Here is a 115,343-nt window from a genome sequence, read left to right as displayed (position 1 = left end):
CTGCCACCGCCTCGTCCGTCCGGCAGGTGCGCAGGTATGGAATGAGCAGGTCGTCCACGTACACGCGGTTCGGCCGGGACGGAATCTGGCCGGTCAGGACGGGCGCGAGGGTCTCGATGGCGCGATCGTCCCGGCCGAGCCGCCGCCACATGATGGCGTTCACCGACGCGGTGCCGTCCGGCTGGAGATGCTCTTTGGGCGGTTCCCGCAGCTGAAGTTCTCGCCACAGCCGTTCCACTTCCTCCAGGTTTCCTCGCCGGGCTTCGAGCTCCATGCGGTACTCGTCGAGGACGTGGAAGACCACCGGCCGGGACGGGAGGCACTGGCGTTCCAGCTCGTCGATCAGGCGGTGGACGCGCTCAGCGGGTTCGGGACAGTGCTTGATGAACCAGCTGATGAGGCTGAAGAACTGGCTCCACATCGCGGAGACATGCTGGTACGGAAAGCGATGCGGGTCGTCCTTCCACATCACGAGGCACCGGCGAAGGAGATCGAGCCATTCGCCGGAGATCTCCCGGTAGCCGTTCTGTGGCGACTTGCTGTCGCGCAGCGCCCAGCCGTAGGCGAGCCTGGCCCTGAAGATCAGGGCGGTGTCGCCGAGCGCCTCGGCCTCGCCCAGGAGGGCCCGCATCGTCCGCCAGTACGTCTCCGTCGTCACGCCGCCGTTGTCTGCGGAGTCGAGCTTGTTCGCGGCGTCGAGCCGGCTGCACAGTTCGTCCCGGCTCAGCATTAGACGCCCGGCTCCTGGTGGATCGCGTGTTCCACGAGACCGAGGAAGGCACGGTTCACGCCCGCCACGTCGCTCGGGGTCACCGCCCGCTGCCCCGCCAGCAGCGCGTACCCGTACAGCGCCTCGGCCGAGAGCCGGACGAGCCCCTCGTTGGCAGTGCTGGTCAGCCGGGCGATCAGCGGGTTGCGGTGGTTGAAGACCAGCAGCGGCTTCGGCGGCCCGGCGGCGCCGCCCCTCACCCGGCTTTGCTCGGCCCAGCCGTGTTCGGCTCCGCGCTGTTCCGCTTCGCCCTGGTCGGCCCCGGTGGGTTCGGTGGCGTCGCCGATGAACTCGGCCCAGACGCCGTCCGCCTCGTCCCGCGCCGCCCGCATGTCGGCGGCGTGCCGCGCGTCGTGGCCTTCCAGGTAAAGGACGGGCAGGTCCGCGGGGGAGAACGAACGCAGCACCGGTTCGCAGCCGTGACCGGCGACCGTGTCACGGGCGATCGCAAGGAACTCGCGGGCCGCGAACTCGGCGGCGGGATCGAGAGGGTCGAACCGGGTGGCGAGATCGGCCGGGTCGAGCCGCCGCACGTCGAGATCGGAGTCGAGTGCGCGCAGCCGCTGGAGGATCTCCACGTGGTAGGTGTAGCCGCCGTTGACCAGCCCGAGGCCCTGCGCCGCCGCGATCCCCGCCAGCTGGGCGAACTCCTCGGTGCCGGACGTGAAGTGGATGGTGCGGTGACGGTGGCGGAACTCGCTGAGCGTGACCCTGCCCTCGCTGGTCTCGAACTCGATCCACTCGTCCACGATGCGGAGCATCTCGATGTCGTGGATCGCGAGTGCCATCACGCCCCGGTAGTGGACGGCGAGGAACGCCCTGAGCCGTGCGGGTGAGGTCGTCGCGAGCCGGACGAGCCACGCGCGGAGCTGCTCGCCGAGCGCGTTCCTGGTGGTCGCGAGCAGTTCGTCGTCGTACAGCTGTTCCCGGCTCGCCGTCGGTCGCAGCTCGTCGGCGTTGATCACGCAGCGGACGAAGAAGCCCCAGCTGGGCAGTAGCTTCTCCACCCGGTCGCCCATGAGCATGCGCTTGAGATACACCTTGTGGGTCATCTGCTCGCCGGGATGCGTCTCCTGCGGCAGCACGAATGCGACGCCGTCCAGCCCCGCCTCGGGGACCGCAAGGTCGATCACGTCGAACGGCCGCGTCCCGAGGAAGGACGTCCCGTAGCGCAGCAGTGCCTCGCGGCGGGTGTCCGGGTCCGGGTGACGCGCCAGCCACGGCGGGCCGCCGGACGTGATCAGTTCCTCGCCGACCCGCACCTCGTACGGAAGCAGCGAGCCGAACCGTCGCGCCAGCTCGGTAACGGTGGAGACGCCGAGCCAGTGCTCAAAATCCCTGCGAGCACGCAGGATGACAGTGGTGCCCTGCCTGTCGGTGTCTTGCCTGTCGGTGCGCTGTTCCTCGCGCGCGGATCCCTCCGACACGGTGTGGCGGCCGTCGGACACGGTGTACTTGCCGTCGGAGTGGCCGTGCCAGACCACGGTCGCGGCGTCCCCGGGGCCGCGTGTCACCACCTCGATCTCGTCGGCGACGAGGAAGCAGGACAGCAGACCGATCCCGAACTGCCCGAGGAAGTCGTGCCGCGCGAACCCGAGCGAATCCCGCTTGGAGGTGTTGCCGATCGTGGCGAGCAGTTCGTGTACCTGGGGTTCGGTCAGCCCGATGCCCGCGTCGTGGATCCGGAGCGTGCCGTCGCCGGTCGTCTCGAGCGGCTCGATGAGGATGCCGCCGGGAGACGAGCCGTCCGCCTGAATGCGCGCGGTGGTCGCGTCGACGGCGTTCTGCAGCAGTTCCCGGACGTATACGCGCGGGCTGCTGTACAGGTGACGGCTGAGCAGGTCGACAATCCCCTGCAGATCCACGTTGAAGGTATGGCGCACCCGAAGCACTGTAATCCGCCGCTGATCACCAATTCAGGGCATTTACGCACCCCCTGCCAGATGGGCGTTCGTCTCGCCCCCTGTTGAGCGTTCCACTGCTTCGTGGTCTCGGACGGTGGGGGGCGCGGGCCTGCGTCCTGTCCGGCATCTGCTTCATCATGCTGGCGATGGCGGCCATCGAGCTGGTCTCCCACCTCGGGCCGGCGGTCTTGGACGGCACCGACCCGTTTCTCGCCAGCAACTCCTGGCCATCGCCGTGCTCGTCACGGCCGGATTCATCGCCTGGCGGGTCTTCACGCCGACCGAGGCGATCAACGGGGCCTTTGGACCGATCAGTTTCACTAGCTGTACCAGGTCATGATCTTGGTGTGAGTCGGGTGATGGGTGGCTTGCCGTCCAGGGCCGAGTGGGGGCGCTTGGTGTTGTAGTGCTCGAGCCAGGGGTCAGGGCCTGTGTGCGCTGGTCGTTGCTGGTGCAGGGCCGGCGGTAGGCCCACTCGGCGGCCAGGGTGCGGTTGAGTCGTTCGCTTTGCCGTTTATCCACGTGCACCGGGGGCGGGTGCACTTCTGCCCGGCGCCCAGCTCGGCGCATGCCTGCTGGAAGGTGTGGCTGTCGCGGTAGTTCATGGCGTTGTCGGTCAGGATCCGCTGGATGCGGGGGATGCCGCGGGCGGCGAAGTAGGCGGCGGCGTGGGTGAGGAAGGCGGCGCTGGTGGTGCCCTTCTCGTCGGCGGGACCTCGGCGTAGGCGAGCCGGGAGTGGTCGTCGATGGCGGTGTGGACGTGGTCGTAGCCGATTCCCCGGCCGCGCACGGCTTCGCTGCGGCCGTGCACGCGCCAGCCGCCGCCGTCGGGGATCCGGCCGGGTTTCTTGTCGTCCAGGTGGATCATGTCGCTCGGCACCGGGTGCTCATAGCGCTGCGGGCTCATGCGGGATGCCCGGATCCGCCGCCGGTCACCGGGTCGCAGGCCGACAGCACGGCGGCGTGGCGGCGGCCCAGGATGCGGGTGACGGTGCGGGCCGGCACCCCGGTCGTGGCGGCGATGTGGTCGGGTCCCGCGCGAAGGCGTTCCCGGGCGGCCAGCACATGCTGCTCGGTCTCGGCAGGCGTCCGTGATGGGCATGAACGCGGCCCACTGCGCCGCTCGGCCAGCCCGTCCCAGCCCAGGCTCCGGAACCGGCCCACCCACCGGTGCGCGCATGGGCGCGAGACCCCCAGTTCGGCGGCGACATGCGCGACCGGGCGCCCGAACACGACACGGCGAACCAGCAGGCATCTGCCGTGAAACGTCAGCCGGGCGTTAGCGTGGCCCATCGAAGACCTCCTGGTGTCGGTGAAACTCCACTACGCAAGGAGGTCTTCTTGCTGATCAAAGAACTACCGGTCAGGTGTCACCAAGATCATGACCAAGTACAGCTAGAGCACGCCGTCCGGCCTTGCGGAGTGCCGACGGGAAGCTGTGGTGGTCCAGAAGCCAGGCGACGGCTGGGGTGCTCCTCCAGCCCGGAGCCCGGCACTCGTTCGATGCCAACCCACGGGCCCGGTGCCGCCTCGGGGCATCGGTTCGACGGAGGGGCCAAATGACGCCGTGCCCGGCAGCAGCCTCCCGGCGAATGACAGCAGCGCCGGCACCAGGGCGACGTCGAGGTAGACGGGCCGATCGTAGGTGGCGGCCAGCAGTGCCAACCCAGCAGCGCCAACCGGCGGGTGACCAGCGAGCCAGTGGCGATCAGGTCGGCAGAGGCTGTCCAACGGGCCCTCCGGCGGGTCGTTCTGGGGCGTCTGGCGCGGCCGTCTGGCGCGGCCGTCCGGTGGGGCCCGTCCGGCCGGGGCCGTGCAGGGTGGACTGCAGTGCTGCAGGCAGCGGTGGAAGCAGTGCTGGCGCCAGCGTGGTGAAGCCGCGTCGCTTTTCGATGATGTCGGAGGCGCTGAAAAACATTTCGCCGGAAGGCCAGCGGCCCTCTGGAGGACCTGGGAGAACATGACGGGGCTTTCGGGCCGCGGTGGGTCGCGTGGTGCGCCGAGGTCATGCGGCCTGGGGCCAAGGAGGTGGGCGGCCGGTTGCAGTGGGTGTTTCTGATTTTCCGTCGGCGTCGGTTCCGGGTGGCTTGAGGTGGTATCTGTACAGGCCGTCGGGGGTGTGGCCGATGGTGATCCGGCTGGGATTGACGTGTTTGTACCTGTTGTGCCAGCCGCAGGTGAGGGTGAGTTTGTCTATATCGGTGGGGCCTTCGCCGAGGGCCCACCCCTCTACGTGATCGACTTCGCAGAGGGTGCCGGGGACCTCGCAGCCCACCACCGCGCATGTCGGGTAGAGGGCTTCTAGGACTTGCCGTTGGCCGGAGCTGGCGAACCGGTGGAGGCGTCCGAGGTACAGGGGAATGCTGCCGTGTCCCAGGATGATGGGTGATACGCCTGCTGAGAGGGCGATGCGGCGTGCCTGCTCTGCGGGAATGGGAGTGCCGTCGGTGAGGCGTGCCGGGACGTTGCCGCCGGTGAGGGTGTCCAGATCGCAGATGACGGTGACCTTGGTGGCCTTGTGTCCACCCGAAAGGACTGTGGTGAGCGCGGCCGCCGTCCGTTCGGGCAGGTCGCGGTGGTCTTCGGTGCCGGCGGGTTTGGCCAGTGGACCCAAAGTGCCGTCCCAGACGGCGGCGTCCTCGGCGTTGAGCCAGCCCTTGATGTACCGGCCGCCGTCCAACGATCTGGTGGAGTCGACCCAGGACCGCTCATAACCGTGGCGTGAGTCGGCGTCAGGTTCTTCCGTGCCGTCGCGTTCGGCGATGACGTCATGGATCCGGCGGCCGAACGCGGCGACCTTTCCTGCCGAAAACTGCTGGTCGACCATCCCCAGCAGGATGTTCTCGGCGGCCCGGCAGTCCTCGTCGTCCAGGCGGGCCACGGAACCGGCGATGGCGGTGGCGTAGCCGAAGGACAGTTCACCGGTGGCCAATCGTTGGGCGACGGTGTGGAGGCGGTGGCGCTGCCGGGCGAGGGTGAGGCGTTCCTTGGCGCGGGTGTCGCGCATGCCCAAGTGGGATCGTAGCCAGGCTTGTGTGGACGGCAGCCCCCAGCGCTGCACCTCTCGGGACTTGTCGACCACGGAGATGAACCCGGCGAGGGCTGACTCGAGTCGGTCGGTGGCGCCCGCGAGGGTTTGGCTGAGTTCCATGCATACGGCCGGTGATTCGGATGGTTCGCGGTTGGCGAGTTCGGCGGCGACCGCAGTGAGGACGTTCACCAATTCCGTGGTGGACGCCTCGGCGAAGGCGATCTCTGTCGAACACATGTACGAACCATAGCGCAGGGTGACGACAGCATGCTGCCGCGATCGGCGAAAACGAGGATGGATTAATGTCACCGCGCGGATAGGCAGAGATTCGCCCGAATGGGCAAATTGGACATTTCGATTGTCGGGTTGTTGGCCGGCGGTGGCGTTGCGGGCGGACGGGTGCCGGAGGAGCCCGTCCCCGACAGGTGGACCAGCATCGGGCCTGCGGCGGCCCGAGGAAGGTTAGCGTTGCCTATGGACCGCTGAGAGAGGGGAGTTGGCATGGCCGCACGGACAGGGCCGTTCTGGGACGGAGTGGAGGGCCGCGCTCCGATTCCGCCTGCGGCCGCCACGCTGGGCTTCGAGTTCATTGACGCGGACACCGACAATGGCACGATCGAGGTGGCCTTCACAGGAACCGAGGATTTCGTCAACCCGGCGGGCAACGTTCTCGGAGCCTTCCTCGCTGCGATGCTCTATGACACCGTCGGCCCCGCGCTTCTCGCCACACTGGAGCCCGATGAGTTTCAGTCCACCGCGGAACTCAAGGTCAACTTCCTGCGTCCAGTCCGGCCCGGACGAATCGTTGGAAAGGGACGGGTAATCCACCGGAACGGTGACCTGGCTTCCCTGGAAGGAGCTCTCACCGACTCGGACGGAGCGATCATCGCCACCGCTTCGGCGACTGCCCGCGTCATTCCACTCGACCAGGCGGCCAATCAACCCTGATGCCGTCTGGGGAGCGGTTGTGAATGGGGAGCGGCGAGGTTCTGCTTCGAGGCTGCCAAATCCTCGAAGGAGGCAGCGCGTCCGTGTCCACACGAGCACCGGGCCGATTCCTTCTATCCGTTCGCGCGAACGCGAGTTGTCGTGCTTCTGGACTGAGCGGCTTCCTGTCTGGTGCGGCCGCGGTAAGTCGTGCCTGCCCTCAACCGGTCGTAGCAACTGATCTCGCAGTGGTGTAGTTCTGCTCGGCGAGTTGATCGCCGGGGGAAGTTGCCGTGGGGGCGGTGCGTCAGATGCTGACATTGCAGGACCGGGAGGAGATTTCCCGGGGAATCGCCGAGGGACTGGAGAGCAGGGCGATTGCGGGACGGATCGGACGGTGCCCGAGCATCGTGTCTCGCGAGATCGCCCGGCACGGCGGGCGGGACCGGTACCGGGCGGTGCGGGCCGACCGGACGGCGCAGCGGGCGCGGCGGCGGCCCAAGACCCGCAAGATCGACGCCGACGCCTACCTGCGGCTGGTGGTGGTCGAACTGCTCAAGCAGGGCTGGTCGCCGCAGCAGGTGGCCGGGCGGTTGCCGATCGACCATCCCGGCGATCAGCATGTGAGGGTGTCCCACGAGGCGATCTACGGCTGGATCTACGCACTGCCCAAGGGTGAACTGGCCCGCCAGTGCCTGACGTTGCGATCGGGCCGCACTCGCCGCAAGCCGGCGCACGGCCGCGCCCCGCGGGCGCCGCGGATCCGCGGGATCCGGTGGATCGAGGAGCGGCCCGCCGACGCCGTCGACCGGCGGGTTCCCGGGCACTGGGAGGGGGATCTCGTCGTCGGCAAGGACGGCAAGACCGCCGTGGCCACACTCGTGGAGCGGGTGTCGCGGTTCGTGGTGCTGGTGCCGCTGGCCGGACGGGACGCCACCACCGTGTCCGAGGCCGTCATCGACCAGGTCCGCGGGCTGCCGGACGTGGTGCGCCGGTCGCTGACGTGGGACTGCGGGTCGGAGATGGCCGACCACGCCGCGATCACCCTCAAGGCCCGCCTGCCGGTGTACTTCGCCCATCCGCACTCGCCGTGGGAGTGCGGCACCAACGAGAACACCAACCGCTGGCTGCGGGAGTATTTCCCCAAAGGCACCACGATCACAGGCGACCCGGACTATCTGCAGGCCGTCGCCGACGAGCTCAACAACCGGCCCCGCGCTATCTTCGGGTTCAAGAAGCCCAAGGAAGTGTTCGCCGAGCTACTGATCAGCGGAGTTGCTTCCACCGGTTGAGGACAGGGTGACCTTGCTCCGGAGGCGGCCGCCGCTGGTGTGGGTGCGTGGTGGCGAAGGAACAGCCAGGCCGCGGTGTTCCTAAGCCATGCCGCCGATGCCGGGGTACGCCTTTGTCGACCCGGATTTGTGTCTGCCGGCGGTGCAGAGCGTCGACACCGACGGACGGGAGGCGGACGGAAGCCCGACGACCTGCGGTTCGTCACCGAGGGCGCGTTGAACGCTTGGATGGTCGCCCGCGCGTTGAGCGCTGGTGTGACCGTCGAGGGGTTGATCGGTGAAGAGATCTGCCCCAGCGTCCGACCTGAGGTGCGAGGTGGAGTCCCGGCTGGTCGGCTTCGTTTCGGCCGACGTCTCCTGCCGCCGGGTCGCCTTGGGCGTTGGTGTTCGTCGCGCCGACCAGGTCGCCACGCCCCTGCTCACACGAAGGCATGGCCGCAAAGGCGTATCCGACGGGTCGACGCGAAGGACACCGGTTCAGCTTCTGAGCTACTGGTCGACTTCGACTGCGACGACAACTTTGGCGGCATGGGTACCGGTGGCTGCTGGTCCGACGCAACCGCAGCGCAGGCGAGTTGACGTTCTATCGTTGCCACTCGCCCATCCGTGCCTCAGTGGCGACGACGCCACCAAGCCCATGCCGCCGCCGTCACGACCCAGCGACAATCCGCTCGGTAATGATGAAGATCACGAGTTGCTGGGCCTGCTGCGTCGGTATCGTCTGGCCGTCCTGGACCGCGCCTCGGCCGCGGCTGGATTGTGATCAGCGACGGGTTGCGACTACACCGGGATCTGCGCCGCCGCGGCTCGTCGAGCCATTCCGGCGGCTTCGGCCACCTACCGTCAATGCGAGTCGGCTTGGCGTCGCCGCGAGAGTGTCGGCACCGTGGCCTAACGTCATCACCAAAACGTCACTACGAAACGTCACCACCAGACCGGAAGCGTGGCGTGGCCTATCGGGTATCTGAGAGGAAGGGGGCTGAGTGTGGCCACATTCGTCTTGATCCACGGCGCTGGAGATGTCGGCTGGTACTGGCATCTGGTGGAGGCCGGACTGCGGGCGCGAGGTCATGACACCGCCGCGCCGGATCTTCCCTGCGACGACGACTCGGCGGGCCTGCCCGAATACGTCGATGCCGTGGTCGGTGCGGTCGGCGACCGGACCGATCTGATCGTCGTCGCGCAATCGTTCGGCGGCTTCGTCGCCCCGCCCGTCTGCGACCGGGTGGCGGTGGAACTGCTCGTCCTGGTCGCGCCCATGATCCCCGCGCCGGGCGAGGCGCCCGCCGATTACTGGGCCCATACGAGATATGACGAGGAGGTGCGGGACGACTACGACGATGCGATCGCCCTGTTTTATCAGGATGTTTCACCGGAGCTGGCCGCCGAGGCGATGGAGCGTGGGCGCAACCAGTCTGAGGCTCGGATGGGGGAGCCGGCGCCGTTCAGGGCTTGGCCCGGTCTCCCCACGCGGGTCCTGATCGGTCGCGACGACCGCTTGTTCCCCGCTGGGTTCCTTCGTCGCGTGGCCCGGGAGCGTCTGGGCATCACGCCGGATGAGATCGACGGTGGGCACACGCCCGCGCTGAGCCGTCCGCATGAGCTGGTGGACCGTCTTGAAGCGTACGCCGCCGAGCAGGGACTGATCGGTGGCCACTAGCCGGGCATAGCGGGCATCGTGTCGTGCCTTCCCGCGCGAAGGACACCTGCCGGTCTCCGGCCGGCCAACCGGCCTTGGGGGGTGAACGGGGCGTTCATGATGGATGCCGGTGACCGACTGTGCCCAGACGGCCTGGGCCGTCGTGAAGGGACTGCGATGCGACACGGGGCAGGTGAGAATACGCCCGGCACCAGCGGCTACGACGCTGAACTGCGGCGGCACAACGAGGTCCTGCGCCGGGCTGTCGGCGTCCAGGCGCACGACCACGTCCTCGACATCGGCTGTGGTACTGGGCAGACGACCCGGCAGGCCGCGCGTAAGGCCGTGGCGGGTAGTGCGTTCGGGGTGGACGTCTCGGCGCCCGCGATCAAGCGCGCCCGCGAGCTGGCCCGGGCGGACGGACTCGGCAACGTCACCTTCGAGCACGCCGACGCACAAGTCCACGGCTTTCCGCCGGAGCACTTCGACCTGGCCATGAGCAGGTTCGGCACGATGTTCTTCGACGACCCCGTTGCCGCGTTCACCAACATCGGACGGTCGCTGCACCCTGCCGGACGCCTGGTCATGATGGTCTGGCAGGCACGCGAGCGCAACGAGTGGGACGTTACCATCCGCCGGTCTCTCGGAGCAGCAGCCGAACAGCCGATGGCCGGTGCCTGTGAGGGACCGGATCCGTTCTCGCTAGCCGACCCGCTGACCGTTCGGGAGATCCTGAAGGCTGCAGGGTTCGATGACGTCGCGTTCACCGACGTCCACGAACCGGTCTACTACGGTCCGGACGTGGCCGCCGCACTCGGTTGGGTCCGCGGCTTCACGTCCACCGTTGAGGCCCTGAAGAGGCTGGACGCCGCCACCGCGACCCGCGCGGTCGAGCGCCTGCGCGAAGCTCTCGCCGCGCACCTGACCGACGACGGTGTCCGGTTCGACTCCCGCGCCTGGATCGTCACCGCTCAACGCTCCCGAGCGGAACACAACCGCGCCTAACCAAGTGATCAAGTCGAGAGCTACCAGCGCACTTGACTGACCAGAGCATGAGGGCGCGGACCCGAGCCATCGATTCACACTGTGTCGGGGCTTGGGGGTCAGTCCCAGCGGCTGGAGCGTTGGCGTTTGATGGCGGAGCGGCGCTTCTTGTTCTCCAGGCGGCGTTCGTTGATGCCGCGGGGGACCTTCTTGGGGATGCGCTTCTTCGGGGGCGGGGCCGTGGCGTCGGCGAGGATCGTGGCCAGGCGGGTGCGGGCGGCGTCGCGGTTGCGGAGCTGGGAGCGGTACTCCTCGGCGCGGATGGTGAGGACGCCGCGGACGAGGCGGCCTGCCAGGCGGTCCAGGGCGCGGGACTTCAATGTGTCGGGGAGGGACGGGGAGTTCGCGACGTCGAAGGAGAGTTCGGCGGCGGTGGCGCTGGTGTTGACGTGCTGCCCGCCAGGCCCCGAGGAACGGGAGAAACGCCAGCTGAGCTCGGACTCCGGGATGGAGACCGAACCGCGGACATGGATCTGGTCAGGCATGTCCCCATTGTCGCAGGGCGGGGTGATCTTGTCGTGCGAGTAAACCCCGATTGGTGGCGACTGCAAGTACTTACTTACAATGATCGGCATGGCTGAAGGAGTGTTCCAGGACGGCGACCTCATCCGTGTGATCGCGCAGGAGGGTGTGCTCATCGCGGCGGGTGGGGCCGCGTCGCTGCTGCAGACCGCGCACCCCAAGGTGGCGCAGGGCGTCTACGACCACAGTTACACGGCGGACGATCCGGTGCGGCGCCTGCGGAACACGATGGGTTGGCTCTACACGGTGCAGTTCGGGACGCGGGAGGAGGCCGAGACCCTCAGTGCACTGGTCACCAAGGGGCACGAGTCCATCACCGGACCCGACTACGAGGCGAATGACCCCGAGCTTCAGGTGTGGGTCGCCTCCACGCTGTTCGCGGTGGCCGCGCAGTTCTACCAGTTGCTCTTCCGGCGGACGTTCGACGAGGCGGAGCTTGAGGAGTTCTACCAGCAGAGCAAGACCTACGCGACGATCCTGGGTTGCCCCGAGAAGCGGATGCCGGGGAACTACCCGCAGTTCCGCGAGTACTACGCGGACATGCTCCAGAACTTGGAGATCAGCGATGCGTCGCGAGCGGTGGCGGACCAGGTGCTGGGCTGGAAGAAGCTGCCGGGCGGGCCGCTGAACGCGCCCGGGATGATGGTGATCCGGCTGCTCACGGCGGGGCTGATGCCCGCGCCGATCCGCGAGCAGTACGGGTGGAAATGGGACGCTGCGCGAGAGCGGCGGTTCCGGCTCTTGGTCGATCTGCTGGCGGTCGTGTATCCGCGGCTGCCGTTGCGGGCCCGCACGCTGCCCCGGGACGCCTACCTGCGCTCAACGCGGAGGATGCTGGCGAAGGTGAAGCAGCGGCGACCCACGATCTCGGTCAGGTCCAGCTGACGCGAGCGGGCAGTGCCGTGTGGCTGCGGGAGCGCACACTGCCGCCGTGTGGCTGTGAAAGTGGGCGCGGCCGTGTGGCTGTGAAAGTGGGTCGGCGTGGGAGCGGGTGCGGCCGCGTGGCCCACAGGGTAGCCACGCGGCCGCTCTCCCTTGCTCGGTCCCTCCCCACCCGGCCCGGTTGGGAGGGACCTTCTGACCCGGTTCCGCCGCCCGTCCGCCCGCTCCCCCCAGAGCCTGGCCGGACGGCGCCCGGGTCAGACCGAGGCGCCGGCGATGATCTCGTCGGCGGTCTTCTTTGCGGAATTGATCGGGATGGCGAAGCCGACGCCGATGTTGCCGCTGCTCTCCCCGGCGGTGGCGATGGCGGTGTTCACGCCGATCACGTGACCGGAGGCGTTGACGAGCGCGCCGCCGGAGTTGCCGGGGTTGATGGCCGCATCGGTCTGGATCGCGTTCTGGATGACGGTCTGCTCCTGTTGGCTCAGCCGGTCCCGAAGGCCCGGCGGGAGCTGCTGGTCGTCCTGCCCTTCCTGGATCTCGCGGCCCAGCGCGCTGACGATCCCCGAGGTCACCGATCCGTCCAGACCGAGCGGGCTGCCGACCGCGAGGACCGTGTCACCGACGGCGAGGTCGTCGCTGTCGCCGAGGGTGGCGGGTTTGAGACCCGACACCCCCTGCGCCTTGATCACGGCGATGTCGTCGCCGGTGTCGGTGCCGAGGACCTGCGCGGACGCGGTCCGGCCGTCGCTGAACTTCACCGTCACCTGCCGGGCGCCCTCGACGACGTGCGCGTTCGTGAGAATCACGCCGTCCGAGCGCAGGATGACGCCGGAACCGCCGCTGGTGCCCGCCGTCGTCTGGGTCTGGATCGACACCACGCTCGGCTGGACTGCGGCTGCGACCTGCGCGGTCGTGCCGCCGCCGGACGATGTTCCCGATACGGCCGTCGGGCTCGCGTAGACGGTGCGCTCGTGTGTCAGCGCCATGGTGACGCCCGCGCCCGCGATGCCCGCCCCCAGGGCCAGCGCGGTGGCGGCACCGATCGCCGCGATCTTGTGCCGTGTCGTGCCGAGCGGGCCCGGACTCGGTGCCGGACGTGGTGCCGGATGCGGAGTTGGGCTCGCGGCCGACGGCGGGACGTTCCCCGGTCCCTGCCAGGTCGGCTGCTCCCAGTGCGGTGTGAAGCCCGGTCTTCCGGGCTCCGATGGCCGCTCCGGCGGCCGGTCGGTGTTCATACGGATCCCCCTGTCGTTCACTCACCATCGAGAGTGCGCCTCGGGGCTGCAGCCCGCCTGGATCCAACCTGAAAGTGTGCTGAATGCTGACATGGCACGAAAACCGCGACCGAGGCGGTGTGCGGTGCCCCGCGCCCTCGGCGTCGGCGCCAACCTGACGTCATGCACGGCCTGACGTCATGCACGGTCCGACGTCATGCACGGTCCGACGGCATGCACGGTCCGACGGCATGCACGGTCCGACGGCATGCACGGCCTGACGTCATGCACGGCCTGACGTCATGCACGGCCTGACGTCATGCACGGGTCCGACGGCATGCACGGGTCCGACGGCATGCAGGCGGCCGGTGCGGCTGGCAGGTACGGGCTGGCCAGTGCGGGCTGGCCAAGGCGGGGCGGCAGGCACGAGCTGGTAGGTGCGGGCCCGTGGGCGGCCCGTCAAGCACGGTGCCGAAGCTGGCCAGGGCGCGGACTCCCGCTCTCCGTCGAGACCGGGGCGCGCCCTGTAAGTTCACCTAAGCGCATTTACCTGAAAGTTGCCTGAATGCGACTTTCGGTCTTCGTCCGTGGTCGGCTCGTCCGGTCGGTTCGGTCGTGGCCGCTTCTCGCCGGTGGGTGCTTCTCGCCGGTGGTCGGTCTTCGCCGGTGGTCAGTCAGTCCTTGGTCAGTCAGTCCGTGGTCAGTCTTCGTCCAAGGGCAGGACGACCCTGAATGTGGCGCCTTCGTCCGGTGTGGAGTCCGCTTCCACCAAGCCCTCGTGGGCCGCCACCAGTGCCGCGACGATGGCGAGGCCGAGCCCCGCGCCGCCGCCCTCCCGCGACCGGGCCTCGTCGGCGCGGTAGAAGCGCTCGAAGACCCGATCCGACTGCTCCGGTGAGAGGCCGGGGCCCCGGTCGGCGACCTCGACGACCGCGGCGGGGGCGTCTCGCAGAGTGCCCGGCGTGAGGCGCACCTCGACCGGTGTGGCCTCCGGGGTGTGCACGATCGCGTTCGTCAGCAGGTTTCCGAGCACCTGGCGCAGCCGCGGCTCGTCCCCCCGCACCTGGTACGCCAAGCCTCCCTCGACCGAGAGGTTGATCGTGCGCTCGGGTGCGAGAACCCTGGCCTCCTGGACAGAGTCGGCGGCGACGGCGAGCAGGTCCACCGGACGCCGTTCGATCGGACGCTGCCGGTCAAGCCGGGCGAGGAGCAGCAGGTCCTCCACGAGCAGGCCCATCCGGGACGCGGTCTCCTCGATGCGGCCTATCAGCCGGTCGAGTTCCTCGGGGCTGCGGGCCGCGCCCTGCCGGTAGAACTCGGCGAACCCGCGGATCGCGGTCAGCGGGGTGCGCAGCTCGTGGCTGGCGTCGGCGATGAACCGCCGCATCCGCTCCTCCGAGCGCAGCGCCGTCCGCTCCGACCGGCGTGCCGCCGCCTCGGACTCGGCGCGGGCCCGGAACGCCGTCTCGATCTGCGCGAGCATCGCGTTCAGCGACCGGCCGAGCCGTCCCATCTCGGTGCGAGGATCGGCCTGCGGGACGCGGCGGGACAGGTCGCCCGCGGCGATCGCGCCCGCGGTCTCCTCGACCGCGGCGAGCGGACGCAGGCTCGCCCGGACGACCCACACGCCGAGACCGACCAGGCCGGCCAGCACCACCAGGCCCACGATCGCGTCGATCGCCATCAGCCGGCGGACGGTCCGGTCGACCTCGTCCAGGCTGAACGCCAGCACGAGGATCGCGCCGTCGCTGCCCGGGATCGGCTCGGCCAGGATCCGCCATGACGAGGTTGAGCCGCCCGTCCCGGAGACGGTGAACGGCCGGTCGATCCACCCTGACAGGTCCTCGGGGAGACGCGGATGGCCCGGATCGCTCCACGCCGGGTTCTGCCCGACCGTACGGCCGTCGTTGACGCGGATCTGCCCGTAGATCTCGCTCGGCAGGCGGACGGTGAACCGGGTCTGCCCGCGCTCCAGATGCGGGATGACCTGGTCGATCGTCCGGCCGACGGAACCGCGGAGCTGATCGTCGGCACGTCCCACCAGGTACTGCCGCAGCACCGACGCGCCCGCCGCGCCCATCACCGTCATCCCGAGGGTGGCGAGGACGAGCATCCCGGCGACCAGCTTGACGCGCAGCGACGTCCGCCCCCACAGGTGCGCCAGGCCGCGCCGCGTCAACCCGGGCGCCTTCCCGTCGGGGGCGCTCGGCGGCTCGGGCGGCGCCGCGGGTGGAAGAGCGCCGGTGGCGGACGCCGGAACCCGGGCGGCCATCAGCCCGGTCTCGCCGGCTCACGCAGGACGTACCCCACACCGCGCAGCGTGTGGATGAGGCGCGGTTCGGCGTTGTCGACCTTGCGGCGCAGCGCCGACACGTACGACTCGACGATTCCCGCGTCGCCCCGGAAGTCGTAGTTCCACACGTGGTCGAGGATCTGCGCCTTCGACACGACCCGTCCCGCGTTGGCCATGAAGTAGCGCAGCAGCTTGAACTCGGTCGGCGACAGCTGGATCGCGCGTCCGCCCCGCCACACCTCGTGGCTGTCCTCGTCGAGTTCGACGTCGGCGAACACCATCCGCGGCGTCGGCTCGGTCACCCCGCCGCGGAACCGCCGCAGCACCGCCCGGATGCGGGCGATGACCTCCTCCAGGCTGAACGGCTTGGTGACGTAGTCGTCGCCGCCGATCGTCAGCCCTTTGATCCGGTCCTGCACGGCGTCCCGCGCGGTCAGGAACAGCACGGGGGTGTGGTCGCCGCCGGACCGCAGCCGCCGCGCCACGTCGAACCCGTCGATGTCGGGCAGCATCACGTCCAGGACGATCAGGTCTGGGCGGTGCCGCCGCGCCGACTGGACGGCGTCGGCGCCGTTGGTCGCGGTGACCACGTCGAAACCGGTGAAGCGCAGGCTTCCGGCGAGCAGTTCCAGGATGTTCGGTTCGTCCTCGACGACGAGCAGCGTCGCCTCCGCCGTCTTCGCGCCGCCGTTCGCCGTCCGATCAACCGTTCGATCAACCAATGGCACAGTCCCCCTCCACAATCACCGCAGAGGTTCCCATCTCAACCTGAATGTCCCCTGAATGCGAGCAGAGGATCGGATGAGTGCGTCTTCGTCATTGTGCCTGGTGGGAAGCCTGGCCCTCCGTGGGGCGGGGCCCTCCGTGGGGCGGGGCCCTCCGTGGGACAGGCCGCGTCGTGGACGCGCCGCGTCGCCTACCGGCTGAGGTCGCGGATGGCGCGCATGGCCTCGCGGCGCGCGTCGCCGGACAGGACGTCGATGTAGACGCCGCCGTCCAGATGTCCGCACTCGTGCTGGAGGCAGCGGGCGAAGTAGCCGGTGCCCTCGACGCGGACGGGTTCGCCTTTCACGTCGACGCCCTCGACGACGGCGCGCGCGTGGCGGGGCGTCTCGAAGCGCAGGCCGGGGACGGACAGGCAGCCTTCCGGCTCGACCAGGATCTCACCGTCGGCGGCCACGAGCCTCGGGTTGACGACGTGCCCGATGTGCCGCCGGTCCTTGTCGTCGTTGACGTCGTACACGAAGACCCGCAGGCCGACTCCCACCTGGTTGGCGGCGACCCCGGCGCCGTCCTCCTCGTACATGGTGACGAACATGTCGTCGACGAGGCGTTCCAGCGAGGCGTCGAACGTCCGGACGGGGTCGCATTCGGTGCGCAGGACCGGGTCTCCGAGGAGCCGGATCGGGCGGGCGGTTCCGCGGCGCGTGTGCGTCCTTGGGGTCTTCTTGCTCACCCCAAGATCTTATAAAGGGCGAGCAGTTGAAGGGCCGGCAGTTGAGGGCGAGCAGGTAAGGGGCCGGCAGTTAAGGGCGGGTGGTGGTGAAGAGCGAGGCGGTGTGCCCGGCCGGGTGAGGGCCGGGCACACCGCGGAACCCGCCTGACGTTTCCGGAGCCGGGTGGGCTACAGCTCGATGGGGCCGCGCGGCTGCTGCGGCGGGACGGCCGGGCCGCCGGACTGCCCCGGCCCCCCGGACTGCCCGGGACCGCCGGACTGCGCGGGACCGCTGGGCTGCGCGGGACCGGACTGCGCCGGGCCGGACTGTGCGGGGCCGCCCGGCTCCTCGGCCGGGCGTGCGGGCTTGGGCTGCGGCGGAGCCGGCGGCGCGGGGGCGTCGGCGGCCGGGGTCGCCGGCGTGGGCTTCTTCATGGACGGCGCGCCCTGCGGTGCGCCGGCGGACGTGGCCGGCTTGGGCGCGGCCGGTATCGGCTTCGCGCCGGGCCCGGACGGCGGCCCGGACGGCGAGGAGGGCTGGGTGGGCGAGGACTGGGTGGATGCGGCCTGGGACGGGGCGGACTGCTGCTTGCGCGGCGCACTCTGCCGGACGGCGTCCTCGACCATCTTCTCCAGCGGGCCCGCCTCGTTCTCGGCGGTCAGCAGCCGGTGCAGCGTCTCGCTGATCTCGGTGAGGCGCTGCAGGGCCTGGGTGTGGTTCTTGGTCAGCGAGGTCAGCCGCTGTGTCGCGCCCTCGTTGATCACGCTGGCGCGGCGTTCGGACGCGGTGAGGGTGCGCTCGGCCTCAAGCCGCGCGCTGCTCACCGTCTGCTCGGCTTCCTGCTTGGCGGCCGACAGGACGCTCTCGGACTCCTGTTTGGCGGAGGCGAGAACGTTCTCGGCCTTCTCCTGCGCCTGGGCGAGGTTCTTGTCGGCGTGCGAGCGGGCGTCGTCGATGATCCGCTTGGACTCGTGCTCGGCGTCCTCGCGGATCTCGGCGCCCTTGGCCTCGGCCTGGGAGACCTTGTCCTGGGCCTCGTCCTCGGCGAGGTTGATGATCTGCCGGAGCCGGTCGCTCAGGTCGTCGCCGGTGGGCTTGCGCGCCTCGCGGAGCTCGGCCATGTCGCGGCGGAGGCGCTCGCCGTCGTCCTGGGCGCGGGCGAGCCGCGCCTCCAGTTCGCGGTGCTTCTGCTGGGCGCGGGCGATGAAATCGTCGACCTGGCGGCGGTTGTAGCCGCGCATGACGATCTCGAAGGACTCTTCTTGGAGGAGATTCGGCAGGATTTCGGCTTCGTTGCTCATGATGCCTTGGGGGGTCGTTGGCGGGGGTCATCACCCCGTCAGGGTCGGTTGCGATAACATCCTCACCCGCCGTTGAGCGGGCCCACATGTGGAAACGTCAGGACGACTCTTGTCCGGTCCACCCCATTCGCGCAACCGGAACGCACTTCTCGCTGCCGTTTCTTCATCCGGGTAGGCCCGACAAGCTACCTAATCTGCGCAAACTTCGCGCGTTGGGGAGCCCGTGTCGCGGGGATCGGTTCCGGATCCGCCCGTCCTGAGCCCGCCCTGAGCCCGTCCTGAGCCCGCCCTAGGCCTGCCTTGAGCCCACCCTGAGCCCGCCCTCAGCCCGCCCTCAGCCCGCCGGGGGTGCCGTCCGGGGCGGTACGGGACGCGTCCTAGCATCGGCCGCATGAGCTACCTGGGATCATTGGGTGAGGACCGGCCGAAGATCGACCCCGAGGCGTGGGTCGCGCCGGGCGCGGTCGTCGTCGGGCGGGTGACGCTGGGCCGCGCGTCCAGCGTCTGGTACGGCTCGGTGCTGCGCGGCGACGACGAGGAGATCGTCGTCGGCGACGAGTGCAACGTCCAGGACCTCTGCTGCATGCACTCCGACCCGGGAATGCCCGCCGTCCTGGAGGACCGGGTCAGCCTCGGCCACAAGGCGATGGTGCACGGCGCGCACGTCGAGACCGGTTCGCTCATCGGGATCGGCGCGATCGTGCTGAACGGCGCCCGGATCGGCTCCGGGACGCTGATCGCGGCGGGCGCGCTGGTGCCGCCCGGCAAGAAGATCCCCTCCGGCGTCCTCGTCGCCGGGACGCCGGGCAAGATCGTCCGGGAGTTGACCGACGATGACCGGCTCGTCCTGGAGCACACCCCCGAGGTGTACGTGACCAAGGCGCGGCGGCACCGCACCGCCGAATGGCAGTGACCGCAGGCGGTGGTCAAGCGGTGGTCAGGCGGTCCTCAGGCGGTCGTCGTGCGGTCGCCATCCGGTCGTTCGGCGACCGTTCGGCGACCTTCCGGTGAGCGTTCAGGTCGAAATGATATTTCGCTGACCTGCGATTATGCGGCGAATGGGCCGGTGAGGGGCACCCCGACCGACTTCTCCTGACTACCATGACCATCGTGGTGTGGGGACCGGGCTATGGCAGTGCTCCGCCGCCCAGCCCCCAGATGGGGCAGGATCCGTTCGCGGAGGCAGAGCGGGACACGAGGGCGATGGTGGCCGCCGCATGGTGGCCGTCGACGCCTCCTCAGCAGCGCCATCACGCGATCGGCGGGCGCATGCTCGTCCTGCCCGACGGCACATGGTGGCTGTTCGGAGCGTGGGCGCGCTGGTACCGGCTGCATCCGTCCGACGGCCAGTGGTACCTGTGCCCGCCGCCCCGGACGCCCGCCGTCCGGATGGCGGCCAGGCCCGCGCAGCAGGCGCCGGGGCAGGCGCCCAACCTGCCGCCGCACGTCATCCCGGCCGGGCCCGACTTCTCCTACGACCCGCCTGCGGGGCTGCCGTTCGTCGGGCACGGGTTCGCGACGGACGTGACCTCGCGGGTCCGGTCGACGGTCGAGTCCGCCGCGGCGCTGCCCGCGCCGGAGTACCCGCACTGGTGGCCGGAGTTCTCCAGCGGCGCGCCGTCCACCGTGGTCGTCGCGTGGGGCGTGATGCTGTGGTGCGCGTCCGCGCCCGCGTTCGACGCGCGGCTGGACGCGCAGATGCTCGACCTCTGGAAGCCGTACCGCGCCAAGCCGCTCCCGGAGGTGGACGGCCCGCGCTGGCTCACCCCGCCCGCCCTGGAGACGCTGGCCGGGCTCTACGCGGAGCGCCTGCGGGCGAGCCGTGTGGACGCCGCGGTCGTCATCCTCCGGACGATGTGGGCCGTCGCCAGCGCGCTGCGCGAAGACGTCCGGTACCAGATCCGGGCGGACGCGCTGCTCGCCATCCTCGGCCCCACGCTCGCCAACCCGACCGTCGACTACGGGGCTCTGCCGTACGGGGACCAGGCGATCGTCCAGCAGTGGCTCACCCGCTGCCCGGCGAACCTGGTTCCGTCGCTGAGGAACGAGAGTTCGCCGGGGGACAACTTCCGCCACGCCTTCTACACGCTCAGCGAGCTGATAGCCGACCTCGCCGGCGACCCCGTCGACCCGGCCTATGTCGAGCCGCGCCTGGTGGCCGCCGCGTTGCTCGCCGCCGACCTGGACGTCGTCCGCAAGGACATGGTGGGAACCATCGTCCCCTGGCTGGACCCAGAGATCCGTTACACGGTGCAGGCGGTGTCGGAGCAGAAGGGCCACCCGCTGCGCCGGCTGTGGCCGCAGGACATGCGCCTCCCGGAGCCGCTGCGGTCCGCGACCGGGTCCGGTCCGGGCGCGGAGTCGCTGCTGGCCGCGATGTACGAGGTCGACCTGGCCTGGTGCCGGCTCGGCGGGATGCCCGCGCGTCCCCGCGGGTTCCCCGTCCCGACCGCGATCATCGCTGGGATCATCGGCCGCAACCGCGCCCGCGCGACGGCCGCGGTGGCGGCTCCCACGCCGCCGCCGAACCCGGCGCCCTCGCAACCGTCCCCGTTCGGCATGCAGAGCCAGCCCGGTCTCGCCCCGGGCACTCCTCCGCAGCCGCCGGGGAGGCCGTCCGAGCCCGACCGTCCGTTCGTCCAGCCGCCCGCCCAGCAGGGTTGGGAGAACCCGTCGGGTCCGGCCGGGCCGGCGCACGACCAGATGCCCGCGCAGGGTCCCGGCCAGGGGCAGCAGGCCGCGTTCGCCGCTCCCGAGCCGCCGTCGGCGGGCACGCCGCCCGCCGAGGAGGGAGGCAGGGACGAGGGGAACGTCGCGCCTCCCTACACCGAACTCGGGTTCCAGCGTCCCGGCGCGGCACCACCCGCGCCGATGCAGAGCCCCGCGCCGATGCAGAGCCCGGCTCCCATGCAGAGCCCTGCGCCGATGCAGGGCGCGTCTCAGCCGCCCCAGGGTCCCGGCCAAGGCCAGATGCCCTACGCGGCGCAGGAACAGGCCACGCCGCCGCCTGCCGCACCGGAGCAGCAGGCCGCACCGGCTCAGCAGCTCGGCGGTTTCTCCCCTCCGGAGGAGGAGCGGCAGGACGAGAACTTCGTGCCGCCGTACACGCAGCTCGGGTACCAGCCGGCGGGCGCCGCTCCTCCGCAGCAGGGGCCGGCGCCTGGCCCCGTCCAGCAAGGACCGCCGAGCTCCGTCCAGCCTCCGGCGCCGCAGCAGGCACAGCAGCAGGCACAGCAACCGGCCCAACCGCAGGCGGCTCAACCGCAACCGGCGCAGCCGCACCAGCAGCCCGCGGCGCCCGCCGCGTTCGACCCGTACGCCACGCGGGTGGAGGACCAGGCCGGGGCGCCGCAGGGCACGTCCGGCCCGCCCATGCAGCAGCCCCCTGCCCAGCAGGGGCCGCCCGGCACGCGCGTCCTGGGGCCCGGCGACCTCGACGACGACCCGGCCGCACCGCCGCCGCCCGTCCCGGGAGGCGGACCGGGGACGAAGGTCATGTCCAAGACGATGGTCGGCGACTTCGACTTCCTGGACGACACGCCTTCGCCGGAGCAGCCCGTCCACGAGATCCCGCCCCCGCAGGACCGCAGTGAGCGCCGTGTCCTGGAGCGGTTCGGCTTCGGCTTCGTGTACGGCGACCATGACGCGAGCCCGTTCCTGGCGGACCTTCGCACGCAGGCCCAGGAATGGAACGCGCCCGCGGGCCAGGACGTCGAGCAGACGAGGGTGGACGGCGCGCCGAGCTCGATCAGGTCGGGGCTGCCGGGCGTGCTCCTGGTCGGCGGCCCGCACTCGGGGCAGCGCCGGCTGGCCAGGATGGTCGCGCTGACGCTCGCGAACGCCGGCCTCGGTGACGGGTCGATCCGCGCGCACGACGCCGAGGACGTGCGGGACGCGCCCGCCGAGCGGATCGGGCAGATCCTCTCGCAGCCGGGCCCGGTGATCCTCTTCGAGCGGCTGGACGCGGCGATCGACGGTGCACCCGACCCGGCGGCGGTCGTCGGCGCGGTCCGCCGGGCCCGCCGCGACCCGGTGAACACGACGCCCGTGATCGCCACGTGCGAACCGCACGCCTACAAGCGCCTTCTGCAGGAGCATCCGAAGCTCGTCCAGGCGTTCCGCGTGCACCGGCTGCCCGACTTCAGCGACCTCGACAACCGCCTGACGCTGCTGCACCTGCTGGCCGACGAGCGGCGCGTCACCATCGGCGCGTCGGCGCTGGAGGTCGTCCGCGAGGATTTGAACCGGCTCCGCGGGCCGGGCGACCTGGTGAACGCGCGTCTCGTCGAGGCGTACCTGGACCAGGCGGCCCAGCGGAACATGGAGCGGGCCGGGGCGTCGCACGACCGGCTCGTGCTGACCCCGGACGACCTCGCGGGCGTCGCGGAGGGCATCGAGCCGGCGCTGCGCCCGCCCGGCGACACCGACGGCTACCTGCGGCAGCTCGACCAGCTCACCGGGCTGGACGACGTCAAGGCGGCCGTGCACGAGCTCGCCGACGAGGCGGGGCTCGCGGCCGACCGGGCCCGGTACGGGGTGGGCGCCGGCGACACCCGCCACCTGATCTTCGTGGGTCCGCCCGGGACCGGGAAGACGACCGTGGCGGGCCTCGTCGGCGGCATCTACGCGGCGCTCGGGCTGCTGAACTCCGGGCATGTGGTGGCCTGCCGTCCGGTCCACCTCGCGGGACGCGACCGGCTCGACACCGAGCGCCGCGTCGCGGGCATGGTCGACCAGGCGCTCGGCGGGGTGCTGCTCGTCCAGGAGGCGCACCGGCTCGACCGCAGCCCGGCCGTGGTGGGCGAGCTGCTCCGCCGCATGAACCAGAACGGCGCCCGGTTCATGGTCGTGTGCTCCAGCCCGGCGGCCGAGATGGAGGGCTTCCTCGCGGGCAACCCCGCGTTCCGCGCGGAGTTCGGCCGCGTCATGGAGTTCACCGGGATGGGCGACCGCGACATGGTCCGGCTCTTCCAGAGCTACGCCGAGCGTGACCTGTACATGCTGGACGAGGAGCTGCGCGTCGAGCTGCTGAGCCGGTTCGAGCGGCTGCGCGACGACCCGCAGTTCGCCTACGCCCGGACCGTCCGGGCGCTGTTCGAGCAGACGGTGGCGCGGCAGGCGGCCCGGCTCGCGGGCGCCGACGTCAACGCCGCGACCGTGGCCCGGCTGACGGCCCGTGACCTGCCCGAGACGCCGCTGGAGCAGATGCTCGGCGACTTCCGTCCCGGCGGCTGACCCGCCGCCGGCCCGCCCCGCCCGGGCGCCCCCGCCGCCCCCGGCGAACCGGATGTGAACCGGACTCAGGCGTCAGACGGCGATCACCTGGGAAGGCTAGGGGCAGTCGCCGGAGGTCTGGACGTCTCCTCCGGGATGGACGGTGGTCGCCCGATCTGGAATCCACCAGATCAGACGGGACCCGGATCGGACGGGAACCGCCAGGGGGACTGCGGGGGGATCCCCCCGGATTGACAGGGTCAGAGTGACCCGCGAATGGCCCGCTTGGGTCATGTGCCCGTCGGGGTCGGCCGCGTAGCCTCGACTTGGGTGTGGGGGAACGAACGGACGGAGGTGGACGCGGTGCGCCAGAACCTTGATCTGCGCGTCCACGACCGTGTTGCGCTGGACGAGATCGAACTCTATGCCGAGATGCTCAGTGCGGTGGCGGCGGCGGAACGGCCGCTCACCATCGCGGAAATCGACATGGTGCTCGGCGTACGGTCCGACGTAGCCGGTCGTCGCGAGCTGACGCCGCAGGATTAGGCGGTCCGGGGCAACCCCCGGACCGGCCGAGCCGAAGCCCGCAGTTGCACCGGGGGCGCCCCGATTGGGGCGTCCCCGGTTCGTCTTTTCGCACCGCCCGTAGTGGGTTGCCGCGCCGGCCACTGTAACGAATCTCACCCGTGACCTCGCATCGTCCTCCAGGTGACGGTCCCGTCCGGGCCGACGGGCCGGTGGCCCAGTGCACATGAGGATGCACAAGAGGTATGTACCTGGTGGTGTAGGGCAATCTTGTAGGTGAGAGGATGGCGGACACCAGCCGAAGCTGGGGCAAAGGTTCTTTTTACGGCTGGTTGCGCCTACGATCCTCTGCGGACTGTTCCGGCACTTCAGGAGAACGACGTGCGCTTGCGTCTCACGCCACGTGAGGACAGCTTCTACGACATGTTCGCCGACTCGGCGAACAACCTGGTCACTGGTGCCAGGCTCCTCGTGGAACTCATCAGCGACGGCGCGGACCGCGCAGCGATCGCGGAGAAGATGCGCGCCTGCGAACATGCGGGCGACGAATGCACTCACGCGATCATGCGGCGGCTGAACGAAACCTTCATCACGCCCTTCGACCGCGAGGACATCTACCGGCTGGCCTCGACGATCGACGACGTGATGGACGAGATGGAAGAGGCGGCGGACCTCGTCGTCCTCTACAAGATCGACGAGTTTCCCAAAGGCATCGTCGCCATGGTGGAGGTGCTGGAACGCGCAGCGGAGCTGACCGCCGAGGCGATGCCGCGGCTGCGTTCGATGAAGGAGCTCAACGAGTACTGGATCGAGATCAACAGGCTTGAGAACCAGGGCGACCAGGTCTACCGCAAGCTGCTGGCGCAGCTGTTCAGCGGCGACTACGACACCCTCACGGTCCTGAAACTGAAGCAGGTCATCGACCGGCTGGAGGACGCGGCGGACGCGTTCGAGCACGTCGCCAACACGGTCGAGACGATCTCGGTCAAGGAATCATGAGCGCGCAGGGCGAACCGGAGTCTGGCCGCCCCGCCGAATCCGCCGTGGGCGGGACCGTCGGGGCGATCCTGAGCAAGGACGAGCCCCCCGGGGCCGATCCGACGCTCGCCGAGCAGGTCCGCCGCGGCCCGGCGAGGTTCTGGCCCTTCCTGGCGCTGGGCCTTCTCGCGGTGGTGATCTCCGGGGCGCTGGGCCTGCGCCAGGACGCGCAGACCGCCGTCCTCATCCTCGTCGTGATCATCGCGCTGGTCTTCGACTACACCAACGGTTTCCACGACGCCGCCAACGCCATCGCGACGTCGGTGTCCACCCGGGCGCTGACACCGCGGGCGGCGCTGCTGATGGCGGCCGTGATGAACCTGATCGGTGCGCTGCTCGGCGTCGAGGTCGCCAAGACCGTCAGCGAGGTGATCACCCCGCCGACCGGGCTGCACGGCCTGACGGTCGTCGCGGCCGGCGTGCTGGGCGCGATCACCTGGAACATGATCACCTGGTATTTCGGGCTGCCCTCGTCGTCCTCGCACGCGCTGATCGGCGGCGTGGTCGGCGCCGGGGTCGCGTCGGCGTCGTCGGTGAGCTGGTCCACCGTCATGGAGAAGGTCGCCATCCCGATGGTGATCTCGCCGGTCGCCGGGTTCGGGCTGGCCTACCTGGTGATGGTCGCCATCCTGTGGATCTTCCGCCGCGCCAACCCGGGCCGGGTCGCCCGCCGGTTCCGGATCGCGCAGTCGCTGTCGGCCGCGTCGATGGCGCTGGGGCACGGCCTCCAGGACGCGCAGAAGACGATGGGCATCATCGTCCTGGCCCTGGTCACCACCGGCCACTCCGACGGCAAGGGCGTCCCGCTGTGGGTCATCGTCTCCTGTGCGGGGGCCCTGTCCCTCGGTACCTACGCGGGCGGCTGGCGGATCATGCGGACGCTGGGCCGCAAGGTGATCGAACTGGACCCGCCGAAGGGATTCGCCGCCGAGTCGACGGCCTCGATGATTCTGTACGCGACCGCATACATCTGGCACGCTCCAATCTCCACCACGCACACGATCACGTCCTGCATCATGGGCGTCGGCGCGACCAAGCGGCTCTCCGCGGTCCGCTGGGGCGTGGCCGGGAACATCATGACCGCCTGGGTCCTCACCATGCCCATGGCCGCCGCGGTGGCCGCCGTCGTCTACTTCGTGGTCCACCTCTTCGGAGCGTGACGCACCGGGCTCGGCCCCACCCGGCATGGAAGTGCATCCGGCATTGAACTGCATCCGGTATTGAACTGCGAGGGTGTGGCCTGGTGAAGCCGGGCGGCCTCGTAAGGGCCACACCCCCGCATGTCGACGGAACGGGTTACTGGCCGGTGATTCTGGTCAGGGGCGGGGGAGAGATCGTGCCCTGGGCCTTGAAGTAGGCGACGAAGGTGTCCAGGTCGATCGGGCCCAGAACCTGGCCGGTGCCCTCGGTGAAGACGGTGAAGCCGTCACCGCCGCCCAGGAGGAAGTTGTTCGCCGCGACCTTGTAGGCGGTGGCCGGGTCGATGGGCGTTCCGTCCACGGTGATCGCGGAGACGCGGTCACCGACGGGCCTGGAGCGGTCGATGGTGAAGTGCAGGTTGGCCGACGGCTGGAGGATCTTCTCGCCGGCGTCCGTCCACTGCTGTTCGAGGAGCGCGTCGATCTGCGCGCCCGTCAGGGACACGACGCCCATCACGTTGCTGAACGGCTGGACGGCGAACGCCTCGCCGTAGGTGACCACGCCGTCGCCCTCCGATCCGCTCGCCGCGTAGGTGAGGTCGGTGCGGATGCCGCCCGGGTTCATCAGCGCGACCTGCGCGCCGAGGTCCTTGGTCCCGGCGAGCTGCGCGTCGGCGATGACGTCGCCCAGCGCGGTCTCGCCCGACGGGGACGGCGCGCGGGTGAGGTCGGCGGTGATGCCGCCGATGGGCTTGTCGGCGATCTCGGAGACGCGGTCCTTCCAGGTCTGGACGAACCGTTCCGTCGCCGGGTCGGGCGGCACGTCGCGGGTCACGACGTGGTTGTCGCCGCGCAGGGACGAGCGGACGATGTCGCCGGTGCGGCGGTTCACCTTGAGGTTCACCTCGGTGATCACGCGGCCGTAGGAGGAGCCGGACGAGAACAGGCGGGGGTCGCCCGCCGGGTCCTCGACCGAGCAGACGTACTGCTCGTGGGTGTGCCCGGACAGCACGACGTCGATCTCGGGGTCGGCCTCCTGGGCGATGCGCGTCCCGGCGCCGGGAACGACGCCGCACGCGTCCGGCCGCTGCCCGGAGTTCACCTCGTCGCCCTCGTGGACGAGCAGGACGATCGCGCGGACGTGGCGGCGCTTCAGCGCGCGGGCGGCCCGGTTCGCCGCCTCGACCTCGTCCTGGAACTCCAGGCCCTTGATGCCCTCCGCGGTGACGATGCTCGGGGTGGTCTTGGTGACGACGCCGATGAAGCCGACCCGGACGCCGTTGACGCGGCGGATCGTCCACGGCTTCAGGATCGGCCGGTCCCAGTGCCGGTGCCCGCCGGACTCGTGCTTCTTCAGCACGTTCGCGGCGAGGTAGTCGAACTCGGCGCCGCGCCACTCGCCTTCGGGCGAGCAGCCGTCGACGGGGTGGCAGCCGCCGTTCTGGATGCGCAGCAGCTCCTCGTAGCCCTCGTCGAACTCGTGGTTGCCGACGGCGGAGGCCGTGACGCCGATGTCGCCGAGGAACTGCACGGTGGGCTCGTCGTGGTAGGCGGCCGACAGCAGCGGCGAGGCCCCGATCAGGTCGCCCTGCGCGACGGTGAGGGTGTCGCGGTTCCGCAGCTTCTTCAGGTGGGCGGCGACGTAGGCGGCGCCGCCGGCGGGCACGGTTTCGCCGTTCTCGTCGATGGCCCTGCCGGAGCTGCCGGACGGCGGTTCGAGGTTTCCGTGGAAGTCGTTCAGCGCGAGCAGCCGAACCGACGCGGTCGGTGCGGGCCGTGCGGCGGCGGGCTGCGCGGTCAGGCCGATGACCGTCAGCCCCGCCGCTGCGCACGCCAGGATGGTGCGTCGTCGAGTCATGCTGCGGACGGTAAGTGCGTCCGGCATACGGTTCCCGGCGGCGCGGTGACGTTTCTGTGACAAATCGATCAGGGGCTGCGGCGACCATCACGGCCCGTCCGCACCTCCCGGCGCCACCGTCTGGACAACACCGTCCGGACGACAGCGTCTGGACAAACCCTCCTGGGCGACATCCCTTGGGCGACGCCACATAGGGTGATGATCGTGAGTGAGCTGCGGGCGCGCGGGACGCTGGGGGACGGTGAGATCGCCGAGGTGCTGGCGCTGGCCGAGGCGGCGGCGGACGCCGACGGGGTCGGGCCGCTGTCGGAGCACTCGATGCTCGCGCTTCGCGGCGGCCGCGCCGGGATGGCGATCGCCGACCGGGGAGCGGGCGGCGGGGGAGCGGGCGGCGGAATCGTCGCGTACGCGCATCTCGATCCGGCGACCGACGAGGAACCGGCGGCGGGGGAACTCGTCGTCCATCCGGGGCACCGGCGCCGCGGGCACGGGCGCGCGCTGCTGCGTGCGCTGCGCGAGGAGGCCGGGGGGCCGCTCCGCGTGTGGGCGCACGGCGATCTTCCCGCGGCGGCGGGGCTGGCGGCCGATGAGGGCATGGCGCGCGTCCGCGCGCTGTTCCAGATGCGGCGCCCGGCGTCCGGTCCGCTGCCGGAGGCGCGGGTCGCCCCGGGCGTCACCCTGCGCACCTTCGAGCCCGGCCGGGACGAGCGGGCGTGGCTGGAGGTGAACGCCCGCGCGTTCGCCGACCATCCCGAGCAGGGCGCCTGGACGATCGAGGACGTCCGCGACCGGGAGGCCGAGGCCTGGTTCGACCCGGCCGGCTTCTTCCTCGCCGAGCGGGAGGGGCGGCTGGCCGGCTTCCACTGGACCAAGATCCATCCCGGCGGTGCCGACGGGGTCTTCGGCGAGGTCTACGTCGTGGGCGTCGACCCGGACGCGCAGGGCCTCGGCCTCGGCCGCACGCTGACCCTGACGGGCCTGCACCACCTGCGCGACGCCGGCGTCGACCAGATCATGCTCTATGTGGACGAGTCGAACGTCGCCGCCGTCCGCCTGTACGAGTCCCTCGGTTTCACGCGGTACGCCGTGGACGTCATGTACGAGACGGCCTAGCCCGGTCCCCGTCCAGCCGGGTCTCGGTTCAGCCCGGTCTCGGTTCAGCCCGCTCTCTGGCCGGGTCTCCGTTCAGCCCAGTCTCTGGCCAGCCCGGTTTCTGGCCAGCCCGGCTTCGTCCAGCCCGGTCTCCGTCCAGCCTGTCTTCGTGCCGCGGAGTGTTCGCGCTGCGCATGACCCTGTCTCGACCGGGTCTTTTGCGTTGTGAGCTGCGCTGTTAACCCGACGTCCATGGCAAATCGGGACATTCTTCGCGGTGCTGGTCATCCTCGTTCATCCGCCGTTCACCTGGATCAGGGTGGCTGGTCACTTCGCCTGCTTAGCGTCGCATTCGACGGTGACCCCGGCACCTGGGCAACGAGCCAGGACCGGACCCGGGGACCCGGCCGACGAAACTAAGAGGAGACCCTCCGGTGAAGAACGGTTCCCGACTTGCCGCCCTGGGCGGCGTGGTCGTCGCGGGGGCACTGGCCCTCACCGCCTGCGGGAGCGACGCCAACACGACGGCGAGCACGGGGAGCGCGCCGTCCGCCAGCATCGACTGCGCGAAGGCCAGCGTCAACGCGGCCGGCTCCAGTGCGCAGAAGAACGCCATGGAGGAGTGGACGAAGGTCTACGCCTCCGAGTGCGCGGGCGCGAACCTCAACTACAACCCGTCCGGCTCGGGGGCGGGCATCCAGGCCTTCACGAACGGGCAGGTGGCGTTCGCCGGCTCGGACTCGGCACTCGACGAGGAGGAGGCCGCCGCGGCGCAGCAGCGGTGTGAGGGCGGCAAGGCGGTGAACCTGCCGATGGTGGTCGGCCCCGTCGCCGTGGTCTACAACGTCCCGGGCGTGGACGCGCTGAAGCTGTCGCCCGAGACGATCGCGAAGATCTTCTCCGGCAAGGTCAAGACGTGGAATGACCCGGCGATCGCGAAGGAGAACGAGGGCGCGACGCTCCCGTCCTCGCCGATCAAGCCGGTCTACCGTTCGGACGAGTCGGGCACCACCGACAACTTCACGAACTACCTGAACACCACCGTGCCGGACGTCTGGACGTGGGAGGCCGCCAAGAAGTGGCCGAACTCCACCGGGCAGGGCGCACCGAAGTCCGACGGCGTCACCAGCCAGGTGAAGAGCACCGAGGGCGCCATCTCCTACGTCGAGATGTCGTACGCGACGAACAACAAGCTGCAGACCGCGCACGTGAAGAACGGCGCCGGCGAGTTCACCGCGCTGTCGCCGGAGAGCGCGTCCAAGGCCGTCGCGGGGGCGAAGGTCGTGGGCACCGGCAACGACGTCGCACTCGAGATCGACTACACCACCAAGGAGCCGGGCGCCTACCCGATCGTCCTGGTCACGTACGAGATCGCGTGTGAGAAGGGGCTGCCGGCCGAGCAGGCCGCGTTCGTCAAGTCCTTCCTGACCTACACCTCCAGCGCGGACGGTCAGAAGATCCTCACCGAGCACGGTTACGCGCCGATCCCGCAGAGCGTGCTGACCAAGGTCCAGGCATCCGTGAAGGCCCTGTCCTGACAGCGGACGACTCCAGCCGCAGCCCCGCCGCCGACGGCCCCCTCACCCGGGGTCCCGGCCGCGGGGCCGGCCTGGGTTCGGCCGACGTGATCGAAGGAGGCACCCCCATGACCAGCGAGACCGGCGTCGAGGCGCGGGCCGGCGCTCGGCACCGCGCCACCGGCACCGCGATGAGCACCGGACGCGCCGGTGACAGGATCTTCGCCGGCGCGGCCCGGGGCTCGGGCATCACCGTGCTGGCGCTCGTCGCCGCGATCGCGGCGTTCCTCGTCTGGAAGGCGATCCCAGCTCTGCAGGAGAACGAGGCGAGCTTCCTCACCAGCGAAGAGTGGAACCCCAACGCGGACCCGCCGAAGTTCGGCATCGCGCAGTTGGCGTTCGGAACGGCGATCTCCTCGCTGCTGGCGATGCTCATCGCGACGCCCATCGCGATCGGCATCGCGCTGTTCATCTCGTTCTACTCGCCGCGGCGGCTCGCGTCCGGGCTCGGCTACGTCGTCGACCTGCTCGCCGCCGTCCCCAGCATCGTGTACGGGCTCTGGGGCCTGGTGTTCCTGGCCCAGCACATGGACGACGTCAGCCGGTTCCTCAACGCGGTGCTCGGCTGGATCCCGCTGTTCGCCGGCAGCCCCGGCAAGAACTCGATCTTCACCGCGTCGGTGGTGCTGGCCATCATGATCCTGCCGATCATCTCGTCCATCTCCCGGGAGGTGTTCCTGCAGGTCCCGCGGCCCAACGTGGAGGCCGCGCTGGCGCTCGGCGCCACCCGCTGGGAGATGATCCGGATGTCGGTGCTGCCGTACGGGCGGTCCGGCATGATCGGCGCCTCGATGCTCGGGCTCGGCCGCGCGATGGGCGAGACGATCGCGGTCGCGATGGTGCTGACGTTCGTGCCCGGGATCAACTGGCAGCTCCTGGAGAACGGCGGCTCCACGTTCGCCGCCAACATCGCCAACAGCTTCGCCGAGGCGTCGGTCACCGGCCGCGGCGCGCTCATCGCGTCCGGCCTGGTCCTCTTCGTGATCACCCTGGTCGTCAACATGGCCGCCCGCGCCGTCGTCGCCCGCCGGAAGGAATTCGTGTGACCACCCTGACCACCGGCAAGCGCAGCGGCGGCGGCTCGAGCCTGTCGTCGATCTCGCTCGGGCGGAAGATCAAGGACCGGTCCGTTCAGGGGCTGGTCTATCTGGCGTTCGCGCTGGCGGTCATCCCGCTGGTGTCGGTGCTGTGGACGGTCGTCGTGAACGGCCTGAAGCGGCTCGACCTCACGTTCTTCCAGTTCTCGATGAACGCGGTCAGCGGCAGCGACCCGGGCGGCGGCGCCTACCACGCCATCATCGGCACCCTCCAGCAGGTCGCGATCACCAGCCTGATCGCCGTCCCGATCGCCATCCTGACCGGGATCTACCTGGTGGAGTACGCCGGCAACGGCCGGCTCGGCAAGATCATCAGCTTCACGGTGGACGTCATGATGGGCATCCCGTCGATCGTCGCCGGCCTGTTCGTCCTGGCGCTGTGGCTGCTGACGTTCGGGTTCGAGTTCTCCGGGTTCGCCGGGGCGCTGTCCCTGACGATCCTGATGATCCCGACCGTGGTGCGGGCCACCGAGGAGATGCTCAAGCTCGTCCCGAACGACCTGCGCGAGGCGTCCTACGCGCTCGGCGTGCCCCGCTGGCGGACGGTCCTGTTCGTCGTCCTGCCGACCGCGCTGACCGGGATCGTGACCGGCGTGATGCTGGCCGTCGCCCGCGTGATGGGGGAGACCGCGCCGCTGCTGCTCACCATCTTCTTCACCAAGGCGATCAACAACGACCCGTTCAACGGACCGCAGGCGTCGCTGCCGACCTTCATCTGGGAGCAGGCCGCCGACCCCAACCAGAACTCGATCGACCGGGCCTGGACGGGCGCCCTCGTCCTGATCGGGATCATCATGCTGCTCAACCTGGCCGCCCGGTTCGTCGCCCGCCGCACCTCGCCCACGCGCTCCTGACCCACGCGCCCCGCCCCACGCGCCCCTGACCCCCACGCGCTCTTGAACCACAGAGAGGATCACCACCCCATGGCCAAGCGGATCGAGGTCTCCGGGCTGCACGCCTACTACGGCGGCGTCCACGCCATCGAGGACATCTCGATGACGGTCGAGCCGCGCTCGGTGACGGCCTTCATCGGGCCGTCCGGCTGCGGCAAGTCCACGTTCCTGCGGACGCTCAACCGGATGCACGAGGTCATTCCGGGCGCCCGTGTCGAGGGCAAGGTCATGCTGGACGACGAGGACCTGTACGACTCGTCCGTCGACCCCGTCGCCGTGCGGCGCGTCGTCGGGATGGTCTTCCAGCGGCCCAACCCGTTCCCCACGATGTCCATCTACGACAACGTGGCGGCGGGCCTGAAGCTGAACGGCGTGCGCCGCAAGAGCCGGCTGGACGACGTCGTCGAGGAGTCGCTGCAGGGCGCCAACCTGTGGAACGAGGTCAAGGACCGGCTGAGCAAGCCCGGTGCGGGCCTGTCCGGCGGCCAGCAGCAGCGGCTCTGCATCGCCCGCGCCATCGCCGTCCAGCCCCAGGTCCTCCTGATGGACGAGCCGTGCTCGGCGCTCGACCCCATCTCCACCCTCGCCATCGAGGACCTGATCGACAAGCTGAAGACGCAGTTCACGATCGTCATCGTCACGCACAACATGCAGCAGGCCGCCCGCGTCAGCGACCGCACCGCGTTCTTCACCATCGCCGGAACCGGCAAGCCCGGCAAGCTCATTGAAATCGATGAGACCAGCAAGATCTTCACCAACCCGGAGCAGAAAGCCACCGAGGACTACATCACCGGCCGCTTCGGCTGATCACGCCGGCGCGGGGGTCTTCTCTTCGGCGTCGCCGCCGGGACGGTGGTCGGGGACGAAGCGGTAGCCGACGTTCCGGACGGTTCCTATGAGGGACTCGTACTCGGCGCCCAGCTTGGCGCGCAGGCGGCGGACGTGAACGTCCACGGTGCGGGTGCCGCCGAAGTAGTCGTAGCCCCAGACCTCCTGCAGCAGCTGGGCGCGGGTGAAGACCCGGCCCGGGTGCTGGGCGAGGTACTTCAGCAGCTCGAACTCTTTGAAGGTGAGGTCGAGCACCCGTCCGCGAAGGCGGGCGGTGTAGGTGGCCTCGTCGATCGTGAGGTCGCCGCTGCGGATCTCGCCGGGGACCTCCTCGGCGTCGGCGACGGCGGCGCGTCCCACCGCGAGCCGCAGCCGGGCCTCGACCTCGGCGGGCCCCGCGGCCTGGAGCAGCATGTCGTCCAGGCCCCATTCGGGGCTGAGGGCCGCGAGCCCGCCCTCGGTCACGATGGCGAGCAGCGGGCAGTCGAGCCCGGTGGTGCGCAGCAGCCGGCACAGGCTCTTGGCCTGCGCCAGGTCCCGGCGCGCGTCCACCAGCACGATGTCGGCGGGCGGGGCGTCGATGAGGGCGGACGCCTCCGCCGGGGCGACGCGCACCGAGTGCAGCAGAAGCCCGAGCGCGGGCAGAACCTCGTCCGAGGGCTCCAAAGCGTTGGTCAGCAAGAGCAAGTTGCTCAACTGCCGCCTCCCGTCCACAAAGACGTAGGATCCAGGCGGCCCACCCCCAAGCCCGGCCATGGCCGTCGGCTCAAGGACGAGGCGGCCATGAAGGGGTTTTCGGATGAACTCCATGGCCTCGTCGCCCGGATCCCTCCCCCTGAGCATAACGGAGTGGGTTCGGCGGACAATGGAGTGGCCAGGTCGGGACGGTCACGTGGCGTGAATGGGAGTCTGGGGAGATGGCCAAGGGGACGATGCGGTACTGGGCCGCCGCGAAGGCGGCGGCGGGTACGCACGAGGAGCCGTACGACGCGGGCACGCTGGCCGAGGCGATCACGGTCGCGACCTCGCGGGACGGGCGCGGGAACGAGTTCGAGCGGGTCGTGGGACGCAGTTCGTTCCTCATCGACGGGGATCCGGTGGGCACCCGCCCGCACGAGTCGGTGGAGCTGCCGGAGGGCGGCGTCGTGGAGGTTCTGCCGCCGTTCGCGGGTGGTTGATATCACAATGGAGTGATTTTCCGAACTTCGAGGTCATTCTCCGGTCTGACCCGTTGTGGTCCGTGCGCGCAATAAGGTGTGGCGATCGCATGCCGTCGGGCGGAGGAGAGACATGCGGAAAGTACTCGTGGTGCTGCTGGTCCTCGTGGTCATCGGCGTGGTCGCCGCCGACCGGATCGGTGTGCGGATCGCCGAGGACAGGATCGCCCAGGAGGTCGCCGCGCAGACCGACCTGACGCAGCCGCCGGACGTCACCATCCACGGCATCCCGTTCCTCACCCAGGTGATCGGCGGCGAGTACGGGCACATCGAGATGGCGATCGGCGACTGGACGGAACAGGGCGTGACCGTCACCGACGTGCGGATCGACATGCGCGAGGTGAGCGCGCCGCTGTCCGAGGTCGCCGGGGGCAACACCGCGAACGTCACCGCGGGGACGGCGACCGTGTCCGCCGTCGTCCCCTATCCGCTGATCAAGAAGCACGCGCCGAAGGAGGTCAAGCGGATCGCGCCGAAGGGCGACAACCTGGCGGTGGAGATGGAGGGCGCCATCTTGGGCTTCCCGGTGTCCGGCAGCGGCGTCGTCGCGGTCAAGCCGGCCGCGCAGGGCATCGCGGTCAGTCCCGTGTCGGTGGGGTCGGACGGCGGTCCGCAGATCCCGCTGGCGGTCCTGAAGCGGCAGCTCACCTGGGTCGTGCCCGTCCCCGCGCTGCCGCTCGGGGCCAAGATCACCCAGATCCGGCCGACGGCGGAGGGGCTCCGGGTCGGCGCGACCGCCGAGAACGTCAAGCTGAACGACATCCAGCAAGTCCAGCGATGACCCGTCCGGCGATGACCCGTCCGGCGATGATGGGTCCGGCGATGATGGGTCCGGCGATGGCGGGTCAGGAACTACTGGTGCAGAAATGACCCGGCGCCGGTGAACCGGCCCGGCCGCTCGTACGTGTGAGTGGTGTGGGTCCCACCGCGGATGAGGGGTTGCTGCGCGCCCTGTACAGCGAGCATGGAGGTCCCCTCCTCGGCTACGTCCTGCGGCTGACCGGTGGGGATCGAACCCAGGCCGAGGACGTCGTACAGGAGACGCTGCTGCGTGCCTGGAAACACCCGGAGGCGCTTGCGGGACGTCCCGTCCGGCCGTGGCTGTTCACCGTCGCACGCAACCTGGTGGTGGACGCACATCGCGCCAAGCGCGCGCGGCCGCCGGAGACGGGCATCGACGAACACGTCATGATGACCGCGTCCAGCTCGGACGACATCGACCGGGCACTGGAGTCCTGGACGGTCGCCGAAGCGCTGGCCGGGCTGAGCGGACCGCACCGCGCCGTCCTGGTGGAGACCTACTACAAGGGCCGGTCGGTGGCGGAGACGGCGAAGACGCTGGGCATCCCGCCGGGAACGGTCAAGTCCCGCACCTATTACGCACTGCGGGCGCTCAAACTCGCATTGGAGGAGCGGGGGTTGGCGCCATGAACGACTGCACGGACGTGCGCACCGCGCTCGGGTCGTACGTGCTCGGCTCGCTCGACTCCGGCGAGCGGTCCCAGGTGGAGGCCCACCTGGCGGACTGCCCCGCCTGCCGGGACGAGCTCGCCGGGCTGGCCGGCCTGCCCGCGATGCTCGGCCGGGTCGAGGAGTCACAGCTCGACCAGATGGCCGGCCCGCCGCCCGAACTGCTGGACGGGCTGCTGGCCCGCGCGGCCGAGCGAAGGAGGGGACCGCTCGGATCGCTCGGATCGCTTGGACGTCTCGGACGGCCGGGCCGGCCGGCCGGCGGGCGCGGACCCGGATGGGCGCCGCTCGCCGCCGCCGCGTGCCTCCTGCTGGTCATCGGCGCCCTGTTCGGCGGCCTCCTGCTCCCGTTCGGGGAGCGGAACACCGCGACGCCGCCCCCGCCGTCCGCGTCGCCCGCCATCACCGGCGGCGCCGAGCGGATCGCCGCCGAGAACCCCAAGACCAATATCAAGGGCTACGTGCTGCTGAAGAAGAAGCGGTGGGGCACGGAGGTCGAGCTGCATCTGGCTGGCGTCCCGAAGGGATCGCACTGCCGGCTGCTGGTGGTCGCGCGGGACGGCCGCCGCGACGCGCTCGGCAGCTGGTACGTTCCGTACGACAAGGGCTACGGTGAGTACCGCGGCTCCACGATGTTCCCGCGCGGGCAGCTGTTCTCGTTCGAGATCGTCGGCCTGGACGGCCGTCCGCTCCTCACGATCCCCACCTGACCCGCCACCCCACCTGACCCGCCACCCCACCTGGCCCGCCACTCCACCTGGCCCGCACCCCAACCTGACCCGCCACCCCACCTGACCCGCACCCAACCTGACCCGCCACCCCGACCTGGCTCGCGGCGCTGACTTGTCGGCCGGCCCGCGCTGTTTCGATGCTCATGGAAGAACTCGCGGCCCCGCGCGGTTGTCGATACCGATGACGGGTGCACTTATTGCGGCGGCGGTGATCGCCGCGGCCACGGTGTTCGGCCTGCTGCGGCGGCGCCGCGACGGCGTCCTGCGCGCACGCCGGGGAAGCGGGGACGACGAGGTGGGCGACATCCTCCAGCCGGACGACCTGGGCGCCGACCTCGGCGAGAAGGCGACCCTGCTGCAGTTCTCCAGCGCGTTCTGCGCACCGTGCCGCGCCACCCGCCGCGTCCTCGGCGAGGTCGCCGGCATGGTGGACGGCGTCGCGCACGTCGAACTCGACGCCGAGGCGCACCTGGACCTCGTCCGCCGCCTGAACGTGATCCGCACCCCGACCGTCCTCGTCCTGGACGACGCCGGCCGCATCGTCCGCCGCGCCGCCGGCGCCCCGCGCAAGCCCGATGTCATCGCGGCCCTGGGCGAGGTCATCCAGTGAGCCGCACCCGGACGACCTGCGATAAGACGAATGTCACTGTCTCGGAAGGCGAGACGGATGTGACAGTACGTCGATTGGCGGATTACCATCGTGTCCGTGCGTGACTTGACAGAGCAGATGCTCACGAAGCGCCGCGCGGTGGATTTCTGCCGCATGGCCGCCTCGCTCTGTCGTATGGCCTGAGGCATCGAGCCCACCCGCCCCCGAGCACTTCCACTTCCAGCTCGTACGCACGCTTCCACTCCGCCAGGAGCACCCCGATGCAGGTTGACCCTCGTGGTCCGCGCTTCAGCGCGGCCGTCACGACAGTGATACTCATCGCGGTCCTGGTGACCGGAAGCTGGGCGTTGCTCGCCGCTCAGGCCGTCGTGTTCGCCATCGCGACCTTCCTCGGCCTCCGGTACGCCCCGTACGGGCTTGCGTTCAGAGTGCTGATCCGTCCCCGGCTCGCTCCGCCAAGGGAACTGGAGGACGCGGCCGCCCCCCGCTTCGCGCAGGGTGTCGGTCTCGCGTTCGCCCTGGTCGGAACGGTCGGATACGTGACGGGGACCACCTGGCTCGGCATCGGTGCAACCGCCCTCGCGCTGGCGGCGGCGTTCCTGAACGCGGCGTTCGGGTTCTGCCTCGGGTGCGAGATGTATCTGCTGATCCGACGTATCACCGCGAAGAATTCCGAAAGGGAGGTTCCCGCATGAGCCGCTCAGACGTCCTGGTGGACACCGACTGGGTTGAGTCCAACCTGGACGCGCCCGGCCTGGTTCTCGTCGAGGTCGACGAGGACGTGTCCGCCTACGACAAGGGCCACATCCGTGGCGCCGTGAAGATCGACTGGCAGACCGAGCTGCAGGACCCGGTCCGCCGCGACTTCGTCGACAAGACCGGGTTCGAGCAGCTGCTGTCCGCCAAGGGCATCGCCAACGACGACGTGGTGATCCTCTACGGCGGCAACAACAACTGGTTCGCCGCCTACGCGTACTGGTACTTCAAGCTGTACGGCCACGACAAGGTGAAGCTGCTCGACGGCGGCCGCAAGAAGTGGGAGCTGGAGTCCCGCGAGCTGGTGACCGACGTCCCGACCCGTCCGGCGACCGACTACAAGGCCAAGGACCAGGACCTGTCGATCCGCGCCTTCCGCGACGAGGTCGTGGAGTCCATCGGCAAGCAGAACCTGGTCGACGTCCGTTCCCCGGACGAGTTCAGCGGCAAGCTGCTCGCCCCGGCGCACCTTCCGCAGGAGCAGTCGCAGCGGGCCGGGCACGTCCCGACCGCGCGCAGCATCCCGTGGTCGAAGGCGGCCAACGACGACGGCACGTTCAAGTCCGACGAGGAGCTCCGGCAGATCTACACCGAGGCCGGCGTCGACCTGAACAAGGACACCATCGCGTACTGCCGCATCGGTGAGCGTTCCTCGCACACCTGGTTCGCGCTGCGTGAGCTGCTCGGCGTGCAGAACGTGAAGAACTACGACGGTTCCTGGACCGAGTACGGCTCGCTCATCGGCGTCCCGATCGAGCTCGGCGCGCCCAAGTAATCATCGGCCCGCCACGTCCGGCGGAAGAGTTTTCCGTGTGCACGGAGATGGAGGAGCAAATGACCCAGGGCTGCGCAGCACCCGAGCAGACGGCGCACCTGCCGGCGACCGTCGACCTCGCCAACGAGGCCGTCATCCAGGGCACCGTCACCCGTGACGGCGCCCCGGTGTCCAGCGCCTACGCCCGCCTGCTCGACGCGACCGGCGAGTTCACCGCCGAGGTCGTCACCGGTGACGAGGGCGTGTTCCGGTTCTTCGCCGCCGACGGCGACTGGACCGTGCGCGTCCTGGCGGCCGGCGGCGTGAGCGTCGACAACGCCGTCACGGCGAAGATCGGCGAGGTCGCCGGCCTCGAGGTCGCGATCTGACCCGAGTCACGACGACGCGGTTCCCCTAGGGACACGGGGGTGTCCCCGCAAGGGGAAAGCGCCCCTCGGACCCCGCCGCCCGCTCCATGCGGACGGCGGGGTCCGGCATTTCCGGCACGGGCTCATTTGGGTGGTCATCCGGGGAGCACCGCGGGACGGGGTGCAGGCTCGATACGATCAACGCGATGCTCGGACTGTCCGCACGATCGCCGCTGACACTTCCGTGGGCCACGCTGAAGCTCGCGGGACGTTTCGTCCTGCCGCTCGCCCTCTGGTTCACGGTCGGCGAGCTGCTGCGCTACGGCGTGATGTACGGCGGCTACCGGCTCGGCTCGATGAAGGGGACGGCGGCGGCGATCGCGCCGATCACCACCGTCGGCCTGCTGGTGGTGATCACGCTGGCGGTCACGGTGCTGATGGTGCACAGCGTCCGGGAGGGCCTGGACGTGGTGCACGCCCGCGAGTCGGACGGCGGGCTGACACCGTGGGCCGTCGGCAACGAGGAGTCGGTGATCGGGGCGATGGGCCGCGCCGCGCTCCCGTTCGTGATCTTCTACCTGGCGTGGGGGAAGCAGGGCGAGGACGCCCGCGAGTTCGCCGACATGGCCGCGGCCCGCGGCTTCGCCGAGGGCGGCATCCAGGGGCAGATCGACGCCCTCGGGCTGCTGCTGTCGCTGGAGAAGCACGTAGGGCTCGCGATCGGCCTCACCGGCGGGCTGTTCGTGATGAAGGTGGCGGCGGAGTGGCGGCTGGAGGAGCGGCTGCCCCGCGCCGTCGGCGCGCTCGTCGCGTTCCTCGAGGTCCAGTTCGCGCTGTTCGGCATCTTCACCATCGACCACCTGCGCTCCGAAGCGGCCGACTGGGTCACCGCGCGGCAGGCGTGGGAGTGGCTGACGGGCGCTGCGGGTCCCGCCCTCGCCCTGTGGTCGCCGTTCAAGGACGCGGTGCTCGGCGCGCTGATCCTGCTGGTGATCGCCGGGGTGATCCTCGGGCTGGACGCCGGGGACGAGCGGGTCGTGCTCGGCCGCAGCCGCGCGGCGCAGCGGCTGGCGCGGGCCGGGGGGATCGAGCGGACGAACAGCCCGCGGGAGATCCTCACGCGCGGCTTCCGGGAGATGTGGCTGCCCGCCTGGTTCGGGCTGCGGCTCGTCCGCCGGTCGGGGATGATGCCGTTCGCGACGTTCTGCCTGCTGTTCGCCGCACTGGACGTGGGCCAAGAGGCCTCGCGGCGCTTCGTCTACGAACTCATCGGCCCGCATGAGGTGACGTGGTGGATGCAGGCGCTGCCGTTCGTCGGGTTCGGGACGGCGCTGGTCTTCGAGATCCTGCGCGTCTGCCTGCTGGCGGCGGCGTTCAACCTCGTCATGGCGAGGGTCAGTGCTCGAACCGCAGCGAAAGCCGTGGCTCCCCCTTCTTCCGCGACGCCTTCGGTGCCCGTATCTCCAGCTCCAGCGAGTCCGCCTTGGCACGGGGCACCGTCCCCTTGACGGTGAGGGCCATCGCGACGCCCGCCCGCGGGTCCTTGCCCCTCACCTTCGAGGCGGTCCATACGCGGCCCTCGCCGTCGACGAACCGGAAGACGAGGCCATAGGCCCCGACCGCTATCGCGCTGGCGGCGTCCCCGGGACGGACGCCGACCGTGAGCCGAAGCTCGGTCACGTCGTTCGAGCCCTGCTGGGCACGGGCCGCGAGGGGCTGCGCGGTCGCGCGCTTCATGACCACCCACCTCGCCCCGACGAGTTCGCCGACCTTCCCCGGCGGGACGGTGGTGACCTTCTCCGGGGGCTTCAAGTTCTTCTCGATGTTGTTCGTCTCGTCCACCCAGTGCAGCGCGAGGATCGCGGGGACCGCGCACAACAGCGCGATCGCCTGGAGAACCCGCCTGTCGAGGGGACGCAGCCTGGACTCCCGCCCCTCCTCGGATTCCCCGGTCTGCCCAGAGTCTCCCGTCTGCCCGGACTCGCCTGCCTGCCCGGAGTCCGGTGCCCTCTCGAACTGAGGCGGGACCCGGGGGAGGTCGGGCCGGGTGTCGTCGGACGTCATGGCCTGTCCCTGATGTCGTAGCGTTCGACGGCGCTCCCGGTCAGCTGGTCCGCCCGGTTCCCGGTGATGCCGAGGTCGATGTCGGCGGCCGCGGACAGCTGCGGCAGCAGCCCGCCCGTGCCCACGATCAGGTGCGCCCCTTCCAGCCGCTTCTTCGGCAGCTCGAACACGACCGTCGCCGGCGTCCAGATCATCGGCTCGAACGTCGGCTGGGCCCCGGCGGACGCGGTGCCCGTCCGCGGGTCCTGCTTGAACGTGTAGCCGCCGGGCGTCTCCAGCTCCACCGTCCTGAGCTGCAGGGGTTCGCGGTGGCTCGTCGCGCGGAGCCGGACGATGAGGTAGATGCCGTCGGTGCCGACCGGGGGCGGGTCGCCGAGCGAGAGAGACGGGGCCAGCGACCGGGCGGCCTCGACCTTCTCGACCCGCACGCTGAAGTCGCGGTTGCGGATCTCCTCGCCGACCGTGCCGCCGTCCCGGATCGGGTCCAGTTGCGCGGCCTCCAGTTGCGGCAGGATCGAATGCAGCCACATCGCCCCGGCGAGCAGGGCCGTCCCGCCGATCCCGGCGCCGCTCCGCAACAGCACCTGCCGCACGTTCATGGGCGGCTCGCAGTCGGCCTGGGCGAGCCGGCGGTCGGGCGCGGCCGCGCCGTCGTCGTGGGCCGCGCCGTCGCGGTGGGCCACGCCGTCGTTGTGGGACGTCCCGCCTGCGGCCACGTCGCCCGCGGGGACGGCTGAGGCGCGGCGCTCATCGGCGCCACCGGGAGGACGAGGCGGCCGACGAGCTTGTCGTCCTCCTTTTGGACCAGCCAATTGAAGTCGCTGTCGGTGAACCCTTGTTCGTACTTCCACTCGCGCAACCCCACGGTCAGCTTCTCCGGCGAGTCCGCAGGGCCCATCTTCCACATCGCCGACGCCTCGACGGGGAGCCCCGGCTGCACGACGTTCGTCTCCGCGCCGGCGGCGACGCCCTCGATCCGCTCCGGCTCCACCCACTTGCCGGTCTTCGTCCGCGCGACCACACCGTCCGCCAGGCCGCTGTTCTCGAGCGACTCGGTCTCCTTGCCCTTGTTGACCACCCTCATCCGCATGATGAGGAAGCGTTCCTGCGCGCTGCCGAACCGGGCGTCCGCCAGCCCGATCCGCACATCCCGGACGGTGACGGTGAACAGGCCCAGGTCGAGCGGCTTCCCGGCGGACTGGGCCGGTTGCTTCGGTGTCTCCTTGAGACCGCCCGTCGCCCACAGGGCCGCGGCGAGGACGGCCACCGCGCCCAGCACGGACAGGGGAATCACCCAGCGCCGCGCTGAGCGCCGCTGTCGCTCGTCCCCGGGAGGCGGGGGAACCGGTCCGTACGAGTGCACCCGCCAGATGGTATTACGCCACCCCACCCCCGGCGCGACCGAAAGATCGGTTATGTCCCGGAAGACCCGTCCGAAGTGTCGGAGGTCATCCGCACGTAGCCGGGTCGCCAGCCGCGGCGCCGGCCGAGCGGGATCAGCACCCCGCCGGCCGCCACCAGGGCGGCGACGCCCAGGGCCCCGCCCGCGATGCCCAGCGCCACGGCACGGGTCGTGGAGTCCGGCCGGTCGGCCATGGCGATCTTCACCGGCGGGCCGGCGGCGCCCCCGCCTCCGGCGACCGGGATGTTCACCGCGGTGAGGGCCTCGAACGGGTTGATCATGCCGTTGCCGCTGCCGACGCCCTTGCTGCCCTCCGCGGTCCCCTCGATCCGCTGCTTGACCTGCGCGGGGGTGAGGTCCGGATAGGCCTCCTCGATCAGCGCGGCGAGACCGGAGACGAACGGGGTCGCGAAGCTCGTGCCCTTCTCGGCGACCGCGTAGGTGCCGTCGGGTGCCGTGGTCACGATGTCCTGCCCGGGCGCCATGACCGAGACGGGAGTCGCCGGGTTGGAGAACGCGGTGACGCCGCCCTTCTGGTCGACGGCGCCCACCGAGATCACTCCCGGATAGGCGCTCGGGTACATCAGCCCCGGGGTCTGGCTGTCCTCCGGGTTGATGTTGCCGGCCGCCGCGACGATGACGACGCCCTTGGCGATCGCGTTCTCCACGGACTTCCGCAGGCGCGGGTCGTCGCCGATCGACTGGGTCGAGACATTGATGATGTCGGCGCCCAGCCGCACCGCGGCGTCGATGCCCTTGGCGGCGAGACCGCTGTCGACCCCCTGCGCCTGCGCCGCGAACTTGATCGGAATGATCTTCGCGTCGGGGGCGACGCCGTAGAACGGGCTGGTCCCCTTCTTGGCGGCGATGATGCCGGCGACCCAGGTGCCGTGCCCGAGGCAGTCCTCCGGGCCGGTCTTCGTCAGGTCGACGCCCTTGAGCACCTGCCCGCTCAGCTGCGGGTTCTTCGCGGTCACGCCGCTGTCGACCACCGCGACCTTGACGCCGCGGCCGGTGGCCCGCTCATGCGCGGCGCCGATGTTGAGGATCTGCTGAGCCCACGGCTGCCCGTTCTGGCCGAGCTGCTGCGCGGTCATGACCCCGGCAGGCGGCTGGCAGGGCGCCGCGTAGGCCGGTGCTGAGTAGGCCGGGGCCGCGTAGGCCGGTGCTGAGTAGGCCGGCGCCGCGTGGATCGGGGCTGCCTGGGCCGGGGCCGCGTGGGCGACGGGTGCCGTGCAGAGGGGCGCGAGGCACCCGGCGAGCACGGCGATCGCGGTCCATCTCATGCCGCAAGCCTCCGCTCCGATGTCGCATCCGCCACAGCAGAAGACCTTAAGGGACGGACTCCCGCCTCACGACCCGGTGGCCGGAGTGCGATACGCCCGTCCGGGCCGCCGGACCCCGGATGATCAACGCCCGGCGTGCCGTAGACCTCACCTGTGCGCCATTAGGCCGAGACCACTCCGGCCGGCCCGAAGTGCCCTAGTATAAGCGAAGCCTGATCACGAGCTCATGACGCACAGCCGGTAAGAGAGGTAGATGTGGCTCCCCCGAAATCGGCAGATCCGGAGCGGATCGCTCTCCACGGCAAGGACATCACCAACGTCGTCGTCCCCCGTCTCACCAATGCGGGGAACACGCTCAACGGCGAAGGCGTCGGCAACATGGAGGGCGGCGATTTCAGCATCGCCTGCAGCGCCGCCTCCGCCGCCTACCCGATCGCGGTTCAGTTCGCCTTCGAGGACATCAAGCTGCTGATGGACACCGCGCAGGGTTACGCGAAGAAGATCGACGCCACGGCGAAGCGGTACGCCGATGCCGAGCGGTCCAACACGATCTGAGGTCGTCCCGGAACGGTTCTGAGAACAGCGACGCAACGAGAGAGCGGATGCCATGACTCCTCCCGGCGGTAACTCTTCACCAACCGGAAGCCCCTCCGGCGGGGATGTGCCCGTCGGGTCGGGACCACGCAACCGAGGCGCCGCGGGCGGCGGCGCCGCGGCGGGCGGTGCGGCCGTCGCCGCGCTGACGGGCGGATCCGCCACCGCCGTCGCCGAACCCCTGATGGACGCGGCGATAGCCATGGTCAGCGCCGCGGTGATCCTGCCCCCCGCGCTCATGATCTCGTTCGAGTTCCGGCTGGCGAAGGGCAAGCCGCAGAGCCTGGAAAAGGCGGCGGCCGCATGGATGAAAGCCTCCCAGGAACTCGAGCAGGCCGCCAACGACCTGCGAAGTCTCGCCCAGGGCATCCCTGAGCAGGCGTGGAACATGGACGACCGCAAGGGGTATGAAAGCAAGGTCGAAGAGTTCTGCCAGTCGGTCGAGGCCCTCAAGATGTACCTCCAGGCCGTCTCGATCGCGCTGACGGTCCTGGCGTACGCGTTGCTCGCCTACGCCGTCTTCGCCATGGGGATGGCGATCTACATCGACGTCCTCCTCGTCCTGGCGGTGGCCGCTTTGGCGAGCGTCTTCGGTGCTCCCTCATACGGGGCGATCGTCGCGGCCGCCGGCACGGGCCTGACGATCACCCACGTCGCGACCGCCATCCTCGCCTCCGCCGGTTCGATGGCCGGCATGGCGATGTTCGGCGGCGCCGGGCTCACCACCGCCAGCCAGGAGGGCAACGGTCTCGACGCCGGAGGCGCGTTCAAGGAGGCGCTGGTGAACGGCTCCGCCGGTGCGGCCGCCAACCTGTTGCAGAACGCCGCGAACGCCGGCCTGTCCTGGGTCAACCGGTCCGACGGCAACACGGTCAACGGCGGTCTGCCGGGAGGCGGATCTGCGGGCAACAAGGGCTTCCCCGTCAGTGAGATCGACCTGGACGCCGACCGGAGCATCGACGAGACGTGGACCTACGGCGGCGGGGTCAAGTTCAACACTCCCGCCGGTGAGACCGAGGTCGCCGGCAATGTGAAGAGGAACGAAGAAGGCTGGGCCGGTGGCGAGGTCGGCGTGAACCATAAGGTGTCCGATCCTTCCGGCACCGTCAACGGAACCGTCGGCGGCAAGGTCACCTGGGACGAGAACGAGGATCTCGGCGGCGGTTTCAAAACCGGTGTGGGCGACAATAAGAGTGGCAGCAAGGCCGAATACGAAGGCGGCTGGGACAGCGACGGCAACTATTCGGACAAGTACAATGTGAACACCCCCATGTTCAATCGCGAGGGGTCGTTCAACGAGAAGCAGGACGAGACGCCCCCCTGGGACAAGTGATGACCGCCGGTCTTTTCACCAGTACCTCTCTGCGCCTGAATCCCGCGAACCTGTACGAGTTCCAGGACACCACCACGGGAGCGAGTCTCGCCCGGCTCGTCGAAGTGGCGCGCGTCCGTTCGCCGCGAGGCCACTGGATCACCCCGGACCGAGTCCAGACGCCCCGGCTGACGTTCGCCGTCACGGCGCCCGATGGCACGACGCTAATGTACGCCGACCGTGCCGAGCATCAGACACTCAACCCCATCGCGCCGCAGATGGCCTTCGTCGGCACCGACGGTACGGTTCTGGCCAGGCTGGAATGCGATAGCCACTCCATGTTCCACGGCGGTGGACGGGTTCTGGGGACGACCGAGCAGGGATGGAACCTGACCCCCGGCGCTCGCCTGCTCGATTCGGAGCTCCGGCCGCTCGGGGATCTGGTCTTCGAGCAGCCGCCGAGCATGGACCGCCCGAGACTGCCCGACGGTCGCGACGCCCGCACCGTCCGCTGGATGACCATGGACGGCGCCCAGCTGGCGGAACGACGCAACGGCGACCTTCACATCGACAACCGGGTCACGGGGGCTTGGCGCGCCATCATCATCGGTTCCTATCTGTCCGCGGCCTTCGAGTTCCACCTCCCCATCAACGAGGGTGAGGCCACCGAGACGGTCCCGGACGTCTACCCCGGCTACGCGGGCGTCCACGCCGCCTACAACGAGTTCCAGCGGGACTTCATGGTCCAGTACAGGCAGCCCACCCGCACGCGCGCCTCGCAGACGGTGTTCAGGGCGGGCGTCCAGCGGGATCAGCTTGAGCACCTGTTCAAGCTCTTCTGGCCGGTCGGTGTCGTCCTGATCATTGTTCTCGCCCTCTTCAAGTACGTGATCTGAGCCTCATGACGGACCCCTCCCCGAACACTCGTCGTGTCGGGCCGGGCTGGGCCCTGCTCGGATCGGGCTGGGCGCTCTTCGCCGCCGCCGTGGTGACCGCCTTCGTGACGTCCTCCGGGGTGCCATCGGTCACCGAACTGGGCAGGACGGGGCGGCTCTGGGTACTCCTGCCCCTCGTCGCGCTGGCGGGCGTTCTCGTCCTCTTCGGCTGCCGCTATCTTGCGGGGCGCTGGTTCGCGTTCCTGCTTTTCGTTCCTCTGCTCTGCGTCGGGGGCTTCTTCGCGTCGATCGCCGCTTCCGGGCAGGCCGTTTTCGTCACCACCGGCGACAAGGCGACATGCACCGTCGCGGGCGAGGTGTACAAGCCCATTCCGCGGAAGAGCAAGATCCGCGGCTACTACAAGGTCGCCTGCCCCGACGCTGAGTACACGGTCGCGCAGTACCAGGGGGACGACTCCCGCCAGGAGGGCGAGCGCGTCGAGGTGATCCGTGACCCGAGCGGGAAGAAGGCCCCCGTCTTCGCCGACACGGTCGGGCCGTCCGACCTGCTCGTCATGCTCCTCATCCCGCTGGCCCTGGTGGTCGCCCCGCCCATCGCGCTCAGCCGGCTCGGAGGCACCTCGCGCACCCTGCGCCGTGCCGACCCCGACCGCGGCCCCTTCGGCGGCAACTGGCCGACCCCACCGGGCGGCCACACACGCTGAAACCCGCCCGCGAAGCCGGGGGCGTCCCGGAAGCGAAGGCGGGGACGGTCAGCGGGGGCCGGGGAAGCCGGGGCCCTTGTAGTTGTCCATGGCCTCCTTGGCGCGCTGCTGCTGGATGCCGAGTTCCCGGGCCAGTTCCTTCATCTGCCCGGCGAAGCCGTTCGCGAGTTTGTCCAGGGAGGCGAGGGCGGCGGACGGGTCCGCGGCCTTCTGCGGGTCCTCGGTCATCGGGAAGACCGCCGCGCTCGCCTCGCGGACGTTCTTCTGGAAGTCCTGCGCCGCCGCGTTGACCGCCTCGCGGATCGCCTCGCTGAGTTCCGCCGCCGGCATGCGCATCGCGCGCGGGTCCATGTCGAGTTTGGTCAGGCCGCCCTGGGCCTTGTACTCGGCGACGATCCGGCCGTCGGCCGCCTCGCCGCGTCCGATGGCGGCCTGAATGGACTCCTGTATTTTGGCGAACTCTCCCATCTGCGCTTGCATGTCGCGCTGGTAGCGCTCGACGCCTTCACCGAAGCTGAAGTCGGCCATATGTCCTTACTCCTGGTGTGCGGTCTGGATGAGGCGGCTGCCGTGGCGGCGGTTGATGAAGTATCCGCGGCCCGGCGGCAGTGAGTGTCCCTTGATGTTGCCGAGCACGACTCCCTCGTCCTTGTTGCCGGACATCAGCAGGCCGGGCGACCCCATCTCCTTGATGCGCTGGAGGACCGGGTCGTACATCGCGCGTCCGGCGCCGCCGAAGGCGCGGGACACGATCACGTGCAGTCCGATGTCGCGGGCCTGCGGGAGCAGTTCGGCCAGCTGGGCGACCGGGTTGTTGGACGTGGCCACCAGGTCGTAGTCGTCGATGACCAGGTAGAGGTCCGCGCCGGTCCACCATGACCGGTCGCGCAGCTGCTCGGGGGTGAGGTCGGCGGGTGGGAGCCGCGCCTGCAGTGCGCCGACGATGTCCTTCACCAGGCCCTGCGCGGCGGCCGAGGACGCGGCGTAGCCGATCCGGTGTTCGGTGTCGGCCGAGTCCAGCAGCGCCCGCCGGTAGTCGATGAAGATCATCCGCGCCTGCTCGGGCGTGTACCGCTCGATGATCCCGCCGGTGATCATGCGCATCAGGTTCGACTTGCCGCATTCGGTGTCGCCGATGACCAGGAAGTGGGACTCGGCCGTGAAGTCCAGGAAGACCGGCGACAGGGTGTCCTCGTCGATGCCGATCGGGATCCGCGAGCCGCTCTCGGCGGCGCTCGGCATCGAGGACGCCGGCAGCACCGCGGGCAGCATCCGGACCTTCGGCGCGGACGGCCCGTCCCAGTTGCCGGCGATCGCGGCGACGAGCTTCTTGACGCCCTCCGCGAGCGTGGAGTCGTCGGTGTCGCCGTCCAGGCGCGGCAGCGCCGTCAGGCAGTGGTGGCCCTCGCGGGTGAGGCCGCGGCCGGGCTTGCCCTCCGGCACGTTCCCGGCGAGCTTCCGGTCGATCTCGGACTCGTACGGGTCGCCGAGCTTCAGTTCCAGCTTGGTCCCGAAGAGGTCGCGGACGTTCATCCGGAACTCCGACCACTTGTTGACCGTCGAGACCACGTGGATGCCGTAGCCGAGGCCGCGGGCCACCAGGTCGGTGATGACGGGTTCGAGGTTCTCGAAGTCCTGGCGGAGCGTCATCCAGCCGTCCACGACGAGGAACACGTCGCCGTAGCCGTCGCCGGTGATCTCGCCGGAGGCGCGCATCCGCCGGTAGGTCGGCATCGAGTCGATGCCGCGCTCGGCGAACTCGCGTTCCCGCTGCTCCAGCAGGGAGGTGACCTCGGCGACGGTGCGGCGGACGCGGTCGCCGTCGAGGCGGTTGGCGACACCGCCGACGTGCGGCAGGTCGTTCAGCGCGGCGAGGGTCCCGCCGCCGAAGTCGAGGCAGTAGAACTGCACCTGCTGCGGCGAATGCGTCAGCGCGAGCGACGCGATCAGCGTCCGCAGCATTGTGGACTTGCCGGTCTGCGGCGAGCCTGCGATGCCCGCGTTGCCCGCCGCACCGGACAGGTCGACGTACATCGGGTCGCGGCGCTGCTCGAACGGCTTGTCGACGATGCCGACGATCGCGTGCAGCCGGTTCCGCCACGCCTCGTGCTGCGTCGTCAGGCCGAGCCCGGGGACGACCGCGAGCGACGGCAGCAGCTCGTCCATCGTGGGCGGCGCGTCCAGCGGCGGCAGCCAGATGGCGTGCGCCGGCGGGCCGTGGTTCTCCAGCTGCTTGACGACCACGTCGAACAGCGAGGCCTGCGACTCCTCCTCGGCGCCCTGCTGCTCCTGCTGGTTCTCGATGACGTGCGGGCGGATGTAGTCGGGGATGTAGGGGACGATCTGCCGGACGACCTGCGGCCCCGCCTTCTCCTTCGGCTGGAGGTCCTCGCTGGCGGGCCCGGAGACGTACGCGGCGCGGAACCGGGTCATCGACTCGGTGCCGAACTTCATGTACCCGTGCCCGGGCGCGGACGGCAGCTCGTAGGCGTCCGGGACGCCGAGCACGACGCGCGACTCCTGCGCGGAGAACGTCCGCAGGCCGATCCGGTACGACAGGTGGGTGTCCAGGCCGCGCAGCTTGCCCTCCTCCAGGCGCTGCGAGGCCAGCAGGATGTGCACGCCCAGCGACCGGCCCAGCCGCCCGATCATGACGAACAGGTCGGCGAACTCGGGCTTGGCCGACAGCAGTTCGGAGAACTCGTCCAGGACGAGGAACAGCGTCGGCATCGGCTGGAGGTCGGCGCCCTGCTCGCGTGCCTTCTCGTAGTCGCGGAGCGAGGCGTAGTTCCCCTGGGCCCGCAGGTACTCCTGCCGGCGGACCATCTCGCCGTGCAGCGCGTCGTACATGCGGTCGACCAGGGGGAGCTCGTCCTCCAGGTTGGTGATGATGGCGGAGACGTGCCGGAGGTTGTCCATCCCCAGGAACGTCGCACCGCCCTTGAAGTCGACGAGGACGAAGTTGAGCACCTCGGACGAGTGCGTCAGCGCGAGACCGAGCACCAGCGTGCGGAGCGCCTCGGACTTACCGGAACCGGTGGCGCCGATGCACAGGCCGTGCGGGCCCATGCCGCCCTGCGCGGACTCCTTGATGTCCAGGTGGACGGGCCGTCCCTCGGTGTCGACGCCGATCGGGACCCGCAGCCGGTTGCGCGGCGCCCGCGGCCGCCACGTCACGTTGGGGTCGACGCGGAACGGGTTCTCGATGCCCAGCAGCGACGTGACCGTGGTGGCGCCGGACAGCGCGTCCTCCATCGGGCCGGACACGGCGCTGGCGCGCAGCGGGGCGAGTTGGCGAGCCAGCGACTCGGCCTGCTGGAGGGTGATCGAGTCGGGTTTGCCGATGCGGGTGGCGACGTCCTTGCCGGTGCGGTCCTTGGAGAGCCGGGAGACCTGCTCTTTGGTGACGCCGAGCCGCAGCATGGTCGGTTCAGGTGTCGGTGCGACGGAACCGGTGAGGTCGATGATGCAGACGCCCTCGACGCCGTCGGCGGCGAGCTGCGAGTCGTAGGACGCCTGGCCGCCGTCCATGATGACGATGTGGTAAGGGAGGTCGTCCTGGGAGAGGCCCGGCTGGAAGCGGGGACGGTCCTTGACCTCCTGGCCGAACATGGCCTCCAGCGTGGTCATGCTCTCGGCCATGAGCCGCACGGGGCCCGCCGCGTCGTGCTCGGTGGGATGCAGGTTGTGCGGCAGCCACTTGATCCACTGCCACCACGGCATCCGTTCCCGGGACGCGCACACCGTGACGCGCACGTCGTCGGGGGAGTGGAAGGTGGCGATCTGCGCGATCACCGCGCGGACCATCCCGTACACGGCCTCGGGGTCACCGGTCGGGACGATCCGGGAGAACGACCGCAGCGAGAGTGAGATCGGCAGGCTCGGGACGTTCGCGTGGGTGCGCATGAAACGGCGCAGCGCGCCCGCCGTCATGGGCTCGAGGTCCTCGATGGGCTTCGTCTCCGGCGCGATCAGCTGCACGGCGAGCTTCTGCGCGCCGCTGGCCAGCCTGAGTTGGAGGAAGTCGTCGTCGGACGGGCGGCGCTCCCACAACCGGGCGCTCATCGCCAGCGACCACAGCGAGCCGGGGTCGGGGCTCGCCCACTCCAGGGCCTCGCGCTGCTGCTTGGCCGCCTTGCGGACCTTCTTGCGGACCTGCCCGAGATAGCGCAGGTAGTCGCGCCGCTCGTTGTTCAGCTTGACCTTGCGCTCGCCGCTGTTGCGGCCGACCTGGCCGAGCATCATGCCGAACATGGAGACGGCGAACATGCCGCCCGCCACGTACTGCAGCGTCCCGCCGCCCCGGCCCGTCATCATGAGGACCATGGCGCCGGATCCGGCCAGCATCGGCAGGTAGGTCAGCACCGCCTGGAAACCCTGCGGGATCAACTCGGGCAGTTCCGGCGGCGACTCGAGGAGGATCTCCCCCCGCGGCATCGGCGGGGGGTCGCGCCGCTCCTTGCGCCGGACGATGTCCGTGCTCACGCTAGCCGTCCCTTCCATCGCGCCCGTCGCGGCGGCGGGGCGCGCCGCCGGCCTGCGGTCGTCCGCCCGCATGCCGTATCAGGTGGTCGTGCCGTTACTCGATCCTTACGAATCGTAGAGGCATCGGATGGCGCGTGCGAGCCACATCAACCCCCATTGACGGTCGGTCCAGTACACGCACGGCCCAATCAGACATTAGGGTTGGCGCCGTTCACATCACCGTCACATCACCATGAGGCACGAGGATCCCCCGGCGGCCGAGGCGTCGGGCATGGCACCATTCAGGTGCTTCGCCCCCCGTCCGCACACCGGAAGATTTGCGAGGAAGTCGTGAGTGCGCTCCCAGGAGCTGACCTCTGCCGGATCACGGTCGTCGGGCCGAGCCGGCGGGTCGACATCGCGCTGCCCGCCGACGCGACCTTCGCCGAGCTCTACCCCACGATGCTGCGCTACGCCGGCCAGAACCTCGCCGACGCCGGTCTGGCGCACGGCGGCTGGGTACTGCAGAAGCTCGACGAGGCCCCCTTCGATCCGGCCAGCACCCCGTCGCAGGCCGGCATCCGCGACGGCGACCTGATTTATCTGCGTCCGCGCATGGCGCAGATTCCCGACCTGGTGTTCGACGACGTCCCCGATGTCGTGGCGACCGGAGTCAGCGAGCGGCCGGGCCGCTGGCGGCAGGACTCCACCCGCAGGTTCGCCCTCGCGTGGGGCGTGGCGGGGCTGGTCGTCGGCGCGCTGACCCTGCTGATGGCCGGCCCGTCCTGGATCGCCCCGGCGATCGCGGCCGGCGTGGTCGGCCTGCTCCTGCTGGGCGCCGCGATCGCGCTGTCGCGGGCGCTCGGCGACGCCGGGGCGGGGGCGGCGCTCGGCTACGCGGCGCTGCCCTACGCGTTCCTCGCGGGGCTGCTGGCGCCCGCGGGCGACGACGCGCTGCGCGACCTCGGCGCCCTGCATCTGGTGGCCGGGTTCGGCGCGGTCGTGCTGGCCGCGACGCTGGCCGGGTTCGCCATCGCCGACGGGCTGCCGGTCTTCTACGGCGTCGCGGTCGCCGCGCTGCTCGGGACGGCGAACTGCGCGGTCCCGCTCTTGTTCGACATGGACGCGGCCGGAATCGCCGCCATCACGGTGACGATCGCTCTCGCGCTGACCCCGCTGCTGCCCGGCGTCGCGTTCAAGATGGCGCGGGTGCAGTTGCCGCCCGTGCCGGGCAGTGCCGAGGACCTGCGCCGGGACACCCTGATGGTCGACGGCCAGGCGCTGCTGAGCCGCACGGCGATCGCCGACCGGTATGTGACCGGGGGCGTGTCGGTGATCGGCCTGGTCGCCTTCGGCGCCGTGGTGCCGCTGGCCTTCGACGGCGGGTGGGTGAGCCCCGTCATGTGCGTCGCCCTGTCCTTCGCCCTGCTGCTGCGGGCGCGGATCTTCCGGGCCCGGGCGCAGAAGCTCTGGCTGCTCCTGCCCGGCGTCGCGGGGCTCGGCGCGCTCGCGGTCGCCACCGCGCTCGACTCCGAGTCGCAGGTGCTCCTGCTGACCGGCGTCCTCCTGCCCACACTGATTGTTTCCGGTATCGCCACCGGGGTGGGAATGTGGCTGCCCGGCAACCGGCTGACCCCGTTCTGGGGACGTGCCGGAGACATCCTGGAGATCCTCCTCGTGGTGGCGCTGATCCCGCTCGCGCTGGGCGTCGCGGGGGTCTTCGAGTACGTGCGCACTGTGGTGAGCTGACGAGGGGGAAGGCTCGATGCAGACCAAGAGGGATCTGCTGCAGGCGCATCGCCTGATGACCCACCGGGCGTCCCAGGCGCTGATCCTCGCCGAACCCGACTATCCAGAGCAGCCGTTGCGCAAGCTCAACGTCGGCACGTTCGCCGGGATCATGGTCGGGGTGCTGGTCGCGGCCGTGTTCGGCATCATCGGCCTGCTCTTCGGCGGCGGCAGCAGCGGCCTAGACCAGAAGGGCATCGTCCTCATCGAGAAGGAGACCGGTGCCCACTTCGTGTGGTGCACGCCACAAGGGTCGCAGAAGGACGTGCTGTGCCCGGTGGCCAACTACACGTCGGCCAAGCTCGCCGCTTCGCTGGCCGGCGGCGGCAGCGGCGGGGCCGCCGAGCAGAAGTCCGTCTCGGCCAAGTCGCTCTCGAAGTTCCCCCGCGGCCCGATGATCGGCATTCCGGGGGCGCCGGACTCGGTTCCCGAGGCCAAACGGCTCGTCGGCGGCCCCTGGTCGGTCTGCGTGCGGCAGAACCAGCAGGGCGGTCCCGGGCAGTCGGTGGTCTCGCTGGTCGGCGGACGCGATGTCGGCGGGGAGCCCCTGGACCCGGCGACCGGTGTGGTCGTCAGCACCGGGGCGAACAACAACTGGCTGATCTGGAAGAACCAGCGGATGCGCCTGTCGCCGGCCGGTCTCACCGTGCTCAGCGCCTCGGCGCCCGCGGCGGTGTCGCCCGGCTTCGTGAACGCGCTGCCCGCCGGCCCCGACTTCGCACCCCCGAACATTCCCGGCGCGGGCGGCCAGCCGCAGTTCCCCGGCGCCGCCGGCGTGATCGGCCAGGTCTTCGTCGTCAAGGGCGTCGGAGCCGGTGACCAGCCCTACGTCCTGATGGCGGACGGGTACGCGCCGATCAGCGTGCTTCAGGCGGCGCTCATCCAGAACTCCGCGTCGTACAAGCTCCCCAAGGACACCCCCCTCGACGGCGCCGCGGTGACCACCCACCGCTCGAACGAACGGGTCATCGACGAGCGCCTGCCGCAGTCGCAGATCAAGGTGCGGCCGTATGACGCGAAGGAGTCCCTCTGCGTCGTCTACCCCGAAGCCGGTGACGGCTCCGCCGGAGCCAAGCTCACCATCGGGGGCGGCGCCGACCTGCCGATGCCCGCCCGGGCCTCCGGCTCCGGTGTCGACAACGTGGTGCTGCCGCCGGGGAGCGCGGTCCTGGCGGGCGTGCTGCCGGCGTCCGGATCGACCGAGGCGATCAACACCTACGCGCTCGTGGCGGACGACGGCCGCAGATACGCGCTGAAGTCGGCGGAGACCGCCCAGGCGCTCGGCTACACCATCTCCGGGGAGAAGAACGACGCCGTTCCGGTGCCCGCCAACCTGCTCAACCTGGTGCCGAAGGGACCGGTGCTGGATCCGCAGAAGGCACTTGAACCCATTCAACCGAGTGCCGCAGGCGGATGATCAGCGGAAAAGGGTAAGTATCCCAACGTACCGCAGATTCTTGGTAAGATCGCCGGTCGTTACGGTCATCTCGGAGGGGTTGCAGTGAGTCACGCGTTCAGCACCGACTACGCCACGATGCAACACGCCCAGGCGATCTTCCAGGCCAAGCACCGGGAGATGGTCCAGCTGCTGGACACGCTGGAGGCCGACCTGCAGAGCGGTCTGGGCAGGTGGGAGGACGACGCGCGCGACGCCTACTTCGAAGCCAAGGGGAAGTGGGACAAGGTGGCGCGGGAGCAGGCGGACACGGTCAAGGAGTTCAGCCAGGCGGTGGGCACCGCCCAGCAGAACTACCAGTCCGCCGAGGGGACCAACTCCCAGATGTGGGCCTGACGGCCCGCGGGTTCACCTGACCGGCACTTCGGCGACACCGATATGTGCCATCTGGTCCTCCGTAAGTCCAATCTCTGATGATCTACCGTTGTGCACCGTAACGAAGCTTTACGAGGATGTGCGTTGTGCCTGACGATGGTGTTCAAAGTCGACTGGGTCGGCGGTGAACCAACGGGGGCTCACGCCGCGTCGAACACAGGTAGTACCTAGTCGGGAAGGATGACTGATGAGCCAGAAGTCTTCGGTCGACAGAGCAGAAATGGCCCAGGCGGCCCAGCGGGTCGAGGAGGCGGCGCAGGATCTGCGCAAGATTCAGGGCGACCTCGGCCAGGAGCAGGCGCAACTGTCCGGCCGCTGGGTCGGTGAGGCCGGCAGCGCCTTCACCCGGGTCTACAACGAGTTCAACGGCGAGCTGGGCAAGGTCCTCGAGGTGCTGAACGGCCTCCACGAGAAGCTCGTCCAGGTGAAGATCAACTACGAGGGCAGCGAGCAGCAGCAGACCGAGGCGGTCAACCGCGTCGCCGGGCTGCTCAACGGCTGATCGACCACCACGGATCCAGGACGACACGGAGGAACAATGAGCTACAGCTCGATGGACTTCGGCGCGATGCAGCAGGCATACGCGGCCTTCCAGCAGAAGTACAACCAGATGAACTCCGAGCTCGACGACCTCGCCCGAAGTGTCGAGGGCAAGCTCGCCCAGTGGGAGGACGGCGCGCGCGAGGCCTACTTCGACGCCAAGCGCCAGTGGGAGGCGTCGGCCGCCGACATCTCCCGCATCGTGCAGCAGCTCGGCGCCGTCATCCAGTCCTCGCAGGAGACGGGCCAGAGCACGGTCAAGACGAACGTCGGAATCATCGGCGGCTGACGACCCCACGATGGCCGGCCGCCCGGAACGCCGGCGGCCGGCCGTGGTGACGGTCGGCAGCGGAACTTCTAGAACAGAAGTCAATACGGGGAGCGGGCGCTTCCGGCCCGCCGGAGGCTGACATGGGTGACCAGAAGAGCGAGATCGATCGCGACGAGGTCAGGAAGATCCTCAAGAAGCTGAAGGACAACCTGGCCGAGTTCGACGACGGCAAGGGGACGCGCAACGACATCTCGGTGCACGGCAACATCACGAACGCCGATCTGGGGCAGTACCCCGCCGTGCAGGGCCTGGCCGCGTCGACCACGGCCGCCTATACCCAGATCAAGACGCAGTACGACTCTTTCCTTCGAAGCTACGACGGCATCATCAAGGCCCTCGAGCGCATGGTCGGCAACCATGACGAGAAGGAGAAGGAGAACGCCGCTGCGGCCAACCGGACGATGACGAATGGTAGTGGCGGCCCCGCACCGACCACCCATAACACCAGCGCGTACTAGCCGGCGCGACCAGGCGGGATCGATACCTCATGACTTACACGAAGCACGACGAACCGATTCGCTCGCACCAGAACAGTCCCACCGAATGGGACGGCGGCATCGACCAGATGAACCAGATTCTCGATGCCACCAACTACCAACGGGTCATTGACGCGGGGGGCCACTACCAGGCCGCTGGGAAGAAGTTCGCCGAGGCCGCAGGTGAGCTTCGCGCGCAGAAGGCCGCGCTCGCCCGTGTCTGGAAGGGCGACGACGCGGACGCCACGATCGAGCAGATTGGTCGTCTGGAGACGAGCGCGCAAGGCCTCCAGCAGGTTTCGGACACGACCGGGAAGGCGCTGTCGGCCCACGGTACGAAACTTGAGTGGTATGTGAAGAACCGGCCCGGCAAGGGCTTCGTTGGCAACATCTCTTATGACGATGCCGGTGTCGTCCTGGCGGGCACCATGGTCGCGGGCCCCGCCGGCGGAATGATCGCCCTTGGCGGAAAGAAGATCGGTGAAGCCCTGGGCCTCATCGACAGCGCGGAGGAGAAGGCCGCGCAGGAGCACATGAAGCGCCTTGGCGAGCGCACCGTGCAGGCCAACGGCGACATGCCCGAGCGGATCTCCACCAACATGCCCGAGACGAGCCTGACGGACAAGGTTCCCACCAACGACCTTCCCGGTGGCGGCGGCGTCAGAAACCCGGGTGGCGGCGGCGGTGGCGGCAGCATCCCGGGCGGCGGGAGCATTCCCGGCGGCGGTGGCGGAAGCATTCCCGGCGGCGGCGGTGGCGGCAGCATCCCCGGTGGCGGCGGAGGCATTCCCGGCGGTGGTGGGAGCATTCCCGGCGGGGGCGGAGGCATCCCGGGTGGTGGCGGCGGGAGCATTCCCGGCGGCGGCCCCTCCGAGAGCGACCTCGCCGGCCTGGCCGGTGGTCCCCCCGGCGGTGGCGGGGGCGTCGACCCGTTCGGCCGCGGCGGCATCGGTGGCGGTGGCGGAGGCCTCGGCGGCGGCGGAAGCATTCCCGGTGGCGGCGGCGTTGGCGCCGGCGGTCTGGCCGGAGGCATGCCCGGTGCAGGTGCCGGCGCCGGCAGGGGCAGTGGCGCGGGTGCCGGCCGAGGCGGCGCCGGCGGCCGTGGAATGATGGGCGGCGGCGCTCCCATGGGCGGCCGTGGCGGCGGTGGTGGCGAAGACGAACACGAGCGCACCACCTGGCTCATGGAAGATGAGGACGTGTGGGGCGGAAACGATGATGACACCGCCCCTCCCGTGATTGGCTGACCCCAGGCTCGATCACGAGACGATGCAGGAGACGGCGTGAGCAGATCGAATTCTTCGAACTGCTCACGCCGTGTTCCGTGTAGTGAGGTTGCGTTGTGCGACGGATGACCCAATGGCTGGCCGCGGTCGGAGCGGCTTCCGCTCTGGTTCTGACCACGGCGGCGCCTGTCAATGCGGCTCCCGGCCCCCGGCCAGATCAGTGGTGGTTCACGGCCTGGGAGATCCAGCAGAAGGTCTGGCCGGTCAGCAAGGGCGCCGGTGTCACCGTCGCGGTCATCGACACGGGTGTCAATGGACGGCTTCCCGATCTCCAGGGCGCGCTGGTTCCCGGCACGAATGCGATCTCGGGGAGCGGAAACGGCCAGGTCGGGCCGTCCGCGGACCTTGAAGCCTCCCACGGGACCGCGATGGCCGCCCTTATCGCGAGCCGAGGCACGGGCACCGGATATATCGGTGTGGCCCCCGAAGCCAAGATCATGCCGGTGCATGCCAATCTGGGCGTGTGGGACAAGGCGATCCGGTTCGCGGCTGATCACGGGGCAAAAGTGATCAGCATCTCCCAGGGGCTTCCCGGCAATGGCGGGTGCCGTCCCGAGACGCAACAGGCGGTCGCCTACGCGCTGCAGAAAGGCGCCGTGGTCGTCGCCGCCTCGGGCAATGACGGGGACGAGTCCAACCGTCCCCAAGAGCCCGCGAACTGCAGCGGAGTACTGGCGGTAGGCGCCGTCGACAACCAGAAACGGGCTTGGGAGCAGACCCAGCGGCAGCCGTACGTGGCCGTCGCGGCGCCGGGCTTCCCGGTGAACACCCTGCTGGCAAACGGCCAGGTCACCGATGGTGTAGCGGGGACGTCTCAGGCGGCGGCACTGGCGTCCGCCGCGGTGGCGCTGGTGCGGTCGAAGCACCCGGAGATGCCGGCTCGCGAGGTCGTCCAGCGGATCATCAACACGACGAAGGACGCCGGTCCCCCCGGTAGGGACGAGCTGACCGGTACCGGGGTCATCATCCCGGCCGCCGCCTTGACGGCCGACGTGCCCAAGGACGCGCCGAACCCCGTCTTCGCCGCGTACGACCGCTGGCTGGCGGACAATCCGCAGGCGAACGCGAAGCCGTCCGCGACCAAGGTGCCCAAGTCCGACGCCACCAAGCGTGCAGACCAGGCGGATCGCAACCTCCTGATCATTCTGATCGCCGGGGCCGTGATCCTGGTGGTCGGCGGGGGCGTGCTCTTCCTCTTCATCCGGCGCGGCAGCAAGAAGAACGCCCGGATGGGGCCGGGTGCCGGTCCGCCGGGTGGAGGGCAGTCCGGCCCGCCGCCCGGTTGGGGCGGGCAGGCACCGCCTCAGCAGGGCGGGCAGTCGGTGCCCCCGCAGGGAGGGCAGCCGGGTCCGCCGCCGGGTTGGGGCGGACCGCCGCCCGGGGGGCCGCAGGGCGGGCAGCCGTACGTGCCTCCGCAAGGTCCCGGAGCGCCCCGGCCCCCGAACTAGATTCGCTTTCTTCTTCAGCGGCTGCCTTCTCGCTCAGTGCCGTGCGGGCGGACGGCCGTCCCCCAGGTATGCGATCAAGCAGAGAGAAAGAGTGGTCATGAAGAAGCTCCTGGTCATTCCCGCCGCCGTCGCCCTGACGCTCGGTATGAGCGCCTGCGGGTCGGACTCGAAGGACGAGGCCGGCGGAGGGTCGTCGCCGTCCGCCACCGCCAGCACCTCGGTGAACCCCTCGGGAGGCACCGTCACCGGCAACGGCGGCGGTGGAGACGGCGGTGGCGGCGGTAACGGCGGTGGCGGCAACGGTGGTGGGAGTCTCACCCCGGCGCAACAGAAGTCGATCGCGAAGGTCATCGAGTGCATGCGCAAGAAGGGCTACGACATGCCCGAGCCGAGCCCGGACTCGCCCGCGGTCGCACCCAGGAACGTTGAGGGCATGGACCCCGCGAAGGTCAACAAGGACTCCCAGGAGTGCGCGGCCCAGGCGACGCAGGGCGGCTGACCCGGTCCGGGTGACGCGGGCGTTCGCGGCGGGGGCGGGAGGTCGTAGGCTGGCGCAGGGTGAAAGGAGGGCGGGTGCCGGACTCCAACTGGCAGCACTCCGTGTTGCGTGATCTCGGCGTGTCCCAGCGCGGCCTCACGGCCTTCGGGTCGGCGGCGACCGTCATCGCCGACGCGGGCTGGGGGGCCGAGGCGGCCGAGCACAGTGCGCGGCGGCCGTCGCCGCCACCGGCCGTACAGGAGCCTCTCGCCGCGCCTCCCGCGCCGCCGGTGCCGCAGCCGGTTCCCACCGAAGCGGAGCAGCCCAGGGCCTACGATCCGTTCCCGGACCCGCCGCAGCCGGCTGCCGCGGAGGCGGAGCAGCGGCAGTCGCAGCCGTACGATCCGTTCCCCGAGGTTCCGCAGCCCAACGCGCCCGAACCGGCGCAGGCCGGCACGGCGCAGGCTCCGGCGCCGCCGCACGCGCCGGAGGCGCCGGGCCCGGATCCGCGTCCTCAACCGGCGCCGCAGCAGCATCCCGACCCGGCGCCGCAGCAGCAGTTCGATCCGACGCCGCAGCAGCAGGCCGACGAGGCGGGGGTGCCGCTCGTCAACGAGGACTTCAGCTGGGAGGCGGCGATCTCGCCGGTGGGCGGCTCCGCGCCGCAGGCCCCCGGCCTTCCGCAGGCCCCGGGGGCCGGCGGGGAGAACGAGGAACGCGAGCACGACGCCGCGTCCGCCCAGCACGCACCGGCGGCGCCCGTCCCGGCTCCGCCGCCTCAGCCGCACGGTGCGGGGGCGGTGCCGATGGCGGACGAGTTCGTCCGCAAGAACCAGCACGGTGACGCGCTGGTGCGCAGGATGGGACGGGGAGTCCGCAAGGCCGTCGGCGCGTCCGGCCAGATCCGGACGCGCGCGGAGATCGCGGATTATCTGCGGCGGCCCGTCGGCGGCTTCCGGCAGATCACGGTGGTCAGCGTCCGCGGCGGCGCGGGCAAGACGACCGTGGCCGCGCTGCTGGCGACCGAGCTGGCGCGGCACCGTCCCGACCGGGTGCTGGCGATGGACGCCGACGCGGAGCTGGGGTCGCTGCCGCTGCGCCTGGGCGTCCGCTCCGAACTGTCGCTGTTCGATCTGGCGGCGCAGCAACCCCGGACGTTCGAGGAGGCCGCGCAGTACCTGCAGCAGACCCGGGAGGGGCTGTGGGTGCTCGCCGCGACGCGCGGCGGCCGGATCACCGGCGAGTTCAACTTCGAGACGTTCCAGGCGGCGTTCAGCGCGGTGAGCCGCTACATCTCCACGGCGGTGACCGACTGCAGCGCCGGGATCCTCACCGACCTTCACCGCGGCATCCTCGGGCAGTCCCACAGCGTGGTGCTGGTCACCCCCGGCACGGTCGACGGGGCGCTCAGCGCGCGGGGGGCGCTGGAGTGGTTCTCCCAGGGGGCGCAGCGGGGCCTGCTGGCCCGGACGGTGATCGCGATGGTGTCGCACGCCCCGCAGGTCGGGACTGACCTTTCGCGCGCGACGCAGATGCTGACGGCGTGGGGGACGCCGGTCGTGAACGTCCCCTATGACCGGCATATCGCGATGGGCTCCGCGGTGGACCTGTCGCGGCTCGGTGAGGCCACCCAGGCGGCGGTCGGCCGGATCGCCTATGAGGCGTTCGCGCGGTCGCTCGGGGACGCGGCGCCGAGCCACTGAGGCGCCGGGCCCATGGGCCCGGCGGACGCGTGTCGGCGCCCGCCGTCCCAGGCGGCCGTGATCGGGCCGGTGAGGCCCGGCCGGTGGTGTCAGTCGGTCCAGATGAGGGTGTTGGTGATTTCGACGCCGAGCTCACCGGCGGTGGCGAAGACGGTGCCGGTGCGGCCGCCGGTGGCGGATCCGGTCGACCAGTACGACTGGGCGTAGATCACGTTGGAGCCCTGCGTCCACGACCGCGTCCAGTAGGCGGGGTCGGGCCGGGGCTGCGGCAGGCCGCTCGCGTCGGACGGGGTGAGCAGCTTCGGCCAGCCCTTGTCGGAGGTGACGCGGCTGACGCTGCTCGCCGCCGACGGGCTGGTGAACTTCGCGATCGACACCGCGGTGATGATCTTCTTGGTCGGGTTGGCGTAGACCGCCGAGTGCATCACCCCGACGCACGGGTGCGAGCGGAGCGCGGTGCGGAGCTGGGTGTTGGCGCGGCTGGTGCACGTCGAGGTGCGGGTGCCCACCCGGGTGAAGGTGTTGCCCTTCGCGGTCCGGACGGTCGTGGAGAGGACCGAGGACGGGTTGGACGGCGTCCTGCTGGTCCTCGACTCCGTGGGCCTGGGCTCGGGGGAGTAGGACGGGGTGGCCGGGGTGTAGGTGGGCAGCGTGGTCGTCCGGTCGGGCTCGTCGTCGCCGCTCTCCAGGATGAAGAACGTCCCGAGGCCCAGCAAGGCGAGGACCCCCACCAGCCCGAAGATCAGCAGCGGGACCAGTGGTCCGCCGCCGCCGCGCCGGGGCGGCGGGAAACCGGGGCCGCCGGGCATGCGCGGGGGGCCGGGCGGCGCCGGTGGCGGCGGGTATCCCGGTCCGCCGGGCGGCTGGCCGGGCCATTGGGGGGAGTTCATGGAACGCTCCGAGCTGATCCGTGCGGGGGGCCGAGTGGAATCGGACCAGAGTAGCGGGCAGAAGTTGGCGGTTTCACAGGGGATGGTAGGTATGTCACGTGATGCCGCGTGCCCGGGGACGGAAGCGGCGCGTGCGGATGTCTCATAGGGTTGCGATGGAGAGGGGAGGCACGTGTCCGACACAAGCCGGCGACCGGTCGCCGCGCACGGCGACGGCCCGCTCAGTCCGCCCGATGCTGGGGTGACCCGATGAGCAGTGACCTGGTGGCGCTGGTGCGCCGCCGTCCTGATGTGCACGCCGTGGCCGACGGCATGATCGCCATGGGCGAGCCGCTGGAGCTGCGCGGCGGGGAACCCGAGCCGACCCTGATGTACGACGCCGAGGGCCGGCTGCTCGTCTCGATCGAGGACGCGGTGCAGGTGTCGGCGCAGAGCGAGATCCGGCGGCTGCTCGGCGCCGAGTTCGCCGACCGGGTCACCGCGCCGGTGTGGTGGGTGGACATCCGCGCCGTCGCCGACCTGCCCGACGCGATGCGGGTGGCCCGCAGGTTCGCCGACTCGCTCGTGCACTGGGCTGGCGGCATCGTCTACCCGGACGGCGCGAGCGAGGCGCCGGCGCGCAGTTGGAGGGCGTCCGACCAGGGCGGCGGCCCGGCCGCCGGGGCCCCGGGACAGGACGGCGCCGCATACCACGGCGGCGTCATCGGAGGCTGAACACCGCCGGTCACCGAACGTTCCACAGGTCACCGAACGTTCCGCCGGTCATAAGGGCGTTCCGCCGGTCACGAGAGCGTTCCGCCGGGCACGGGGCGTTCAGGCCCAGTCGCGGGTTAGGTCGAGGTCCCAGGGGACGAGGTTCCAGGGGCTGCGCGCATCGGTGGCGAGCTCCTCGATGAGCCGCTCGTACTCGGCCTGCGCCTTCCCGCCGCCGCCCGACCAGAGCAGCCGGCCCTGCAGGTAGCAGGTGGCCATGTCCCGCCAGGACGAGTAGCGCCGCTGGACGTCGATCGCCAGCGGCAGCATGCGTTCCCAGCAGTACTCCTCCGTGAGCCACCCGATCATGTGGCCCCACCGGAAGAGCATCAGGGCCCGCCCGTAGTCCCAGATCAGGAGCCGTCCCACGTTGGCGCGCAGCGCCGGGTCGGCGAGGGCCTTCAGGCGGTGCAACTCCTCCGACGCGTGGTTGCGGTCGTTGAAGAGCCGGTGGAGGAACTGGGCGAGTTCGGCGCCCTCCTCGCTGACGTCCGCGCCGGGCTCGTCGCGCAGCAGCCTCGGGACGAGCCGCGCGTACGAGCCGCCCTCGTCGCCGTAGCGGACGCGCACCAGCTCGATCAGCCGCTCGACGAACGGGGGTTCGAGGATGTCGCGGGCGATGAGGTCGTCGACTTCGCGCAGCAGCGTCCCGTACTCCTCCTGCGCGTCGGGGGGCCGGGCGGCGAGGACGGCGTCCTGGGTGAAGTCGGCGCGGTGCCCGTCCTGGACGAGCCAGTTGACGGCGCCGAGGAGCTGTTCGAGGTCGTAGGCGCCCCAGGGATCCTGGAGCAGTTCTTGCGCGGTGCGGCGGTCGGCCGCCGCGGCGGAGTCGCCGGGGGCGGTGCCGAGGCGGTCCAGCCGGAACCCGTTGATCGCGCCGTAGGGGGCGCCGGCCGCGATGATCCAGTGCTGGACGGGGGTGAGGTCGCTGCCGCGTGAGAGGGCGCCGGCCGGGTCGGGCGCGGAGATCAGCTCCCACAGCCGCCGCCGGAACTCCTCGGCCTGCCGCTCCTCGTTGCCGAAGAACCCGGCGAGCTGTTTGCGCAGGGACGGATGCCGGACGTAGAGCCGCCGGAAGAACCGCCCGTTCTTCCACACCAGGTGCTCGGGACGCAGTTCGCCGAAGGGGACGCGTGTCCGCCGGTGCACCATCGCCCGCTCGGCGAACCGCAGTTCCAGCGCCGGGGGCGGATAGATCGCCCAGAGGTCGAACAGCGGGGTGTAGCGCAGCAGCAGGACGAGGCCGAGCACGCAGCCGAGCAGGCCGGCGCCGGGTGCCAGCGCCCACCGCGCCTCGTCCTGCAGCCCGGAGAGGGACAGCACGGCCCCGGCGAGCAGCAGCGCGACGCCGCCGATGCCGAGGGAGAGGAACCAGGTGGTCGTCAGGATGAGGGACCCCTCGATGCGGAGTACCGCCCTGTCGCCGTCGAACTCGAACGACCCTTCGGCGAGTGTCCCCTCGACGGCCCGCTCAAGCGCGTCGAGCTGACCGGCCTGTCCCATGGGCAGGACCGTACATCATCCCTTACGGGTAGATCATCGGCTCTCTGTGCAGTTTGTCGCGGCGGGGTGCGGGGGTGGGCGGCGCGGGCCGCTCAGCCGGACTGGAGGTGCTGCATGAGGTGGCTGTGCCGCTGCCACCCGTCGGGGGAGCGCCCGTCCCCGAGCGGGAAGAACGTCAGCGGGGCGCGCGGGGGCCCGACCTGCTGGCCGGGGATGCCGTTCGGCCCGGAGACCGTTCCCGCGACGGCCAGCGCGACCGGTGCGGGCGCGCCGGTCCAGCGGGGCTCGGTGGTGAGGTCGGCGCGGCCGGGGGTGAGCTGGACGAACAGCGACGCGACGGTCTGCTCGGCGGCCAGCGCGCCGACGAGGGTCGGCAGGTGCTGGAGGGGCGGCGGGTCTTCGGGCATGTAGCCGATGGTGACGGTGCTGACCTCGGCGACGGCGCCGCCTTCGCTGGAGGTGAAGTCGCAGATCGCCTGGGCGGGGCGGGGCCCGTCGCCGCCGACGAGGAGCCGCGCGGTGGCGCGTCCCCGCGCGTACTCGGTGAACCGGTCGCTGCGCCAGGGGTGCTCCAGCGGCTCGGCGGGGCCGAGCGCGCCGGGCGGTTTGCCGGTGAGCAGCTGCAGGAGGCGCTCGACGGGCCCGCCGAGGTCGCCTTCGGAGCCGTGCCTGGTGCGGTAGACGAGGGTGAGCTGCGAGCCGATCGGGGCGGTGGGACGGGTGGTGAATCCGGGCGCGTAGTCGCGGGCCTCGGGGACGGGCACGAACGTCGTGCCGGTCCACTTCAGCGGCCGTCCGGTCAGGCCCTCGTAGTAGGCGTCGCCGTTGCGGACGACCCATTGCACGTCGTTGCCCGACGCGGCGGTGCGCAGGGGGAGCGAGAGCCGGGAGCCCAGGGGGGTGATCAGCTGCAGGGTGCGGCCGCTCGCGGTGCAGTCGCCGAGGGCCTTGTTCAGCCAGGCGCTCAGCGGCACCAGGGGGCGGTCCTGCAGAACGACCATGGCCTGGTCGGTCAGCGCGTCTACTGTGCTCATCTTCACCGGAGTCTAGTGCCAGGGGCGGCCGGAGACGGACGCGCCCGGTGGGAGGTCGACTTTCCCGTGACGAGGGTGACCTGTGTCCAATCTGTGCTGAAATGTTACGGATGCAGCGAGCCGCCGCGCCGTCTCCCGTGTACTACGCGGACGCCCCGCCGCCACCGGAACCGCCGGTGCGGGGGCGTCTGTGGCGCGTGCTCGGCGGGCTGTCGATCGTCATGTCGGTGGTGCTGGTGGCCGGAAGCCTCACCGCGTACGGGTTCTGGCGCCGCCTGGACGGCCAGATCGACCGCGAGAACGTCGACGGCCGGCTCGGCGACGACCGTCCGGAGAAACTCAACAACTCGCTGAACATCCTGCTGATGGGCTCCGACAGCCGGCAGGGGGAGAACGCCCGCTACGGCGTCGAGGCGGGCCAGCGCTCCGACACCACGATCCTGCTGCACATCTCGCCCGGCGGCGAGAGCGCCATCGGCATCAGCTTCCCGCGCGACTCGATGGTGCAGATGCCGCCCTGCGAGAAGAAGGACGGCAGCACCGTCCCCGCGCAGTTCGGCATGATCAACGCGGCGTTCTCCAACGGCGGCCCCGCCTGCACCTGGCGGACGATCGAGTCCCTCACCAAGATCCACATCGACCACTACGTCGAGGTGGACTTCGCCGGCTTCAAACGCGTCGTGGACGCGCTCGGCGGCGTGGAGATCTGCGTCCCCCGCCGCATCGACGACCCGAAGGCCGAACTGCACCTCAGGGCGGGCCGCCAGGTCGTCCGCGGCGAGCAGGCCCTCGGCTACGTCCGCACCCGCTACGTGCTCGGCGACGGCTCCGACCTCGACCGGATCAAACGGCAGCAGGCGTTCATGGCGTCGGTGGTCAAGAAGGCCACCGACAAGGGCATGCTCACCGACCCGGGACGCACCTACGACTTCCTCTCCGCCGCCGCGAGCTCGATCAAGGCGGACGACGACCTCACCCTCTCGGTGATGCAGAAGCTCGCGGGCAGCCTGCGCGGGATGAGCGCGGGGAAGGTCCGGTTCGTCACCGTCCCCGTGCAGGCGTACCCGCAGGACAGGAACCGCGTCCAGTTCGACCGGGCGCGGGCCGAGCCGCTGTTCCGGGCCGTCCGGGAGGACAACAAGCTCCCCGAGCCCGCCCCCGCGCCGGTGGCGGCGCAGAACAAGGTCAAGCCCGTCCCGCCCGCCCAGGTCAGGGTCGCCGTCTACAACGCCGCCGGGGTCTCGGGCCTCGCGCAGCGGACCGCGGACCAGCTCACCGAGCGCGGCTTCCAGGTCGTCAAGGTCGGCACCAGCAAGAAGCAGTACGCCCGCACCCGGATCCTGTACGGCGCGGGCGCCGAACGCCAGGCCGCCCGCATGGCGATCGCCGTGCCCGGCCACAAGCCGCGCCCCTGGTCGTCCGCCAAGCCCGGCTACGTCTACCTCGTCATCGGCGCCGACGGCGCCGACCTGCGCGGCGTGAACGCGGCCGTCCCCAAGGTCGCCGGCGAAATCCGCGCCGACCGCGACGCCTGCGCCGAGACCTGACCCGCCTGTGCCGGGGGTGACGTGGCCACACCCGGCACCGCCGATCGGTATCGTGTCGGCGGGTAACCCAGCAACCGTCTCAAAGCGTCACATGTAAGACAGCACACTCGATTTCCCCCGACCCCCTGCCCCCAGGAGCCGCCCCCGCACAGGGCTCTACCGGGCGACCACGCTCCCCCCCGGAACGGACGCATGAAGCCCGAAGCCTTCACCTTGTTGATGACCGTCTACGGCGGTGATCGAGCGGAGCACACACGGGGCGCCTTCCGCAGCGCGGTGCACGAGCAGACGCTCCGGCCCGACCAGGTGGTCCTGGTCCAGGACGGCCCTGTCCCACCCGAGCTGGCGGCCTGCCTGCGGGACCTGGTGGCGAGCAGCCCGGTCGAGGTGTCGTTCGTCCACCTGGAGCGCAACCGCGGTCTCGGCCCCGCCCTGGACGCCGGCCTCAAGGCGGCCCGCCACGACATCGTCGCCCGGATGGACGCCGACGACGTCGCCATGCCCCACCGCTTCCAGACCCAGGTGCCGCTGGTCCGCGCCGGCGCCGACCTCGTCGGCGCCGGTTTGCTGGAGTTCACCACCGACATCTCCGACATCGTCGGGCAGCGCATCCCGCCGAGCGACCCCGACGACATCTCCCGCTACGCACGCCTGCACGACCCGTTCAACCATCCCACGGTCGTCTACCGGCGCAGTGCCGTCGTCGCCGTCGGCGGCTACGGGGACCTGCCGCTGATGGAGGACTACTGGCTGTTCGCGCGCTTGATCGCGAACGGCGCGCGGGTGGTGAACGTCGCCGAGCCGCTCGTCTACTACCGGGTCGGCGACGGCGCCTACGAGCGGCGCGGGGGCCGCGACCTGCTGCGCTCGGAACTGCGGCTCCAGCGCGAGATGCTCGGCGAGGGTTTCATCACACGGCCCCAGTATGTGCGCAACGTCGTCGTGCGCGGCGGCTACCGCCTCGTCCCGACCATCGTCCGGCGGCCCTTCTACCGGATGGTCGTGGCCCCGTACGGGGCCCGCCGCAACCGCTCCCGCGACCGCGCCGACATCCCCGTGCCACCGAAGGGCCAGTACGTTGCCCGCCACGCCAAGACCGAACAGGCGCCCGCGTCGATGGCGCCGCTGTCCGCCCCGCCCTCGGAACCGCCCGTCCCCTCGTAGACGCGCCTGAGCCGGCCGGCTGCTCTAGCGGCTCCACAGGACGGGCTGGTCACCGTTGGCGTCGGCGCTGCGACCCACGCCGAGCAGCGTGTCGTTGAAGGCGGCGAGACCGGTGATCCTCTGGTCGCCGACGCCGCCGAGGCCGGTGCCGCCGGGCGTCGCGGCATTCCAGGACGAGCCGTCCGAGGACGTCCACGACACGACGTCGGTGGCGCCCGCGCTCCCGGTCGTGCCGGTGGCGGCGAAGCCGTCCGGCGTCGCGGCCAGCGCGGTGACGATGACTCCGGTGCCTTCGCCCGGAGGCTTCAGGGGGCTCCACGACTTGCCGGCGTCCGCGGAGACGTAGCCCAGCGGGGCCAGGCCTTGGGGGGTCGCCGCGATACCCATGGCGACCAGCGTGTTCCCGCGGGCGGCGACGTGGGTGAGGTGGGCCTCGGTCATCCCTGCGGGCAGTTGGAGCTGCTGGAGCGTCCACTGTTTGCCGTCGGAGGACATCCAGACCGAGGGGTGGTTGCCCTGGGCGTCGTGGCTGCCGCCGACGGCGGCGTAACCGAACGAGCCGGCGGCGACGTCCAGCATCCAGCGGGGGGTGTCCTTCTGGCCCTTCATCATCTTCGGATCGGATCCGGTGCCGCGCTCCCAGTTCTTCAGGTCCGCGGAGAACCAGGTGGCCACCGAGTAACCCTCGGTGCCGACGATCACGTATCCGGCGTCCCCTGCCCCGGCGGCATGGGTGACGGGCACCCCCTCCTTGGAGGCGGCGAACGCGGAGTGGGAATCGGCCGTCTGCCAGGTCGCACCGTCCTTCGAGGTGACGACGAGCGGGCCGCGCGGCGCCGCCTGGTCGTAGCCCACCGCCAGCCAGCCCGACGCGCCCCCGGCGACATCGGTCAGCTGCTGCGGTCCCGGCCGGGTGAACGCGGCCCCGAGGCCCTGGGCGGACGTCCATGTGCCGCCGTCCTGAGACGACCAGATCGCGGCGTCGCCCCTCGCGCTGCCCACGGCGACGGCGAGGCTGCCGGCCGCGCCGACCGAGGTGACCGCATGGTCGGGACGGATGGCACCGGAGACCTTCGACAGGTCGACCGGGATCGCGGTGCCCGCCGCGTCCCAGACGCTGAGCATCGGGTCCCCGTCGCCACCGCCCGGCTGCCGGCCGACGACGACCGCCTGGCCGCCGGCCAGCGCCGCACCCTTGACCTCGAGGCCCGACTTCATCTGGACGGTGCCCGCGTCCTTCCACGACGCGCCGCCGTTCGTGCTGCGCGACAGCACCACGTCCTTGTCCCGGACGACGACGGCCGCGTAGCCCTGGCCGTCGCCGATGATCCGGCTGGTGTGCTTGTATCCGCCCGTCTTCAGCGCGCCTGCCTTGGTCCACGATGCGCCGTCCTTGGACGTGTACGCCTGACCGTAGAACTTGCCGGACGCCTTCATCTCCCGCACGGCCAGGAACCCGGCCTCGCCGCCGCCGATCATCAGGCCGCGGCTGCCCTTGGGCACCGGCACGTTCGATGCCGCCCACGTCCGGCCGCCGTCGTCGGAGCGCCAGACCCTGCGGTAGGGGTTCTTCTTCTCGTCGTCGGGCGTGACGAGCCCCTCCAAGAGGATCGCGTTGCCGCTGGCCGCTGCTTCGACCAATGAGAACCCGCCGCCTTGGACCTGCAGGCCCATCTGGTCCCCGACCCGGGGCTCCCATCGCTGCCCGTCGGCGGACAGCCAGACGGCCGGCACGGAGTCGCTGAAGTCGCCCTTCTTGGAGTTCTCGCCGATGGCCAGGTATCCGCTGCCGGTGGCCACGATCCGCTGCACGCGGTTGTTCGCCCCGAACACGTCGCCGACGGCGTCGGGCTGCCTGCGCCATTCCTGCCCGTCGTCGCTCAGCCAGACGGCGCCCCCGCCTCCCGCCCGGGACCCGATGGCGACCCAGCCGCGCGATGAGCCGCCGACCGCCTCGGGGATCCCGCCGGGCGGTGCGATGCCGCCGTCGGTGCCCTGCTGCGGGACGGATGTGAACGTGCGGCCGCCGTCACCGGAGACCAGGAAGAGGCCGCGGGAGTTCTGCGGGTCGGTCTCGCCGCCGACCGCGACCACCGTGGAGCCGACCGCCGCGACGCCGGTGATCTCCTGATCGCGGCCGTCGGTGCGGGCCGTGCCGTCCACCGGGAAGATCGAGCCGGCCAGCCGCGCGCCCGGCTTCTCGCCGCCGCCGCCGCCGTCGTCGAGCAGACCGGGCACGAAGATCACGCCCGCGGCCACCAGCGCCACGACGGCCAGGCCGGCCACGCCGATGATGAGCGGCTTCTTGATGCTCTTGCGGGGACCCCTCGGGCCCTGGCTCTGCGGGCCCGTCCGCCAAGGCTCGTCGATCAGAGGCGGCGGCGCCGGGCTGACGGCGCCCGGCCCCGGCTGGGGTGCGCCCGGCACCTGCTGGGCCCACGGGAACGGCTCTGCCGCCGGTGGATTGCTCGGGGCGCCCGGCATCTGCTGCGCGTAGGGGAACGGCTCCTGGGCCGGGGCGGCCGGGCCCCCGGGGATCTGCTGCGCGTAGGGGAACGGTTCGTGTGCGGGAGGGCTCTGCGCCGGTGGGGCGGAGGCAGGCGGGTTCGAGGAGGCCGGCATCTCCTGCGTGTAGACGGGCGGCGGCTGGGGCGGCATGGACGGCGGCGGGGCGAGGTGCTCCGCGCGGGTGGCGTCCGGGATCTCCTGCCCATACGGGAACGGGGGCGGTGCCGGGGCCTGCGCCTGCGCCTGCGTCGCGTCTGGCATCTCCTGCATGTACGGGAACGGTGGCGGCGCGGGGATGTCGGTGGACGTGGGCATGGGGGGAGGTGGAGGAGCCGGCTGCCCGGTTTCCCGCTGGGGTTCCCCTGCCGCGTCCCGCTGGGAACCGTGCGTGCTCGCCGTGCCCGTACGGCCCGGTATGACCACGGTGTGCGTCGACTCGTCGAAATTCAGGTCGGAGACCGTGCGGTCGCTGATGGTCCGGTCGACCATCTCGCTCTCGGCGTCTCCCTCGGAAGCGTCCGGCTCCGGAGTCTCGTTCTCGGGAGCGCCGGCGTCCGAGGCGCCGCCCTCCGGTGCGCCGGTGTCCGAGACCGCGCCCTCCGGTCCGTCCTGGCCGGGGTCGTCGCCGGGAAGCAGCGGGGGCGCCGGGGACCCCTGTTCGTCCAGCCACTGCGGCGGTGGCGGTGCCTGCGTCGGCTGCCCGGGTTCGGGACGTTCCACCTCGTGGTCGTCATCCGGCTTTCCGGTTGCAGTCACACCCGCTCTCCCAGCATCAGCTCATGTGCACGTGTCGCCGCGTATTCGCGTCAATCAGCGATGATAGCGGCGCATAAGGGACTGAACTCCTCAGCGGCTCCGGCCCGCGGTGGCGCAGTTCGCACCCGAGCAGTGGGTCAGTGCGTACAGCAGGTCCGAGAGGTGCCGCCGCCGCTGTTCCGGCAGTGCGCCGGCGATGTTGTTGAGTTCATGGGGGTCGCGGGTCCGGTCGTAGTACTCGCGTTCCCCGTCGGCGTACTCCACGTACAGCAGTTCGTCGGTGCGCAGCGCGTTGTAGGTCGTCGGGGCGCCGGGACCGGAGTCCTGCCGGTCGGGGTCCTGGGGTGACGGGGGCGGCTTGACGTGCTCGATCAATGCCGACTGCCGCCAGTCCGGCGGGGTGGTGCCGCGCAAGAACGGCACGAGGGACCGGCCGTCGGTCGCGGGCGGCGGCCGCACGCCGGCGAGCTCCAGGAACGTCGGCGCCAGGTCGGTGTTCTGCGCCGGCTTCTCGACACGATGACCAGGAGGGACGTTCGGGCCCGTGACGATGAACGGGACCCTGATGTCGCTGTCGTAAGGGGTCATCTTGCCCCCGGCCAGGCGGTGCTCCCCCATGTGGAAGCCGTTGTCCGAGCCGAAGATCACGTAGGTGTCGCGGTCGCGGTCGAGTTCCTTCAGGATTGTCCGGATCCGGCCGACCATTTCGTCCACCGCCTGGACCATGCGGACCCGGTCGCGGAACCCCGCGTCGATACGGCTGACGGCGGGCGCGCGCAGCTTCGGGCGCGACCGCAGCCACGACGGCTTGTCACGGAGGTCCGCCTCGTTGAACGACGCGGGCCGTGGCGCCTTGAGATCGCCGAACAGGCCGGCGTGCCTCGGCGCGGAAACGAACGGCCCGTGCGGCGCGAACGTCGAGATTTCGATGAAGAACGGCTGCGACTTCCCGGAGGCCCGCTTGATGAAGTCGACGCCCTTGGCCGCCAGGACGTCGGTCAGGTAGTCCTGCGGCTTCTGCCCGTAGTGGACGAGGTTGCCGTTCTCGTTCAGCTTGTAGTTGTACTCGCCGTAGCCGTTGCCGGCGACGTACCACTCGGTCCAGCCCGGCGGGATGTACGGCGTCGTCCCGCCCTGGGTGTCGTTCGGGTGGTAGCCGTTCATGTACTTGCCGAGCAGCGCGGTGCGGTACCCGGCCTTCTCCAGGAACGGCGCGAACGACGCCTGCTCATTGCCCTTCGCCTTGAAGACCTGGAAGCCGCCGTCGGGCGGGAAGTTGGTGCGGACGCCCGTGCTGTGCGGGTACTTGCCGGTGAAGATCGTGGCGCGGGACGTACAGCACAGCGAGTCCGCCACGAGGAAGTTCCGGAACGTGAGCCCTTCCTTCTGCATCCGGAGCACCTGCGGCATGTGCGCGACGAGGTTCCAGGAGAGATCGTCGGTGAGGATGAACACGACGTTCGGTTTCTTCGGGGCCTTGGTCTCCTCAGAGCCGCCGGAAGGCTTTCCCGACTGGATGAAGCAGCCGCTCACTCCGAGCGCGGCGACCAGGCAGAGAACGGCCGCGAGCCGCCGGTGTCGGATCAACGTCCGCCTCTCCCTCGTGATGCCGGTCCCGGCAAAGGGTAACCACCCACTGGGCGTTTCGCGTATGAGGGGATGGTTGGCTGTTCGGTGACGGTTGTCGGGATGATGCGGGGTGCGATGAGGAGGACGGGCGGGGATCCGCGGACGGCGGCGCTGGCGCCGGTGGTCGCGGGGGCTGCGATCAGCGCCCTGGTGGCGCTGGTCGTCGGGCTCGCCGTCTCCTGCGGGCCGTCCCCGGGCGGGGAGAACGCGGCGGCCGCGCAGAAGTCCGCCGAGGCGGCCGGGCCGGCGATGCCGAGTCCCGCTGGCGCCCCGGTGCCGATCGATCCGCCGGAATACTCGCCCGTCGAGCCGGTGATCGGCGAGTCGTTCGCCGACCCCACCGTGATCAAGGTGGCGGGGACGTACTTTGCGTACGGCACGAACAGCGCGGATGCCACGATGCCGGTCGCGACGGCCCCGTCGCCGACCGGGCCGTGGCGGCGGTCGCCGGGCGACGGCCTCGCGCACCTCCCGGCGTGGGCCACCGAGGGGTGGACGTGGGCGCCCGAGGTCGTCCCGCCGCGCGCCGGGTCACGTTCGTACGTGCTGTACTTCTCCGCCCGCCGCAAGGACAGCGAACACCAGTGCATCGGCGCCGCCACGTCGACGTCGCCTGCGGGCCCGTTCGTCCCCCTGGAGGGCGATCCGCTGGTGTGCCCGCTGGACCGCGGCGGCGCCATCGACCCGGCGTCCTACATCGAGACCGACGGTACCCGCTACCTGCTCTACAAGACCGACGACCGGAAGACGGCGGCCATCCACCTGGTCAGGCTCAACCCGGACGGGCTGAGCCTGGCAGGTGCGCCCAAGCAGATCATGGGGCGCGGCGCGGGCGAGCCCGTCCTGGTCGAGGCGCCCGACCTGGTCCGGCGAGGCGGCAGATACGTGCTGCTGTATTCGGCCGGGTGGTACTTCAAGCCGAACTACCAGACCCGCTACGCGGTGGCGTCGTCGATCGGCGGACCGTACGAGAAGGCCGCCGGGCCGCTTCAGTCCACCGGCGGGTACGCGAAGAAGATCGAGGGGCCGGGCAGCGCGGACGTCCTCACCGACGAAAGCGGCGACTATCTGGTCTTCCACGGCATCCTCGACTACCACGGCGGTTCGAAGGTGACCCGGGGGATGTACGTCGCCCGCCTCGGGTGGGACGGGGCACGACCCGCCGTCCGGGGTGTCCCGGTCAGGTACGAGGCGGAAAGGGCACGTCTGAACGGCTGTGTCTCCGCGCTGGGGCGTGAGCACGCGTCCGGCGGCACCGCGATCGGACCGTTCAGCCGCAGCAACTGCCGGGTCGACGTGCCCGTGTTCGCGCCCGCCCCAGGCCGGTACTCGATGAGCGCACGGTACGCCAACCGCTCCGGTGGTGATTCCGATCTGGAACTGTCGGTGAACGGCCGCGCCGCGACGTCGTTGCGGCTGCCCGCCACGGACGGGGCCGACTGGGGGATCGTCGCGGCGAGTGTGGAACTGTCCGGGGGCTGGAACACCATCAGCCTGCGGAGGCTTGGCGGCGGCCAGGGACAGATCGACTACTTCGAACTCCGGTAGGGACCGGTTCGCTCGAACAGGACGAGCCAACCGCCCATGTAATTCCAGGTGCCGACCCGCCGCCAGGGCCCGGCGGCCTGCACGGCCCGCTCTCGCCGTTCGATGACCGGGCCGTGCGGTTCAAGGGACCGGTGATTCATCACCCACACCCGGTTCGTGTGCGCGAGCCGCGGCGCCAGATTGCGGGGGAACACGTCGCGACCGCCGAGATTGGCGGCGGTCACCGGATCCACGCGCATGTCGACGTCGCGGAGGCGCCCGAAGACGTCCGGGTAGGTGGCGGCACTCCACCGTACGATGCCCGCGAGGTACACGATGGCGTCTCCCGGCCGGGCGTGGGCGCTGACGACGTCAGCCGCCTTGCGCATGTCCTCCGGCCGGCTCTCCTGCTTCCGGAAATAGACGTGGTCCTGGAGGGACGGGGCGACCAGTGCGACCACGGCCACCGCCATGACCGCGGCCTGGTCGGCGCGGCGGCGCGCGGCGGCGAGCACCCGGGCCAGGCCCGCGCCGACGAGCAGCGCGATCGCGGGCAGGCAGTAGGTCGTGTACCGGAAGTAGAAGACCGGGTCGCTCACGAGCGAGACCGCGACGAGCAGCGCGGTCGGCACGACCAGCCACGGCAGCGCGACGGCGGGCAGGGAGGGCGAGACGCCCGGGCGCGAGCCGGCGGTCCGGGTGCGGTGAGCCCGGATCCCCGCCGCCACCCCGATCACTGCCAGAGTCACCACGGGCGCGACGAGCGGACGGCCTCCGGCGAAGAACTGCAACTGCGTCCACGCGACCTCCCAGGACGGCTCGGGGAGCCACCGCACCTGGTCCTTCTGGTCGCGTGCGATGAGCGCGAACGGCACCAGCGGCGCAATCGCCACCCCGGCGGACAGCAGCCAGCACACCAGCCGCCGGGCCCCGGGTCGCGTCAGCAGCAGCGTGACGCCGTGCGCCGCCACCAGCAGGGAGCCGTGCAGGTGGAGGAACCCCAGCAGCATGATCGCGGGGACGTAGCCAGCGAACCATCGCCACGGGCGTCGCTCATCCCCGTCCACCGCTCGCAGGAACAGATACGTCGCCAGCACCGCGACGGCCGCGGTCATCGCGTAGGAGCGCCCCTCGTGCGCCCATCTGGTGGTCTGGAGGCCCACCGCCCACGCGAGCCCCGCCAGCAGGCCGGCGGACGTCCCGAGCCTGCTCCGGACGATGACCGTGATGCCCGCGGCGGCGGCGGTCATCGCGAGCGCGCTCGGCAGCCGCAGCGCGATCTCACCCGTCCCGAACACCGTGACCCACGGCTTCATGAGCACGTAGTAGAGGGCGTGAACGAGGTCCATATTGTGAAAGACGCGCAGCATGTCCCCGTACGATCGTGTCGTCATGCTGATCGTGGCGGCTTCGTCGAGCCAGAGAGACGGGGTTCCGATGCCGATGACCGTGATGGCGAGTGTCAGCGCGGCGGGGAACAACGGCAGGGCCCACGGGCGGCCCGGGGGCCGCGGCGCGTTCTCCGTGTCCGGCGCGATCGGGGCGCTCTCGCCTTCCGGTGAGCCGATCGTGTCGGTCTCATTCGGGGTTGCCGTCATGGCCGGGGGACCTCGACTCCGATCTCGCGCAGCAGTGCCGCGGTGGGCCTGGGCCGTCCGGACAGGCCCTTGGCGATACCGCGGGCCATGGCGCGGCAGAGCACCGCCCGGTCCGAAGACGCCGCGAAGGTGCGTCCCCAGCGGCGCAGCGTGGAACCGGCGTACAGGACGCGCTCGACCGGCGTCAGCCCAGGGCTCCCGGTGAACAGCCAGATCTTGTTGCGGACCTCGTAGAAGAAGCGGTCGCCCGGGTCGGTGTCCGTCCCGCCGAACTCCCTGGTCTTGTGGACCGCGACGCTGTCGGGACACAGCAGACCGCGGCGGCCGCGCAGCATCCGGGTCGTGAACTCGAAGTCGTCGTTCCAGAGGAAGTAGTCGGCGATGGGGAGGCCGCGATCCCGCACCGCCGTCGCTTCCACCAGCAAGGACACGAAGGACGCCGAGCGGATCGGCACGCAGCCCGCCGCCCGGGCGATCCGGGACTCTGCGGCCGTCGCGCGGTGCTTCGGGCGCGGCGTGTTCATCGGGTGGTCGCGCCCGTCCGTCCACACGACCCGGCTGGCGGCGAGCGTGGGCGGCCCTTCGCCCGGCGTTGTGGCCCGCTCCCTCGCGGTCAGCAGTGCTTCGAGGGCGCCGGGCTCGGGAACGGTGTCGTCGTCCAGCAGCCAGAGAAGATCGGCGCCGCCGTCCAGGGCATGGGCCATGCCGGCGCTGAATCCCCCGGCGCCGCCCACGTTCCGGGGCAGCGTCAGCAGGTCCACTTCCGGGAAACGGCCGGTGACCATATCCGCGGTGCCGTCCGCGGAGGCGTTGTCGACGACGACGATCCTGTCCGGGGCACGCGTCTGCGCGCCGAGCGCGGTCAGCGCCTCGTCCAGGAGTTCGCGCCGGTTGTAGGTGACGACCACCGCCGCGACGCGTCCGCCGCCGCTTGCTCGCGGGCCCGTTGTCACGGGTTGCGCTTCCTCGCGGCACGCCGGGCGGCGCGCTGCAGGGCCGGTGACGGGGACGCGGCGGCCTCCAGCAGCCGCTCCAGGTTCTGCCGGACGTCGGCCATCTCGCTGTGCAGGTGGGCGAGCCCGATGCGTTCGTGCGCCAACGTCAGTTCCTCCAGCAGGTGCGCCACGACTCCGACGGACGCGGTCGCGATCAGCTCCTCGGGGACCTCCCCGGGGAGCATGAAGGGCCCCGGATCCGGGGCGGTCGTCAGCTCTCCGAGGTCGCCGGCCACGCCGAATCCGGAGGCGCGCAGGGACTCGGTCAGTTCCCGGGTCCGCTTCGCCGCCCACTCCGTATGACGCGCGGGCAGGCCCATCCGAGCACGGCCGGTCCCACCGGCCGCGTCGAGGCCATGCCCGACGAGGTACTCGCGGACCATGCGGTCGTAGTCGCCGCGCAGCGCGGGGCCGATCTTCTCGTTCAGCCGGCGGAGCAGTTCGGCCTCGACGGCCGACAGCGGCGGGCCCGCCGCGATCCCCTCGACGTCGCACACCGCGGCGTCGATGCCGGTCAGGTCGCAGAAGCGATCCCACAGCAGGTGGGGGCTCCCGTCCGGTTGCGGCAGAGTGAGGACGTGGACGCGCTCCTTCGGTACGGCCGACGCCCACACCCCCAGCACGCGCACCGGGTCGTGCAGCCCCCAGAACATCTCCCCGTACGGCTTGGGGGCGTGGACGCCGCGTGCGACAAGGTCGTCGACGAAGCGCTCGAACGTGATGGTGTGGGCGTGCCGGAGCTGCTCCTGCCAGTCAAGGATCAGCTGCCAGCCCAGGTCGCGGGTCGCGAACACCACGTGCACCTCGGCGGGCTCCAGCGCCGTCACGGCCCGCTTCACCTGCTGTTCCGTCGCTCCGCCCAGCAGCCCCTGAGAGAAGACGACCGTGGGGCCGTCCCAGTCGCGGGCACGCCGGACGACCCGGTCCCACGCGCCGTCCCAGGCCGGGTCGCGGCGGCCGCCCCAGCTCATCTCGCGCAAGTCCATGACGGCCGCGAAGTGCTCCTGCGGCCCGGCGACCGGGTGGCAGACGCCGGCGTCGCCGAGCCGCCGCCGGTTCTCCCACAGAGCCCGGTGGAGGAAGGCCGCCTCGGCGCCGGGCGCCCCGATGTGCAGGTAGACGGACTTCCCGGACCGCTCGTCGTCCATGAGCGCGCTCACCTCGTTCTCGTCTCCGCGTCGGACCGGCCCGCCCCGCGCTGGATCTTCCGGTACGCGCCGCGCAGCCGCCGCGCCGCCGGAGAGCGGTCGCTCGCGCTCTCCACCGCCCGCTGGACGAGCGGGGCGGCGTCATGCGCCAGCCGCTCCGTCGTGTCGAGCAGGTCGGCGGAGTCCCGCCGGAGCGCGCCGAGCTGGTCACGGACCGGGATCTGCGCGCCGGGCCGCGACTCGGCGCGGTCCTCCCTTTCTTGGACGCGCCGCAGCAGCGCCGCGATGGCGTCGACGCCGACGTCGGCCATCTCCATCCAGCGCGGTTCGTCCGGCGGCGGCGCGGTCGCGGTTCCCACCGCGGGGCCGGATGCGGCCATGGGCATCAGCTCGTACAGGTCGCCCACCACGTCGTAGCCGGCTGCGCGCAGCGCCTCGACGGTCTCGATGGACCGCTCGGTCGCCCAGGGGACGTGCTCCGCGGGCAGTTCGATCCTGGCGCTGAGCGGCCGCGAAGCCAGCACCTGCTGGGCCAGGAAGAGCTTGACGTCGTCGTTGTAGGCGTGCCAGCCGATCCGGTCGTCGAGCACGTTGTTCAGCCGCAGCAGGAACTGGGTCTCGGCCAGCCCGAGCGACTGGTTGGCGTACGTCTGGGACAGGTCGTAGTCGTCCGCGGCGAGGCCGGCGGCGGCGCAGAATCGACGCCACAGCAGGTCGCGGGGAGCGCCGGGCCGGGGCAGCGTGACGACATGGACCCGGTCGGGCGGCAGGTCCGCCCCCCAGCGTCCGAGCACCGCGACCGGGTCCTGCAGCCCCCAGAACAGCCGCGCCGTGTCGAACGTGCGCCAGTCCCGCCGCCGCAGGGCCGTCACGAACTCGGTGAACGAGGTGGTGAAGCGGTTCTTGACGTCCTCCTGCCAGTGCGCCGGGATCTGCCGGCCGAGATCGCGCACCGTGAAGATCACGTGAACTTCGGCGAAATCCAGGTCGTCCAGGGCCTCCCGGACGTAGGCGGGCCGGGTCGGCGCGAACAGCTCCTGCGAGATGATCACGTTCCCGGACCAGTCGCGGGCCTCGTCGACCAGTGCCCGCCATGCCCCGCGGGTCCTCGGGTCCGATCCTCCGGGGAAGAACGTCCGCCGCAGGTCGAAGGCGGCCCTGACGTGCGCGGAGAAGTCTTCCCCCGGGTAGAGGACGCCCCGCTCGCGCAGCAGGTGCCGGTTGTGCCACAGGACTTGCTGCACGAACGTCGTGCCGCTCTTCGCGGCCCCGACGTGCAAGAAAATCGCGGGGCGCGCGCTCTGCGTCGCACCGCCGGACATGGGTGTGGCCACCGCGAACCTGGGATTCCTACGCCGGTACCGATCAAACGCCCGGTATCTTAGCCGCAATCCGTAAATATGGACCGGTCGGCGTCCCACGCGGCCTGGTCTTCTGCTCCCCGCACGAGATGGATGGTCGCCGTCCAGTGAATGTTGATCTCGTTGTGGCCGGTTCCGGTTTCTTCGGGCTCACGGTCGCCGAGCGATGCGCGGCCGGGCTCGGCCTGCGCGTGCTCGTGCTCGACCGGCGCAGTCACATCGGCGGCAACGCCTACAGCGAGGCCGAGCCGGAGACGGGCATCGAAGTCCACCGCTACGGCGCGCACCTGTTCCACACGTCCAACGAGCGGGTGTGGGAGTACGCGAACCGGTTCACCGCCTTCACCGGCTACCGGCACCGCGTGTACTCCACGTTCAAGGACCGCGTCTACTCCATGCCGATCAACCTCGGCACCATCTGCGAGTACTTCGGCCGGGCGTTCACCCCGGACGAGGCGCGGGCGCTGATCGCCGGGCAGGCCGCCGAGGTGACCAGCCCCTCCAATCTGGAGGAGAAGGCGATCTCACTGATCGGGCGGCCGCTGTACGAGGCGTTCATCCGGGGCTACACCGCCAAGCAGTGGCAGACCGACCCGAGGGACCTGCCGGCGGAGATCATCACCCGGCTGCCGGTTCGGTACACCTTCGACAACCGGTACTTCAACGACACCTACGAGGGCCTGCCGGTCGACGGCTACACCGCCTGGCTGGAGCGGATGGCGGACCACCCGCGCATCGAGGTGCGGCTCGACACCGACTTCTTCGACCTGCGCGACGACGCCGTCGGCAACGTGCCCGTCGTCTTCACCGGGCCGCTGGACCGCTACTTCGACTATGCCGAGGGCGAGCTCGGCTGGCGGACGCTGGACTTCCAGATGGAGGTCAAGCCGACCGGTGACTTCCAGGGGACCCCGGTCATGAACTACGCCGATGAGGACGTCCCCTACACCCGGATCCACGAGTTCCGGCACTTCCACCCCGAGCGCGAGAACTATCCGCCCGACCGGACGGTCATCATGCGGGAGTACTCACGGGCCGCCGCGCGCGGAGACGAGCCGTACTACCCGGTCAACACCGCGGACGACCGCGCTCGCCTGCTCGCCTACCGGGACCTGGCCAGGGGGGAGGACGGCGTGCTGTTCGGCGGGCGGCTCGGCACCTACAAGTACCTCGACATGCACATGGCGATCGCCAGCGCGCTCAGCATGTTCGACAACAGGCTGCGTCCCCATTTCGCCGAGGGTTCGCGTCTTATAAGCGGAGGTGTGGACGAGTGAGCCGACCTGACGAGAGCGGACCCTCCCCGGATATGCGTGTCCTCCAGCGGGTCGTGATGCCAGTGGACCGTGACCTCGACGTCCTCAAGCTGTACGTCGAGGGCGAGATAGCCCGGGGCGCCGAAGCGGTCGCCACCGAGGCCGCGGTCGAGGCCGGTCTCATCGCCGGCCTGGCCGAGGACGTGGGCCGCCGCAGCGTGGTCGTGCCGGTCGGACGGCGTGTCTCGTTCGCCACCTACTTCAACGCGTTCCCGGCCAGCTACTGGCGGCGCTGGACGTCGGTGGAGGAGGTGATCCTCCGGGTCAGGGCGCGCGGCCAGGCCACCGTGATCGTCTACAGGTCCACCGCGAAGGGCCACATCCAGCGCGTCGACTCCGTCCGGATCGACTCCGGCACGTCCCAGGAGGAGACGTTCCGGCTGACGCTGCGCCCGTTCATCGACGGCGGCTGGTACTGGATGGACGTCCTCGCCGGCGAAGACGACGCCGTCCTGGAGCGCGCCGACTGGTGCGTCGACCCGAGCGCGGCGGGGGACGCCCGGCAGGGGCGGGTCAGCCTCGGCATCACCACGTTCAACCGGCCCGGCTTCTGCGTCGACCAGCTCGTGGCGCTCGGCCGGGCACCGGAGGTCCTCGACGTGGTGGACGCGATCTACGTCGTCGACCAGGGCACGCAGCGTGTGCGCGACGACGAGAACTTCGAGCGCGCCTCGGCGGCGCTCGGGCCGAAGCTCCGCGTGATCGAACAGGGCAACCTGGGCGGCTCCGGCGGCTTCTCCCGGGCGATGGACGAGACGGTCAAGGCAGGGGTGAGCGACTACATCCTGCTCCTGGACGACGACGTCGTCACCGAGACCGAAGGCGTCCTGCGCGCGGTCGCGTTCGCCGACCTCGCCCGCACGCCGACGATCGTGGGCGGGCACATGTTCAACCTGTTCGCCCGCTCGCAGCTGCACGCCTACGGCGAGACCATCGGACGCTACCGCTGGTGGTGGGAGGAGGCTCCGCACACCAAGCGCGAGCACGACTTCGCCGCCCCGCCGAACCCGTACCCGAACTCCCGCGTGAAGACCAGTTCGGGGAGCCTGCGCAAGACGAAGTGGCTGCACCGGCGCGTGGACGTCGACTACAACGGCTGGTGGATGTGCCTCATACCCACCGACGTGATGCGCAAGGTCGGGCTGTCCATGCCGATGTTCATCAAGTGGGACGACGCGGAGTACTGCGTCCGCGCGGGAGAGGCGGGCTTCCCGACCGTGTCGCTGCCCGGCATGGCGGCATGGCACGTCCCGTGGCAGGACAAGGACGACGGCATCGACTGGCAGGCGTACTTCCACGAGCGCAACCGGCTGGTCACCGCGTTGATGCACTCGCCGTACGAGCGGGGCGGCAACCTCGTCAAGGAGAGCTTCATCATCTCGGTGAAGCACGCGCTGGCCATGCAGTACTCCACCGCCGAGCTGATGCTCTCGGCGATCGAGGACGTGCTGAGCGGGCCGGAGCACATGCACGCCGGGATCGCCACGAAGCTCTCCGAGATCACGGCGTTCCGGGACGCCTTCCCCGACGCGCGGAACCGCGCCAGCCACGAGGAGTTCCCGCAGGTCCGCATGAACAGGCCGCCCAGGCGGGGACGCGGATTCAAACCACCGCGCGGCACGGTGAACGTGCTGGCGAGCGCGATGCTCGGCACGGTCAGGCAACTGCGTCCCGTCGACGCGGGGGCGCACGCCAACCCGCAGGCGGTCGTCCCGCACATCGACCGGCACTGGAGCCTGCTGTCGCAGGTCGACAGCGCGCTCGTCTCATCGGCCGACGGCACGAAGGTCGCCTGGTACCAGCGCGACCCCGAACGCTTCAGGCGGCTCCTCAAGCGGACGTCGCTGCTGCATGCGCGCCTCAGCCGGGAATGGCCCGAGCTGAGCGGGCGGTACCGGGCGGCCATGGCCGAGCTCGCTTCGCCGGAGGCGTGGCACGCGACGTTCGAAGCGGTCGGCGCGAACTCCGCCGACGCCGCCGACGGGCCGGCCGGGGGCGGGCGGGAATGACGGTCACGCCGATCCGCGCGGACGCAGGGCTCCGCGTGCCCGGCGGCGACGGCGGGCTGCGGCAGACGCTGCGGAGCAGGTATCTGCTGCGGCTGCTGGTGCGCCGGGAGTTGCGGGCCCGCTACAAGGGATCGCTGCTGGGGCTCGGCTGGTCCTATGTGCGGCCCGCCGTGCACTTCTCCGTCTACTTCTACGTCATCGGCGTCTTCCTCGGCATGGACCGGCAGATCGAGGACTTCGGGATCTACCTGTTCTCGGGCATGGTCCTGGTCACCCTGTTCACCGAGGCGCTGCACTCCACGACCCGCTCGGTGACCGGCAACGCGCCGCTCGTCCGGAAGGTGTTCCTGCCCCGGGAGCTGTTCCCGACGGCGTCGGCGCTGGTCTCGCTCGTTCATTTCCTGCCGGGCCTGATGATCCTGCTGTGCGCGGCCGTCGCCGCCGGATGGCGGCCCTCGCCGGCCGGGCTCGGCGCGGCCGCCTTCGGGTTCGCGATCGTCGCCGTGCTCGGGTTCGGGCTCGGGCTGCTGTGCGCGGCCGTCAACGTCTTCTTCCGCGACCTGGAGCAGGCCGTGGACATCCTGATGATCGTCGTCACCTGGTCGGTCCCGATGATCTATCCGTGGACGCACGTCCAGGCGCACGCGCCGGGCTGGGTCCTGGACGTGTACCTGGCGAACCCGCTCGTCAGCGCCGTCTCCCTGTTCCAGAAGGCGTTCTGGCATTCCGGGACCGGCGGGGACTTCGCGTTTCCGCCCGACCTGTACGCCCGCGCCGGCATTTCCCTGGCCGTCAGCGTCCTGGTCTTCGTCGCCGGTCATGCGGCGTTCGCGCGCATGCAGAAGCGTTTCGCGCAGGAGTTGTAGCCAGTGACCCCTTCGATCGTCATCGACCGCGTCAGCAAGAACTTCACGCTGCGGCACGCGCGCTCGATCAAGGAGATGAGCGTCCGCGCGTTCCGCGGGCAGAGCCTCTCGGACCGGTTCCGTGCACTGGACGAAGTGAGCCTCACCGTCAACCAGGGAGAGACCGTCGCGTTGATGGGGCTGAACGGCTCCGGAAAGAGCACACTGCTCAAGCTCATCTCCGGGGTCATGCAGCCGGACGACGGGTCGGTGCTCGTCAGGGGCCGCGTCGCCGGGCTGATCGATGTGGGCGCCGGGCTGCACCCCGAGCTGACCGGCCGGGAGAACGTGTACCTCAACGGGGCGATCCTCGGCATGTCCCGGGCGGAGATCGCGCGGAAGTTCGACGCCATCGTCGAGTTCTCCGGCGTCGAACGATTCCTGGACGACCAGGTGAAGTTCTACTCGTCCGGCATGTTCATGCGGCTGGGGTTCTCGATCGCGGCGCACACCGAGCCCGACGTCTTCCTGATCGACGAGGTGCTGGCCGTCGGCGACCCGCCGTTCCGGGAGAAGTGCCTGGACCGCATCCGTGAGCTGCGCGGCGAGGGCCGCACCATGGTCATCGTCGCGCACGACATCCGGATGCTCGTCGGTCTCTGCGACCGGGGCGTCACCCTGCGGCAGGGAAGGGTGATCTTTGACGGGCCCACGGAGGAGGCTGCTCGGCTGGTCCGCGAGGACCGCGCGGCCCGCCGCGCCGCCATGACGATGTCGCCGGGCGCCATGTCCGGGCCGGACGCCACAACGTCTGCCACACAAGGAGAAACCGGTGGATAAGGTGTCCCGAGCCGTGGCCGGGGGCCGCGGGCGCACGTGCAGGATCAGGGGAGAGGTGCGGCGTTGACCACGCAGGAAACCGGGTGCCCGTTGCTCGACAACGTCCACCGCATCATCGCCGACCGGACATGCTCCCTGCTGTCCCTCGACATCTTCGACACCGTGCTCTGGCGCCGCGTACCGCGTCCAACGGACACGTTCGCCCTGCTCGGCTCCCGGTTGCGGGACGCCGGGCTCTGCCCGCCATGGATGACGGACGCGACCATGCGCAGGCTGCGGATCGCGGCTGAGAACACCGCCCGCCGCAGCCGCGACGCCCTGGGCACCGAGGTCTCCCTGTTCGACATCTGGCGGGCCATGCCGGACGGAATGTTCGGTTCCACCCCCCTGGAGCAGCTGGTCGAGGCGGAGGTGCGCCTCGAACGCGAGCTGACCGTCGTGGACCTGGACGTCGCCGAGGTCGTGAAGGCCGCCCGGAAACAAGACATCCAGGTCGTCCTGGTCTCCGACACCTACTTCACCGAAGATCAGCTCGCGCACCTTCTCGACCGTCCGGAACTGGGCGCGCTGGAGGACGTGCGAATCTTCCGGTCGAACCAGCATGGCGCTGACAAGGCGTCCGGGCTCTGGGAGATCGTGCTGCGCGACCTGGACCGCAGCCCCGAACAGATCGTGCACATCGGCGACCATGAGATCGCCGACCACGAGGTTCCGGCGAAACTGGGCATCCGCACTGTTCACTACCACCGGCTCGACGAGGCCTACGCAGAGGTGCTGAAGCGCGAGAAGGAGCCCGTCGGGCCGTTCGGCGACCACGCCCCCGACCTGGACGACCTTGACGGCGACTTCGGCATCACCAGCCTGCGCGCGAAAGCGGTCCACTCGGGCGTCCCGTTCACCACGTCGGCGCTGGACGTCGCGTGGCGATACGGCGCGGCCGTCCTCGGCCCGGTGCTGACCGGCTTCGCCGAGTGGGCGGCCGGCAAGGCCCACGAAGCCGGGACCCGCCGCCTGTGGTGCTCGATGCGCGAAGGTGAGCTGCTGTCCCGGCTGATCAACGAAGCGGCGCGGGCGCGCGGCTGGGACGTCGAGGCCAGGCCCGTCTGGCTGTCGCGGTTCGTGACGTCGCTGGCCGGTCTCGACCCGCACGACACCGACGCGGTGCACGCGTTCATCCGCACCGGGTACCGGCTGACCGTCCGGCAGGCGCTGTCCGTCCTGAAGCTTCAGCCGGGCGATGTGCCCGCCCTCGCGACCGAGCTGGACACCGTCATCGACAACGGCGACATCGCCGACCGCGTCGCCCGCGCGCTGACCGAGACGCCGCACCTGTGCAACCGCCTCGCCGTTACGGTCACCGCCGCCCGCGAACACATGATCAAGTCGCTGCGGGACGCCGGCGCGCTCGATGACGCGGCTCTGGCAGGCGGCGAACTGACCCTCGTCGACCTGGGCTGGGGCGGGACCATCCAGTACCAACTCGCCCGCGCCTTGGAGATCGCGCGCATCGACGTCCGGGTGTCCGGCCTGTACCTGGCCACCGACAACCGGTCCGAGCGCGTCTACCTTGCCGGGCTGCGCGCCGAGGGTTACCTGGCGCAGGCGGGACATCCCGCGCACGTCGCCGCGATCGTGACGCGCAGCCCCGAGATCGTGGAGCAGTGCGTCAACGCGCTGTGCGGGTCGCTGATCGGCTACACGGACGACGGCGAGCCGCTCCTCGGGGAGGCGTCCGACTCGCCGTCGCAGAACGCCGAGCGCCGGACGGTGCAGGACGGCATCCTCGCGTTCCAGCACATGTGGAACCGGTACGTCACCGCCTCGGGCGGCGCCTGGCCCGACCTCGGCCGTCCACAAGCGGCCCGGGACCGGTTGGCGAGGATCCTGGTGGCCGCGCTGGAGTCGCCGACCGCCGACGAGGCCGCCGTCTTCGGCAACTGGACGCACGAGGACAACTTCGGCTCGTCCCTGGTCACCACCCTGCTGCCCGCCGACCTGAAGCCCGCCGTCCCGTACCTGGCGCCGGGCGACCTCGACGACCTGGACATGCGTGACTCGTTCTGGCCCGCGCTGATCGCCGCGTCCGACACCGGGCTCGGCGCGATGACGCGCGCCATCGCGGACGGCGCCATTGATCCGGAGGCGTTCGAACCGGCCGGCGAGCCCTACGAGACGCGGTTGCGCTACCGGACGGCGGACGACCGGTGGCACGATCCCATCCGCCGCCGGGTCAGGATCAACCACAACGGGCTGTCGTTCGCCCGGCTCGCCTTCGAGCACCACGACACGGTCGACATCTCCCTGGCGATCCCCGGCCGTCCCGCGATCGTGCGAGTGGACTGGATCGAGGCCAAGGTGATCGCCGGGGGCCGCCGCCGCGAGCAGGTGCTGCGCTGGGACAGGCCGGAGGACTTCGTCGGCCTGCATTACGCCGACTGCCGCTACCTCGGCGGCAACCTGATGGAGTTCGACACCTCGTACGCGGCGGTGTGGCTCCCGCTCGCCCGGCGCGCCGGAGTGCCGGTGGTGTCGTCCGGGCAGATCACCATCGCGTTCGCGATGCTGCCGCAGTCGATGACCGGGATGGGACCGCGGCTGCCGGTCGACCGGAAGGCCGAGCGGTCCGCCCGCGCGGCGCGCCTCACCGAAAGGTTCCGCGAGGAGTACCGGACGGCCGGCGTCAAGGGCGTCGCGGCCGGGGCCGGACGAGTGGCCAGGAGGAAGCTCGGTGAAACCCGATGAATCCCCGTCCGTCGGAGATCCGGCGGCGCGTGAACCCGGGGCTGCGGTGACCGGAGCCGCTGTGACCGGATCTCCCGAGGATCCGCACGCGCAGGCCCGCGCGGCCCGCGAGCAGCCGCTGCTGCTGCATTCGATGTCGGTCTTCCGAGAACTGTTCGAGGCGATCTTCAGGTGCCGCGAGATCGGCACCGTGGTCGAGGTAGGGGTGGAGTCCGGGCAGGTCAGCACCCTGTACGCCGATCTCGGCGCGACCGTGCACTGCGTCGAGCCCACCCCCGGCGACGAGCTGCGCGCAGTCCTCGCCGAGGACCCGAGGCTGAACCTGGTGGAAGGCCTGTCCCCTGCGGTGCTCGGCGAGCTTCCAGTGGCGGATCTGTACGTCTTGGACGGCGACCACAATTACGCGGTCGTCCGCGGGGAACTCGCGTGGATCATGAAGAACGCCCCGGACGCGGTGGTCGTCCTCAACGACGTGCTGTGGCCCTGCGGACGTCGCGACTTCTACTACCAGCCGTCCCCGGTCCCGCCCGAGGACACGCATCCGGCCACCGCCGACGGGCCGACCGTCTGGCACGATGACCTCACCCCGGCAGGCTTCGTCGGCGATGGCGTCTTCACGGTGGCCGAACACGCCGGCGGGCCGCGCAACGGCGTCCTCACGGCCGTGGAGGACACGCTGGACGAGACCGGCGGCTGGCGGCTCCACATCGTCCCCGCCGTGTTCGGGTTCGGGATCCTGATCCGGGCGGGCGCCCCCGGCGCGGACGAGATCTCCGAGGTGCTGCGGCCCTACACGTCCTCGAATCTCCTCGCGACGATGGAGAACAACCGAATCGCCCTCTACACCCGCATCCTGCAGCTCCAGTACGAGGCGGCGGCCCGCACCGACGACGCCGACCGCCTGACCGACACCATCACGGCCCAGCAGCGCGAGATCGCCGACCTGCGCGCCGAACTCGACCGGTCCAGGACAGAGGCCGCCGCCAGAAGCCAAGAACTGCGAGCCTTGAGCGACAAGGCGAACAGGCCTGCATCCGCCCCCACACGAGATCCCGATCTGGGCGAGACGATGACGAACCTGGGACGCGCGTTGTCCGCCCGGATCCGCAGGACGCCCGGCGGGCCGCGATGATCCACACGTCCCTGCCGTGTTCCTCGCCGCCGCGTCGTACCAGCACGGCTGTACACCTGGATCGCCCCTGCGGTGAACCCGCTCTCCGGTAGCCGCCTCATCGGGAGGGGGCACGCCATCTCGCAGAGAAGGACCTGGAAATGACGGATTATATCGCGACAGTGGCGATGCACCAGCCCACATGGGGGACGTTCCTCGAACCCGACGCGGCCCTGACGGACGTGAAGCACCCGCATGAAGCGCTGAGCATCCCGATCCGAGGCGGGCAACACGCCGACCTGAAGGCGTTCGCGGGACGGAACACCGTGTTCGACCGAACGATCACCCGGATCGAGAACCTGGCCCTGACATACGAGGACCAGTGCAGCGCCTACCACTACTTCGACCTGTTCTGCCAGGTTGAACGGTGCCATCAGGAGCTGACGAGGCTGGTCGACGTCGGCGTCTTCATGGGCGGTTCGTCCGCGGTCCTCGCCGGATGCGTCGAGCCGATGGGGCTCGAACTCGACCTCGTCGACGTCAACGATGCGTATCTGCGGTTCACCCGGGAGAGGCTGCGACGCCTGTTTCCCCGTGCCATCAACCGCGTGCGCATGTTCCATGGTGACCTGCCGACCTACACGGCGAACGTGCTGGGTGCCGAGCCGAAGACACGCGCGCTGATCCACCACGACGGCGCCCATGCCTTCGACCAGGTCGTCAAGGACCTCAGCTCCCTGTACTTCACTCGCGACCAGGTTCACGGCGTGGCGATCCAGGCGACACACCTCCGCGGTGACATCGCACACCTCAACTTCGTGGACGCCGCCGTCCACGCCATGTTCGGCGTCGAGGTGAAGTACGAGCCGCTCGGCGCCAACTTCCCTCTGGACGCGCCGGTGACCATCCCGAACGAATGGGACGGGAACTACTTCCTGGCCGGGCAGCCGGAGGGCATGTACGTGCCGTTCGACGGGGTGGAGTGGAAGTACCCGCATCCGACGATGGAACTGGACGACTTCATGCCGGTGAAGGCGGCCCCCGCCGGCTGACGAAGCGGATCTTCACGCGGCCGGCCTGGCGGAGGCACCGCGCGCGGGACGGGACACCCCTCAAGAGTGGCCGGATGCGGTCAGGGGCCGGAAAGGAGGGTGTCCGATCTTTACCGCAGGTGGACTTGGTGACCGAATTGGCGGGCTCAGTCGGTCATCTGTGGTCCTGTTCCGTTGAACGCGGCGCACGGACGCGGCAAGCTCTTTACTCTGTGTGGTGTAGGAAACCAACCCGGCAACCCCCAGGCGTTCCAATCATTCCCGCGACACCCAGGGGTCTCTCGACGTGACGGACATGGCGCGCGAGTCCGCGATGGCGCGGCTCACACAGGCCGACCGCGTCTATGTGGGCTGGCGTTACGCGCAGGTGCACCCCGACCCGGGGCCGCCACCTGACCGGCCCGAGCAGCCCGAACGCGCCCCGGCCCCGCAGCCGGCGCGGCGGCCGGGCGAGCACATGGCGGCCCTGCCGCTGCGGATCGTCTTCGGCGGCGCGCTCGGCGGCGTCGTCCTGTTCCTGCTGTGCGGTGTCCTCGGCGTGGTTCCGTGGCCGTTCGCCGGGGTGGCGATGCTGGCCTTCGCCCTCATCAGCGGCATCACCGGCGGGACGCTGTGGCGCGACGAACGCGGCGTCCGGGAGAGGATCGCGCACGAGCGCGCCGCCGAGGACCGCAGGCGCGCCGCCAGTGAGCGGGAGCGCGACGCGGCGGAGAAGGCGTACGCCGAGGCCAGGTCGGAGTGGGAGCGTCGCCAGTCGGCGTACGAGAGCCAGCGCGAGTGGTATCCGGTCGCCGTTCCGCCCGGCGTGGACCGGGTGGACGTCGTCGGCGGGACGCTCGCCGGATGGTCCGCGGCCGTCACGACCATGGGCGCGGCACGTCTCGCCGTGGGCGCGCGCCTCACCGTCATCGACCTGTCCGAGGGCGCGGTCGCGCACGATCTGCTTCGGCTCGCCGCCGACCGCGGCGACGACCCGCTCGTCTGGGTGCTGCCCGCCGACCTGCCGCGCCTCGACGTCACCCGCGGCCTGAACCCCGAGGCGCTCGCCGACGTGCTGTCCCTGGTCGTCGGCGCGGGCGAGGAAGAGGGCGGCACCCGCGACCTGTCGTTCGACAACTCGATCCTGGAGCGGCTCATCGAGGTCCTCGGGCCGGACGCGACGATCCCGCGGATCACCGCGGCGCTGCGCGTCCTCGCCCAGGTCGGCGACCCGCGCGACGACCTCCGCAGGGGCCTGCTCACCGACGACCAGATCGAGCGGATCGCGACGCTGTTCGGCCGGGACGCCACCGACCGGATCGTCGTCCGGCGCGCGTGGGCCCTCGAAGCGCAGCTCCGCAAACTGGAGAAGCTCGCGACCGAGCCGGTGCGGCTCCCGCCGTCCCGGCTGCACGTGGTGTCGATGGACCGGCGCGCCGGCGTCCTCACCAACCGCATCCTCGGCACCTACGTCACGACCGCGCTGACCCACCGGATCAGGGAGGCGCCGCCCGGCGGCCGCTGGGACCACACGCTCTTCCTCTGCGGCTCGGAGAAGCTGCGCGGGGACGTCCTGGACCGCCTCATCGACGCCTGCGAGGCCACCGGGACCGGGCTCGTCCTGATGTACCGGTCGATCCCCGGCCACGTCCGCGAACGGCTCGGGCGGCGCGGCCACGCCGCAGTCGGGTTCATGCGCCTCGGCAACCCCGAGGACGCCCGCGTCGCCGCCGAGCACATCGGCGCCGGCCAGCCCCTCCTCGTCGCCGAGATCACCGACTCGGCGGGCGAGACGCTGTTCGACGTCGCGGGGGAGACCTACGCCAGCACGGTCGCGTTCGCCCGCCCGCGCGGCGACGGCCTCACCGACCCGGTCTGGTCGCCGCTTCCTGCGCCCGCCGCCGACGACTCCGCCCTCGTGGAGGGCATCAGCTCCGCGACGGCCTGGGGCCGCACCGTCGAAGGCCGCCGCGCCCGCGACACCCCGGCCAAGCAGCGCTTCCGCGAACTCCTGGTCGAGCCGCCGCAGCTTCAGGAGCTGCCGCCGACCGCCATGGTCTTCACCCACTCAGGCGCCACCGGCCGCCGCACCCTGCTCGTCGACGCCAACCCCGGCATCATCACCCTGCCGACCGCGCATTCGATGGAGTTCGAGGAGTACCTCCGCGAACAGGAACGCCGCGACCAAGAGGTCTTGGACGAGGCGAATGACGACGCCCCGGACACCGCGACCCCCGACCCCGCCCCGCCGGACGTCCCCGCCCCGCGCTTCCCGCAGCCGTCGCGCGCCCGCCATGCGCTGCCGCGCGGCGCGGGGACGCGCCCCGTCCGGATCGTCCCGCCCCTGAAACCGAACGGCAGGCACAAAGCCGACCCCCCGTCCTCTTCCTGACAACGAAGAGCGGAGGCCCTATGTCGCCTCGTTGCGTCGCGTCAAGCCCGTCTTATCTGTCCGCAGAGGCAGATGTGCCCCCAACGTCGACGTTCAAGATGTCCCGAGTCCACATCTGGTCAGAGGTCTGACCTCGCAACGGATATGCATCGTCACTGTTCGTCGCGCCATCCGGAAGGATGGTGGCGAAAAGCCGTTTAAGCTATCACGCGATCTTGCTTGAAAATATGGTGATCTAGATCACATTCAGAAGATCGACAGTGACTCTTTCCCGTTTCTGAACGCCGAGTTACGTTATGGCCGTTTTGGCAACCCTTCCGCGTTGGGGTTTTCATGGGCCTTGGTGTCGTGTTCCGCTGTGCGGGTGCTGTGCGGTCATTGTTGTGGCGGCGTCCGGTGTGGCCGGCCCGTGTTCTGCCTTTGGTGCTGATCGCCGGTTTGGGGCAAGTTCCGGTGGCGGCCGTGCCGGCGGTGGCGCACGCCGATGAGCCGACGACGGCGGCGACCGAGCAGAAGGCGGTGGCGCAGGCGCGGCGGTCGGGTGAGCCGGTGGAGATCACCTCCCGGCGTGGAGAGACCCGCACGGTGCGGGCGTTGCCGAACGGCCGCATCGAGGTCGAGGAACGCGTGCAGCCGGTGCGCGCACGTCGGGGCGGCAAATGGGTGGATATCGACACCACGTTGCGGCGGTCGGGCGAGGCGGTGGTGCCGGGCGCCTCGACGGTGGGGCTGGTGTTCTCCAGTGGCGGGAACGGTCCGATGGTGCAGATGACCCGGGCCGGGCGCCGGTTGGCGTTGTCGTGGCCGGGGTCGTTGCCCGAGCCGGTCCTGGACGGTGACACCGCAGTGTATGAGGGCGTGGCGGGCCCGGATGTGGATCTGCGGCTGCGGGCGCGGGCGGACGGATTCGCGCACGTGCTGGTGGTCAGAACAGCGCAGGCCGCCAAGAACCCGCGCGTGGCCGAGCTGGCGCTGGCATTGTCGACCACTCGGTTGTCGGTGTCGGAGGAGGCGGGCAGCGGGGTGTTGAAGGCCACCGATCCGGGGTCGGGGCAGGTGGTGTTCGAGGCGCCGTCGCCGAAGATGTGGGATTCCTCCCGCGCCAAGTCCGCGTCGGGATCGCGGGCCCGTGCCGGCGCACCGGCCGAGGATCCGGCCGATCCGGCTGAGGGGCCGGTGCAGGGTGCCAAGACAGCGTCGATCGATGTGGCGGTCGGGGACGGCAAGGTCACCCTCGTCCCGGACGAGAAGCTGCTGACCGCGCCAGACACCAAGTTCCCGGTGTACATCGATCCGGTGTGGACGACGAACAAGGCGTCCAGTTGGGGGATGGTGTCGTCGGGGTGGCCGAGTGAGTCGTATTACAAGTTCGACGGCAAGTCGACCGAGGGGATGGGCCGCTGTGAGGTGGCCAAGGACCCGAACTGTGTGAAGAACCAGACCAAGCGGCTGTTCTTCCGGATGCCGCTGCCGGCGGTCAAGGGCCGCTACATCCAGAACGTGGAGTTCACCGCTTTCGAGACCTACGCCTACAACTGCAGTAACCCGACATCGGTGCAGTTGTGGCGAACCTCGGCGTTGCAGTCGTATGCGACCTGGAACAACACCAACAACTCCTCGGTGTGGGGTGAGCATCTGACCTCGCGTGACGTGGCGTACTGCTCCAAGACGCCGGTGGAGTTCGGCGGGAGCAAGCTGCGAGCGCATGTGCAGGACGCGATCAACAAGGGGCATGGCTCGATCACGTTCGGGTTGAAGGCCTACAGCGAGTCGACGATGGACTGGTGGAAGCGGTTCGCCGATGACGCATACCTGAAGGTGCAGTACAACAACCCGCCGTACCAGCCCAACACCGACTCGATGTTCGCCGACCCGGGCACCAAATGCGTTGACCGGGACCAGGCCAAGACGGTGAATGACATCTCCACGGTGTACGCCTACCTGTGGGATCCCGACACCGAGGACCGCAACAAGGTGCAGGGCCAGTTCACGCTGCACTGGGCCAACAACGCCGACGGTTCGGACTGGGGCGCGAAATGGACGTCGGCGCTGACACCGGCCAAGACTTCCGGCACCCAGTTCCAGCAGGATCTGCCGTCCACGATCCCGGAACGGACCCTGATCGGGTGGGGTGTGCGGGCCTGGGACGGCGAGCAGTGGGGCCCGTGGAGCTACGCCGGCGCCCAGACGGGCTGCTACTTCTACTACGACCCCGCCAAGCCGGAGAAACCGACCATCAGCTCGACCGACTATCCGCAGGATGACGCATGGCACGGCGGCGTGGGGGAGCCGGGCACGTTCACCATCTCCGACACCGCGGGGGTCGCCGACCGGTACGAGGTCTCCCTGAACGGCGAAGCGGTCACCACTGTGGCCACCACCGCGGGCGCGGCGAGGCAGGTGCAGATCGCGCCGACGCGTTCAGGCCCGAACATCTTGACCGTGCAGGCGTTCGCGCCCTCCAACCAGAACGGCCCTGCCGTCTCCTACGAGTTCCGCGTCAACACCGGATCCGAACCGGTGGCCAGGTTCACACTGGACGAGGGGGCTGGCTCGACGGCGGTGACTTCGACGGGCCCGGGGCGCCCGGCGTGGGTGCGCGGCTCGGCGACGTTGGGCGGCCAGGGCAAGAACGGCACGTCATTGACGTTGGACGGCACCGACGGGTACGCCGAGAGCACGCTGCCGATCGTCGACACCACCGAGAGTTTCACGGTGTCGGCCTGGGCCAAACCGACCCAGCACAGGCAGGGAGAACTGCTGGCTCAGTCAGGGACGTCCCAGAGTGGCTTCATTCTGGGGATGCACGCAAATGGTGAGGCTATTTTCGAGTGGCCGACCGTTGACAACACCAGCGATGGAACTCCCTGGCAGTGGGCCGTGGACGATGTGCCGCTTCCGCTCGGCCAGTGGAGTCATCTGACCGGTGTGTACGACAAGGCCGCAGGACAGATGCGGCTGTATGTGAACGGCCAGTTGCAGGCGACCACCAGCGGAGTCAGCCCCCTAGAGACTCATGGTCCACTGCAGATCGGCCGGAGTCTCTACAACGGCTGGTATGTCAACCACTGGCCGGGTTCGATCGACGACGTGCGGGTGTTCACCCAGCCGTTGTCGGACGCGCAGGCCCAGCAGTTGGCAGGTGGAACGGTGCCCACGGGAACGGATCTGGTCGCGCACTGGAACATGGATGAGGCGGCGGGCAAGTCCCGGGTGTACAGCCCGGTTGCCCCATTCAAGGCCACCGTGCACAACGGGGGCGTCCTGGGCGCCGAGGGGCAGGTGGACGGCGCGCTGCAACTAGATCATACGCTTCAACAGCACGCCTCGACCGACCGTCCGGTGGTCAACACGGCGCGTAGTTTCGCGGTGTCCGCCTGGGTCCGTCTGGATGGCGGCGAGGATCGTACCCGGACGCTGCTCAGCCAGGACGGGACGAGTAAGAGCGGTTTTTACTTCAAATACGACCACGCGTACCAGAAGTGGGCGCTGTCCATGGTCAAGTCCGACTCAGCCGAAGCCGGCACCTATCAGTCCTTCTCCCAGGAGAAGGCGGAGTTGAACACCTGGACCCATTTGGCCGGGGTGTACGACGACACGACCAAGAGGCTGCGGATCTACGTTAACGGTGAGCCGGGAACCCTGAGCCCTCAGGTGACGACGGCATGGAATGCCACGGGTGGCTTTCAGATCGGCCGCAGCCTGTGGCTGGGCACCCATGCCGATCATTGGCCGGGTCTGATCGACGACGTCCGTGTCTACGACCGGATCGTCGGTCATCAGGAGGTCGAGGAATTGCTCACTCAGCATCCGGTGCTGAAGGCGCGGTGGGTGCTGAATGAGGAGCCGGTTGATGACGCCTTCAGGGGGCCGGACGGTGCGCCTGCGCTCATTCCCCACAATGGTGCGGCCATCGTGGCGGGTGCGGGGATCGGTTGGGTCGCTCCGGCGGGTCTGCAACTCGATCCTGCGGTCAAGGCGTTCGCTGAAAGCGCGGGGTCGGTGGTGGACACTCATCGCAGCTTCACGATCACGGGCTGGGTCCACCCGGCCGGCCGTCCCCAGCAACCCGTGACCGTTTTCTCTCAGGGCGGTCAGAACGCCAACGCGTTCGCGTTGCGGTACGTGCCTGGTGCGGATCCTGCGTTGCAGGGGAGCTGGCAGATCGAGATGCGGAACAGCGACGATGCCGCTGCCGACCCCATTGTCGCCGTCCACGGGAATTTCGATCCGGACGACTGGATGCACGTGGCGATCGTGTATGACGCGCTGCGCGATCGCATGAGCCTCTACGTCGACGGCGAGTTGTACGAGACCTCGGACGGAGTCTCACAGGAGGGCCAGGTCCAAGGCTTCGAAACCGAGAACTCCTTCTTGCAGGTCGGGCGCAGCAAGTTCGGGGCGACGGACGGTTCCGGCACTGAGTACTGGACCGACGCTATCGACGACATCTGGGTGTACCAGGGTGCGCTGACCCGAGAACAGGTGACTCGCCTGGCGATCTTCGACGACATACCGACCGAGGCGGGCCCGTGATCCGCCCGCCACGTCCAGGCCGACGGCTGCTTCGAGGCCACGGCTGACGGACCGGATTCCCGCCCTCGCCTTTGACTCCCTGTTTTCATGATCCGCGCCGGATTGGTGTGCTGGAGGACGTCGTGAACGCTGGCCGGAAGGTGTCTGGTCGCAGCCGTGGCAAGGTGTTGCTGCTGGGCTGGAGTCGGCTTCTGAGGACGACCGCGATCGTGATGACGGTCGTGCTGCCGGCCGGGCTGCTGTCGGCGCCGGCGGCTTCCGCCGAGCCGCCGAATTCCGGACGTCCCACGGTCGAGGACCATCAAGAACTTGTCGATGGCAAGGCTCTGAAGGTGAGGCCGCGCAAGTCGGATCCGGCGGTCAAGCCGGGCCCGGCGGCCAGAGCGGCGCGGCCGGCGGCCGGCAGCGCCGAGGTCGAGGTCCCCACGGGTTCGGCGTCCGCCCGCTCGGCCGGGACCCAAGGGGCCAAGAAGGCGGGTGACCTCCCGATCGAGATTCTGCCGCCGAGCGAGCAGAAGCGCGGACGGAGCCGCGTGGAGTGGGCTGACCGGGTGCGGGTTCAGGTCCTGGACCGTGACGCCGCTCGCACCGTGGGTGTGGACGGGGTGGCGTTCACCGTGGCCCGCACCGATGCCCCCACGTCCGGACGGGTGCGGCTGCGACTCGACTACGCCGAGTTCGGGCAGGCGTTCGGCGGCGCATATGGTGCCCGCCTGCGGCTGATGCGGTTGCCGCAGTGCGCCCTGACCACCCCCGCTCGACCGGAGTGTCGCACCCCCGTTCCGCTGGAGACGGCCAACGACGGTGAGGGCAGGACGCTGACCGCGGAAGTGGAGGCGGCACCGGCCCCCGAGTCCGGGTCTCCGGCGGTTGCCTCGGCTCAGGGCAACGTGACGCTGCTGGTCGCTGCCGCGGATTCCGGGAGTTCCCAGGGCGACTACAAGGCGACCTCGCTGAGTTCTTCAGCGACCTGGGAGGCGGGCGGCAGCGGCGGTGACTTCTCGTGGTCGTATCCGATGCGGGTGCCGCCGGTGCCCGGCGCGCTGACGCCGAAGGTCGCGGTCTCCTATTCGTCCAGCAGTGTGGACGGCCGCACGGCCAACACCAATGGGCAGCCGTCGTGGGTCGGGGAGGGCTTCGACCTGTGGCCGGGCTTCATCGAACGCCGCTTCAAGTCGTGCAAGGAGGACGGCGCCCCCAAGGACCAGTGGGGGAATTCGCCCGGTGACCAGTGCTGGGCCTATGACAACGCGACCATCGCCTGGAACGGCAAGGGCGGAGAGCTGATCAAGGCCGCCGACGGCACATGGCGGCTGAAGAACGACGACGGCACCAAGTTCGAGAAGCTCACCAGCTCCTCGAACAACAACGGTGATGACAACGGAGAGTACTGGAAGGTCACCGCCGCCGACGGAACGCAGTACTACTTCGGTCTCAACCGCGCTCCCGAATGGACGGACGGCAAACCGGAGACCAATTCGGCGTGGACCATGCCGGTCTTCGGCGACGACTCCGGCGAGCCCTGCCACGATTCGACGTTCGCGGGCTCATGGTGTCAGCAGGCTTATCGGTGGAACCTCGACTACGTCGTCGACCCGGGCGGCAACGCCATCCTGTACACCTACGGCAAAGAGGCCAACCACTACGGCCGCAACCTCAAGCCCGAGGACGAGACCGCCTACACGCGCGGCGGGTATCTGGAGACGATCTCCTACGGGCTGCGCAAGGACGCGCTGTTCGCCAAGGCGCCCGCGCAGGTCACCTTCACCACCTCCGAGCGCTGCATCCCGGACGCGACCTTCGACTGCGCCCCGTCCAAGATCGGCACCAACCCCGACAAGTGGTGGGACGTCCCGTGGGACCTGAACTGCAACTCCGGCCAGGAATGCAAGGAGGACCACGGAGCGCTCACGCCGACGTTCTGGTCCCGTAAGCGCCTGGCCAAGATCACGACCCAGATCCTGAAGCCGGACGGCTCAGGCTACCGGCCGGTGGACTCGTGGTCGCTGAACCACGACTGGGGCCTGGCCGACGTCGAGCGCGACCTGCTGCTGGAGGAGATCGAGCACACCGGCCACCCCGCGACCGACGGCGGCGGGGCGGTGACAATGCCGAAGGTCACCTTCAACCACGTCCAGATGCCCAACCGGCTGGACGAGACCGGCGACGACATCCTGGCCTATTACCGCTACCGGCTCGGCGCCATCTACGACGAGGCCGGCGGGCAGATCGACATCGCCTACTCCGACACCGACTGCTCCCTGTCGAATCTGCCGACGCCGGAGACCAACACCACCCGCTGCATGCCGGTGATCTGGACACCTCCGGGACGCGAGGATCCGATCACCGACTGGTTCCACAAGTACGTGGTGACGTCCGTCATTCAGACCGACCGCACCGGGCTGGCCCCGGACATGGCCACCAAGTACGAGTACGTGGGTGGTGCGGCCTGGCATTTCGACGACGATGACGGGCTGACCAAAGAGAAGGACAAGACCTGGTCGCAGTGGCGCGGGTACGGCCACGTCCGCACATTCACCGGCGATTTCGCCGACCCCGCCACTCAGTCCGACACCTATTACATGCGCGGCATGGACGGGGACCGTCAGACCAAGTCCGGCGGGACCAAGAGCATCAGCGTCTCTGACGGAGAGGGCGGCACCTACACCGACCACAACGCCCTCGCCGGTTTCCCGCTCAAGACGGTGCAGTACACAGAGCCGGGCGGCAGCGTCCATTCCAAATCGGTCAACACTCCGTGGCGGGTGCAGACCGCGTCACGAACCCGCTCCTGGGGCACCGTCACCGCCAACGTGATCGGCGTCGACACCGCCCGCGCGTGGACGGCCAAGGATGGTGGCGGCTGGCTCGAGACCAAGATCGACAACACGTTCAAGGCGTCCGGCCCCGGCGTCGGACGCGTCACCTCTGTCAACGATCTCGGTGACGTCACCACCGATGTCGACGACAAGTGCACCCGGACCACCTATGCCGACAACACCAGCGCCTGGATGGTGGACTATCCGGCTCGCGTGGAGACCGTCGCGGCGTCCTGCACGGCCACAGCCGACCGCCCGGACGAGGTCCTCTCCGATGTCCGGACCTTCTACGACGACCAAGCCTACGGTGCCGGCCCGACCCAGGGCCGGGCGACCAAGGTCGAGAACGTCTCCGGCTACGACGGCGGTGCCCCGGTCTATGTGACCGAGATCGAGAACACCTACGACCCCTACGGGCGCGTCACGCAGTCCAAGAACGCCCTCGGCCAGGTGACGACCACCGCCTACACCGAAACGCAGGGGCTCACCACCAAGGTGACCTCGACCACCCCGCCGCCCAACCCTGCCGACCCGTCCACGGCGCTGACCTCGAACCAGGAACTCGATCCGGCCTGGGGGCAGCCGGTCCGCGCCACCGACGCCAACGGCCAGGTCACCGACCTGGTCTACGACGGGCTGGGGCGGCTGCGGAAGGTGTGGCGGCCCGATCGGTCCAAGGCCAACGGCGACGATCCCAGCCACGAGTACGAGTACCGGTTCGCCAACGGCGAGATCGTCGCGGTCACGTCCAAGGCCATCGTCGCCGGAAGCCTGCGCGTCACCGGCATCAGCCTGCTGGACGGATGGCTGCGTCCCCGGCAGACCCAGACGCCCACGCAGGCGCCCGAGGGCCAGTCGGCACGGCTGATCACCGACACCTTCTACGACGACCGCGGCCAGGCCGTCAAAACCTACGCCGCCTATCCGGCGACGGGCGCCCCCGAAACCGAGCTGTTCGGCGTCGGCACCCCGGGTGCGGTCGAGACCCAAACCCGCACAAGTTATGACGGGCTGGGCCGTCCGACCGTCCAGCGCCTCACGACCGGCAACGGCTCCCAGCCGGAAGCGGAACTGTGGCGCACCACCTACGACTACGGCGGCGGCAACCGCGTCTCGGTCACCCCACCCGACGGTGCCACGCCCACCGCCCAGATCACCAACGCACTCGGCCAGGTCGTCGAACGCCGCCAGTACAAGGCCGCCACCCCCACCGGCGACTACGACGCCACCACCTACACCTACACCCCCGCCGGCCAGACCTCCTCGGTGACCGACCCGTCCGGCAACGTCTGGACCACCACCTACGATCTACGCGGCCGCAAGACCCAGACCACCGACCCTGACAAGGGAACCACCACCTTCACCTACGACGACCTCGACCGCCTCGTCTCCACTACCGACGCGCGCGGCAAGAGCGTCTTCGCCAACTATGACGGTCTGGGCCGCGTCACCGACACCCGCGACGGCTCAGCCGACGGCAGCAAGCTCACCTCCTTCACTTACGACACCGTCAGGCGAGGCAAAGGCAAACCGGCCAGCGCGACACGCCACCACAACGGCGCCCAGTACACCAGCAACATCCGCGAATACGACGAGATGGGACGCGTTCACACCGCCACGGTGACCATTCCCTCAACCGAGGGCGCGCTGGCGGGAACCTATTCCATGGTCGCCGAATACAACAGCGATGGCACGCTTCAGTCCTTCAGGCCACCCGTCGCCGGCGGCCTGCCCTACGAAACCCTTACTCCCAGCTACGACGAGTTCGCCCGCCCCACCAAACTGTCCAGCGACCTGCACGCCTACATCGGCGACATCAACTACCGGAAGACCGGTGAAGTCCAGATCGTCGACTACGGGTCCCCCGGGAAACGCGCCTTCCAAACCTTCCAGTACCAGTACGGCACCCGGCGGCTCGACCACGCCGCCACCTCCCGCGAAGGAATCGCCGGCTCCGCCCGCGCTGCCACTTATCAATACACCGATGCGGGCACCATCACCTCAATCACCGACGCCTCCCAGGACGGCGTCGACAACCAATGCTTCACCTACGACCACTTCCAGCGCCTCACCCAAGCCTGGACGCAAGGAACCACTGACGCCTGCGCATCCGAACCCGCCGACAACCTCATCGGCGGCCCGGCCCCGTACTGGCATTCCTTCACCTACGACAAGGCCGGCAACCGCACCAAACAAATCCAGCACGGCATCGGTGGCGACGCCGACACCGTCCGCACCTACACCTACGCCGCCCCCGGAAGCGGCAGCCGCCTGAACACACTCGTCGAGACCGGCCCGGACGGCGACCGCACCCGCACCTATGGCTACGACGCGGTCGGCAACACCACCGCGATCCAAACCACCGAAACCCCCACAGGCAGCACCCAGACCTTCGAGTGGAACACCGAAGGCGAACTGGCCAAGTCCTCCGAAGAGGGCAACGATGTCACCTTCGTCTACGACGCCGGCGGTAACCGTCTGATCCGAAAAGACCCCACCGGATCGACCCTCTACCTCGGCGGCACCGAGCTGCGCGCCTACAACGGCGCAAGCACCGCCACCGGAACCCGCTACTACAGCCTTGGTGGCCAACCCGTCGCAATGCGCACCGCTGACGGCACCGTCACCTACCTGACCGCCGACCACCAAGGCACTGCGCAAATCGCCGTGGACGCCGCCACCCAGGCCAGTACCGTCCGCCGCTTCACACCCTTCGGCGCCGTCCGCAGCCTGGACGACGACGCCACCTGGCCCAACGACAAGGGCTTCCTCGGAGCCACCCAAGACCCCACCGGCCTTACCCACCTCGGCGCCCGCGAGTACGACCCCGAAACCGGCCGCTTCATCTCCGTCGACCCTGTCCTGAACCAGGCCGACCCCCAGCAGATGAACGGCTACACCTACGCCAACAACAGCCCCGTCACCTTCGCGGACCCCAGCGGCACCTGCCCAGGAAACTCCTGCTCCGCAGACTTCGCCCACACCGGCCCCCACGCAAGGCCGGGCGGTTCAAGAGACTGGTCGAGAGGATGGTCCTCCGGCGGATCCTCAAGAGTCCATCGCGCGATGGCCTCCTACGGCGGATGCAGCCCCGCAGATGTAGCGACATACCGGTGCGCCAAAGACCGGTGGATCAGGGAACGGCTGGCCGTGAACAACCCTGGCCCGCCACCCACCACAGGCTGGCTCCCCGTGGTGATAGACGCACTTGATCTAATCTTCGGCGTCCGTGACGCTTGGAGTTGTCTCACCGGCAAGAGTGCCGGCGCATGCGCATGGACCGCGGCTGGGTTCATCCCGTTTATCGGCAAACTCTTCAAGCCGGGTAGTAGATTCCTCCGGGCACTCATGAAGCAGTTGGCGAAGAAGGGGAACGACGCGCCGGATCCGCCGAAGGGGTCAGGAGGCGGGTCGCCCGCAGATCCTCCTCCCGCAAAGACGTCACCACCGAAGCGGTCGCCGGAGAAATCTTCGCCCGCAAGTCCTTCACCAAAGAAGTGCAGCAGTTTCGTCCCCGGAACGCAGGTTCTCCTTGCAAACGGCAGTCGCCGGGACATCGAAGACATCGAAGTCGGCGACAAGGTACTGGCCACAGACCCAGAAACCGGAGAAACCAGCCCCCAGGTCGTCCTGGGCACCATCACTTCCAAAGGCGACAAGCACCTCGTCCAGATCACCGTCAACACCGACGCCCCACACCGATTCCGGGTGACCGGGAACGAGCCGAAAGCCAGCTCCACCGAAGCGCTCAACCACAAGCTCGCCAAGAACGGCGTAGTCATCGCCACCGACAACCACCCCTTCTGGGTCACCGGCGACATCGCGAAGTGGGTCGAGGCCGCCGACCTGATACCCGGGATGTGGCTCCGCACAAGCGCCGGCACCCACGTCCAGATCACCGCCGTCAAGCCCCGCACCGCGCACCAGCGAGTCCACAACCTGAACGTCGCCGAAGCTCACACGTTCTACGTGTTGGCCGGTGAGACGTCGGTTCTCGTTCACAACTGCACGCGTCCCAAGCTGTGGAGGGCTTTCCGCGGAGGGGTGGATGATACGCCCCAGGGTCCCATTCCTCGGGTTGCCGGTGTAAGGCCAGGGGGATCCCTTCGGGAAGGCGAGTACCTCTACGTTGTGCGGCCGCGCGGATCGCTTCGAGCTGTCCACCTGGATGACCTCGTTGAACTCGACGAAACGGCGGGGCATACGAGCCTGGCGGAGGGTAGACCTGTGATCATGGCGGGTATGTTCCAAGTCGACGAAGCTGGTATGATCATCAATTTCGGTAATGAATCTGGACACTATCGGCCCTGGGATATGCCGGGATTCACTTCATTGGAGGAAATTGCTCGAACTGCGTTCGCGCGACACGGACTGCCGGAACCCGCACCTGGAGCGTGGGACCCTTGGTGACAGTGAGTCGTGTGCTTACGTTGTGCTATATCGAGAAGATCGTTAGTGAGGACCGATGTTGGATTCGGATGACGGCGGAGCGGCTATTTCGGGGTGGCTTAACCTCAGTGATTTCGATCGGCGTCAATTGCGGCACCTTGACACCGTGCGCCGGGGACTTGTTGATGCCTCGGAACAGCATGCCAGGTTAAGCAATGACACGGAACTATGGCGGGTAGGCTGGGCGAGTGATCGGGATATCGATCCCAGGCTTCAGTTGAAGTTGCATGTAGGGTCCGTGACGGCGATGGCTTGGACAGAGTTCGGCGGGCACCCATTAATTGCGACGTCTACCCGAGGACCAACCCAGCGGGATAACGGGACGAGCTTTCGACTACAAATATGGGATGTCCTCTCCGGGCGATCGCGTGCTCTTCCGTGCGCGGAGCCCGTCCGGTGTCTGTCGTTCGCGACTGCCGCAGGGGATCTGTTGCTCGTCTCCGGCCATCCTGGCGGCGTGCTGCGGATCTGGACGGTAGCGGATTCGTCCCTGCGGAAAACGGTCGATACAGGCGAGGATGTGCGGGACCTGTACGTGGTGGGTTCCGATCGGTGGACGCAAGTGGTGGCCCTGGACGTGAGGGGACGCGTCCGGCGTTTGTCCCTGCCGACCTGTGAGCCGCTGGGTGTGCTGGATGCGCCTGTGGCGTACTCGATGTGTGGAGGCCAACTGGTTGACGGGCGCCACGTCCTGCTCACCGGTGGGGAGGGACTCTCACTGTGGGATTTTGAGAGCGGCAGGCGCATGCGTATACGAGTACCGCAGGAGTTCAGAAGGGTACGGGATGTCGTGCTGTCCACCTTGGGCGGCCGGGATTGCGTGACCGTGGTCGGCGAACGCGGCTCGATCGTCACATACGACCTGGCGACCGGTGCGCGGATCAGCGCTCCAATCGCTGCCCATGAGGGGCGTCCTCCCGATGGGCTGATGCGGATGTGGAGCGACCCCCGACCTCACGTCAAGCTGGCCGCGTTGTCGGGGACGCTTACGGTCCCCACGCCGTGGCGAGTGCATTTGTGGGACCTGAGTACGTCTCAACAGGAACAGTCACCGATCGCCGGGCCGGTCGCACGTTGCATAGTGCAAGGGATCAGGTGGCAAGATCGCGACCTCCTGCTCACCGGGTCGTCCCAAGACGGTGTGATAGCCGTGTGGAATCTTGGTGTTCCTGTGGTTCGCGAATCGGGCCATAACGAGCGCATCAGCGCCGTCGCCTTGGTGGAAGGAGCCGACGCCGTGGTCAGCGTCGATGAGGGCGGCACGATCGTAGCGCGTAGATGCACAAACGGGCGGCCGATCACTGATCCGCTGGTGACCGGCGTCGAAAATACGCGCACTCTTACGGCCTGGCTCGATGGTCGCGATGTTATCGCGGCGGCAGGTGCCGGCTCGCGATACGTGTCCGACGGCAGTCTGCGGCGGTGGAACATTACCGGTGGTGTCCAATACGGTACCCCGATCGCTGCGCATCCTATGTATGTACATTGGCTGTCCCGTGTAACATTACAAGGTCGCCAGATTCTGGCCACCTTCGGTCCCGAAGGACAACTCAAGCTGTGGCGAGCTCGCGATGGGATCCTCCTCGCCGAGACTCAGACCGGGGTCTCGTCTATGGTCACAGGGTTCGTGACTGGGAACGTGGGCGGCAGGGTATTCGCGGCATGTTCCTCCTACAGCCAGCCGCTGATTCTACAAGCCCTCGATGACCTCGAGGCACCGTCGATCGCCCTTCCAGAGGTAGGCAATGATGTCGTCCTCAGTATTTTCGCCTCTCATATCGTGACTGGGCACTTCGATGAGGGGCGTTCCGGATTGCACACCATTCGCGTGTGGAACGCCTCCGGCGATTCAGTAGGGCCGAAAGTTCGTGTCAGGGCAGAGGTCACCGCGCTTGCTGTGCGGGCGTGGCCGAGTGTTTACATCGGCCGCGCGGACGGCAGGATTTCACTGACCGATCTGAACACAGGCGCCGAGCTCTGCCCTCCGATGTTGTTGCCGCGCAGACCAAACACGCTGAACGTGACCGGTGGCGGAGATCTCATTGTCGGATTCGGAAGCGATCTGGCGCGCGTTCGTCCGCCGATTACGGACAATTTGAGAAGAGATTCCAAATGATCAAGTTTCATTGACACAAGTGGGCACGGGACTTGAGTATGCGATGCAATAAAGGAAGTCAAATGAACTCGCCATGCCCACCTTTTAATGGGCGTGGGTTTGCGAGTCTATGGTGTGTGGATAATCCGGGGTTCGGCGTCTGGAGCGCTGTGGGAAAAGCTGGGTTCTCGCAGGGATGCGGCACGACTCAAGCGATGCCACATCGTTTAATACTCCAGTGGTGGGGGCGTCTATTTGGGTCTAGCGCAGGGGGGCGAGGGTGGAGTTGTCGGTCCATCCGAACTGGAGGATCGCCGAACGTGTGCTGGACGCGGTGAATCCGGGTTCGGGTGGGTTCGATCCCGATCAGATCGTTGGGCTCTCGCCGGCGGCCTGGACGGAATTCCCGACCGATGATCGTGATCCGCGAGATGTCGCCGAGAGGCTGGTCGACTACTGTCGGCCCGTTTTGGTCGGTATCTTGGTCGTAGTAACGATGCATAGTTTTCAGTCGAATTTCGGGCCATTTTTCGTTCACGACACAGGCTTTTCGGAATTTGTGCATTCCTATGCCGAAGTGTTTGAGGACGTGATGACCGCGAGCGATGTCGTCATCATTTCGCCTCGCGCCGGTCGTATGGTGGTCGTGCATCACAACGGACTCATCGCCACGATCACCGGCAATAGGTATGAACTTCGATAGGTCTGCCTGCGTTCGTCCCGGAAACTGGGCTTGCGCTTCCGGGGTGGTGATTCCGCGTCCGGTGGCCGTTGCGGTGACGTCATCGTCAACCCTCGTGGGTCATGCTGCGGTGGAGTGCTCTTCCTGGTGGGGCATTGGCTTGGGGTGGGGTGGGGCGTCAGGATGCTGGGGTGACTTCTTCCCCTGGTTCGCCGTCGCCTGGGATGCCGCCCTACCGGAGGGGGGCCGGGCTGCCTCCGGTGCCGCCGGGAGGGCCGCCGGCGGGGATGCGGGCGGGCGGCTCGCAGGGTGTGCCGGAGGCTCGGGGGCGCCGTGAGGCGGGGGAGTTCGTGCTGCCGGGGCCCTGGTATCGGATTCTGGCCATCCCCGCGCCGCAGCGGGATGCGTCTGCCGAGTGGGACTTTGTCAGTGTGCTGCCTGCGGTGTTGTCGGCGGCGCGGTTGGGGCGGCCGTTCGTTGTCGGGTGGTTGTCGGCGGGTGGTGGGGCTCCGCTGGAGCTGATCACTAATGCGGGTCCGATCGGGGCGCCGGAGCCTGGGGCGGAGTCGTACGGGCTGTTGTTCCCGAGCGGTGCCCGTGGGGTTCCCGTAGGGGACGGGTGGTTGCGGCAGGCCGGGCGGATGGCGTGGACGCGGTGTCCCGGGCGGCTCGCGCCGCAGGGGGCGGGGGCGGACGGCGGGCCCGGGCTGTTCGAGGCGACGCTGGTCACGTTGATGGAGCGGCCGTTCGGGTGGTTCGTGGTCGCCGATCCGTGTGACGAGCGGCTGATCGATTCGGAGATGCGGGAGCTGCATCACGAGTTGCGGATGTTGCGGCGGGGAGAGGACGAGCAGGCGCGGCTCGCCGTCGCTCGGGCGGATCAGCGGCTTGCCGAGTTGGACGCGTTCCGGGAGGCGGGGCTGTGGCAGGTCCGGGTGGTGGCGGGGGCCGCCACGCAGGACGAGTTGAGCCAGATCGCGCCCGTGCTGGTCGGGTCGATGGAACTGGGGCATCACCCGTATCGGCTTCGGTCGGGGCAGGGGAGCGGGTCGTTCGGGGAGATGTTGAGCCCCGGTGCGGCGCCCGTCCCGGTGCGTGCGGTGGCCGAGCCGGAGCAGCGGTTTCCGTTCGTGGCCACGGCCGGGGCGCTTGCGGCGCTGGCCGGGTTGCCGCGGCGGGAGGTTCCGGGGCTGCGGGTGCTGGACGCCGGGTACTTCGACGTCACGTCCGAGACCGATGGGCAGGGTGAGGCGCAGATCGAGCTGGGCGCGATCCTGGACGGGCAGGACCGGCAGGTCGGGCGGCTCACCGTGCCGCGTTCGACGATCAACCGGCACGTGTTCGTGACGGGCGCGACGGGGGCGGGCAAGTCGCAGACCGTCCGGCATCTGCTGGAGCAGTTGACGCGTGCGGGCATTCCGTGGCTGGCGATCGAGCCGGCGAAGTCGGAGTACGCGGCGATGGCGGGGCGCATCCGGGATCTCGGCGGGCCGGTGACGGTGGTGAATCCGTCCGATCCGGGGTCGGTGCCGTTGTCGGTGAATCCGCTCGCCCCGGAGCCCGGTTACCCGGTGCAGGCGCACATCGACATGGTCCGGGCGCTGTTCCAGGCGGCTTTCGACGCTGAGGAGCCGTTCCCGCAGATCATGGCGCAGGCCCTGCAAAGGGTCTATGAGAACAACGGGTGGGACGTGGTGACGGGCGGGGGTGTTCCCGGTTCGCTCATCGAGCCCGCCGTTCCGACGTTGGAGCAGTTGCAGAACGCGGCGCTTCAGGTCATCTCGGACGTCGGCTACGGGCGTGAGCTGATGGCCGACGTGCAGGGTTTCGTGGACGTGCGGTTGCGTTCGCTGCGCATCGGCTCGGCGGGACGGTTCTTCGAGGGCGGTCACCCGGCCGACATCGGCGGGATGCTCCGCGACAACATCGTCCTCGCCATTGAGGACGTCGCGAACGATGAGGACAAGGCGTTCCTCATGGGGACGCTCATCATCCGCATCGTCGAGCATCTGCGGATGCGGGAGCGGCGCCGCGACCGGGGCGACGGGCCTGCGCTCCGGCACGTCATCGTGATCGAGGAGGCGCACCGGCTGCTGCGCAACCGGGGGCCTGAGCGCACCAGTTCGCATGCCGTCGAGCTGTTCGCCGGGATGCTCGCCGAGATCCGCGCGTACGGGGAGGGGATCATCGTCGCGGAGCAGATCCCGACGAAGCTCGTCCCGGACGTCATCAAGAACACGGCGCTGAAGGTCGTGCACCGGCTGCCCGCCTACGACGACCGGCACCAGGTCGGCGCGGCGATGAACCTGGACGTCGACCAGTCTCGGGAGGTCGTGTCGCTGCGGCCGGGGGTCGCGGCCGTGTTCGCAGACGGCATGGACCGTCCGCTGCGGGTGCGGGTGCCGTTGGGGGAGGGGCGGGAGGCCGAGTTGCCCGGTCCGCCGCCGCCCGTGGACGGCCGCCGCTCGGCGGCGTGCGGATGCGAGTGCCGTTCCGGGCGGGCCTGCACCCTTTACGAGCTGCGCGAGGCCGATCTCATCGCCGGGCACGCCGACTGGGCGTGGCTTCGGTTGTGGGCCGACACGCTGGTCCTGTCCCATGTCGTGAACCGGCCGATGCCGGCGGTTCCGCCCGAGCTGCGCCGTGCCTGGTCGCGGCTCGCGCCCCGGCTGCGCGAGTGCGCGTTGGCGACGGTCGTGGAGAGGTCGGTGACGCGGCGGTCACGGTCGCTGCGCACCGCCTACCCGCCGTCCGACCTGACCGCCGCCGTCGCCGAGGTCGCCGGACGTCTCCTCGACGGCGCGCCCCCGGGCACCGCCCCCGACCCGAACTGGGTCATCCCGCAGGTCAGGTGGCTGCACGAACTCGACCGCCTGTTCCCCTACGGTGAGGGCGTTCCGGACAAGCACGCCGCCGCCCCGCCCCTCGACTACCAGCTTCCCGGCCTGAAGCAGCGGCCGGACCCGAAGCTCGGTCACCGCCTCCGCAGCTTGCGCCGCCATCCGCTGTCGATGGAACTGGAACGCAACCGTCCCATCGCCCTCACCGCCCTCTACGGCGCCGACGACCAGGCGGGCTTCTACCAGGACCTCACCTTTGTCGCGATCGGCTTCGAGGAGGACGAACAGGTCGACCATGTCGCCGAGACGATGCGCGTCACGGAATGGCTGGAACCCATCCTGAGCTGGTTCGAACGATTCGTCGCCCCCTTTGAGGACCCGTCCAAGGGGCTCCCCTTCCTGGGCCAGTCCCAGGACGCGGAGTGACGCCGGTCAGATGTCGCTTTCGGTGCGGGCCGGGAGGCCGGCCTGTTCGGCGACGGGAGCCCAGTGGCCGATGAACTCGTTCTTGGCGTTGCTCGCGCGCTGGTTGACGTCCGCGACCTCCGCCTCGGTCGGGCAGCCGGGCGAGATGTCCACGTAGCGCTGGTTCGACTCGGTCGACGCCTCCAGCGCGCGGACGAGCGCGTCCTTCATCGGGACGCCGTTGTCGAGCGCGCTGACGTCCAGTTCGCGGGCCCTCTCCAGTTGGCCCATGCGCATTTCCAAGATGCGTCGCAGGCCGTTGGTGGGACAGCCGTCGACGACCACGCCGCCGAGTTCGGAACGGGTGGTGCCCATGTCCTCAAGGAGGGCGTCCACCGCCTTGGCCTGCGCTTCGACGTCGCCGCTGTCGGCGTCGCCGCCGGGCTCGCCGGTCGCGGACTCGGTGCCCTGGCCCTGGGCGGACGGGACGCCGCCGCCGCTGGGCTGCGCGGGCGTCTCCGATCCGCTCGGCCAGAACACGATGCCGAGAGCCAACCCGAAGAGGAGAACGGCTCCCGCCGCGGCCAGGAAGTACGGGACCCTGCTCCGCTTCGGCGGCGCGGGCGGCTGCCAGATCGCGGGTTCGGCCCACGGCTCCGGAGAGACCGGGTCGGCCCACGGCTCGGGGGAGAGCTGCGTCGACGTCTCGTCCGGGGGCATGGGCGTCGTGTGGTCGGGCGGGAAGCCGGGCTGCGGCCCGGGCGGGGGGCCGGGCGGCGGGGACTCCCACTGGACGGGTTCCTGCGGTGACGAGGTCCACGGCGGCGGCAGCGGCTCACCGGGACGCGCCGCGCCGCCCAGCGGGTCGCGGGTGGTCGCGTCGCCGGCCGGGGAGTCATGAGAGGTCGCGTCGCCGGCCTGCGGGTCATGGGAGGTCGCGCCGCCGCCGCGCTGGTCGGGGGCCGTCGGGTCCACGCCCGGTGGGGTTCCGAGGGACGCGTTGCAGCGCGTGCACCGGGGCAACGCCGGATTGGTGTCGTTCCCGCAGCCCGGACACCGCATGAGGCCCCCTACCCCGTGAAGTCCCACTACCCCGTAAGTCCCAAACGGGGACAAGATACTGCGCCGTCCCACGGCGCGGGCGGCTCGTCAGAAGATCGCAACCGGGTCGTGACCGGCCGTCACACCCGCTTCCAACTGCGCTGCGGCTGGCCCGTCTTCTTGGCGACGGGGTTCCACAGGACGACGAACTTCTGCTTGGCCGTCGTCGCGCGCCGCTCACCTGCCGCGCGTCCGGGAACCTTCGCCGCGGCCGGGTGCGGCTTGCCCCGGCAGTTGGCCTGGTTCTGCCGCGCCCATTGCAGCAGGACCTGGTCGACCTGCAGCGACGCCGTCAGCGCCTGGGCGAGCGACACACGCAGGCGCTCCCCGTTCGCGAGCTTGTCGACCTGGAGGTTCTTCGTGCGGACCAGCTGGTTCTGGCGGTGCTGCGCGACCTTCTCGAACCCCTGGATCGCCTGCGGCAGCGTCTTGCACTTGCCCGCGCGGCCGAGCGCGCCGGCGAGGACGCGGCGGGTGGCGACGCTGTCGTCCAGGACCTTGTTCACGACCTTGGCCTGCTCCACGGTCTCGGTCGGGATCTGGTTCTTCTGCGCGACCTGCTTGTTGGACGGCGACGGCGTGGGGTCGCCGCCGGCGGACGAGTTGTCACCGGACGGCCATACGACGAACACCACGGCGCCGACCGCGACCGTGACCAGGGCGGCGACGGCTGCGATGAGCGGCTTGCTCGGCCCACCGCCACCCGGACGTCCGCCCTGATTCGGCGGGTAGCCGCCGTACGCGGGGTCGCCCGGCCCGCCCTGCCCCATCGGACCCATGGGCATTCCCTGGCCCATTTGGCCGCCCATCGGAGCGCCCATCGGGCCACCCATCGGGCCGCCCATCGGCGGCCCCTGGGCCATGGGGCCCTGGCCCATCGGGGGTGCGGCCATGCCTTGGCCCGGGTCCATGCGCGTCTGGTCGAAGTTGCCGCCGAAGCCCATGGGCGAGCCCTGGCCGCCGGGCATGCCGGGATTGTGCATCCCCTGGCCGGGCGCGATCTGCGTCGCGTCCGCGTCGAGCATCGGGGGCGGCTGCTGGACGCCCGCGCCCGGCTGCTGCTGTCCCCACATCTGGGTCGCTTCGGCGTCCGGGCCGTCGGGCTTGCGCGGCTGCGCGAACCACGACTCCGGGACGATCGACTCCGAGCGTTCGGGCGGCGGTTCCAGCCCGAACGTGTTCGGCAGGTGCTCCGCGGAGCCGGAGCCGATGCCGGAGGCCGGCAGTTCGGGCCTCTCGTTCGCGGGCAGCGCCGGCAGCCCGCCTCCCCATGCGGGCGACGGCGGAGCGCCGAAGCCGCCGGACGGGACGGACGCCTCCGGCTCGTCGTCGTCCTCGTAGGGGTTGAACGTCCACGCGGCGGTGTCTTCGGGGTCGACTGGCGGGAGCGGCGACGCGGGCGGTGTCGGTGTCCCCGTCACCGGTGTCGGCAGAGCGGCCTGCGCCCCGCCGAGCGGCGGACCCGACGATGGGACGGACGACGGGCCGGTCGGCTCGGACGGCGGGCCGAATGACGACGGCTGGTAGGGCGCCGCCGGCTCGGCGGGCGCCGCGGACTGATGGACGGGCGGCTCAGGCGGCTCCACGGACAACTGAAGCGGCGGCTGCCCTGCCCCAGGCCCCTGCCCTGCCCCCAGCCCTTGTCCTCCCCCAGGCCCTTGCCCTGCTCCAGGCCCCTGCCCTACTCCGGATGCCTGCCCTGCCCCGGGCGAGTATGCCGACGCCGGTTGCTGTGCCGACGGTGTCAAGGGCATGGCGGCCGGGGGTTCGGGGGCCGTCTGCGAGGGCATCGCCAGGTCCGGCGCCACGGGCGGCCTCGCGTTGGAGGCCCAGGAGGGCGTGGGCGGCGGCACCATCATCGTCCGGTCGCCGAGCGCGTCGGCGGAGCCGGCGGCGGGGGCGTCCGCGACCGGGGCCGACAGCGGGACGACGGGCCCGACCGAGTACACGTCGATCGGCGCCTCGCAGTGCGAACACTTGCCGAGCGTCCCGGGCGTGTCATTCCCGCACGTCGGACACTGCATCGCTCAGACCTCGCCTTATAGCCGCTTGCCCACGCTTGCGATCGGGTCCGCCGAACCGGGCGGCCCTCGCTTCCCCGCAAACCCGCAGGGCTCCCGACAAAAGTAGTGGGTGACGCCGTTCTCGGACGCGTGGTTGGCAATCTGGCACACCGCAGTCGGAGGTCGCACCGAATCACGACATGTCGGTACTGGTCAAGATTCGCCGCATCGGTTTACCCGAAGCGCTGTGAATCTTGTCACATCATCGATCGCCGGGCGGCGGGACGTCCCGCATCCGCGCCCGCACGCCGCGAGCGAGGCGCCGAGCGGCTAGGCTCAAGGCGGTTTCCCGGCGCATCCAGAGAAGACGGAGTCCATGAGCGATCTTCCGCTGCGTTCGCAGCTGGCCGTCGCGCTCGGTCGTACGGCCGCCAAGATGTCCCGCATGGCGGGCCGCGGGGACGGCTCGGTGATCGGCGGACGGGTCGGCCTCCGCCTCGATCCCGAACTGCTGACCAGACTCGCCAAGGACCGCAAGCTCGTCCTCGTCAGCGCCACCAACGGCAAGACGACGACGACCCGGCTGATCACCTCGGCGATGACGCCGCTGGGGGAGATCGCCACCAACGCGTTCGGCGCGAACATGCCCACCGGGCACGTGTCCGCCCTCGCCTCGGCTCCCACCGCCCGGTACGGCGTTCTCGAGTGTGATGAGAAATACGTCCCGATGGTGCTGGCCGAGACGGGCGCCAACGTCGTCGCGCTGATGAACCTCAGCCGCGACCAGATGGACCGTGCCGCCGAGATCTGGCTGCTGGCCGGCAAGTGGCGCCGCGCCTTGGAGGCGTCCCCGCAGAGCCACGTCATCGCCAACTGCGACGACCCGCTCGTGACCTGGGGCGCGTCCAGCGCCAAGAGCGTCACGTGGGTCGCCGCGGGCCAGCACTGGCGCGAGGACTCCTGGTGCTGCCCCGAATGCGGCGGCCCCCTCGACCGCGAGGACACCGACGAGGACAGCGACTGGCGCTGCCGCCAGTGCACCTTCGCCCGTCCCCGCCCCGACTGGGCGCTGAAGGGCGACACGGTCACAGCGCCGGACGGCCGGACGTTCTCGCTGACGGGCCTGTCCCTGCCCGGCCGCGCGAACCGCTCGAACGCCCTGATCGCGCTCGCCGTCACCGCCCAGTTCGGCGTCCCGCCCGAGCAGGCGCTCCCGCTGCTGTCGCAGGTCACCTCCGTCGCCGGTCGCTACACCACGGTCGAGCACGAGGGCCGGCAGATCCGGCTGCTGCTGTCGAAGAACCCCGCCGGCTGGCTGGAGGCGTTCGACGTCCTGCAGCCCAAGCCCGGCCCCGTCGCGCTGTCGATCAACGCGCAGGGCCCGGACGGCCGCGACACGTCCTGGCTGTGGGACGTCGACTACCGCATCCTGCAGGGCCGTCCCGTGTGGGTCACCGGCGAGCGCCGCATCGACCTCGCCGCCCGCCTGGAGGCCGCCGAGGTGTCCTTCACCGTCGTGGACGACATCGGCGAGGCGGTCATGGCCGTCCCGCCCGGGCACCTGGACGTGATCGCCAACTACACCGCCTTCCAGAGCATCCGAACGAGGTACGGCCGTGTCGTCTGACCGCATCAAAATCGTCTGGATCTACCCGGACCTCCTCAGCACCTACGGCGACCAGGGCAA

87 protein-coding genes and 1 pseudogene (2 of these 88 cut by a window edge) are annotated in these 115,343 nt (G+C 70.0%); 58 read left to right on the top strand and 30 right to left on the bottom strand.

Annotated features, from left to right (window positions below; all coding sequences use genetic code 11):
* The 5 genes and pseudogenes from AB0C35_RS15860 to AB0C35_RS15840 all read right to left on the bottom strand — a co-directional run.
* A protein-coding gene (locus tag AB0C35_RS15860; RefSeq protein WP_358455638.1) for a hypothetical protein crosses the window boundary here: on the bottom strand, positions 1–730 show its 5' end (the start). It extends 1,829 nt beyond the left edge of the window; 730 of the gene's 2,559 nt are visible here — the first part of the coding sequence; its start codon is at positions 728–730; the stop codon falls past the left edge of the window.
* Entirely contained in the window at positions 730–2,652 is a 1,923-nt protein-coding gene (locus tag AB0C35_RS15855; protein WP_358455636.1) for an HSP90 family protein, read from the bottom strand. The genes AB0C35_RS15860 and AB0C35_RS15855 overlap by 1 nt, the downstream gene beginning before the upstream one ends.
* 355 nt (positions 2,653–3,007) lie before the next feature.
* Positions 3,008–3,966, bottom strand: a pseudogene (locus tag AB0C35_RS15850) (IS481 family transposase).
* A gap of 102 nt (positions 3,967–4,068) precedes the next feature.
* A complete protein-coding gene (locus AB0C35_RS15845) occupies positions 4,069–4,635 on the bottom strand; it encodes an MrpF/PhaF family protein (protein ID WP_358455633.1) in 567 nt (188 codons plus the stop codon).
* A 43-nt stretch (positions 4,636–4,678) separates the two neighbouring features.
* Positions 4,679–5,941, bottom strand: a complete 1,263-nt coding sequence (locus tag AB0C35_RS15840; RefSeq protein ID WP_358455630.1) for a DUF222 domain-containing protein — start codon at positions 5,939–5,941, stop codon at positions 4,679–4,681.
* Between the two features lie 264 nt (positions 5,942–6,205).
* Here AB0C35_RS15840 and AB0C35_RS15835 point away from each other — a divergent pair, with 264 nt between their 5' ends.
* The 4 genes from AB0C35_RS15835 (at position 6,206) to AB0C35_RS15820 (ending at position 10,567) form a co-directional block, all read left to right on the top strand.
* Positions 6,206–6,652: a PaaI family thioesterase gene (locus AB0C35_RS15835; protein WP_358455627.1), complete on the top strand. Its 447-nt coding sequence runs from the start codon at positions 6,206–6,208 to the stop codon at positions 6,650–6,652.
* Positions 6,653–6,942: 290 nt separating this feature from the next.
* On the top strand, positions 6,943–7,923 hold the full coding sequence (locus AB0C35_RS15830; RefSeq protein ID WP_358455625.1) for an IS30 family transposase: 981 nt from the start codon (positions 6,943–6,945) through the stop codon (positions 7,921–7,923).
* Between the two features lie 985 nt (positions 7,924–8,908).
* The gene (locus AB0C35_RS15825; protein WP_358455622.1) at positions 8,909–9,583 is read left to right on the top strand and encodes an alpha/beta hydrolase; all 675 of its coding nucleotides are present in this window, start codon (positions 8,909–8,911) and stop codon (positions 9,581–9,583) included.
* A gap of 156 nt (positions 9,584–9,739) precedes the next feature.
* Entirely contained in the window at positions 9,740–10,567 is an 828-nt protein-coding gene (locus AB0C35_RS15820) for a methyltransferase domain-containing protein (protein WP_358455619.1), read from the top strand.
* Positions 10,568–10,665: 98 nt separating this feature from the next.
* Here AB0C35_RS15820 and arfB read toward each other — a convergent pair whose 3' ends face one another.
* Positions 10,666–11,091: an alternative ribosome rescue aminoacyl-tRNA hydrolase ArfB gene (gene arfB, locus AB0C35_RS15815; RefSeq protein WP_358455616.1), complete on the bottom strand. Its 426-nt coding sequence runs from the start codon at positions 11,089–11,091 to the stop codon at positions 10,666–10,668.
* A gap of 88 nt (positions 11,092–11,179) precedes the next feature.
* Here arfB and AB0C35_RS15810 point away from each other — a divergent pair, with 88 nt between their 5' ends.
* Positions 11,180–12,013 (top strand): oxygenase MpaB family protein, encoded by an 834-nt coding sequence (locus tag AB0C35_RS15810; protein ID WP_358455613.1) that lies wholly within the window; start codon positions 11,180–11,182, stop codon positions 12,011–12,013.
* A gap of 254 nt (positions 12,014–12,267) precedes the next feature.
* Here the strand turns inward: AB0C35_RS15810 and AB0C35_RS15805 are convergent, their stop codons facing one another.
* From AB0C35_RS15805 to AB0C35_RS15785, 5 genes are all read right to left on the bottom strand, one after another.
* A complete protein-coding gene (locus tag AB0C35_RS15805) occupies positions 12,268–13,248 on the bottom strand; it encodes a trypsin-like peptidase domain-containing protein (RefSeq protein ID WP_358455611.1) in 981 nt (326 codons plus the stop codon).
* 679 nt (positions 13,249–13,927) lie between these two features.
* Positions 13,928–15,499, bottom strand: coding sequence for a HAMP domain-containing sensor histidine kinase (locus tag AB0C35_RS15800; protein WP_358455608.1), 1,572 nt, complete (start codon positions 15,497–15,499; stop codon positions 13,928–13,930).
* The gene (locus AB0C35_RS15795) at positions 15,499–16,242 is read right to left on the bottom strand and encodes a response regulator transcription factor (protein WP_358455605.1); all 744 of its coding nucleotides are present in this window, start codon (positions 16,240–16,242) and stop codon (positions 15,499–15,501) included. Before AB0C35_RS15795 ends, AB0C35_RS15800 begins: the two co-directional genes overlap by 1 nt.
* Before the next feature lie 194 nt (positions 16,243–16,436).
* The gene (gene def / locus AB0C35_RS15790; protein ID WP_358455602.1) at positions 16,437–16,976 is read right to left on the bottom strand and encodes a peptide deformylase; all 540 of its coding nucleotides are present in this window, start codon (positions 16,974–16,976) and stop codon (positions 16,437–16,439) included.
* Between the two features lie 168 nt (positions 16,977–17,144).
* Positions 17,145–18,257, bottom strand: a complete 1,113-nt coding sequence (locus AB0C35_RS15785) for a DivIVA domain-containing protein (RefSeq protein ID WP_358455599.1) — start codon at positions 18,255–18,257, stop codon at positions 17,145–17,147.
* Between the two features lie 391 nt (positions 18,258–18,648).
* Here AB0C35_RS15785 and AB0C35_RS15780 point away from each other — a divergent pair, with 391 nt between their 5' ends.
* The 5 genes from AB0C35_RS15780 (at position 18,649) to AB0C35_RS15760 (ending at position 26,194) form a co-directional block, all read left to right on the top strand.
* Positions 18,649–19,170: a gamma carbonic anhydrase family protein gene (locus AB0C35_RS15780; protein ID WP_358455596.1), complete on the top strand. Its 522-nt coding sequence runs from the start codon at positions 18,649–18,651 to the stop codon at positions 19,168–19,170.
* A gap of 188 nt (positions 19,171–19,358) precedes the next feature.
* Positions 19,359–23,492: an AAA family ATPase gene (locus tag AB0C35_RS15775; RefSeq protein WP_358455593.1), complete on the top strand. Its 4,134-nt coding sequence runs from the start codon at positions 19,359–19,361 to the stop codon at positions 23,490–23,492.
* A 309-nt stretch (positions 23,493–23,801) separates the two neighbouring features.
* A complete protein-coding gene (locus AB0C35_RS15770) occupies positions 23,802–24,017 on the top strand; it encodes a hypothetical protein (RefSeq protein ID WP_358455590.1) in 216 nt (71 codons plus the stop codon).
* A gap of 360 nt (positions 24,018–24,377) precedes the next feature.
* Positions 24,378–24,995: a DUF47 family protein gene (locus AB0C35_RS15765; RefSeq protein WP_358455587.1), complete on the top strand. Its 618-nt coding sequence runs from the start codon at positions 24,378–24,380 to the stop codon at positions 24,993–24,995.
* Entirely contained in the window at positions 24,992–26,194 is a 1,203-nt protein-coding gene (locus AB0C35_RS15760) for an inorganic phosphate transporter (RefSeq protein ID WP_358455585.1), read from the top strand. Before AB0C35_RS15765 ends, AB0C35_RS15760 begins: the two co-directional genes overlap by 4 nt.
* A gap of 136 nt (positions 26,195–26,330) precedes the next feature.
* Here AB0C35_RS15760 and AB0C35_RS15755 read toward each other — a convergent pair whose 3' ends face one another.
* Complete coding sequence (locus AB0C35_RS15755; protein ID WP_358455583.1) at positions 26,331–28,031, bottom strand: bifunctional metallophosphatase/5'-nucleotidase; 1,701 nt, start codon at positions 28,029–28,031, stop codon at positions 26,331–26,333.
* Positions 28,032–28,235: 204 nt separating this feature from the next.
* Between AB0C35_RS15755 and mshD the strand changes: the two genes are divergently transcribed.
* The 5 genes from mshD (at position 28,236) to pstB (ending at position 33,497) form a co-directional block, all read left to right on the top strand.
* Complete coding sequence (gene mshD / locus AB0C35_RS15750; RefSeq protein ID WP_358455580.1) at positions 28,236–29,144, top strand: mycothiol synthase; 909 nt, start codon at positions 28,236–28,238, stop codon at positions 29,142–29,144.
* Between the two features lie 413 nt (positions 29,145–29,557).
* On the top strand, positions 29,558–30,661 hold the full coding sequence (gene pstS / locus AB0C35_RS15745; protein WP_358455577.1) for a phosphate ABC transporter substrate-binding protein PstS: 1,104 nt from the start codon (positions 29,558–29,560) through the stop codon (positions 30,659–30,661).
* 107 nt (positions 30,662–30,768) lie between these two features.
* Positions 30,769–31,746 carry a phosphate ABC transporter permease subunit PstC gene (gene pstC / locus AB0C35_RS15740; RefSeq protein ID WP_358455574.1) on the top strand — a complete coding sequence of 326 codons (978 nt, stop codon included), beginning with the start codon at positions 30,769–30,771 and terminating at the stop codon, positions 31,744–31,746.
* Between the two features lie 5 nt (positions 31,747–31,751).
* Entirely contained in the window at positions 31,752–32,651 is a 900-nt protein-coding gene (gene pstA / locus AB0C35_RS15735; protein ID WP_358455706.1) for a phosphate ABC transporter permease PstA, read from the top strand.
* A gap of 69 nt (positions 32,652–32,720) precedes the next feature.
* On the top strand, positions 32,721–33,497 hold the full coding sequence (gene pstB, locus AB0C35_RS15730) for a phosphate ABC transporter ATP-binding protein PstB (RefSeq protein WP_358455571.1): 777 nt from the start codon (positions 32,721–32,723) through the stop codon (positions 33,495–33,497).
* Here the strand turns inward: pstB and AB0C35_RS15725 are convergent, their stop codons facing one another.
* The gene (locus AB0C35_RS15725) at positions 33,498–34,214 is read right to left on the bottom strand and encodes a response regulator transcription factor (protein WP_358455568.1); all 717 of its coding nucleotides are present in this window, start codon (positions 34,212–34,214) and stop codon (positions 33,498–33,500) included.
* A gap of 221 nt (positions 34,215–34,435) precedes the next feature.
* On the opposite strand from AB0C35_RS15725, the gene AB0C35_RS15720 reads away from it, so the two are divergent.
* From AB0C35_RS15720 to AB0C35_RS15675, 10 genes are all read left to right on the top strand, one after another.
* A complete protein-coding gene (locus AB0C35_RS15720) occupies positions 34,436–34,696 on the top strand; it encodes a MoaD/ThiS family protein (RefSeq protein ID WP_358455565.1) in 261 nt (86 codons plus the stop codon).
* 112 nt (positions 34,697–34,808) lie between these two features.
* Positions 34,809–35,516 carry a DUF2993 domain-containing protein gene (locus AB0C35_RS15715; RefSeq protein WP_358455562.1) on the top strand — a complete coding sequence of 236 codons (708 nt, stop codon included), beginning with the start codon at positions 34,809–34,811 and terminating at the stop codon, positions 35,514–35,516.
* A 125-nt stretch (positions 35,517–35,641) separates the two neighbouring features.
* The gene (locus tag AB0C35_RS15710) at positions 35,642–36,166 is read left to right on the top strand and encodes a sigma-70 family RNA polymerase sigma factor (RefSeq protein WP_358455559.1); all 525 of its coding nucleotides are present in this window, start codon (positions 35,642–35,644) and stop codon (positions 36,164–36,166) included.
* A complete protein-coding gene (locus AB0C35_RS15705) occupies positions 36,163–36,915 on the top strand; it encodes a zf-HC2 domain-containing protein (RefSeq protein WP_358455556.1) in 753 nt (250 codons plus the stop codon). The genes AB0C35_RS15710 and AB0C35_RS15705 overlap by 4 nt, the downstream gene beginning before the upstream one ends.
* A gap of 202 nt (positions 36,916–37,117) precedes the next feature.
* On the top strand, positions 37,118–37,546 hold the full coding sequence (locus AB0C35_RS15700) for a thioredoxin family protein (RefSeq protein WP_358455553.1): 429 nt from the start codon (positions 37,118–37,120) through the stop codon (positions 37,544–37,546).
* A 117-nt stretch (positions 37,547–37,663) separates the two neighbouring features.
* Positions 37,664–37,729, top strand: coding sequence for a putative leader peptide (locus tag AB0C35_RS15695; RefSeq protein ID WP_358455703.1), 66 nt, complete (start codon positions 37,664–37,666; stop codon positions 37,727–37,729).
* 77 nt (positions 37,730–37,806) lie between these two features.
* On the top strand, positions 37,807–38,241 hold the full coding sequence (locus AB0C35_RS15690; protein ID WP_358455550.1) for a DUF4395 domain-containing protein: 435 nt from the start codon (positions 37,807–37,809) through the stop codon (positions 38,239–38,241).
* Positions 38,238–39,077, top strand: a complete 840-nt coding sequence (locus tag AB0C35_RS15685; protein WP_358455547.1) for a sulfurtransferase — start codon at positions 38,238–38,240, stop codon at positions 39,075–39,077. Before AB0C35_RS15690 ends, AB0C35_RS15685 begins: the two co-directional genes overlap by 4 nt.
* A 59-nt stretch (positions 39,078–39,136) precedes the next feature.
* Positions 39,137–39,445 (top strand): DUF1416 domain-containing protein, encoded by a 309-nt coding sequence (locus AB0C35_RS15680; protein WP_358455544.1) that lies wholly within the window; start codon positions 39,137–39,139, stop codon positions 39,443–39,445.
* A gap of 185 nt (positions 39,446–39,630) precedes the next feature.
* Positions 39,631–40,932, top strand: coding sequence for a hypothetical protein (locus AB0C35_RS15675; RefSeq protein WP_358455541.1), 1,302 nt, complete (start codon positions 39,631–39,633; stop codon positions 40,930–40,932).
* Here the strand turns inward: AB0C35_RS15675 and AB0C35_RS15670 are convergent.
* From AB0C35_RS15670 to AB0C35_RS15655, 4 genes are read right to left on the bottom strand one after another with little or no spacing between them, the layout of a single operon-like run.
* Entirely contained in the window at positions 40,820–41,488 is a 669-nt protein-coding gene (locus AB0C35_RS15670; RefSeq protein ID WP_358455538.1) for a hypothetical protein, read from the bottom strand. The two genes, AB0C35_RS15675 and AB0C35_RS15670, sit on opposite strands and share 113 nt — an antisense overlap.
* Positions 41,485–42,087: a hypothetical protein gene (locus AB0C35_RS15665; protein WP_358455535.1), complete on the bottom strand. Its 603-nt coding sequence runs from the start codon at positions 42,085–42,087 to the stop codon at positions 41,485–41,487. The genes AB0C35_RS15670 and AB0C35_RS15665 overlap by 4 nt, the downstream gene beginning before the upstream one ends.
* Positions 42,084–42,851 carry a hypothetical protein gene (locus AB0C35_RS15660; RefSeq protein WP_358455532.1) on the bottom strand — a complete coding sequence of 256 codons (768 nt, stop codon included), beginning with the start codon at positions 42,849–42,851 and terminating at the stop codon, positions 42,084–42,086. Before AB0C35_RS15660 ends, AB0C35_RS15665 begins: the two co-directional genes overlap by 4 nt.
* A gap of 50 nt (positions 42,852–42,901) precedes the next feature.
* A complete protein-coding gene (locus tag AB0C35_RS15655) occupies positions 42,902–44,176 on the bottom strand; it encodes a S8 family serine peptidase (RefSeq protein ID WP_358455529.1) in 1,275 nt (424 codons plus the stop codon).
* 255 nt (positions 44,177–44,431) lie between these two features.
* On the opposite strand from AB0C35_RS15655, the gene AB0C35_RS15650 reads away from it, so the two are divergent.
* The 4 genes from AB0C35_RS15650 to AB0C35_RS15635 all read left to right on the top strand — a co-directional run bounded on the left by AB0C35_RS15650 (position 44,432) and on the right by AB0C35_RS15635 (position 47,682).
* Positions 44,432–44,731 carry a hypothetical protein gene (locus tag AB0C35_RS15650; RefSeq protein ID WP_358455526.1) on the top strand — a complete coding sequence of 100 codons (300 nt, stop codon included), beginning with the start codon at positions 44,432–44,434 and terminating at the stop codon, positions 44,729–44,731.
* Between the two features lie 106 nt (positions 44,732–44,837).
* Entirely contained in the window at positions 44,838–46,103 is a 1,266-nt protein-coding gene (locus AB0C35_RS15645; RefSeq protein WP_358455525.1) for a hypothetical protein, read from the top strand.
* On the top strand, positions 46,103–46,978 hold the full coding sequence (locus AB0C35_RS15640; protein WP_358455522.1) for a hypothetical protein: 876 nt from the start codon (positions 46,103–46,105) through the stop codon (positions 46,976–46,978). Before AB0C35_RS15645 ends, AB0C35_RS15640 begins: the two co-directional genes overlap by 1 nt.
* A gap of 5 nt (positions 46,979–46,983) precedes the next feature.
* On the top strand, positions 46,984–47,682 hold the full coding sequence (locus AB0C35_RS15635; RefSeq protein WP_358455519.1) for a hypothetical protein: 699 nt from the start codon (positions 46,984–46,986) through the stop codon (positions 47,680–47,682).
* 48 nt (positions 47,683–47,730) lie between these two features.
* Here AB0C35_RS15635 and AB0C35_RS15630 read toward each other — a convergent pair whose 3' ends face one another.
* Both AB0C35_RS15630 and eccCa read right to left on the bottom strand, forming a co-directional pair.
* Positions 47,731–48,210, bottom strand: coding sequence for a YbaB/EbfC family nucleoid-associated protein (locus AB0C35_RS15630; RefSeq protein WP_358455516.1), 480 nt, complete (start codon positions 48,208–48,210; stop codon positions 47,731–47,733).
* 6 nt (positions 48,211–48,216) lie between these two features.
* Positions 48,217–52,167, bottom strand: coding sequence for a type VII secretion protein EccCa (gene eccCa, locus AB0C35_RS15625; protein WP_358455513.1), 3,951 nt, complete (start codon positions 52,165–52,167; stop codon positions 48,217–48,219).
* A 330-nt stretch (positions 52,168–52,497) separates the two neighbouring features.
* Between eccCa and eccD the strand changes: the two genes are divergently transcribed.
* The 10 genes from eccD to AB0C35_RS15575 all read left to right on the top strand — a co-directional run bounded on the left by eccD (position 52,498) and on the right by AB0C35_RS15575 (position 62,027).
* Complete coding sequence (eccD, locus tag AB0C35_RS15620; RefSeq protein ID WP_358455510.1) at positions 52,498–53,895, top strand: type VII secretion integral membrane protein EccD; 1,398 nt, start codon at positions 52,498–52,500, stop codon at positions 53,893–53,895.
* A gap of 16 nt (positions 53,896–53,911) precedes the next feature.
* Positions 53,912–55,351 (top strand): type VII secretion protein EccB, encoded by a 1,440-nt coding sequence (eccB, locus tag AB0C35_RS15615; RefSeq protein WP_358455508.1) that lies wholly within the window; start codon positions 53,912–53,914, stop codon positions 55,349–55,351.
* An 84-nt stretch (positions 55,352–55,435) separates the two neighbouring features.
* On the top strand, positions 55,436–55,726 hold the full coding sequence (locus tag AB0C35_RS15610) for a WXG100 family type VII secretion target (RefSeq protein WP_358455505.1): 291 nt from the start codon (positions 55,436–55,438) through the stop codon (positions 55,724–55,726).
* Positions 55,727–55,952: 226 nt separating this feature from the next.
* The gene (locus AB0C35_RS15605) at positions 55,953–56,267 is read left to right on the top strand and encodes a WXG100 family type VII secretion target (protein ID WP_358455502.1); all 315 of its coding nucleotides are present in this window, start codon (positions 55,953–55,955) and stop codon (positions 56,265–56,267) included.
* Between the two features lie 36 nt (positions 56,268–56,303).
* Positions 56,304–56,594 carry a WXG100 family type VII secretion target gene (locus AB0C35_RS15600; RefSeq protein ID WP_358455500.1) on the top strand — a complete coding sequence of 97 codons (291 nt, stop codon included), beginning with the start codon at positions 56,304–56,306 and terminating at the stop codon, positions 56,592–56,594.
* 122 nt (positions 56,595–56,716) lie between these two features.
* The gene (locus AB0C35_RS15595) at positions 56,717–57,094 is read left to right on the top strand and encodes a hypothetical protein (RefSeq protein WP_358455497.1); all 378 of its coding nucleotides are present in this window, start codon (positions 56,717–56,719) and stop codon (positions 57,092–57,094) included.
* Between the two features lie 29 nt (positions 57,095–57,123).
* A complete protein-coding gene (locus AB0C35_RS15590) occupies positions 57,124–58,359 on the top strand; it encodes a WXG100 family type VII secretion target (protein ID WP_358455494.1) in 1,236 nt (411 codons plus the stop codon).
* Positions 58,360–58,463: 104 nt separating this feature from the next.
* Positions 58,464–59,846: a S8 family serine peptidase gene (locus AB0C35_RS15585; RefSeq protein ID WP_358455491.1), complete on the top strand. Its 1,383-nt coding sequence runs from the start codon at positions 58,464–58,466 to the stop codon at positions 59,844–59,846.
* A 97-nt stretch (positions 59,847–59,943) separates the two neighbouring features.
* Positions 59,944–60,345, top strand: a complete 402-nt coding sequence (locus AB0C35_RS15580) for a hypothetical protein (protein WP_358455488.1) — start codon at positions 59,944–59,946, stop codon at positions 60,343–60,345.
* Positions 60,346–60,419: 74 nt separating this feature from the next.
* Positions 60,420–62,027: a hypothetical protein gene (locus AB0C35_RS15575; RefSeq protein WP_358455485.1), complete on the top strand. Its 1,608-nt coding sequence runs from the start codon at positions 60,420–60,422 to the stop codon at positions 62,025–62,027.
* Positions 62,028–62,116: 89 nt separating this feature from the next.
* Here the strand turns inward: AB0C35_RS15575 and AB0C35_RS15570 are convergent, their stop codons facing one another.
* Positions 62,117–62,917 (bottom strand): hypothetical protein, encoded by an 801-nt coding sequence (locus tag AB0C35_RS15570; RefSeq protein WP_358455482.1) that lies wholly within the window; start codon positions 62,915–62,917, stop codon positions 62,117–62,119.
* 249 nt (positions 62,918–63,166) lie between these two features.
* Between AB0C35_RS15570 and AB0C35_RS15565 the strand changes: the two genes are divergently transcribed.
* Entirely contained in the window at positions 63,167–63,631 is a 465-nt protein-coding gene (locus tag AB0C35_RS15565; RefSeq protein WP_358455479.1) for a hypothetical protein, read from the top strand.
* Between the two features lie 99 nt (positions 63,632–63,730).
* Here the strand turns inward: AB0C35_RS15565 and AB0C35_RS15560 are convergent, their stop codons facing one another.
* Both AB0C35_RS15560 and AB0C35_RS15555 read right to left on the bottom strand, forming a co-directional pair.
* Entirely contained in the window at positions 63,731–65,173 is a 1,443-nt protein-coding gene (locus AB0C35_RS15560) for a DUF1266 domain-containing protein (protein ID WP_358455477.1), read from the bottom strand.
* Between the two features lie 92 nt (positions 65,174–65,265).
* The gene (locus AB0C35_RS15555; protein ID WP_358455474.1) at positions 65,266–66,207 is read right to left on the bottom strand and encodes a DUF6177 family protein; all 942 of its coding nucleotides are present in this window, start codon (positions 66,205–66,207) and stop codon (positions 65,266–65,268) included.
* Positions 66,208–66,317: 110 nt separating this feature from the next.
* Here AB0C35_RS15555 and AB0C35_RS15550 point away from each other — a divergent pair, with 110 nt between their 5' ends.
* Entirely contained in the window at positions 66,318–67,754 is a 1,437-nt protein-coding gene (locus AB0C35_RS15550; RefSeq protein WP_358455471.1) for an LCP family protein, read from the top strand.
* Positions 67,755–67,946: 192 nt separating this feature from the next.
* Positions 67,947–68,918 carry a glycosyltransferase gene (locus tag AB0C35_RS15545; RefSeq protein WP_358455468.1) on the top strand — a complete coding sequence of 324 codons (972 nt, stop codon included), beginning with the start codon at positions 67,947–67,949 and terminating at the stop codon, positions 68,916–68,918.
* Positions 68,919–68,942: 24 nt separating this feature from the next.
* Here the strand turns inward: AB0C35_RS15545 and AB0C35_RS15540 are convergent, their stop codons facing one another.
* Positions 68,943–72,182, bottom strand: coding sequence for a hypothetical protein (locus tag AB0C35_RS15540; RefSeq protein WP_358455465.1), 3,240 nt, complete (start codon positions 72,180–72,182; stop codon positions 68,943–68,945).
* Between the two features lie 90 nt (positions 72,183–72,272).
* On the bottom strand, positions 72,273–73,769 hold the full coding sequence (locus AB0C35_RS15535; RefSeq protein ID WP_358455462.1) for a sulfatase: 1,497 nt from the start codon (positions 73,767–73,769) through the stop codon (positions 72,273–72,275).
* Positions 73,770–73,886: 117 nt separating this feature from the next.
* Between AB0C35_RS15535 and AB0C35_RS15530 the strand changes: the two genes are divergently transcribed.
* The gene (locus tag AB0C35_RS15530) at positions 73,887–75,359 is read left to right on the top strand and encodes a family 43 glycosylhydrolase (RefSeq protein ID WP_358455459.1); all 1,473 of its coding nucleotides are present in this window, start codon (positions 73,887–73,889) and stop codon (positions 75,357–75,359) included.
* On the opposite strand, the gene AB0C35_RS15525 is transcribed toward AB0C35_RS15530, so the two are convergent.
* The 4 genes from AB0C35_RS15525 to AB0C35_RS15510 are packed head-to-tail and all read right to left on the bottom strand — an operon-like array spanning position 75,341 to position 80,401.
* Positions 75,341–76,936: a glycosyltransferase family 39 protein gene (locus tag AB0C35_RS15525; RefSeq protein WP_358455456.1), complete on the bottom strand. Its 1,596-nt coding sequence runs from the start codon at positions 76,934–76,936 to the stop codon at positions 75,341–75,343. The two genes, AB0C35_RS15530 and AB0C35_RS15525, sit on opposite strands and share 19 nt — an antisense overlap.
* The gene (locus tag AB0C35_RS15520; RefSeq protein ID WP_358455453.1) at positions 76,933–77,889 is read right to left on the bottom strand and encodes a glycosyltransferase; all 957 of its coding nucleotides are present in this window, start codon (positions 77,887–77,889) and stop codon (positions 76,933–76,935) included. Before AB0C35_RS15520 ends, AB0C35_RS15525 begins: the two co-directional genes overlap by 4 nt.
* Positions 77,886–79,091: a hypothetical protein gene (locus tag AB0C35_RS15515; RefSeq protein WP_358455450.1), complete on the bottom strand. Its 1,206-nt coding sequence runs from the start codon at positions 79,089–79,091 to the stop codon at positions 77,886–77,888. Before AB0C35_RS15515 ends, AB0C35_RS15520 begins: the two co-directional genes overlap by 4 nt.
* Positions 79,088–80,401: a hypothetical protein gene (locus AB0C35_RS15510; RefSeq protein WP_358455447.1), complete on the bottom strand. Its 1,314-nt coding sequence runs from the start codon at positions 80,399–80,401 to the stop codon at positions 79,088–79,090. Before AB0C35_RS15510 ends, AB0C35_RS15515 begins: the two co-directional genes overlap by 4 nt.
* 164 nt (positions 80,402–80,565) lie before the next feature.
* Here AB0C35_RS15510 and glf point away from each other — a divergent pair, with 164 nt between their 5' ends.
* The 13 genes from glf to AB0C35_RS15445 all read left to right on the top strand — a co-directional run bounded on the left by glf (position 80,566) and on the right by AB0C35_RS15445 (position 110,573).
* On the top strand, positions 80,566–81,717 hold the full coding sequence (glf, locus tag AB0C35_RS15505) for a UDP-galactopyranose mutase (protein WP_358455445.1): 1,152 nt from the start codon (positions 80,566–80,568) through the stop codon (positions 81,715–81,717).
* 32 nt (positions 81,718–81,749) lie between these two features.
* The gene (locus AB0C35_RS15500) at positions 81,750–83,765 is read left to right on the top strand and encodes a glycosyltransferase (protein ID WP_358455442.1); all 2,016 of its coding nucleotides are present in this window, start codon (positions 81,750–81,752) and stop codon (positions 83,763–83,765) included.
* Positions 83,762–84,631, top strand: coding sequence for an ABC transporter permease (locus tag AB0C35_RS15495; protein ID WP_358455439.1), 870 nt, complete (start codon positions 83,762–83,764; stop codon positions 84,629–84,631). Before AB0C35_RS15500 ends, AB0C35_RS15495 begins: the two co-directional genes overlap by 4 nt.
* Positions 84,632–84,634: 3 nt before the next feature.
* On the top strand, positions 84,635–85,450 hold the full coding sequence (locus AB0C35_RS15490) for an ABC transporter ATP-binding protein (protein ID WP_358455436.1): 816 nt from the start codon (positions 84,635–84,637) through the stop codon (positions 85,448–85,450).
* A gap of 63 nt (positions 85,451–85,513) precedes the next feature.
* Positions 85,514–88,192, top strand: a complete 2,679-nt coding sequence (locus AB0C35_RS15485) for an HAD family hydrolase (protein ID WP_358455433.1) — start codon at positions 85,514–85,516, stop codon at positions 88,190–88,192.
* 61 nt (positions 88,193–88,253) lie between these two features.
* Complete coding sequence (locus AB0C35_RS15480) at positions 88,254–89,324, top strand: class I SAM-dependent methyltransferase (protein WP_358455431.1); 1,071 nt, start codon at positions 88,254–88,256, stop codon at positions 89,322–89,324.
* A gap of 140 nt (positions 89,325–89,464) precedes the next feature.
* Positions 89,465–90,355 (top strand): class I SAM-dependent methyltransferase, encoded by an 891-nt coding sequence (locus tag AB0C35_RS15475; RefSeq protein ID WP_358455428.1) that lies wholly within the window; start codon positions 89,465–89,467, stop codon positions 90,353–90,355.
* Between the two features lie 295 nt (positions 90,356–90,650).
* The gene (locus AB0C35_RS15470) at positions 90,651–92,726 is read left to right on the top strand and encodes a hypothetical protein (protein WP_358455701.1); all 2,076 of its coding nucleotides are present in this window, start codon (positions 90,651–90,653) and stop codon (positions 92,724–92,726) included.
* 423 nt (positions 92,727–93,149) lie between these two features.
* Positions 93,150–97,262 carry a LamG-like jellyroll fold domain-containing protein gene (locus AB0C35_RS15465; protein ID WP_358455425.1) on the top strand — a complete coding sequence of 1,371 codons (4,113 nt, stop codon included), beginning with the start codon at positions 93,150–93,152 and terminating at the stop codon, positions 97,260–97,262.
* A gap of 122 nt (positions 97,263–97,384) precedes the next feature.
* Positions 97,385–104,491: an RHS repeat-associated core domain-containing protein gene (locus AB0C35_RS15460; RefSeq protein WP_358455422.1), complete on the top strand. Its 7,107-nt coding sequence runs from the start codon at positions 97,385–97,387 to the stop codon at positions 104,489–104,491.
* A gap of 496 nt (positions 104,492–104,987) precedes the next feature.
* Positions 104,988–106,646, top strand: a complete 1,659-nt coding sequence (locus AB0C35_RS15455) for a WD40 repeat domain-containing protein (RefSeq protein ID WP_358455419.1) — start codon at positions 104,988–104,990, stop codon at positions 106,644–106,646.
* Positions 106,647–106,905: 259 nt separating this feature from the next.
* The gene (locus tag AB0C35_RS15450) at positions 106,906–107,328 is read left to right on the top strand and encodes a hypothetical protein (protein ID WP_358455416.1); all 423 of its coding nucleotides are present in this window, start codon (positions 106,906–106,908) and stop codon (positions 107,326–107,328) included.
* A gap of 602 nt (positions 107,329–107,930) precedes the next feature.
* Positions 107,931–110,573: an ATP-binding protein gene (locus AB0C35_RS15445; RefSeq protein WP_358455413.1), complete on the top strand. Its 2,643-nt coding sequence runs from the start codon at positions 107,931–107,933 to the stop codon at positions 110,571–110,573.
* Between the two features lie 6 nt (positions 110,574–110,579).
* Here the strand turns inward: AB0C35_RS15445 and AB0C35_RS15440 are convergent, their stop codons facing one another.
* Together AB0C35_RS15440 and AB0C35_RS15435 are read right to left on the bottom strand one after the other, a co-directional pair.
* On the bottom strand, positions 110,580–111,527 hold the full coding sequence (locus tag AB0C35_RS15440) for a hypothetical protein (protein ID WP_358455410.1): 948 nt from the start codon (positions 111,525–111,527) through the stop codon (positions 110,580–110,582).
* A gap of 206 nt (positions 111,528–111,733) precedes the next feature.
* Positions 111,734–113,239 (bottom strand): hypothetical protein, encoded by a 1,506-nt coding sequence (locus tag AB0C35_RS15435; protein ID WP_358455407.1) that lies wholly within the window; start codon positions 113,237–113,239, stop codon positions 111,734–111,736.
* A gap of 793 nt (positions 113,240–114,032) precedes the next feature.
* Between AB0C35_RS15435 and AB0C35_RS15430 the strand changes: the two genes are divergently transcribed.
* Together AB0C35_RS15430 and AB0C35_RS15425 are read left to right on the top strand one after the other, a co-directional pair.
* Positions 114,033–115,283, top strand: a complete 1,251-nt coding sequence (locus AB0C35_RS15430) for a MurT ligase domain-containing protein (protein ID WP_358455404.1) — start codon at positions 114,033–114,035, stop codon at positions 115,281–115,283.
* A protein-coding gene (locus AB0C35_RS15425; RefSeq protein WP_358455401.1) for a glutamine amidotransferase crosses the window boundary here: on the top strand, positions 115,273–115,343 show its 5' end (the start). Its footprint extends 640 nt past the window's final position; 71 of the gene's 711 nt are visible here — the first part of the coding sequence; its start codon is at positions 115,273–115,275; its stop codon lies beyond the right edge, outside the window. The genes AB0C35_RS15430 and AB0C35_RS15425 overlap by 11 nt, the downstream gene beginning before the upstream one ends.

Source organism: Spirillospora sp. NPDC048819 (assembly GCF_040650055.1).
In the GTDB taxonomy this organism is placed as follows: Bacteria; Actinomycetota; Actinomycetes; order Streptosporangiales; family Streptosporangiaceae; genus Spirillospora.
The sequence above is the reverse complement of the archived record's forward strand: the minus strand, read 5'-3'. Positions and strand labels throughout refer to the sequence as shown.

What these genes read in the sequence shown, in the direction of transcription:
- pstB (WP_358455571.1), top strand. Translation starts at nt 32,721, where the DNA reads ATGGCCAAGCGGATCGAGGTCTCCGGGCTGCACGCCTACTACGGCGGC.
- AB0C35_RS15630 (WP_358455516.1), bottom strand. Translation starts at nt 48,210, where the DNA reads ATGGCCGACTTCAGCTTCGGTGAAGGCGTCGAGCGCTACCAGCGCGAC.
- AB0C35_RS15835 (WP_358455627.1), top strand. Translation starts at nt 6,206, where the DNA reads ATGGCCGCACGGACAGGGCCGTTCTGGGACGGAGTGGAGGGCCGCGCT.
- AB0C35_RS15715 (WP_358455562.1), top strand. Translation starts at nt 34,809, where the DNA reads ATGCGGAAAGTACTCGTGGTGCTGCTGGTCCTCGTGGTCATCGGCGTG.
- AB0C35_RS15640 (WP_358455522.1), top strand. Translation starts at nt 46,103, where the DNA reads ATGACCGCCGGTCTTTTCACCAGTACCTCTCTGCGCCTGAATCCCGCG.
- AB0C35_RS15500 (WP_358455442.1), top strand. Translation starts at nt 81,750, where the DNA reads ATGCGTGTCCTCCAGCGGGTCGTGATGCCAGTGGACCGTGACCTCGAC.
- AB0C35_RS15550 (WP_358455471.1), top strand. Translation starts at nt 66,318, where the DNA reads ATGCAGCGAGCCGCCGCGCCGTCTCCCGTGTACTACGCGGACGCCCCG.
- AB0C35_RS15690 (WP_358455550.1), top strand. Translation starts at nt 37,807, where the DNA reads ATGCAGGTTGACCCTCGTGGTCCGCGCTTCAGCGCGGCCGTCACGACA.
- AB0C35_RS15820 (WP_358455619.1), top strand. Translation starts at nt 9,740, where the DNA reads ATGCGACACGGGGCAGGTGAGAATACGCCCGGCACCAGCGGCTACGAC.
- AB0C35_RS15840 (WP_358455630.1), bottom strand. Translation starts at nt 5,941, where the DNA reads ATGTGTTCGACAGAGATCGCCTTCGCCGAGGCGTCCACCACGGAATTG.
- AB0C35_RS15760 (WP_358455585.1), top strand. Translation starts at nt 24,992, where the DNA reads ATGAGCGCGCAGGGCGAACCGGAGTCTGGCCGCCCCGCCGAATCCGCC.
- AB0C35_RS15655 (WP_358455529.1), bottom strand. Translation starts at nt 44,176, where the DNA reads ATGAGATGGACCGCGATCGCCGTGCTCGCCGGGTGCCTCGCGCCCCTC.
- AB0C35_RS15585 (WP_358455491.1), top strand. Translation starts at nt 58,464, where the DNA reads ATGACCCAATGGCTGGCCGCGGTCGGAGCGGCTTCCGCTCTGGTTCTG.
- AB0C35_RS15470 (WP_358455701.1), top strand. Translation starts at nt 90,651, where the DNA reads ATGGCGCGCGAGTCCGCGATGGCGCGGCTCACACAGGCCGACCGCGTC.
- AB0C35_RS15700 (WP_358455553.1), top strand. Translation starts at nt 37,118, where the DNA reads ATGACGGGTGCACTTATTGCGGCGGCGGTGATCGCCGCGGCCACGGTG.
- AB0C35_RS15805 (WP_358455611.1), bottom strand. Translation starts at nt 13,248, where the DNA reads ATGAACACCGACCGGCCGCCGGAGCGGCCATCGGAGCCCGGAAGACCG.
- AB0C35_RS15665 (WP_358455535.1), bottom strand. Translation starts at nt 42,087, where the DNA reads ATGAACGTGCGGCAGGTGCTGTTGCGGAGCGGCGCCGGGATCGGCGGG.
- AB0C35_RS15570 (WP_358455482.1), bottom strand. Translation starts at nt 62,917, where the DNA reads ATGAACTCCCCCCAATGGCCCGGCCAGCCGCCCGGCGGACCGGGATAC.
- AB0C35_RS15685 (WP_358455547.1), top strand. Translation starts at nt 38,238, where the DNA reads ATGAGCCGCTCAGACGTCCTGGTGGACACCGACTGGGTTGAGTCCAAC.
- arfB (WP_358455616.1), bottom strand. Translation starts at nt 11,091, where the DNA reads ATGCCTGACCAGATCCATGTCCGCGGTTCGGTCTCCATCCCGGAGTCC.
- AB0C35_RS15560 (WP_358455477.1), bottom strand. Translation starts at nt 65,173, where the DNA reads ATGGGACAGGCCGGTCAGCTCGACGCGCTTGAGCGGGCCGTCGAGGGG.
- AB0C35_RS15785 (WP_358455599.1), bottom strand. Translation starts at nt 18,257, where the DNA reads ATGAGCAACGAAGCCGAAATCCTGCCGAATCTCCTCCAAGAAGAGTCC.
- AB0C35_RS15580 (WP_358455488.1), top strand. Translation starts at nt 59,944, where the DNA reads ATGAAGAAGCTCCTGGTCATTCCCGCCGCCGTCGCCCTGACGCTCGGT.
- AB0C35_RS15755 (WP_358455583.1), bottom strand. Translation starts at nt 28,031, where the DNA reads ATGACTCGACGACGCACCATCCTGGCGTGCGCAGCGGCGGGGCTGACG.
- AB0C35_RS15530 (WP_358455459.1), top strand. Translation starts at nt 73,887, where the DNA reads ATGAGGAGGACGGGCGGGGATCCGCGGACGGCGGCGCTGGCGCCGGTG.
- AB0C35_RS15545 (WP_358455468.1), top strand. Translation starts at nt 67,947, where the DNA reads ATGAAGCCCGAAGCCTTCACCTTGTTGATGACCGTCTACGGCGGTGAT.
- AB0C35_RS15430 (WP_358455404.1), top strand. Translation starts at nt 114,033, where the DNA reads ATGAGCGATCTTCCGCTGCGTTCGCAGCTGGCCGTCGCGCTCGGTCGT.
- AB0C35_RS15525 (WP_358455456.1), bottom strand. Translation starts at nt 76,936, where the DNA reads ATGACGGCAACCCCGAATGAGACCGACACGATCGGCTCACCGGAAGGC.
- AB0C35_RS15780 (WP_358455596.1), top strand. Translation starts at nt 18,649, where the DNA reads ATGAGCTACCTGGGATCATTGGGTGAGGACCGGCCGAAGATCGACCCC.
- AB0C35_RS15775 (WP_358455593.1), top strand. Translation starts at nt 19,359, where the DNA reads ATGACCATCGTGGTGTGGGGACCGGGCTATGGCAGTGCTCCGCCGCCC.
- AB0C35_RS15590 (WP_358455494.1), top strand. Translation starts at nt 57,124, where the DNA reads ATGACTTACACGAAGCACGACGAACCGATTCGCTCGCACCAGAACAGT.
- AB0C35_RS15595 (WP_358455497.1), top strand. Translation starts at nt 56,717, where the DNA reads ATGGGTGACCAGAAGAGCGAGATCGATCGCGACGAGGTCAGGAAGATC.
- AB0C35_RS15705 (WP_358455556.1), top strand. Translation starts at nt 36,163, where the DNA reads ATGAACGACTGCACGGACGTGCGCACCGCGCTCGGGTCGTACGTGCTC.
- AB0C35_RS15680 (WP_358455544.1), top strand. Translation starts at nt 39,137, where the DNA reads ATGACCCAGGGCTGCGCAGCACCCGAGCAGACGGCGCACCTGCCGGCG.
- AB0C35_RS15605 (WP_358455502.1), top strand. Translation starts at nt 55,953, where the DNA reads ATGAGCCAGAAGTCTTCGGTCGACAGAGCAGAAATGGCCCAGGCGGCC.
- AB0C35_RS15510 (WP_358455447.1), bottom strand. Translation starts at nt 80,401, where the DNA reads ATGTCCGGCGGTGCGACGCAGAGCGCGCGCCCCGCGATTTTCTTGCAC.
- AB0C35_RS15720 (WP_358455565.1), top strand. Translation starts at nt 34,436, where the DNA reads ATGGCCAAGGGGACGATGCGGTACTGGGCCGCCGCGAAGGCGGCGGCG.
- pstC (WP_358455574.1), top strand. Translation starts at nt 30,769, where the DNA reads ATGACCAGCGAGACCGGCGTCGAGGCGCGGGCCGGCGCTCGGCACCGC.
- AB0C35_RS15495 (WP_358455439.1), top strand. Translation starts at nt 83,762, where the DNA reads ATGACGGTCACGCCGATCCGCGCGGACGCAGGGCTCCGCGTGCCCGGC.
- AB0C35_RS15830 (WP_358455625.1), top strand. Translation starts at nt 6,943, where the DNA reads ATGCTGACATTGCAGGACCGGGAGGAGATTTCCCGGGGAATCGCCGAG.
- AB0C35_RS15800 (WP_358455608.1), bottom strand. Translation starts at nt 15,499, where the DNA reads ATGGCCGCCCGGGTTCCGGCGTCCGCCACCGGCGCTCTTCCACCCGCG.
- eccB (WP_358455508.1), top strand. Translation starts at nt 53,912, where the DNA reads ATGCAGACCAAGAGGGATCTGCTGCAGGCGCATCGCCTGATGACCCAC.
- AB0C35_RS15600 (WP_358455500.1), top strand. Translation starts at nt 56,304, where the DNA reads ATGAGCTACAGCTCGATGGACTTCGGCGCGATGCAGCAGGCATACGCG.
- AB0C35_RS15475 (WP_358455428.1), top strand. Translation starts at nt 89,465, where the DNA reads ATGACGGATTATATCGCGACAGTGGCGATGCACCAGCCCACATGGGGG.
- AB0C35_RS15565 (WP_358455479.1), top strand. Translation starts at nt 63,167, where the DNA reads ATGAGCAGTGACCTGGTGGCGCTGGTGCGCCGCCGTCCTGATGTGCAC.
- AB0C35_RS15845 (WP_358455633.1), bottom strand. Translation starts at nt 4,635, where the DNA reads ATGTTCTCCCAGGTCCTCCAGAGGGCCGCTGGCCTTCCGGCGAAATGT.
- AB0C35_RS15670 (WP_358455538.1), bottom strand. Translation starts at nt 41,488, where the DNA reads ATGACGTCCGACGACACCCGGCCCGACCTCCCCCGGGTCCCGCCTCAG.
- AB0C35_RS15555 (WP_358455474.1), bottom strand. Translation starts at nt 66,207, where the DNA reads ATGAGCACAGTAGACGCGCTGACCGACCAGGCCATGGTCGTTCTGCAG.
- AB0C35_RS15635 (WP_358455519.1), top strand. Translation starts at nt 46,984, where the DNA reads ATGACGGACCCCTCCCCGAACACTCGTCGTGTCGGGCCGGGCTGGGCC.
- AB0C35_RS15675 (WP_358455541.1), top strand. Translation starts at nt 39,631, where the DNA reads ATGCTCGGACTGTCCGCACGATCGCCGCTGACACTTCCGTGGGCCACG.
- AB0C35_RS15810 (WP_358455613.1), top strand. Translation starts at nt 11,180, where the DNA reads ATGGCTGAAGGAGTGTTCCAGGACGGCGACCTCATCCGTGTGATCGCG.